Raw genomic sequence first — 93,342 nt, 5'->3', positions numbered from 1 at the left:
GAGCGTAGAGAACTCCATGATCACGCAGGCCCGTGCCCGTGCCGCATCCAGACCATCTCCCAGACGCACAGCGGCCACCTATTGCCGGTCGGTCTAAGCTGCGCGTCATGCACACGACCCTGACCGAGCACGCCCGGTGCCTGTACGGAGACGAGTACCGGCCCACGCGCGATTGCGTGCTCAACCACCAGGAGCAGCACTTCGTCGAGGAACTGACCTTCGCCGACGCCGACTCGATCGTCGCGATGCTGCGCGACCTCAGCCCGCACGTGGTCGACGGACTGCTTCCGGTGTGGATCCGCAACCTCGCCTACCGGCTCGCCCTGCTCCAGCGTCCCGACGACCCGGCGCTGTTGCGCGAGGCGGCCGACAGCCTCTACCTCCACGGGCCCGAGTGGGACGACATCGCCGCCGACCTGCGGCGCCGGGCCGAGGCACTGGACCAGCAGCCGGCGGGGCCGCCGAGCCACTGACGGCACGTCGGCAGGGGCCGCCGGGGGCGCCGGGGGCGCCGGCTACCGCGCTCCTCGGAACGGCGCCAGGTGCACGCACATCGATACGGGGAAGGCGGGTTCCTCGCGCCGCACGTCCTGGCATCCGCCGTGCGTCCCGTGGACGATCGGCACCCAGCCGGCGGGCTCCGCCCGGAAGAACCAGCGGTCGCCCAGCCGGGAGGAGCACTCGGGGGCCTCTCCGTCGCCGCAGACGGGTCCGGTGCGCCAGGAGAAGTCCAGCACGAGCCACTTCCCGTTGCAGACCTCCGCTTCGCGGTAGGTGTGCTCGGGGGCGTCGACTGCCATCAGCGCCTGCTCGTAGGAGGCGGCGGTGCAGCCCGTGGCGGGCGGACGGCAGCCCAGTGGCCCGCACAGCCGCAGCGCGGGCGGGTGGGCGCCGTCGGCGGTGAAGACCGTGGAGTTGTCGACGATCAGGTCCCGGGCGCCCAGTGGCTCGGGCAGCCGGACCCGGGCGGTGGCCGTCGTCACGCCCGTGCACCCCGAACGCCGGTCGCCGGAGGGCGAGGAGTAGGTGATCTGCACCCACGTGTGCTGCGGCACGGTGTCGGTGACCACGGCCCTGAGCCCGCGGACGCACGGGTGCGGGCCGTGCGGCACCTGGGCGTCGAGGGCGAGCGTGCGGTGGTCGTCGCCCAGCCGGGCACCGGTGACCGAGATCGGGGCCGCAGTGGTCCACGGGATCGGCCCGCCGGCCGTCGACGGGTCGGTCACGCCCCCGTCCCGGCCGGCCACCCGGGTCCCGCACGCACCGAGGAACAGCACCACGACGACACCGAGCACGGCGGCCATGACCGCTCCACGCTTCCCACCTGATCGCAAGCCGTCCAGTCCCCCGCGTCGCACCGGCATCGTCCGGGGCCACCATAGCGCCGCGTCCGAACCGCCCCGTGCTCACCCGTCCGGCGCAGCGGCCGCCCGGCGATCGGGCGAAGCGGCACCCGGGCCCGGTTGCCGGACGGGCCGGCATGGAACGTGGCTCAGGCACGCCCTCCCGCCGGGCCCCGGCCGGCCGACCGCCCAGGAGCAGCGCCATGACCAGGATCGCCGTCATTCTCGGCAGCACGCGGCCCGGCCGCAACGGGGCGGCCGTGGCGGAGTGGGTGTACGACAACGCCGCAGGGCGGGACGACGCGGAGTACGAGCTGGTGGACGTCGACGACTACGGGCTGCCGCTGCTGGACGAGCAGGCGCCGCCGTCGATGGGCCACTACACCCGGCCGCACACGCTCGCGTGGGCGGAGAAGATCGCGTCGTTCGACGGGTTCGTCTTCGTGACCGCCGAGTACAACCACTCGATCCCCGGCGCGCTGAAGAACGCCATCGACTTCCTGTACGCGGAGTGGAACAACAAGGCGGCGGGATTCGTGAGTTACGGCAGTGCCGGCGGGACGCGCGCGGTGGAGCACCTGCGGGTGGTGATGGCCGAGGTGCAGGTGGCCACGGTGCGCGCGCAGGTGGCGCTGTCGCTGTTCCGCGACTTCGTCGACATGAGCCGGTTCGAGCCGGGCCCGCGCCGTGCCGGGGAGCTGGGCGTCGTCCTGGACCAGGTCGTCGCCTGGAGCGACGCGCTGGCGCCGCTGCGCCGGACCCCCACCGGCTGACCGGTCCCCGTCGCGCGGCGGCGGGTCCGGGTTCAGCCGGAGCAGGCGGTGCGCTGGGCCTCCTGCCACTCGCAGCGCGGGCAGAGCGGGGTGCCCGGGATCCGCGCCTTGTACTCGGTCGGCTCCCGGCACAGGGTGCACTCCGCGACGGGCTCCCCGGGGGCCGCCGTCCAGTCCACGGAGACCGGCACCGGGATGTCGCAGTACGGTTCGCTGCTCATGGATCGCCTTTCGCAGGTGTGGCCTGAGGACCGGAGAGGGACCCCGTCGCTCAGACGGTACCCAGAGCCTCGCGCAGGACGGTGACCGCCTGGGCGATGGCGGCCTGGGCGGCGCGGGTTCCGCGCAGGGCGTCGAGCATCACGAAGTCGTGGATGATGCCCTGGTAGCGGACGGCGGTGACGGGGACGCCGGCCTCGCGGAGCTTGGCGGCGTAGGCCTCGCCCTCGTCGCGCAGGACGTCGGCCTCGCCGGTGACGACAAGGGCCGGGGGCAGACCGGCGAGCTGCTCGACCGTGGCACGCAGCGGGGAGGCGGTGATCTCGGCGCGCTGGGCGGGGTCGGTGGTGTACTGGTCCCAGAACCACCGCATGCCGTCACGGCGCAGGAAGTAGCCCTCGGCGAACTGACGGTAGGAACCGGTGTCGAAGTTCGCGTCGGTGACCGGGTAGAACAGCACCTGCTGCACCAGGGGCACGTCGCCGCGCTCCTTGGCCATCAGGGTCAGCGCGGCGGTCATGTTGCCGCCGACGGAGTCGCCGGCAACCGCGATACGGGCGGCGTCGAGGTTCTTGGCGGCGCCCTCGGCGACGATCCAGCGGGCGACGGCGTAGTTCTGCTCGATCGCCACCGGGTAGCGCGCCTCGGGCGACAGGTCGTACTCGGGGAAGACCACGGCGGCGCTGGCTCCGGTGGCCAGTTCACGGACCAGTCGGTCATGGGTGTGCGCGTTGCCGAAGACCCAGCCGGCGCCGTGGATGTAGAGGACCACGGGCAGGACGCCGGTGGCGCCGGCGGGGCGGACGATCCGTGCGCGGACGCTGCCGGTCGGGCCGCCCTCGACGGTGATCCACTCCTCGTCCACGTCCGGCTTGGCGATGTCGCCGGACTGGACCTCGTCGACGGCCTTGCGGCCCTCGGCCGGGGCCAGGTCGAACAGGAACGGCGGCTTCGCGGTCGCCGCCGCGAACTCCGCCGCGGCGGGCTCCAGGACAGGGGCGGTGGGCACGTATTCGGACATGGCCGACTCCTTCGAGAGCGGTCACCGGACCCTTGCGGCCGGCTGACGGAAGGAAACCTATCCCACGATTACATCGTGCACAAGCTAATCGCTGGCGTTGAAATCGCGCCCCCGGTGGGATAGGGTCCACGGAACACGCGCGAACGAGAGAAGGGGCGCGCCATGGACCGAGCCGGCGCTTCCGCGGCCGACCGCACGCAGGACTTCTCGATGCTGCTGGACGACCAGCTCTGCTTCGCCCTGTACGCCGCGTCCCGTGCCGTCACCAACCGCTACCGGCCCCTGCTGGACGAACTGGGCCTCACCTACCCGCAGTACCTGGCCCTCCTGGTGCTCTGGGAGCGCGGTCCGACCCCCGTCGGCGACATCGCCACGGCGCTGCACCTCGACTACGGCACGCTCACTCCCCTGGTCAAGCGACTGGAGGCGGCGGGGCTCGTCCGCCGCGAACGCCGGCCCGACGACGAACGCACCGTGCAGGTGAGCCTCACCGAGGCGGGCGTCGCACTGCGCGAGCGGGCCACGACCGTCCCCTCCCCCATCGGGAACGCCATGGGCCTCACGCCGACCGAGTCCGACGACACGAAACGGGTCCTGCGGCGGCTCACCGCCAACGTCTCCGCGTGACAACGGGCCCTACTCCAGGACCCCTTCGTGGAGCTGGGCGAACAGCTCGGTGTTGCGGCTGTAGTCGACCGGGACGTCGATGACCGTGACGCCCGGCTGGACACGGGCCTCGCGCGACAGCGACTCTCCGAGCACCTTGGTGAACTGCTCGTCGGTGTGGACCCGGTAGCCGTGCGCGCCGAAAGCGGCGGCGTAGTGGGAGATGTCGTAGTCGCCGAGGCGTACACCGGAGGTCCGGCCGTATTTCAGCTCCTCCTGGAAACCCACCATGTCGTAGCTGTTGTCGCGCAGGATGACATGGGTGAAGTGCAGGCCGAGCCGCGTGGCGGTCTCCAGTTCCTGGGCGCTGAACAGGAAGCCGCCGTCACCCGAGACGGACACGACCTGCTTGCCGGGACGCACCATGCAGGTCGCCATCGCCCACGGAAGGGCCACGCCGAGCGTCTGCTGACCGTTGGAGAACAGCAGGTGCCGCGGTTCGTAGGCGCGGAAGTGACGGGCCATGTAGATGTAGTGGGAGCCGACGTCGCAGGTGATGGTGGCGTCGTCGTCCACCATGTCGCGGAGCGTGAGCAGCACCGACACCGGATTCAGGCCGCTCCCGTTGTGGCCGGCCATGCGTGCCGACTCGTCGATGCCGGCCGAAGTCCGCCGCAGCTCGGCCAGTTCGCCGAGCACCTCTTCGCCGAGCCGTAGTCCGGGCAGCTGCCCTGCCAGCTCCCGGAGGGTGGCCGCCACGTCGCCGCGCAGTTCCACGGCGGGGAGGTAGTGGTTGTCCACGTTCGCGGGGAGGCAGTCGATGTGCACCAGGGTGCGCGACGGATCGGTGTTCCACAGTTTGGGGTCGTACTCCACGGCGTCGAAGCCGACGGTCACCAGCACGTCGGCATGGGCGATCCCGATGTCGCCGGGCTGGTTGCGGAAGAGCCCCACGCGCCCGAGGTAGTGGTCCTCCAGTTCCCGCGAGACCACGCCGGCCGCCTGGAACGTCTCCACCACCGGCAGGTCGGTGTCGGCGATCAGCTCGCGCAGCGCCGCGCACGCCTCGGGTCCCGCCCCGCGCAGCCCGACGAGGAGGACGGGGCGCTCGGCGTCGCGGATCAGGCGTGCCGCCCGCTCGACGGCGGAGGCCGGCGCGGAACCCTGGGCCGGTACCGGCACCGCCTCGGTGATGCGGGCGGCGGTGGGCGTGGCGAGCACGTCGGCCGGCAGCACCACGGCCGCGGCCCCGCGGGGCTCGGTCACGGCGGCGCGCAGGGCGTTGGCGACGGCCTCCGCCGTGTTGTCCGCGTCGTCCACCTCGCCGGTGTACTTGGTGAAGGGCTTCAGGGCGGCGGTGGCGTCCATGGACTGGTGGCTGCGCTTGAGCCGGTCGGCGCGGGGCACCGCGCCGCACAAGGCGACCAGCGGGTCCTGTTCGGTGGTGGCGGTGAGCAGTCCGGTGGCGCTGTTGGACGTGCCCGGGCCGGAGGTCACCACGATCGCCCCCGGCACCCCGGTCAGCCGGCCGACCGCCGCGGCCATGAAGGCCGCGTTCTGCTCGTGGCGGCACACCACCAGTTGGGGACCGCCGTCGACCAGCGCGTCGTAGATCGCGTCGATCTTGGCGCCGGGAACGCCGAAGACATGGCTGACGCCGTACGCCGAGAGCACCTCGACCGCGCGCTGGGCGGCGCGTACTTCCGATGCGGTCATGGGAGACCCCTTTCGCCGTGGGCTCGGTGGGAGAACGTGGAGGCGGCTGCCGCGGCAGTGCGCGGACCGCCGGCGGTCAGCCGCCCTCGGCCTGCCGGATCTGGTCGGACAGTCCGGAGGGGCTCAGGTCGGACGAGAGGAACTGCGGCGTCGTCGGCAGGCTGAGGTGCAGCTCCGAGCGCTCGGCGAGGGCGATCGTCCCCTGGTCGAGCCGGAAGTCCAGGCAGTGGCCGCCGCGGGTGCGGCCGTCGTCGAGGAAGTGCAGGTGGTAGCCGGCGACCGAGATGCCCTGCTCGTAGGCGGGGGTGCGATAACCCGCGAGGGTCCCGCGCAGGCCGGTGAAGGTGGTCTCCGCCTGTCCTTCGGCGGCCTCGGTGAGCGAGGGGTACGGCGGTTCCTGCCGGCGCACGGTACGGGTGCGGACCTCACCGAAGAGGCCGGTGATCCGGATCGCGTAGATCAGGTTGGGGCTGCGGGCGGTGCGGTCCACGAGCGCGGTGACCTCGGCGCGGGGCAGGGGCGAGGCCACGTCCTCGGTGATGTCGGCCCCGAACCAGGTCAGGGCCGCGAACGGCGAGAGTTCGCCGCCTCCGGCGACCTCCACGGATCCGCCCGCGCGCAGGTGGTAGCAGACCCCGTCGAGGACGAGCATCTCGCCGTCGAGGTGGTTGAAGGTGCCCAGGCCGAAGTCGCCGTGCCGGAGCAGTTCCGCGACCGGAACGTCACCGTCGTAGACGCCGTCGATCAGCGCCCCCATCGTGGAGCTCTGGTAGACCTCCCGCGCGCGTGCGGGGTCGTGCCCGGCGCCGGCGCCCCCGTGCCGATGGGCCAGAACCGTCCGGACGAACCTGCGGAACCGGTCCTGTGCGTTCTCCTCGGCGGCCATCGCTCGTCCTCCATCGCGCCTGGCGGGCCCTGTAAACATGCTCTCGCCGTGGTCGGGGCTCGCAACCGGAGTGATCCCCCGGGGCCGGGCCCGGCGAGTGCGGGCGCAACGGCGGCGCGGGCGGACCGCGGGACGTAACGATGCCGCGGGCCGGAGGCGGATTCCGGCCGGGCCGGCCGGTATCTCGACGACCCCGGCGGCGGCCGGGCCCGTCCGGTGTTCCTCCGACTTCCTCCGCCCCCCGGACCGGCCTGCCCGCAGGGCCTCGATCCGGGCATGGCGGGACAACCGGGAACACCACTCCCGCGTACCCCGGACGGGCCGCTGACCTGGCAGGTTGCGGTGACCATGTGAAGATCTGCAAGTGCCCCAACCGTGTGGCTATTTGGTGATCCACTGCTGCTAGGGTGATCGGGTTTCCAGAAGGCTGATGGCGCGTCATGCGCGCGGGGGACAGTCTCCAGGGCCCCATCGCGGAGGAGCGGCTCTTGGCTCGGCTCGACGGCACACACCCTGTCGCGGTGTTCGCCCTTGGCCCGACGCCGCGGCCCCGATCGTCGCTTCCGTCGTGATGCGACTTGAAGAGAGCCTCATGACATCGATTTGGGATGATCCACTCCTGTGGATCGCGACAGTTGTATTGTGCGCCGCCGTCTTGATCATCCTGCGCGCCCGCAGGACCAACATGATCCTGCGCGGCAACAACGCCCGGCTGCAGGGTGAGCGCAACGCCCTGCAGCAGGAGCGGGACCACATCCGCGCGGCCCATGCCGAACTGCGGGAACAGCACTCCGCCGAGGTGGCGGAAGTGCGCAAGGACGCGGAGGAGGACACCAAGACCGTTCTGAAGTCGGCGATGCGCACACTGCAGGTGCTCGCCGACGAGCAGCAGGTCGTCATCGACCGGGTGCAGAAGAAGTACGGCGACGACCCCCAGATCCTCGCCGACCTGATGGCGATCGACCACGCCAACAGCCAGTTCGGCCGCCGTGCCCAGGGTATCGCCGTGCTCTGCGGCGGCTGGCTCGGCCGCCGCGAGGCCATCGCCTCGGTGTACGACGTGGCGCGCAGCGCGCAGGGCCGCATCCGGCGGTTCGACCGCGTGCAGATCCACGCGCAGGTGCACTTCACGGTCGCCAGCCGGGCCGTCGAACCGGTGGCCGTCGTGCTCGCCGAGTTGCTGGCCAATGCCACCAACTACAGCGCGCCCGACACCCCGGTCGAGATCAACATCCGCGCCGTCCCCAAGGGCGTCTGCGTGATCGTCGACGACGCCGGCCTCGGCATGAGCCAGGAGGAGAAGGACCGCGCCGCGCTCCTGCTGTCTCCGTCCGCTCCGGTGGGGATCACCACGCTGGGCAACCCCCCGAAGTTCGGCTTCGCCGTCGCGGGCATGCTCGCGGCCCGCTACGGGTTCGAGGTCTCCGTCGACTCCGTCTCCCCGTACGGCGGCGTGCGGGCGGTAATCCTTCTGCCGGAGGACCTCCTGAGCAACGAAGTCCCTGCACCGCAGCCCGAGGCCGTCCACACCCACGACGCCGCCGAGCCGGCGCCCCCCAAGCGCCTGGCACCCGTGAGCGCTCCCGTCCCCATGCCCGCCACCGGCACCACGGCGGGCGGCCTGCCCAAGCGCCGCCGCCAGCGGGTGACGGTGCTGCCGCAGCCCGCCGCCCCGGCGGCGTCCGGATCCGGCGGCACCCCCGCGCCGGAACCGGAGCCGGCCAGCGGTACCAGGGCCTCGCGCATCGGGGCGTTCCAACGCGGCACCCTGTCCGGTCGGGACATGACGAACACGGAAGGACTCCAGGACCAATGAACCCCGATCTGTCGTGGGTGCTGAACGACGTACTCCAGGTGCGCGGCGCCCGGCACGCGATCCTTGTCTCGGCCGACGGTCTGCTGCTGGAGAAGTCCAGCGAGATCGGCCGTGACGACGCGGAGACCAACGCGGCGGCGATGAGTTCGATGCAGTCGCTGTCCCGGGCCGTCGCCCCGTTCGCCGGCGGCGGTGCGAGTCCGTGGCGGCAGACGCTGCTGGAGTACGAGCACGGCTGGATCTTCCTGATCGCCGCGGGCGACGGCGCGTACCTCGCCGCGTCGGCGGCCCCGGACGTGGACATGGAGGCCATGAGTTTCCGTATGCAGCAACAGGTCGGCGCACTGGGCAAGGCGATGACGACGCCGCCCCGCCAGAACGCCGGTGCCGAAGCATGACGTCGTCCGGCAAGGAAGAACCGGTCGCGAGCGACTTCGTCCGCTCCTACGTCATCACCGGCGGCCGTCAACTCCCGGCCGCGGACCAGCTGTCCCTGCTCACCCTGGTCACCATCGCCCCCGACCGGGAGCTGCCCCTCGGGGCCGGGCCCGAGGTGCGTGCCATCTGGGAGCTGTGCTCCGGGGGTTATCTGTCGGTGGCCGAGGTGGCCGCTCATCTGGAGCTCCCGGTGGGCGTCGCACGGCTGCTGCTGACCGATTTAACCGAGCATGGGCATCTGCTGCGCCGTGAAGCCCCGCCCCCCGCCCAGGCCGTCGACAAGAGAATCCTCGAAGAGGTGTTGCATGGACTCCAAAGGCGCTTTGCCTGACAGCGCATATGTGTCGGAGGGGGTGACCACCGCCGCGAAGATCCTCGTGGTGGGTCACTTCGCCGTGGGCAAGACGACGTTGATCGGCACGCTCTCGGAGATCACCCCGCTGCGCACCGAAGAGAAGATGACGCAGGCGTCGCTGCACGTGGACGACCTGGCGGGCGCGCCGGACAAGCGGACCACCACGGTCGCGCTGGACTTCGGCCGCCTGACGCTCAGCGAGGAGCTGGTGCTCTACCTCTTCGGCACCCCCGGTCAGCAGCGCTTCATGCAGCTGTGGGAGGACATGTCCCGGGGCGCGCTCGGGGCACTGCTGCTGGTCGACCCCGCCCGGCTCGCCGAGTCGTTCCCCGTCATCGACCTCGTCGAGAAGTACGGCCTGGAGTACGCCATCGCCGTCAACAACTTCGACACCGAGCACCGCTACCAGGAGGACGAGATCCGGGAGGCGCTCGACCTCTTCCCGCACACCCCCGTCGTGTACTGCGACGCCCGTGACGAGGCCTCCTCGGCACAGGCGTTGATCTCCCTCGTCCAGCACCTGCTCACCCACGCCGCCTGACCGCCGGACCCCTTCACCGCCTACCAGGGCGGGAAGGCTCCGGCCCCCTCAAGGAACCCCCATGGAATCTCAGCACGCCACCCCCGTCCCCGGCGCCCCTTCCAGATGCCCGATGCACGGCCACGACTTCGCGGCCGACCCCGGGCGGATCTACGACCAGTTGCGCGACTTCGGGCCCGCCGCGCCGGTCGAGCTGTCCCCCGGTGTCGACGCCACCTTGGTGACCGAGCACGACACCGCGCGCCGCGTCCTGCAGAACCCCACGCTCTTCGCCCGCGACTCCCGCCGCTGGGCCGCGCTCAACGAGGGCCGCATCGCGCTGGACAACCCGGTCCTGCCGATGATGGCCTACCGGCCCAACTGCCTGTTCACCGACGGCACGGTGCACCTGCGGCTGCGCAAGGCGGTCACCGAGAGCCTCGACCGGCTCAACGTCAGCCGGCTGGCCCGTGACGTGGAGCAGATAGCCGACTACCTGATCAGCCAGTTCAGCGAGCGCGGCCGTGCCGACCTGCTGAACGACTACGCCAAGCTGCTGCCGCTGCTGCTGTTCAACAAGCTCTTCGGCTGCCCCGCCGACATCGGTGACCGGCTGACCACCTCGATGGCCGCCATCTTCGACGGCGAGGACGCCCTGCGGGCCAACGAGGAGCTCACCGCCTGCCTGATGGAGCTGATCGCCCTCAAGCGGCGCACGGCGGGCGAGGACATCACGTCCTGGCTGATCGCGCACCCCGCGGGCCTCAACGACGAGGAACTGAAGGACCAGCTCGTCATGCTCATGGGCGCCGGTGTGGAGCCCGAGCGCAACCTCATCGGCAACACGCTGCTCCTGCTGCTGTCCGAGGACTCCTCGGGCCGCCGGTCGGGCATGCTGATCGAGGAGGCCATGGACGACGTGCTGTGGAACAACCCTCCGATCGCCAACTACGCCACGCACTTCCCGCTCCAGGACGTGGACCTCGACGGTGTGGAGGTGGCGGCCGGCACCCCGCTGGTCATCAGCTTCGCGGCCGCCAACAGCGACCCGGCGCTGACCGCCGAGCGCGAGACGCTGAGCAAGGGCGCCCATCTCGCCTGGGGTGCCGGACCGCACGCCTGCCCGGCGAAGTCGCCCGCCCAGCTGATCGCCCTGACGGCGGTGGAGAAGATCCTCAACACCCTCCACGACCTGACGCTCGCCGAGGACCCGGAGAAGCTGCAGTGGCGCCCGGGCCCGTTCCACCGGGCCCTGGTGGCGCTGCCGGTGAGCTTCAGCCCCCTTCCGGCCACCCGGTTCGCCGAGCCGCTGCCCCGGGCCCAGGTGCCCGCGGCGGCCGGTCCCGCGGTGACGGAGGCTCAGCCGGCCTCGCCGGCCCGGCCGCAGGCGAAGAAGGGGTTCTGGTCCACCTTCCTGGACCTCTTCCGCGTCTGACGAGAGGCATGTGACAGGAGCAACACCCCAGGACCGCATGACCGCAGGTGGGGGAGGGGTAGGTTCCGCCGGTCCGGACGCCCAGCCTGAGGAGCTCCGCGTGACCGCAGTCGGTGACATGAGCGAAACAGTCATTGACCGTCGAGCCGTCATATCCGTCCTTCGGCGCCTTCGCACCCCCGAGGGGCAGGCCGATCCCTTCCCCCTCTACGAGGAACTGCGCACCATGGGTGATGTCGTACCCGCCCCCTGGGGCGGGTACTTCATCACCGGATTCGACACCTGCGACCAGGTCCTGCGCGGCAGGAACTGGATCGTCCCCGACTTCGCCTGGCAGGAACGGCAGCGGGACACCGAGCGCTGGCACGCCCCGGCCACGCAGGAGATGAGCCGGACCCTGTCCCGGCTGAACGCGCCGGCCCACACCTGCCAGCGCCGCAGCCTGGGCAACCCCTTCGACCGCGCCACCGTGGCCGGCATGCAGCCGGAGATCGAAGAGCACGTCGCCCGGCTCCTCGACGCGCTCGAGGACGAGCTGCGCACCGCCGGCACCGCCGACTTCGTCGGCACCGTCAGCGAGCAGCTGCCGATCGTCACGGTCGGCCGCTGGCTGGGCATCCCCGCCACGGATTACGCGCACATCCTCGATTTCACCCACCGTCAGGTCCACGCGCAGGAACTGCTGCCCACCAAGTCGGAGTTGGCGATCTCGGAGGAGGCCACGGCCGACATGCGGGCGTTCTTCACCGACCTGGTGAGCAGCCGGCGCGCGCGGCCCGGCAACGATGTCCTGTCCGGCTGGATTCGCCACTGGGACGGGCAACTGCCCGGCGACCGCGAGACGGCCGACCGGATGATCTACCAGTTGGTCATGTTCCTCACCATCGCCTCCCTGGAGACCACGGCGACCCTGCTCTCGGTCGCCGTATGGCTGCTGCTCGACGAGCCGGCGCGCTGGCAGTGGCTGCGCCACCACCCCGAGCACGTCGACGACGCCGTGGAGGAGGCCCTGCGCTACGACCCGCCCATCCACCTCAACAGCCGTGTCGCCGCCGACGACACGGTCCTGGCCGGTGTCCCGATCGCCAAGGACACCATGGTGCACGTGATGTACGGGGCGGCGAACCACGATCCGCGGCGCAACGCCGATCCCCACACCTACGACATCCTCCGCAAGGGCACGCATCTCACCTTCGGCGGCGGCGCCCACTACTGCCTGGGCGCGGCACTGGCCCGGCTCGAGGCCCGTACGTTGCTGACCGCACTGCTGAAACGATTCCCCACACTTCGCCTCGCCTCCGCGCCCTCGTACGCGCCCCGCATGGTCTTCCGCCGCGTGACCTCGATGAAAGTGACGGCATGAACGCCCCGCAGTCCCTCCCGCACGCCACCGGCCCCACCTCCAGCACCTTCAGGACCCTCAGGACCGGCCGGCGGGGACCGGTCCTGGACATCGAGCTGCACGACCCCGATCAGGGCAACGCCGTCACCGAGGCCATGCTGGACGAGCTGCTCGCGATCCTCGGCACCCCGGAGCCGGGGGTGCGCGTCATCGTGCTGTCCGGCGCCGGCGACGACTTCTGCCTGGGCGGCGACCGGACCGAGTACGCCGACTCCCTCGCCCACGACCCCACCGGCGGTGGCATCCGCGCGTCGGCCACGAAGGGCCGCCTCGTGTGCGAGGCACTGAGCGGCAACACCGCGGTCACCATCGCCAAGGTCCACGGCAAGGCCATCGGCGCGGGGCTCGGCCTGGCCCTCGCCTGCGACCTGCGCGTGGGCTCCGACACCGCCTCCTTCCGCCTGCCCGAACTCGCCCTCGGCCTCCCCACCGCCTGGGGCGGCCTCCTCCCCCGGCTCCTCAACGAGATCGGCGCCGCGCGCGTGCGCGAACTCGTCCTCACCGGAAGGTCCTTCGACGCCCACGAGGCGCTGTCCCTGTCCGTCCTGCAGAAAGTCGTCCCCGAGGCGCAGCTCGACGACGCCATCGCCGCCTGGGCGCGGCCGGTCGTCCGGCGCCCCGAGGGCGCCCTGCGCGTGACCAAGACCCTGTTGAACTCCTACACGGCCTCCACCCGCCTCGCCGACACCTCGGCCCTGGACGCGGAGCTCATGGCCGCGGTCGTGGCGGGCACGCACTACGCGCACCACCACGGCACGGTCCACCACATGTGACATCCTCCCCGCCCTGAACGACGCTGATTCCTGGCTCACGTGGGCCGGGCACCGGCGGTACGCCGGCGCTCGCACGATCGGCACCAGCCGGTTCGGGACCGGCCCGGAGCAGTGTCACGCGGGCGGAGTTCGCGTCCCCGGGGGACACTGCTCCGCACGCGGTGCGGGTGCGGGTACGTTCCGGAAGAGGAAGTACGCGCCTGGGTCTCGCTCCGCACGCCGCGCAGTCCATGGTGGTCTGCGCGGGACCGCGAAGGTGTCCGAGCAGATCGACCGTCAGAGGCGGGACACCAGCCGCGAGTGGGCCAAGCGCGTGCCGTCCGACCACGATGCGCCTGCGGGTCGAGGACTTCCGGCCGACGTGCCGGGCGAAGTCCGCCATGGCCCGCAGGGCGGCGGACGCCGTGATCGGTGCGACGAGGACGGCCCTGACCGACAGGGGCCGCATGCACGGGCGGGACATCCGCCTGGAGCGGCCCGGCGGGCCCTGACATCCTGCTGGATGGCGGAATCCGCGCCACACGCAACGGAGTTCCGCCCGAGCCGCGCCCGACCACCCCGCCGACCCCGGAGGACCCGCCCATGCCCGCGGTCACGCCCGAGCCCCGCCAGACCACCGCGCTCATCGTCAACCGGCGCGGCCAGTACCTGCTGCACCTGCGGGACGCCGACAAGCCGATCAGCGACCCGGGCACCTGGTCGCTCCCCGGCGGCGCCCGGGAGGGCGAGGAGACGCCGGAGGAGGCCATCGCGAGGGAACTGCTGGAGGAGGCGGGGCTCACGATCGGCCTCACCCGGTTCGGGGTCGTCGAGCACCCCGGCCCGGACGGCCTCCCCCGGCCGCACATCCAGATCTTCCTCGGTCAGTGGGACGGCGACCCCTCCCGGCTGGAGGTGGGCGAGGGCATCATGTTCGCGTTCTTCGACGTCGCGACGACGGCCCATCTGACCATGGCGCCGTGGGCGGCCCGGGTGATCGCCCGCCACCAGGCCGCCGGCGGCGCCGTGCCGACGTCCGGCGGGGGCCCGGGCCGTCAGATCGTTCCCAACGTCGTCGGCGCCCATCTGTACCTTGAACGCGACGGTCAGGTCCTGCTCGGCCTGCGTCACCCGGACTCGCGGTTCGCACCGCTGCAGCACCACTTCCTGGCCGGCCACTGCGAGCAGGAGTCGGCCGTCGCCTGCCTCGTGCGCGAAGCCCGCGAGGAGGCGGGCCTGGTCATCGACCCCGACGACGTGGAGTTCGCGCACGCCGTCCACATGCTCCACATGCCCGGCACCCGGCCCCGTCTGCAGCTGGTCTTCCGCGCCCGGCAGTGGAAGGGCGAGCCGCAACTCCTGGAGCCCGACAAGTGCGTCAGCTGGGACTGGTGGCCCGCCGACCGCCTCCCGGACAGCACCGTCCCCTACACCCGCGCCGCCATCGACGGTATCCTGCACGGCCGTCCGTACACCGAGATGGGCTGGGCCTGACGCACTCGCTCAGAAGCGCACGTAGACGTTCTTCGGCTGGGTGTACGCCTCCAGCTCCTCGATGCCCTCCTCCCGTCCCACGCCGGAGTTCTTCACGCCGCCGAAGGCGGTGCCGGGTATGTGAGCGGAGCTGGAGTTGACCCAGACGTACCCCGTGCGCAGGTCGCGGGCGGCCGCCAGGGCGGTGCGGAGGGACGTCGTCCAGACGCTGGCGGTGAGGCCGTAGGGCAGGGCGTTGGCCTCGGACACGGCCTCCTCGTAGGTGTCGAAGGGGGCCGCCACGAGGACCGGCCCGAAGATCTCGTCCGTGAAGAGGGGACCGCCCGCGCCGCTGGGCGCGGAGAAGAGGGTGGGGCGGACGTAGTAGCCCGGGCGCTCGGGGAAGGTGCCGCCCGCGACGAGGTCGAGGGCGGGGTCGGCGAGCCCCGCGCGGATGTAGGAGGAGACCTTGCTGTAGTGCCCCGCCGAGACCAGGGGGCCGATGTCGGTGCCGCTCTCGGAGGGGTCGCCGATCCGCAGGGCGTCCATGCGCCGGCCCACCTCCCCGACCACCCGCTCGTACAGCGACTGGTGCACGAGCAGGCGGGAGGTCGAGCCGCAGCTCTGGCCCTGCCACGTGAAGTTCATCCCGGCCATCACGCCGTCGATCGCGGCGGGCACGTCCGCGTCGTGGAAGACGATGATCGGGTTCTTCCCGCCGAGTTCGAGGGTGACCGTCTTCACGGCGGCGCTCGCCGCACGCGCCTGGACGCGCCGGCCCGTGACCGACGAGCCGGTGAAGGCGATGCGCGGGACGTCGGGGTGGGTCACGAGCCGTTCGCCCGCCACGGAACCGAGGCCCGCGACGATGTTGAGCACCCCGGGCGGCACGATGCGGGCGGCGATCTCGCCCAGCCGCAGGGCCGACAGGGAGGTCACCTCGGCCGGCTTGAGGACGACGGTGTTGCCGGCCAGCAGCGGCGCGGCGATGCGGGCCGCCGCGAACATCAGCGGGTGGTTCCACGGGACGATCCGCCCGACCACGCCGAACGGGTCGCGCAGCGTGTAGTCGAGCGCGTCGTGGGCGGCCAGCGGGATGGTCTCGCCACGCAGCTGGAGCGCCAGGCCGGCGAAGTAGCGCAGCTGGGCCACCGCCACCCGGAAGTCGTTGCGCATGACCCCGATGGGGCTGCCGTTGTCGATCGTGTCGATCCAGGCCAGTTCCTCGCCGTGCGCCTCCACCGCCTCGGCCAGCCTGGTCAGCACGGCCGCCCGGTCGGCGATCGACGTCGCGGCCCACGACGGCGCCGCGTCGCGGGCCGCGCCGACCGCCGCGTCCACATCCGCGCAGCCGCCGAGGGGCATGCGGGCCGCCACCGTCTCGTCCGCCGGGTTGACCACGTCGAGCGTGCCCCCCGCGACCGCGTCGGTCAGTTCCCCGCCGATCAGCATGTGCCAGGGACGGTCCACGATCTCGCGCGTGCGGGGCCGCGCGGCGAGGGTGCCCTGCGGATGAGCCAGCCACGAAGTATGCATACATCCCATGTTTGCACCATTAGTGGATATATGCCTCAATTGTTTTGATTTAGTCCAGGTAAACACTCCGCCCCACCCGGCCCCGGGTACCGGGCGACCGGGATCACCCCAGGTGGGACGGGGTCCGCGGCGGAAGCCCGGGATGCGGGGCGCCGCGCCCGCTCAGCCGCCGTAGAAATTGCGCTGCCAGCGGTGCCGGGCCAGCACGTCGAGGTGTCCCGGCGCCAGGGCACGGCCGTCGCTCACGGCGGCGTTCCGCTCGACATTGCGCACGGAGCGCATGCCGGGGATCACCGTGGAGACCGCCGGGGAGCTCAGGACGAAGCGCAGCGCCGTCTCGGCGAGCTCCTCTCGGCCGATGCCGAGGTCCGCGACGATGGCGTCGACGTGCCGCTCGACCTGGGCGGGGCGGTCGCCGCGGAAGTAGCGGTTGCGGAAGTCGCCCTCCGGGAAGGTGGTCCCGGCGGTGACGCGGCCGGTCAGCCCGCCCTCGTCGAGCGCCACCCGGACGATGACGCCGACGCCGTGCTCCTGGCAGGCCGGGAGGAGGGCGTCCGCCGGGGCCTGGTCGAAGATGTTGTAGATGACCTGCACGGTGTCGACCACCCCGCTGCGCACGAGGGCGAGCGCGTTGTCGGGCTCGTGGTCGTTGACGGAGACGCCGAACAGGCGGATCTTCCCCTCCCGCTTCAGATCGGCGATCGTCTCCAGCCAGTCGCCGCGGCCCACCCACTCGTCGCTCCACACGTGGAACTGGAGCACGTCGAAGTGGTCGAGCCCGCTCGCCCGCAGGCTGGTCTCCAGGCTCTCGCGGATGTGCGCCCCGGGGAACGCCTCCGCGGGGTCCACGCCGTCGGGAGCGGGCCACAGGCGGTTCTTCGGCGGCACCTTCGTCGCCACCAGGATGCCGTCGCCCGCGCCGGCCCGCCGGCGGACGAAACGCCCCACGATGCGCTCGCTCTCGCCGTAGCCGCGGGCGGTGTCGATGAAGTTCACCCCGAGGTCGACGGCCCGGTCCAGCGCCCGCACCGACTCGTCCTCGGTGGCGCCCACCCACGCCGACTCCCCGATGCCCCAGGCTCCGTAGCCGATCTCGGACACCTGAAGCCCGCTGCGTCCCAGGTCCCTCGTGCGCACAGTCGTCCTCCCGCGGATGCCGCCTCGGCGGCGCGATCGATCCCCGTCGGCACGACCATAGGCGATCACTCGCGAGGGCGCGGGACCGTCCCCGGCGGCCGGGCGAGCGGCGGAAATGCCGGAACGCCGGCATAGGCTTGATCGTCCTGACAAGATGAACCGGCGGTGGCTTCCCGCCAAGTGTCGTAAGAACGACACGCGTTCACGCTTCCGTCGCACGGAGAAGGATCATGCTCGAATCGATCGGCCTGAGCCGGCAGGACGAGGCGGTCTACGAGATCCTGATCCGCCGGACCCAGGCCACCGTCGCCGACCTCGCCCACGACGGCCATCTCGCCGCCGCGGCGGCCCGGCGCTCGCTGCAGACACTGGCGGCACTCGGCCTCGCGATCCGCTCCCCCGGGCGTCCCGTCACCTACGTCGCGGTCTCCCCGGACACCGGCCTGGAGGCGGTGCTGCGGGACCGGGAACGCGCGCTGAACGACGTGCGCGGACAGGTCGCGGGCCTGATGGACGTCTACCGCGCCGCCACCCGCTTCGTGAACCCGGACGACCTCGTGGAGGTGGTCTCCGGCCGCGACGACGTCAACCGCCGCTGGGCGCACATGCAGCAGAGCACCCGTACCCAGGTCCGCGGCTTCGACCGGCCCCCGTACGCCGCCGTCGAGGCGCACACCGAGCCCAACCCGGACGAGCTCGAACTACTGGGCCGGGGGGTGGCCTACCGCGTCATCTACGACAGCAGCGTCCTGGCGCTGCCCGGCTGGCTCGACGACGTCACCGTCGGCATACGTCACGGCGAACAGGCGCGCATCGCCCCCGGCCTGCCCATGAAACTGGCCGTGTCGGACGAGCGGCTGGCCATCATCCCGCTGCTGCGCCCCGGCGACAGCGTCGTGACCGCCTGCTACATCATCCACCCCTCCCCCCTGCTGGACGCCCTGATCGCCCTCTTCGAGGCGATGTGGGAGCGCAGCGTCCATGTCCGGGCGCACGAGGCGGTCACGGCGGAGGACGGCCGGGAGGAGCTGTCCTCGCAGGAGGCGCGGCTGCTGACGCTGCTCGCGGCGGGCGCGACGGACAAGGCCGCCGGGCGGGCGATGGGGTGGAGCGAACGGACCGTGCAGCGGCACGTCACCAAGCTCATGCAGCGCTTCGGCGCGCAGACCCGCTTCCAGATCGCCATGGAGGCCACCCGGCGCGGCTGGATCTGACGCACCGTCAGGCCGTTGCGCCGGTGACCCGACCCATCTGGTGTCACGTGCCCCCAGATGGGTGTAGCCTCGTGGACATTGCGGTGCACCACCGCACAGATCGCACAAACCGCCGCCGGTGAGGGCACACCCGCCCCCGATGCGGCCTCCAAGGCGCAGCGCCCCCCTGCCGCTCAGCGGGTCGCTCGCACGCCGGACGCGCCGTCGCGGCGCGCCGGACCACCATCGCGCACACACCCCGGGCCGGTGCCGCGGCACGTCGGCGGCCACGGCCACGGGACCCAACAGGGGGCGGCCCTGCCGGCCGCCGCCGGAGGAAGTGCCCGCTATGACCTCCCTTGCCATGAATGCACATGGGAACCGGCTGTTCGTCGGGGGCCGGTGGGCCGCGCCCTCGGGCCACCGGACCATCACCGTCACCTCGGCCAGCACCGGCGACCACCTGGGTGCCGTGCCGGAGGCCGGCACCACCGACGTCGACCACGCCGTCCGCGCGGCCCGCGCCGCGTTCGACGCCCCGGGCGGCTGGCCCTCCTGGGAGCCGGAACGCCGCGCGGCCACCATGCTCCGGCTCGCGCAGGAGCTCGACGAGCGGAGTGATGCGACGGCGAGCAGCGTCAGCGCGCAGAACGGCATGCCGATCTCGATCGCCCGCGCGTACGAGGGGTCCGTGCCTGCCGCCCTCCTGCGCTACTACGCCGCTCTGGTCACCTCGGCGCCCGGAGTCGAGTTCCGGTCCGGTCTGCCCCGGGGCACCACCGAGGTCCGCCGGGAGCCGGTGGGCGTGGTCGCCGCCGTCATGGCCTGGAACTTCCCGCAGACCGTGGGATTCTTCAAGATCGCGCCGGCGCTGGCCGCCGGGTGCACGCTGGTCGTCAAACCGGCTCCGGAGACCGTTTTGGACTCGGTGCTGCTGGCCGAGGCGGTCGCGGCGGCGGGTCTGCCCGACGGCGTGGTCAACATCGTCCCCGGCGGGCGCGACATCGGCGCCTACCTGGTCGCGCACCCGGGAGTCGACAAGGTCTCCTTCACCGGGTCCACCGCGTCGGGACGCCGGGTCGCCGCCGCGTGCGCGGCGCTGCTGCGGCCGGTGACCCTGGAACTCGGCGGCAAGTCCGCGGCCGTCGTCCTGGACGACGCCGACCTCATGGCGGACCCCGGCGAGCTCTTCGCCACCAGCCTGCTCAACAACGGTCAGACCTGCTTCGCCAGCACCCGGATCCTCGCACCCCGCAGCCGCTACGACGAGGTCGTGGAGGTCTACACCGCCGTGGCGCGCGGTGCGCGGGTGGGCGACGCCCTCGACCCCGACACCCAGATCGGCCCGCTGGTCAGTTCACGGCAGCGGGACCGCGTGGAGGGCTACATCGGCAAGGGCCGGGCCGACGGCGCCCGGATCACCACGGGCGGGGGCCGGCCGGCCGGTCTCGACCGCGGCTGGTTCGTCGAGCCGACCGTCTTCGCCGACGTCGACAACTCCTCGGTGATCGCGCAGGAGGAGATCTTCGGACCGGTCCTCACCGTCACCCGCTACGAGGACGAGGACGACGCCGTCCGCCTCGCCAACGACTCCGTGTACGGCCTCGCGGGCAGTGTCTGGACCACCGACCCGGAGCGCGGGGCGCGCGTGGCCCGCCGGATCCGCACGGGCACGATCGGCCTCAACGGGTACCAGCCCGACATCGCCTCGCCCTACGGCGGCGTGAAGGGCAGCGGGCTCGGCCGCGAACTGGGCCCCGAAGGCCTGCGGGCGTACCAGTGGTCCCAGTCGATCTACCGCCCCTGACCAGTCCTGACGCCGACGGCCGGCGACTACGATCGGGCACGGGCGGTCCGCCGGACCCCCGTGAGCCGGGTGCCGCCCCGCCCGGTTCGAACGGATGGCGCGCGGGCACCGTGTCCCGCTGTGCAAGCCGTACGACCAGGAGGCCCCGCCCATGACCACCCCACCCACGCCGTCCGGCGCCGCCGCCGGCCCCGTCCTGCCCCTCGACGAGGACCCGGCCGCCGTGCTGGAGGCCGCTACCTGGGCCATGGCCGCGATGGTCGGCACGCTGCACGACGCGCTCACCGCGCCGCTCGCCGAGGTACTGGCCGCCGACCCCCGGCGGACCGAGGTCCTGGAGGAGGCCGGTCTGGTGCGCCGGGAGGGGACCGCGTTCGTCCCGCACCCGTCGCTGGTCCCGCCGGACGGCCCGACGGCTCGCAGCGCCGTGGAGGCGCGCCTCAGCTCGATGCGGCAGGCCCTGACCGCGGCGACGGGTGAGGGTTCCGGCGGCTGGGCGGCGCTGGACGACCGGGTCCTGCTCCACCAGGGCCGGGCGTCGGCCGCGGTCGGCCGGGCGCTCGGCAGCCGGATCGTGCCCCAACTGCCGGGCCTGGGCGACCGCCTGGCCGGCGACGGCGGCCACATCCTCGACGTCGGCACGGGGGTGGCCGCGCTGGCCCTCGCGCTGGCCGAGGCGTTCCCCCGCGCCCGGGTCACCGGCATCGACGTACTGGAACGCGCGCTGGACCTGGCACGCGGTGAACTGGCGGAGGCGCGGCCGGGGACCGCGGACCGGGTGACCCTGCTCCGCCGCGACGTCGCCGACACCTCCGAACGGGCCGCGTACGACCTGGTGTGGCTGCCCGCCCCCTTCCTGTCGGAGGCGGTCCTGGAGACCGCCCTGCCCCGGCTGGCCGACGCGCTCGTGCCCGGCGGCTGGCTCGTGGCGGGGGCCGGCTCGCCGTCCCCCGACGGGCTGCGCCGGGCGGTAGGCCGCTGGAACGCCGCGCGCAACGGCGGTTCCGCCTACGACGCCGACCGGATGGCGGAGGTACTGGCCGCCCGCGGGCTGCAGGACGTGCGGCGGTTCCCGACCGTGCCCGGCGGGCCCGTGCTCGTGGCCGGCCGCCGCCCGCGGCCGAGCTGACGTCGACGTGACCGGCACGGCGCCCGGGAGCGGGGCCGCCGACGGCGAGGCGCTGACCGGCGGCATGATGAACGCGGGTGCGGTCCTCCGTCGTGGAGCCCTGGTGGAACGGCCCGCGCCGCGCACCGCGCCGGCGCTGCACGGCTACCTCCGCGCCCTCGGGGAACGCGGCTTCGACGCGGCTCCAAGACCTGTGCGTCTCACCGACGACGGCCGCGAGCAGCTGACCTGGATCCCCGGCGACGTCGCTCTGCCGCCGTTCCCCCGCTGGGCGATGACCGCGACCGCGCTGCGGTCGGTGGGAAGCCTGCTGCGGCGCCTGCACGAGGCGAGCGCGGGCATCCGCGTCGACTCCCGCGCCGAGTGGCCCCGGGCCCTGGCCGACCCGGAAGGAGGGACGATGCTGTGCCACAACGACGTGTGCCCGGAGAACGTCGTCTTCCGCGACGGCCGGGCGGCGGCCCTGATCGATTTCGACCTGGCCGCCCCCGGCAGGCCCGTGTGGGACCTCGCCATGACCGCCCGCTACTGGGTGCCCATGCTCGATCCCGAGTCCGCGGCGCCCCTGTACCCCACCGGACTCGACGCCCCGGAGCGGCTGCGGGTCCTGGCCGACGGCTACGGCCTCGGCTCACGGGAGCGTGCCGGACTGCCCGCGCTGGTCGAGGAGGCCACCGCGTCCTGCCGGGCCTTCGTCGCCGGCCGCGTGGCCGGCGGCGACCCCGAGTACGGACGGATCCTGGCCGAGCGCGGCGGCTGGCAGCGCTGGGACCGCATGCAGGGCTGGCTCGCGAGCCACCGTCAGACGTTCACGGCCGCCCTGCTCGCCTGACCGGCCCGGCGCCGGGAACAGGGCTAACCCGTGGTGCCGAAGGTGACCCGGTAGTAGCAGGCCCCCTTGCAGGACATGGTCGCCGAGTCGTCGAAGGCGTAGGAGTAGGCGTACGGCGCGGCCTTCTTGAAGACCCGGGTGTAGTCGACCGGCCACTTCGAGGGGACGCACTTGGCGCGGCCCGCCCACGCCCCGCGGCAGCAGTACACGTCGCCGCCGAACGCCGCGCAGGGCGGCTTGCAGCCGATGACCCGGCCGCCGGACGTGGCCTGCATGGCGCTCGGGCAGACCACGGGGCTCGTGCAGGTGCCTTTGTAGCAGCCGGAGGCGCTGACCGGGTCGCTGCTGGTGGTGTGGGAGATGTTGATGTACATGGGCAGGTTGGAGCCGTCGACCATGCTCACGTCGTAGAAGTCCAGACCGGCGTACGCGTCGAAGGTGAACTCACCCAACGTGGTCGGCGGGTTGGGACCGGTGCACACGCTGGTGCAGTCACCGGTGCGGCAGGCGCTCGCGGCCGTCGTCGCGCAGCCCGTACGGCCCCAGATCCGGCCGCCCCACTTGTTCCCCACGGTCAGCGACGTGCTCTGCCCGGGGGCGAGCCTGCGGCCGTCGGGATAGGCCGGCGAGTCGGTGACGACGGCCCAGATCGTCTCCTGCGTACGGTTGACCAGGGTGATCGCCCGGCTGCCGGCCGGGGCCGCGGCCTGCGACCCCGGTGCCTCGGGCGTGGCCTTGGCGCCGTGCGACGGCCGCTTGCTCGTCCTCGCCGACGGATCGGGCGAGCCGGAGGGCCGGTGGCTCGCCGAGGTGGAGGCCGAGGGCGACGCGGCCGGGGTGGTCCGCGTCGCCGCCGCGGAGGGGGGCTCGGCCGGGGCCGTGTCCCTTCCGGCCGTCACGGCGAGTGTCGCCGGGCGGCCGTCGTCCGCGCCGAATTGCGTGAGGGCCCCGTAGACCGCCAGAACCGCCACCGCGACCGCTGCTGCCGCGAACGTCCACCGCCGCGTGCGCGGGGACCTCGCTCCGTGCCGACTGCGTCGTGCCATCCTTGTGCCTTCCTCGTCCTCACCTGGTGCGTGCGCACGTATCGGGGACCGCGCCCGGGGGCGCCCGACAACACAAATCCGTGCGGCGATCCCGCGGAGTTTGTGTTGTCCGGGCTGCGGCCGGCCGTCTCCTGTATGTGCAGGCATCCCCGTCCGCCCCGATCGCGGGCCGGACGGGACAGGGCAGCGAGACCAAGTGCCGCGCCACGGGGCGCCGGTACGAAGGGAAGAGTGGAGTCACATGCGCAAGACCCACCGGAACGGACCCGGCGCCGGGGTGGTGGTGGCGGCACGCGCGGGCGACCGGCAGGCGCTGGACCAGTTGGTGGCCGAGTGCCTGCCGCTGGTCTACAACATCGTCGGCCGGGCGCTGAACGGCCACGCCGACGTGGACGACGTCGTACAGGAGACGCTGTTGCGCATGGTGCGGGGGCTGACGGAGCTGCGGGACCCGGGGGCGTTCCGCTCCTGGCTGGTGGCGATCACGATCCGGCAGGTCCGCGATCACGCGCGGCTGCGCGCGACGGCCCGGGACCGCAGCGCGGGCCTGGAGGCCGCCGAGCAGATACCCGACCCCGGCCTCGACTTCGCCGGGCTGACGATCCTGCGGCTCGGTCTGACCGAGCAGCGCCGCGAGGTCGCCGAGGCCACCCGGTGGCTCGACGAGGACGACCGGGAGCTGCTGTCGCTGTGGTGGCTGGAGGAGAGCGGCGAGCTGGACCGGCCCGAACTCGCCTCCGCGCTGGGCCTGTCGGACCGGCACGCCGCCGTACGGGTGCAGCGCATGAAGAAGCAGATGGAGGCCGCCCGCGTGGTGGTGCGGGCCCTGAACGCCACGCCCCGGTGCGCCGGGCTGCAGGCACCGGCCGACAACTGGGACGGCGTGCCGAGCCCGCTGTGGCGCAAGCGCTTCGCGCGGCACGTGCGCGGGTGCCCGGTGTGCGGCGGGATGGAGGAGGGGCTGTTCCCCATGGATCGCCTGCTGAGCGGGCTTCCGCTGCTGGCGCTGCCCCCGGCGCTCGACCCGGCGCGGGTGGTCGCGGCCGTCGTACGCGAGGCGGGGACGGCCACCGGGACCGGCGGGCCATGGTCATCCGGCGGTTCCGGGAACTCTGCGGGACACAAGGCGGTCGGCGGCGCGCGGCATGCGCACCGGGCCGCCCGGCCCGCGTCGCGCGTGTTCAGCGCGCCGGTCGTCTCGGGGGCCGCGGTCGCGGCCGTGGTCGCCGTGGCGCTGGTGGCCGCCGGGCTCACGACGGGCTCGTCCGGCACCCCCGGGAAGGCCGCGCCGCCGGCCCGGTCCGCACCCGCGGTCGCGGCCGCCGCCTCGCCGACCCCTTCGGCGCGTTCCGCGAGCCCCTCCCCCTCCCCGAGCACCTCGAAGTCGCCGGCGAAGAAGGCCACGCCCAAGCCCACGCACAAGGCACCGGCCGCACCGCCCGCGGTCGCCGTGGCCTCCACGTCCAAGAAGGGCGTGGGCGTGTGGACCTTCCCGGGGGTGAGCAAGGCGCTCGCCGCGTCCGGGGCGAGCTGGTACTACACCTGGTCCACCACGCACTCGGAGGTGACGAGCCCGCCCTCGGCCGGATTCGTCCCGATGATCTGGGGCCGCGACTCCGTCACCCCGCAGAACCTGTCCCAGGCCAGGTCCCAGGGCCCGTACCTGCTGGGCTTCAACGAGCCCGACATGGCCCAGCAGTCGAACATGACGGTGGAGCAGGCCCTTTCGCTGTGGCCGCAGCTCATGGACGCGGGCAGGGTCCTCGGCAGCCCCGCGGTGGCCTACGGCGGCGACACCCCCGGCGGCTGGCTCGACCGCTTCATGTCGGGGGCGAAGGCGAAGGGTTACCGCGTCGACTTCATCACGCTCCACTGGTACGGCGGCGACTTCCGCACCGCGGAGGCGGTCGGGCAGCTCACGTCCTACCTCAACGCGGTGTACCAGCGCTACCACAAGCCGATCTGGCTCACCGAGTACGCGCTGATCGACTTCTCCCACGGCACCCGCTTCCCCTCCGCCGACCAGCAGGCGGCCTTCGTCACGGCCTCCACCAAGGCGCTGGAGGGCCTGCCGTACCTCCAGCGCTACGCGTGGTTCGGGCTCGGGGCCGACGCCTCCGCCCCGAGCAGCGGCCTGTTCACCGACGGCACGACGGCGACGGCCGCCGGCCGGGCTTTCCAGGCGGCGCACTCATAACGCCCCGGGCCGTCGGTCGATTCACAACCGTATTTAATTTCCCGGGACCTTCGCCGTTCCTGCCCGTTGGCTAAAGCCGGGACATGTCGGGAATGCCGATCCGGAATTGCGTGCTTGCGCCACCGGATCGGCCTCGGATAACTTGTCGACGCACCAACAGGCGGAGACATGGCCGGAGATGACCACTCCGGCCTTCCGGCACGCCGGAAACTTCGTCGCGCGAAACCGTCAGTCCTCGGGCAAGGAATTCTCAAGGAGAACCCTTGCCCCCTTTTATGTCGAGGAGTTCTCGTGCGCAGCCTGAGGTCGGCGAAAAACAATCCCACCGAAACGACGTCCCGCACCCGGCGCCCGGGCCGTCTGCGTCTGGGCGCCGTCGCGACCGCCCTGGGCGCGATGGCGGTCCTTGCCTTCCCCGCCGAGGCGAACGCCTCCGTGCTCCAGCTCCTGCCGCAGAACGCCGACGGACTGGAGCAGTCCTTCTCCCCCGCGTACGACTACGACGGGGACGGCTGCTACGCCACGGCCGCGATCGGTGCCGACGGCACCCTCAACCCCGGCCTGAAGCTGGGTGGGGACGTCAACGGCCACTGCCACGACTACGCCCAGCTGGCCAACGCCAACACGTACTCGCGCGAGAAGTGCAACAACGACTGGTGCGCCGTCGTGTACGCCAGCTACTTCGAGAAGGACCAGGCCACGCTCGGCCCTGCGGCCATCGGCCACACCCACGACTGGGAGCACGTCGTGGTCTGGATCCACAACAACCAGGTCGAGTACGTCGCGGCGTCCCAGCACTCCGGCTACCAGATCGCCGCCCGTTCCGCGATCCGCTTCGACGGCACCCACCCCAAGATCGTGTACCACAAGGACGGCGCCTCGACCCACTGCTTCCGCTTCGCCGGCACCAATGACGAGCCGCCGGAGAACGCCACCGGCGGCTGGTTCTACCCCCGGCTCGTCGGCTGGGAGGGCTACCCCGCGGGCTTCCGCGACGAGCTCATGAACGCGGACTTCGGCTCGGCGACCATCAAGATCAACGACGCCCGCTTCAACTCCACCCTCGCCAACTCCAAGCCGTCCGGCATCCCGTTCGACCCCAACGCCTGATCCACCCTCGTGGACGGTGCCCCGCCCGGGGCGCCGTCCGCGAGAGGCCGCGTCTCACTCGCAGACGCGCTTGGGGGCCGTCGCACCCGGTCGCGCCCGGAAGCGCACCTCGTGCCCCGCGGCGTCGGTGAACACGGCCGCGGTCGGTGAGACCAGGGTCATCGTGCCGCGCTGCGTGGGGTTGTCCCAGCCCGCGGGCGGGTTGCCGGAACCGCCCGAGAGCGGCCGCACCGCCTCGAACCACGTCGGGCCGATACGGACGTCGTCGATCCCGCAGTGGGTGTAGAGCTCGAACGGCACCGCTTTCCCGGCCGCGGTGGCCGTCGTTTCGCGGGCGGCGGCACGGCGCGGTTGTTCGTCGTCACCGGAGCAGCCGCTGAGTACCGCGGCGGAGAGCGCCGCGACGAGGACGAGATACGTGATTCTGGGATTCATGCCGCTTCGACGCCCCGGCCCCGGTCCCGGTTCCGGGCCGGGCGCCGATCAGGCGCGGGGAGGCGTCGGCCCGTGCGGGAGCAGGACGGCGCGGCCGTTCGCGGTGCCCGTCGCCTGGCGGTGCCATGCGGCGGCGAGGCCGTCGAGGGGGACGGGTTCATGGGCGACGGTGAGCCCGCCCTCGGCGGAGCGCCGGGCGATCTCGACCAGGGAGGCGGCCCGTTGGGACGGCGTGAGTTCGTTGTTCGTGTAGCCGAGGATGCGCAGGGAGCGGCTGCGCAGTGTGCCGGAGTCGAGCGGGCACGTCTCGGCCGCGGAGCTGCCCAGGTTGACCAGGCGTCCACCGGTGCGGAGGGTGCGGGCCGCCGCCGCGGCCGGGGGACCGAAGAGCGGGTCGACGACCAGGTCCACAGGTCCGTCCGCCGCGGCGGCGATACGGGCGGCCAGTTCACCGACGTCATCGGTGTCGAGGACGACGACGGTGTCGGCACCCGCGGCATGGGCCCGCTGCCGCGCCGCCGCGGAGCGAGCGGCGGCCACGACCCGCCGGGCGCCGGCGGCGCGGGCCAGTTGCACCGCGGCCTGCCCGACCGCGCCCCCGGCGCCGAGGACGACCACCTGCTCCCCGGCCGCCAGTTCGCCGCGCCACGTCAGCGCCATGTGCGCGGCGACGGCGGACAGGCCGAGGGCGGCGACGGCCACGGGGTCCGCGCCGGGCGGCAGTTCCACCAGCGCCGCCTCGGACACCGCCACCTGCTGGGCCATGCTGCCGTCGCCTGGCGCCATACCGGCCGCCGTCGGGAACCAGACCGTGCGCCCGCCGTAGCTGCCCACGCCCTGGACACCGGGCACGTAGGGGGTCCGCGGCCGGCCGAAGTAGGAGGTGCCGCTCGCGCAGAGCAGGTCCAGCGGCGTCAGGGGCGCGGCGTGCACCTCCACCAGGACCTCGCCCTCCCCCGGCCGGGGCGGCTCCCGGTCGACCACGCGCGGCGGCCGGCCGGGCTCGGCGATCTCCGCCGCCCGCATGGTCACGTGGTGATGTCGGGGTAGGGCAGCGTCATGTGCGACAGCCGCCGGGCGTACTCCTTCTGGAACTCCAGCGGCCCGTGGTCGCGTTCGAACAGCCCGATGAAGAGCGTGATCGTGAGGAAGGGATGGGCGCCCAGCTCGAACAGCTTCGGGTAGTCGTGGGTGGACAGCGCCTCGCGCTCGGTGTCGTCGAAGCTCAGCCATGTCGAGGCCTCGCCGTGCAGGCAGTTGAGGATGCGGTTGGCGTACTCCTCCTCCCACGCCCGCACGGTGGCCACCGGTTCCTCGCGGTAGCGCTCCAGCAGCTCGGGGTCGCGGTCGACGGTGTACAGGAACTTGTTCAGCAGGTACTTGCTCACGAGCGGCCTCCGCGCGGGTACCAGGTGAAGTAGGCCTCCATGGTGTGGAACAGGTCGAACGTGTCGGTGTAGTCGGCCTTTCGGCCCTCACCGGCGACGCCCATCATCAGCATGAAGTCCATGAAGCCGTGGGTGGCGTTCCCCGGCAGGTGCAGGCTGTCGAGGGTGACCTCGGCGAGGCAGCCCTCGATGTCCCCGGAGGCGATCCACTCCACGGCCCTGCGGTCGAACTCCGGGTCGGGGCCGTGCGGCCCGAACTGGCGCGGCCCGCCGAGTTCCAGGGAGAGGTGGCCGGTGCCGATGACCGCGACGCGCTGGTCGGCGGGCCAGGACTCGATGAGCTCGCGTATCGCGCGTCCGAGCTGCACGAAGCGCTTGGGCTGCGGCAGCGGCGGCGCGAAGATGTTGGTGTAGATCGGCACGATCGGCAGGTCGTTCTGCGGCCGCAGCGTGATGATCGGGCACGTGATGGAGTGGTCGATGCGCATCTCGTTGGAGAAGGCGAGGTCGAATCCGAGGTCGAGGCCGCCGCGCAGCACGTGCGAGGAGAGGTCCTCGTGGCCCGTCATCAGCATCCGGGGCAGGCCGAACTCGCGTTCCTCGTTGTAGAAGTTCGCGTCGTAGAAGGGCGCCTTGCCCACGAGGAACTGCGGCATGTTGTCCAGCCACAGCTGGTGGAAGTGGTCGGAGCCGACCATGACGAGCACGTCGGGCCGCGCGGCGGTCAGTGTCGCGCGGAACGCCTCCACCTTGCGCACCCATTCGTCCGCGAAGGGCGGCCGGTCCTCCCCGGTGGCGTTGCTCGCCCGGTAGTAGAACGGGTGGTGGGTGGACGCGATGACCGCGACCAGCTCAGCCATGCGGACCTCCGTTGGTCTCGTCGGCGCGTTCGTAGGGGTCGGGTTCCACGGACCGGTTGTTCAGGTCCACGGACAGGAAGATCTCGTTGGCGACGGGGTGGCGCAGTTCCTCCGCGAGCTGCCCGATGAGCCCCGCGGTACGGGCCAGCAGGGCGAATCCGCGCAGCAGTTGCAGCGGCAGGCCGAGGTCGGCGAGCGCGGCACCGCACACCCCGGCGCCGTTGAGCGGCAGCGTCTTCCCCAGCACCTCGGGGTGGACCCGGCCGATGGCGGCGAACAGCGAGAGGTGCGGGCCGGCCAGCCCCTCCTCCTCGGCGATCCGGAAGAGCCGGGGGGTGCGGGGGTCGCCGTTCTTGTGCACGTGGTGGCCGAGGCCGGGAATGAAGCGCCCCTCGGCCCGCCGGGCCCGCACGGTGGTGAGCGCCAGCGCGTCCCAGCCGGCCTCGTCGGTGGGCGGCGGGCCGTCCAGGGCGTCGAGGACGTCGTGCAGGAAGCGGCCGCAGTCCTCCGTGACGCCGAGGAAGCGGGAGCCGCCGCCGAGCAGTCCGGCGGCGAGCGCGCCCTGCACGGAGTCCGGGGCCGACAGGTACGTCAGCCGGGTGACGATCGCGGTGGGGGTGAAGCCGTGGTCGGCCAGCGCGGCGAGCACGGCCTCGAAGACCCGGGTCTCCCCCGCCGTGGGCCGGCGCTGGGTGGCCAGCCAGAAGGCGAGTTCGCCGAAGCCGACCTTCCCCATCACGTCCTCGGCCAGGTCGTGGCCGAGGAGCGTGATGGACTCCGTCGACGAGGCACCGAGGGCGGTGGGGTACGTGGGGCGGGCGGCCCGGTCGGGCCGTGCGGGCTGCCCGGCGGGCCCGGTCATCGCCCCTCCCCGGAGTCCGCCGGGGCGGCGGAGTCGGCGGGGCCGCTCAGCCAGGCCCTCAACTCGGCTCCGTGCTCGTCCAGTTCGGGCGGGGGAAGCCGGTATCCGGCTGGGGTGTGCGAGAAGCGGATCGGGTGCCGTGTGGTGGGCACCGCGCGGTCGCCCTCGCCGACCTCGACGATCGGGTCGAGCCCGAAGCGCTCGGCCATGGCGAACCCGCCGTCGATGGTGTTGATCGGCCCGCACGGGATGCCCGCCTCGACCAGCAGCTCGAACCACTCGACCGCGCCGCGCTTCGCCAGCTGCTCCACCAGCAGCGGGCGCAGTTCCTCGCGCCGCTCCGTGCGGTCGGCGTTGCGGGCGAAGCGCGGGTCCTCGGCGACCCCGGGGATGCCGAGGACCTCGCAGAGCTTGCGGAACTGGCCGTCGTTGGCGGCCGCCACGATGAGGTCGTTGTCGGCGGTGGGCAGCGGCTCGTACGGAAAGACGCTGGGGTGGGCGTTGCCCATCCGGTACGGGACCACGCCTCCGGCGGCGTAGGCGGAGCTGTGGTTGACCAGCCCGGTGAGCGCCGAGGAGAGCAGGTTGACCTCGACGTGCTGGCCGTCCCCGGTGGCGTCGCGGTGGCGCAGCGCCGCGAGGATGCCGATGGCCGCGTGGTTGCCGGCCATGACGTCGAAGACCGAGATGCCGGCGCGGTAGGGCGGCCCGGCGGGGTCGCCGGTCAGGCTCATCAGGCCGGAGATCGCCTGGACCATCAGGTCGTAGCCCGGCACGTTCCGTCCGGGGCCGGTGCCGAATCCGCTGATGGAGGCGTAGACGACGCCGGGGTTGGCGGCGGACACCGAGCCGAAGTCCAGGCCGAACCGCTCCAGGCCGCCGGGCCGGAAGTTCTCGATCAGCACGTCGGCGCGGCGGGCCAGTTCCCGGGCGGCCGCGGCGTCGTCCGCGTCCCGCAGGTCCAGGGCGATCGAGCGCTTGCCGCGGTTGACACCCAGGTAGTACGTCGAGACGTCGCCGCGCACCGGGGGCGTCCACGTCCGTGTGTCGTCGCCCTGCGGGCTCTCCACCTTGACGACGTCGGCGCCCATGTCGGCCAGCAGCATGGAGGCGTAGGGGCCGGCCAGGATGCGGGAGAAGTCGGCGACCAGCACACCGGCCAGCGGCCCTGCCTGCGGGGACGGCTCAGGTGGCAGGTGGGTGTTCGGCATTCGGGCAGGCCTCCATGTCCGCACAACGGACGACTGTCCGCCACAGCGATTCTGGCATGTCACCCGCCGACGTCAAGACCTTCGCCCGCCCGATCCCCCGGCTGCCCGCCGGCCTCCCGCCCCGGGGCCCCGCTCAGCCCCGCTCAGGCCCGCGGCAGCGCGGCCCGCGTCACGTGCGGAACCGTCTCCAGCAGGGCGAAATCGGCACTGATCTCTCCCGCGGCCTGCAGCAGCAGCGGCAGATGGTGGTCGAGCAGGTGCTCCACGGACGTCTCGGCGGCGTGGGTGTTGACGTTCAGGGCGGCGACGACCCGGCCGGTCCCGTCGCGCAGCGGGACCGCGACCGACCGGATGCCGCGGGCGAGTTGCTCGTCGGTCAGCGCCCACCCGCGGGCCCGCACCTGGCGCAGTTCCGCGTCGCGCTCCTCGGGACCGGGCCGCCAGCGCGGTTCCAGCCCCGACCGGCTGGGCTCGGCGAGCACGGCGTCGGCCTCCTCGGGCGCCAGCGCCGCCAGCAGCACCTTGCCCAGCGAGGTCTGCAGGGCGGGGAAGCGCGTCCCGATCTGCACGGCCAGGGTCACGATCTTCGGCACCGCCACCCGGGCCACGTACACGATGTCCGGGCCGTCCAACTGCGCAACGGAGCAGGACTCCCCGGTGCGCCCGGACAGTTCCTCCATGTGCGGGCGGGCCACGTCCCACAGGCCCATCGACCGCACATAGGCCACGCCCAGTTCGAGCACCCGGGGGGTGAGCGCGTAGCCGCCACCGCCGGACGCGGTGCGCACATAACCGAGTTCCTGGAGGGTGAGCAGGATGCGCCGGGCCGTGGGCCGCGCCAGGCCGGTCGCGGCGGCCACCTCGCTCAGGGACATCGCCGGCCGGTGCGGCGCGAAGGCCGTGATCACCTCCAGGCCGCGCGCGAGCGCCTCGATGAAGTCGGGTCCGGTGCCCTCGCGTGGCATGTCGCCTCCAGCTGACGTACGGATTCGGTGCGCGGTCGATGGGAACGGTCCAGCCTAGCGTCCGTCAGGCGGACGCAGGTTCGCGCGAACGGCTCACGGAAGGGCGGCCTTTGCGTTCGCCGTCGCGCCAGTTCAGGCCGGTGCCCCGCCCGGGCCCGCAGACCGGCTGACCCGCGGAACCGCCCGCCCGTCGCCTCACTCCCGCGAAGCCTCCGGCAGGCGGACGCGGCGTGCAAGACCCCCGCTCGGCGCGCGCCGGGGCGCCGTGCAACCGGTGCTGACAGATTCCTTGACACCGCCGACACACGACCTCACAGTGACAGAAATTCCAAGTGACCGCTTGCCGGACGAAAGTCCGTTGATCGCTCAAGGGCGGCTGCCTGCCAACCGCACTCATGGCGAGGAGTGGAGTTCGACGATGAACGAGCAAGCGGAGTTCCTGCCCGGCCGGCCCGTCCTGCTGCGCGGCGGCACGGTCCTGCCGATGGACGACCGGCGGCAGGTGCTCCACAACACCGACGTCCTGGTCCTCCGCGACCGGATCGCCGCGGTGGGACCGGACCTGGCCGCCCCGGACGGCTCCGTCGTCGTCGACGCCACGGGCGGCATCGTCATGCCCGGCATGATCGACACCCACCGGCACATGTGGCAGACCGCCATGCGGGGTTACGGCGCCGACTGGACCCTGACCCAGTACTTCGTCTGGTACTACCTGGAGTCCGGCCGGCTCTTCCGGCCCGAGGACATCCACGCGGGCAACCTGCTGGCCGCCCTGGAGGCCGTCGACGCGGGCGTCACCACCGTCGTCGACTGGTCGCACGGCCTGCAGACCGTCGACCACGCCGACGCGGCGGTGGACGCGCTGCGGTCCGTGCCCGGCCGCTTCGTGCTCGCCTACGGCAACATCCAGCAGCCGCCGGCCGAGTGGACCGCCGCCCCGGAGTTCCGCGACTTCGTGAACCGCCGGATCACCGGGGACGACATGCTCGGCTTCCAGCTCGCCTTCGACGTGACCGGCGACCCCGCCTTCCCGGAGAGGCCCGCCTTCGAGGTCGCCCGGGACCTCGGCGTGCCGGTCACCACGCACGCCGGCGTGTGGGGTGCCACCGGCGACGACGGCATCCGCCTGATGCACGAGCACGGCTTCATGACCGACCGCACGGTCTACGTCCACGCCGCCTCGCTGTCCGCGGACTCCTACCACCGCATCGCCGCCACCGGCGGCTCGATATCGGTCTCCACCGAGAGCGAGCAGAGCGCCGGCCAGGGCTACCCTCCCACCTGGGCCATCCGCTCCCACGGCATCCCGGTGTCGCTGTCCATGGACACCAGCGTGTGGTGGAGCGGTGACCTGTTCTCCGCGATGCGCACGACCCTCGGCGCCGACCGCGCCCGCGAGCACCACGAAGCGCACGCCAAGGGCGAGACCGTGACGCACCTGGGCCTGCGCGCCGACCATGTCGTGGACTGGGCTACCCGCGGCGGCGCCCGCACCCTGGGCCGTGACCACGAGCTCGGCAGCATCGAGACCGGCAAGAAGGCCGACCTCGTCCTGATCAAGAACGAGCACTCCCCCGTCTCGTTCCCGCTGCTCAACCCCTACGGCCACGTGGCCTTCCAGGCCCAGCGCGGCGACGTGCACACCGTGCTGGTCGACGGCCGGGTCGTCAAGCACGACCACCGACTGGTCGGCGTCGACCTCGCGGCCGCGCGCCGCGAGGTCGAGCGGACGGTGGAGCACCTGCGCTCGCAGCTCGGCGAGGAGGGCTGGGCCCGGGGCATGAACCCCGACGTCCCCGAGACGAAGATCCTCGACAACCCCTACCAGTACACGGACTACCGCAGCAGCTCCACGCACAGCCGGACCGAGTGACGCCCCGGGCCGGCCTGCCTGACCGGCCCGGTCGCCGACCGGCCGCCACCGGCCGGCGGCCGGGTCAGGCCGCGTCGACGGTGGGCGAGTAGATGTCCATCCACAGCGCGAGGTCGAGGACGCGCTCCAGCCCGTGCCGCGCGGCCTGCGTGTGCTGCGGGGCGTCGTCCTTGACCGCACGTTCCAGCCAGGCCTTGCTGACCAGGTCGAACACCGGGTGGGAGGGCTTGGCCAGCAGGTCCCTGCCGTTCTCCCGCAGTGCCACGGCGTACTGCGGGTCCTGGGTGGAGGGGTAGGGGCTCTTGACCCTGTCGTACACGGACTGCGGCAGCAGGTCCACGGTGGCCTCGCGCAGCAGGCTCTTCTCCCTGCCGTCGAAGGACTTCAGCGCCCAGGGCGTGTTGTAGACGTACTCCACCAGCCGGTGGTCGCAGAACGGCACCCGCACCTCCAGGCCCACCGCCATGCTGGCCCGGTCCTTGCGGTCCAGGAGGATGCGCACGAAGCGGGTGAGGTGCAGATAGCTGATGACCCGCATCCGGAACTCGAAGTCGCTCTCCCCGTCGAGGCGTTGCACCCCGGTCAGCGCCTCGCGGTAACCGTCGTGGACATAGCCCTCCAGGTCCAGGGCCTTGGACAGGGGCTCGGTCAGGACGTTGCCGTCGTCCCCGAACTGCTGGGCGAAGTGCACCAGCCAGGGGAAGGTGTCGGCCCTGCGGGCCTCCTCGTCGAAGAACTGCTGGTAACCGCCGAAGACCTCGTCCGCGGACTCACCGGACAGGGCCACGGTCGAGTGCTGCCGGATGGCCTTGAACAGCAGGTACAGAGAGCTGTCCATGTCGCCGAGCCCGGCGGGGATGTCCCGGGCGCGGATGACCCGCGCGCGCACCTCCGGGTCGGCGAGCTGATCGGAGTCGAGCACGATGTCCTGGTGCTCCGTCCCGGCCAGTGCGGCGACGTCGTGGACGAACGGCGTGTCGGGAGTGGCGCGCAGGGCGTCCGGGACGAAGTGCTCGGTCTGGCCGACGAAGTCGACGGCGAAGCTGCGCACCGTCTCGCCCACGGTGGCCAGTTGGCGAGCGGCCAGCGCGGTCATCGCCGAGGAGTCGAGCCCGCCGGACAGCAGGGTGCAGCGCGGTACGTCGGCGACGAGCTGGCGGCGGACGATGTCGTCGAGCAGCTCGCGCACGCGGGCGATCGACGTCTCCTTGTCGTCGGTGTGCCGCTCGGTCCGCAGCGACCAGTACACATGGGTGCGCAGCCCGCCCCGGTCCACGGTCACCACGGTGCCGGGCTCGACCTCGCGCATACCGTCCCAGAACGCGTGACCGGGGGTCTTGACGAACGCGAACAGCTCGCGCAGGCCGTCGAGGGTGACATGGCGCGCGGCGAGCGGGTTGGCGAGGATCGCCTTGGGCTCGGAGCCGAACATCACGCCGTCGTCGGTCGGGTAGTAGTAGAAGGGCTTGATGCCCATGCGGTCGCGGATCATGACCAGCTTCTCGGCGCGGCTGTCCCAGATGGCGAAGGCGTACATGCCGTTCAGCCGTTCGGCGATTCCCTCACCCCACTCCAGGTAGCCGTGGAGCACCACTTCGGTGTCCGAGGTGGTGGTGAAGCGGTGGCCGCGTGCGGCGAGTTCCTTGCGCAGCTCGGTGAAGTTGTACGCCTCACCGGAGTACACCATGACCGCCGTACCGCCGTCGGGGTCCTCGGCCGCCATCGGCTGCCGGCCACCCGGCAGGTCGATGATGGCGAGCCGCCGGTGGCCGAGCGCGGCCGGCCCCTGCACCCAGGTGCCGCGGGCGTCCGGCCCTCGGCAGGCCATCGTCTCGGTCATCGCGTCCAGTGTGGCCTGCTCGTTGCGCAGGTCCCGCTCGAACGAGACCCATCCCGCGATTCCGCACATGCGTCTGCCTCCGGCTCTGGCGTGCCGTTGTGTGCCGCTGTGTTCCTGCGCGGGTCGGCCCCGGGATCCCGACTGGCGACTCCGCGCCGGGAGCACCATCACTGGGAGTGATGTGTATTAAGCAGCTATATGCCCGAGTCTGCGTCGATATGTGCTATTCGTCAAACGCCTCAGGCAACGATCACCGAGGGTCGCGACCTGCGGCTCAGGGACCGGAAAGGCGCCCCTGACCTGCGGCGACGCCATGACACAGCCACGCCGCGAGCCGACGCGCCCGCTCGCCGGCCCGGGCCGCGGATCGGTGCGCGGACATCCGTCCGGGTGAGCGGAGTGGCGGCGACGGATCACACGCGGGCGGAGACCAGCGCCCAGACGGACTTCCCCGACTCGTCGGGCGGCGTCCAGCCCCAGGAGTCACTGAGCGAGTCGATGATGTGGAGCCCCCGCCCCGACTCCGCGAGCCAGTCGGGCTCCTTCAGCACCGGGATGCCGGTGCCCGGATCGGCGACCGTGCAGAGCACGGAGGTGTCGCGCAGCAGCAGCCCCAGCCACAGCGGCCGGTCGGAGAGCGCGCACCTCGCGTCCTCCAGTCCGTAGCGCACGGCGTTGGTCAGCATCTCCGAGACGACTATCGACGCGTTGTCGACCACCCTCAGCATGCCCCACTCGCACAGCGTGGACCGGGTGAACTGCCGGGCGGCGCCCGCCGCTTGGAGGTCGCCGCTCAGCCCGCAGGCGGCGAAACGTGTCCCGGGACCCTCGGGCAGGTCGAAGTCGAGGGGGGTCGCCGGGTGAGTCGTCATCGAGTACTCCGCGGAGCGTCGAGGGGGGCGCGGTGTCTACACACTCCACTATCCCGGTCGGATCCCTACCCGTGCAAGCACATCTGCAATTACAGTCGTAAGTGCAACTGTAAGTACGTCTGCACGTGCAGATGCACGTGCAGAACGCCAAGGAGGCGTATCCATGCGGGAGTTCGAAAACGGCGTCCCGGCCACCGACATCGACGGCGCGGTCTGGCGGAAGAGCGGCCGCAGCAACCCCAGCGGCAACTGCGTGGAGCTCACGGCGCTGCCGGGCGGAGGCTTCGCGATGCGCAACTCCCGCCACCCCGGGGGTCCCGCCCTCGTCTACACGCGCGCGGAGATCGAGGCCTTCCTCGGCGGCGTCAAGGACGGCGACTTCGACGACATGGCCGGCTGACGGACCCTCACACCACCGATGACCTGCCCTCCACCCTTTCGAAGCGCGGTCCCGTCGGCGCGCCGTCCGCGAACGCGTGCGGCGCGCCCGGGGATATGGCTGTATTCGCACGCCCATTGGTGGGAGACTGGCTGTCTGCCCAGTCACTCACGGGAGTCGGCATGACCGCCACGCGGCCGAGCAACGAACCGTCGATAAAGCAGTACCTGGAGCACCCGCGAGGCGGTCCCACGGTCCTGCGCATCGTGCTCGGCACCCAGTTGCGCAGGCTGCGGGAGGCGGCCCGTATCTCCCGCGAGGACGCCGGCGAGGCGATCCGCGGTTCCCACGCCAAGATCAGCCGGCTGGAGCTGGGCCGCGTGGGCTACAAGGAGCGCGACGTCGCCGATCTGCTCACCCTGTACGGGGTGACCGACGAGACCGAGCGCGCCGACTTCCTCAACCTCGCGCGCCAGGCCAACACACCCGGCTGGTGGCACCGGTACGGCGACGTCCTGCCCGGCTGGTTCGAGACGCTGGTCGGCCTGGAAGAGGCCGCCTCCATCATCCGTACCTACGAGGTGCAGTTCATCCCCGGCCTGCTGCAGACCGAGGAGTACGCCCGCTCCGTGATCCGCCTGGGGCACCCGCGGGCGTCCGGCGTCGAGCTGGAACGCCGGGTGGCGCTGCGCATGGACCGTCAGCGGCTGCTGACCGCGCCGGGCGCGCCGAGGCTGTGGGCGGTCGTGGACGAGGCGGCCCTGCGCCGGACGCTGGGCGGCCGGGAGGCCATGCGCAGCCAGCTGGAACGTCTCATCGAGGTGGCGGCGCTGCCGAACGTGACGCTGCAGATCGCGCCCTTCAGCGTCGGCGGCCTCGCCACGGCCGGCGGCCCGGTCACGATCCTGCGTTTCCTGGAGCCGGACCTGCCGGACATCGTCTACCTGGAGCAGCTGACCAGCTCGCTCTACTTGGACAAGCAGGAAGACGTCGACAACTACCTGGCCGTCATGGACCGCCTCAGCGCGGAGGCCGAGCCGCCGGCGCGGACACCGGGCATCCTGAACGACATCGTGAAGCAGCTGCTCTAGCCGCTTCCGCGCCGAAGGAATCAAGGCGTCCTGACGCCCGGTTAGGCCTGCGGGCGGGCGGGCCGGACCGCCTCGTGGAGCCGGCGCACGCTCGCCTTCCCCTTCCCGTTCCCGGGCCGCGCGGGGCCGGTCAGACCTTGCGGCCGACGCCGCCGAACTCGATCCACTCCTGCGTGGCCTGACGGGGTGCCAGGTCGGTATCGGGGCGCCAGGTGGAGACCTCCACCAGGCCGGGCTCCAGGATCTGCAGTCCGTCGAGGAATCCGGCCACGTCGTGCTCCTGGCGCACCCGGCCCCAGTTGCCCTGCGTGCTGGCGTCCATGAACTCGGTCACGAAGTCGCGCACCGACTTGTCCTCGCTGACCAGTTGGCACACCACGAGGAAACTGCCGGGCACCAGACGCTCCGCGACCCTGCGCACCAGACCCGCCGGGTCGTCGTCGTCGGTGATGCAGTGCATGACGGAGACGAACAGAGCCGCGACCGGCTCGTTGAAGTCGATCAGCCGCTCGACCTCCGGGTGGCCGAAGATGCCCTCGGTGTCGCGGAAGTCGGCCTGGATGACCGCGGTGTTCTCGTTCTCCTCCAGCAGCGCCCGGCCGTGCGCGAGGACGATCGGGTCGTTGTCGACGTAGACCACGCGCGAGGCGGGGTCGATGCGCTGGGCGACCTGGTGCACGTTGTCCACCGTCGGCAGACCTGAGCCGTGGTCGAGGAACTGCCGGATGCCGTACTCCCGCGCGAGCACGCCCACGACGCGCTGGAGGAACCGCCGGTTGTTCACCGCGAGTTCCTTGGTGCTGGGCACGACCTTCAGCAATTCCTCGGATGCCTCGCGGTCGACCGCGTAGTTGTCCTTGCCGCCGAGCAGGAAGTCGTACATCCGCGCGACGCTGGGTGTCGCCGTGTCGATCGCGGTCGGCAGCGGCTCACGTTCCTGGCTCATCCGGCCCCTCACAGTCTTCCCCACGCCCCGAACGCAGGGGTTGATCGCGGATCTCCATCCTAGGGGCAACGAGGCGGCGCCGAACTGTGGTTCTCCCATTCCGCATCAGGAATCGGCCGTGCCGGAAGGCTTTCTGATATCCCCTCAGGCGGTGCACCGGGCGACATACCTCGCGTCCCGGCGGCCCCCGCGCGGAACGGGCTGACGCCGTCCGCGGCGGGCCGGACACAGAGGCGGAGAGCCGAGGCGCCGCCGGTGGCCGCCGTACTTCGTGCGGCATATCGTCCCTTGCATGGAACTCGATGCGCTGGACCGCGCCCTGATCCGGGAGCTGCAGCACGACGCCCGGCAGACCAACCGGGACCTGGCCGCCAAGACGGGCGTGTCCCCGTCGACCTCGCTGGAGCGGGTGCGGCTGCTGCGCGAGCGCGGGGTGATCACCGGCTTCCACGCGGCCCTGGACCTCGAGGCCGTGGGGCGCCCGGTCCAGGCCCTCATCGCCGTGCGCATCCGGCCGCCGGCCCGGCCGGTCATCGAGGGGTTCCGGGAGTGGGCGGCGCGGCTGCCGGAGACCATCGGCCTGTTCGTGACCTCGGGGGCGCACGACTTCCTGATCCACATCGCGGTCCCCGACGTGAACGGCGTCTACGCCTTCGTCATCGACCGTCTCACCGAACGCCGCGAGGTCGCGGACGTGCAGACCACGATGGCGTACGAGCACGTGCGGGCCCGTTCCGTCGAACCGGCCGACCCGGACCGGCGCCGGACCCGCTGAGGCCACCGGTCCCGCCCGGGGAGCCGCCGTACGGATGGGCACCGGACGGGCGGAACGCCGCACGAACTGCGCCGGGCGGCCGGGACACGCGGGGCCGCCCGAAGGAAGTTCGGCGGGGGCGCCATCCGGCCACATACCTGCCTAGCATCTGCCCGGTCCACCGAACAGACGCGGCAGGAGAGCAGGTCATGACCGCCGAGAACATCACCCCGTCCCGCACCGCAACCGTCGGCTTCTCGCCCGAGGAGATCGACCCGGCCGCACCGACCCGCGCGGCCCGGCTCAAGTGGGTCGTCGTCGTCGACAGCGACCTGCCGCCGGGACGGGCCGTCAACGCCGCGGTCTGCGCGGGCGCGGCCACCGCCGTCGCCGTGACCGGGCTCCTCGGGGAGGACGCCACCGACTCCGAGGGCAACGCCCACCCGGGGCTGCCGTGGGCGGGCTGCACGGTCCTGACCGCCGACGCCGCCGCACTGCGGGCGATCCGCGCCAAGGCGCACGCCTCCGCCGGCACCTTCGTCGCCGACATGCCCGCGGCCGCCCAGCAGACCCGCGTCTACGCGGACTACCTGGCCACGCTGGGCAGGACCGCGGCCGAGGACGTCGGTTACTGCGCGGTGAGCATCGTCGGGCCGCGCAACCGCGTCGACAGGATCGTCGGCAGGCTGCCGCTGATGTCGTGATCGCCCGCGGCGCGCGGACAGGCCGCCGGAAACCCGGTGGAACGGGGACGGCCGCCCGGCCTAGGGTCGGAGCATGAGCACCCGCGTCTTCCGCATCACCGTCCGTGGCGTCTTCGACGGCCTCGGCCCCGAACAGCGCTCCGAACTCCTGGCCCGCGCCGGGGAGCACGACGTGCTGCACGCGGCCTTCACCCCCGAGGGACACCTCTCGTACGACATCGCCGCCCGCCCCGCGTTCACCTTCCGCTTCCAGGACGCCGGCGAGGCCGAGGAGGACATCCTCGAGGCGACCGAGCGCGCCGAGCAGGCGGCCCGGGCCTGGCTGACCGGACGCGGCTACGGCTTCAAGCACCTCCGCGCCCAGGCCGAGGACCTCTCCCAGGCCCCGCTCGGCAAGCGGCAGCGCCGCGCGGCCGCCATGGGGAATCCCGCCTGACGATCGGCCCGCTACGCCTCGCGCGGCGGGACGTAGAAGCCGGTCGTCGCGGCGACCGCGGCGGCGACGACGTCCTCGGGCGCGCCCGAGGCGGCGTAGGCCTCGCCCCATGCCTCGCTGCTGCGCGTCATGCACACCCGCACCTCGTCGGACTCCGCGAACTCGGCGGCCTGCTCGGGGGTGGGGAAGTCACCGGCAAGGTAGCGGCCGAACCCGAGGAGCGCGAGGTCCCAGCCCACGCCGACGGCTCCGGGGCCGAACTGGTCCCACATGCCGGGCGGGACGACCGCGACGTGCTCGAGTTCGAGGACGGTCCGCTCGTCCTGCTCGGTGAGCCGCACCGCCACCTCGCTGAAGCCCGGCGCCTCGCCCATCACCCAGCTGACGCGCAGCAGTCGGGGCGGTTCGCACTGCAGGATCTCCCCGCCCGCGTTGCCCTCCAGCTGGTAGTGGCCGCCGAGGCGCAGGTCGCCGGTGACCGGGAGGAACCAGCGCTGGATGCGCTCGGCGGTGGTGCAGGCGTCCCACACGTCCTCGATGTCCGCGTCGTAGGCGCGGCGGAGCAGGACCGTGCGGGCCTCCTCACCGGAGACGTCCCGGGAGCCGACCTGCCGGTGGACGTGGTTGATCTGGTCGACGATGTCGCTCATGGCGTCTCTTCCTGTTCCTTCCCGGAGCGGGGGGCGAGCCCCGCCCCCGGCCGTGGTCCCTGCCGCCGTTCCCCGGCGATCCGCCGCTCCCGGCGCCCGCGCGCCAACTCCGTGCCCAGCGCGTCCAGCCGCTGCTCCCAGAAACCGCGGAAACGCTCCAGCCAGGCGTCGACCTCGCGCAGCGGGGCGGCTTCCACGGCGTAGAGCCGCCGCGTCCCCTCCGCGCGGACGACGGCGAAGCCGTGTTCCCGCAGCACCCGCAGGTGCTGGGACACCGCGGGCTGCGAGATGCCGAACTCCTCCCGGATCGCGTCGCTGATGGCACCGGAGGGCTGCTCACCGGCGGCGAGCAGCTCCAGTATCCGTCGGCGCACCGGATCACCGAGGATGTCGAATGCGTGCACGGCGAGAACTATGCCAGCGTCCACTTATATAAGCAATCACTTATAGAACGCCCTCGCGGAAGCGCCGGCGGCCCGGGGCGGTCCACCGCCCCGGGCCGTCCCGGTCCGCATCCGCCGTCCCCGGCCTCACGGGGCCGCGGGGTCGCGGAGGCCGTCGTCGAGGGTCCCGTAGTTGTGCTGCGGCAGCACGTCCGCGTCGTAGTCGGCCTTGACCCAGGTGCCGAGCACCATCTCGGCGGTGATGCCGGGGCCGAAGCCGGCCAGCAGGCCGCGGTGGCCGTCGAGTGCCGTGCCCTCGTCGAACATCCGGGCCAGGGCGTCGAGCACGACGCAACTGGCGATGTTGCCGTACTCGGTGAGCGTGGCACGGCTGAAGCGGAACGCCTCGGGAGCGACGCCGAGGTAGCGGCTCAGGTCGTCCAGGATGCGCGGGCCGCCCGCGTGGATGACGTAGAAGTCCAGCTCCGACGCGTTCCATTGGTGCTCCGCGGCCACGCGGCGCAGGACCGGCGCCAGCGGCTCCATGGTGCCGGGCACGCGCTTGTCGAGCTGGAAGTGGAATCCGGTCTGGCGCACCGCGTAGGAGATCCAGGCCTCGGTGTTGGGGATGAGGTAGGAGGAGTTGCGCTCCAGCCGCATCCCGGTGCCGCCGTTGCCCCGCACCACGGCGGCGGCGACACCGTCGCCGAACAGGCCGTTGGACAGCAGCGTTCCGACGCTCAGGTCGGTCGGCTGGTAGCACAGCGAGCAGAACTCGCAGGCCACGATGAGGGCGTTGGCCTCGGGGTACGCCGTGCAGAAGTCGTGCGCGCGGTTGATGGCCGCGCCGCCCGCCGCGCAACCGAGTTGGGCGATGGGCATCTGCCGGGTGTCGTGCCGGAAGCCCATCGTGTTGATGAGCCACGCCGTCAGCGACGGCATCATGAAGCCCGTGCACGAGACGTAGATGATGAGGTCGATGTCGGCGGCCGTCAACTCCGCCTCGTCCAGCGCCTGGCGCACCACCGCGGGCACGCGCGCCTTGGACTCCTCCTCGTAGATCTCGCTGCGCACATCGAAACCCGGATGTTCCAGCACCTCGTCGATCGGCCGTATCAGGTGCCGTTTCCGTACGCCGGTGTTCTCGATGAGCCTGAGGGTCAGGCCGAGTTGCGGGTGGTCTTTGTGCAGCCGTCGTGCCAGCTCGAGCGTTTGTTCGCAGGTGATAACGTTGTCGGGAACCGCGATCACCGGCTTGCACAGAACTGCCATGATTGGCTCCATTCCTGTCCCTCTGCGGGCAATGGTCCACGTGGTGCCCCGCCCCGGTGCATTTCTTCCGGGGCGGACCCGTACCTTTCACGGAAAGGCGATAGGGAGGTACGGGCATTTCGCATGCGGCGCCCCAATGGCGCCGGTATTGCACGTGGGCCCAAACGGAGTCGGATGACACATTCGGACCGGCCACCGCCGGAATGGCGTTGTGGCCCATTCGGTTTCTGGTCCGCCCAACAAAAAGTACGGCAGCCGGACCGGGAGCGCACGTCGGAGGCGGGGCGGCCAAGCACCGCACGGGCGCCGCGCCACGGCGCCGGCCCCGCCCCGTACGGGCGGAACCGGCGCCGGAGGGCACTCGGGGCGGTTCCTACCAGCCCACGTGCAACGCCACCGGGTAGCGCCAGATCGACGTGGCGCTCCAGCGCACCTCCTCGGCCGGCTTGGCCAGCCGCAGCTCGGGGAAGCGGCGCAGCAGCTCGGTGAAGGCGACCTGCAGCTCCATCGTCGCCAGCGGTGCCCCGAGGCAGTGGTGGCCGCCCCAGCCGAAGGTCATGTGCGGGGCACCGGTGCGCTCCAGGTCCAGTTCGTCGGGGCGGTCGAACTTCGCGGCGTCGCGATTGGCGGTCAGGTAGGAGACGTGCACAATGTCCCCGGCCCTGATCAGGACGCCGCCGAGTTCCACGTCCTCGGTGGCCACCCGCGGGATGCCGACGCCCTTGCGGAACGGGATGTGCCGCAGCATCTCCTCGATGGCCTGCGGGATCTTCTCGGGGTGCGCACGCAGTGTCGCCAGCTCGCGGGGCCGGGTCAGCAGCGTGTAGGCGATGTTGCCGATCTCGTTCGAGGTCGTGTCCTGGCCGGTGATCAGCAACACCATGGCCATGACGGTGAGTTCCTTGTCGTTCAGGATCTCGTCGCCGTCGCGGGCCGTGGCCAGCACGCTGATCAGGTCGTCGCCGGGGTGCGCGCGCCGCTGCGCGGTCAGCTCCGCGAAGTACGCGCGCAGGTCGGCCTTGGACCGCACCGCGTCGTCGCGGTTGTCGGGGCTGAAGTCCATCAGCGTGCGGGCGTGGGCGCGCAGCCGCCACCGGTCGTCCTCGGGGATGTCGAGGACCTCGCAGATCGCGGTGAGCGGCAGCGGAGCGGCCAGGTGCTCCACGAGGTCGGCCGGCGGACCCTCTGCGGCCATCGTGTCGAGGAGCTCGGTGACAACCCGCTCGATGTGCGGGCGCATGCGCTCGACCTGGCGCGGGGTGAAGCCCTTGGAGACCAGGGAGCGCAGCCGGCTGCTGTCCGGCGGGTCCATCACGTTGATCGCCTCGTCCTGCACGATCGGCTCCGGGGTCATGCGGGGGAAGTCCCGGCCGACGACGCCGCGGCGGCTGAAGCGCCGGTCGGTCGTCACCGTCCGGACGTCCTCGTAGCGCGTGACGAGCCACGCCTCGCCCTCCCCATGGGGCAGCTTGATGCGCGAGATCGGTTCGTTCTCCAGCAGGTGCTTCAGCTGGGGGTCGAATTCGAGGGCCACGGCGAAGTCGAAGGGGCAGTCGTGCGCGGAGGGGCCGGAATCCATGCGATGCTCCAGTGAGCCTGGACGTCAGGGAACACCTCACAACAAATCGCCCCCGGACCCCTGACGGCCACCGCAGCAAGCCCATCCGGGGGACCGGCCGCCCCGGGCGGCGTGCCGGCCCGGTAGCCCCACGAGCGGCACGGTGCGGGTGCCCCGGGTCCGGTGCGTCCGGTGCCCCGGGTCAGGAACGGCGGCGGGGTTTGCCCTGCTTGCCGCCCCGGCCGGTACCGCCGCCCTTGGCGCCCCCGGAGGCGCCGCGCGGGTTCTTGCCGCCGGCCCGCCCGCCGGTCTTCCCGGCGCTCTTCCCGGCCGCCGGCTTGCGCCGCGCAGCGCCGGCGTCGGCACGCCCGTCCTTCGTCTGGGCGGGGGCGTCGGCCCGACGGCCCCGCGTGCTGTTGACCGTCCGGCCCCGGACGACGCCGATGAAGTCGTCGACCATGTCGGTCGTCGCGTCCTCGGGCCACGACAGCGCGACGCGCGACTGCGGGGCGTCGACCAGCGTGCGGTAGGTGAGGTCCCGGCGGTGGTGCAGCCGGGCCAGGGACTGCGGGACGACCAGCAGGCCCACCCCCGCCGCCACGAGCTCGACGGCGTCCGCCGTGGTGGCGGGGCGCTCGATCGCGGGCCGGCCGGGGGGCCGCTCCCAGTCGATGGTGTCGTCGAGGGGGTGGAAGACCACCTCGTCGGCCAGATCGCCGGTGCTCACCTCCTCGACCGCCGCGATGACGTGGTCCTTGGGGATCACGACCACCGTCGTCTCGGTGTAGAGGGGGATCGCGCTCAGGTCCGTGCCGTCCACCGGGAGCCGTACGAAGCCCGCGTCGGCACCGCGGCCGCGCAGCACGCCCGTCGCCTCGGCGGAGGGGACCGCGACGAGTTCCAGCGGGACGGCGGGGAACCGCTCCTGCCAGATCCTCACCCATTTGGCGGGGGTCACGCCCGGCACGTAGGCGAGCCTGAACTGGGGGGATGCTTCCGAGCCTGTCACCAGGACAGGCTACCCGGGCCGCGGCGGGGGGCGGCCCGTCCACGCGGTCGGGGGTGCCCCGCGGGATCGATATCCTTGACCCATGACGTCGCACCACGCCACCCAGACCATGAAGCCCGCCACCGCGGCCAAGAAGCTGGGTGTGTACCTCGAGGCCACTCCCGCCGCGTTCCGGGAAGGCGTCGTCTCGCGCGACGAGCTCAACGCGCTCCAGGCCGACCCGCCGGAGTGGCTGCGGGAACTGCGGCGCGACGGGCCGCACCCGCGTCCGGTCGTCGCGGCCAAGCTGGGTGTCTCCATCGCGGGCCTGGCGCGCGGCGGCGTCACCGAGCCGCTCACGACCGAGCAGATCGACGCGCTCAAGCAGGACGTCCCGGAGTGGCTGGTGCGGGAGCGCGCCACGCAGGCCGAGGTTCGCAAGGAGGCGGCACGCCTGAAGGAGCGCGACGCGGAGCGCCGGCAGCAGGCGAACGGGCCGCGTTCCTGATCGACGGTCCCCCTGGTCGGCGGGGTCCCCGGGGCTCCGGGGACCCGCCCTGCGTCACACGGACGTGGGGAGTGAGCCGCGGACGACGAGGTCGAGCAGACCGGGGAAGCGCTCCTGGAGGTCGTCCCGGCGCAGTGTGACCTTGCGGCTGTTGCCGTAGTTGACCTGCCGGATCAGTCCGGCCTCGCGCAGGACCCGGAAGTGGTGGGTCATGGTCGACTTGGAGATCGCGAGGCCGAAGGACGCGCAGGTGCGCTCGGTGCCCTCGGATTCCCGGCACAGTTCCTCGACGACCTTGCGGCGCAGCGGGTCCGCCAGGGCGGCGAAGACGGAGCCCAGATCCATCTCCCCGACCTCGGGGTGGCCCTCGGCGTCCGGCATGGTCCCTCCTGGTCCGCTTCCGCCCTGGATACGACAATCACCATACCTCAGGGGCGACAGCGTCCTCCGGGGCACACTTCGCGACAGGTACGTCTTGCGCCTTACCTTGAGGTAGAGGTATGAACGTATGCGTACCTCGCGCCCGGCTCTGCCGCCGCGCGCGCCGCGACCCGCCGAAAGGACCGCTCCGTGCCCCTCCCCCACGACGCGTCCGAGGGAGGCCGACGCGGCCCCCGCGTCCGCCGCCTCCGCATCCCCGGCACCGTTGCCGCACCCCTGCCGTGCCGCGAACTCCGCGCGGGGCGAGGGCAGTCGGGCGCGGCCGGCCATTCGGCGCCCGCGCCGCGGGACGGCTGAGCGGACCGGGGTCCGACCGCGATATGGTGCGCCCCGGGAGGGTCCTCGGCGTGCGGCGCCGGAACGCCCAGGGGAGGGACGTGCCATGGGCGCACCAGACGCCGCGATCCAGCGGGCCGAACGGGCCCTCGGCGTCGCCTTCCCCGACGACTACCGCACGTTCCTCGCCGACCCGGGTTCCGTGGCCCGGTACTTCCTGCCATCCGGCGACTTCCTGACGCTCTGCCCGGCCGACGAACTCCTGGGCCTCAACGACACGGCGGGCCCGGCCGGCCACCTCCCCGGCGCGGTGGTCATCGGCGGTGACGGTGGCCGCGAACTGCTGGTCTACGACTTCCGGCAGCAGCCTCCCCCGCTCCTCCTGGTCGACTCCGCGGCCGCCACCTGGTCCGAGAGCCTGCGCCAGGCGGCCTCGCTCACGGAGTTCCTGACCCGCTTCCCGGAACACGGCTGGCGCTGGCAGTAGCCGGACACCGCCGACGGCCCGCAGGCGAGCTTGCATCGTCAAGCATTCTCATGATCTTCTTGATTGCCACAGCAATCATCGCGGTGTGCCGCTCCGCGTGTCGGCGGGTGGCTCATGGTGCCGGGCGCAGGCGGGAGGGGTCCACCGCACAGGACGGCCCGCACGGCGTCAAGGCGGGCCACGCATCACCGATGAACGGACATCAATGAAGAACGTACGGATTCGGCTGACCGCGCGTCGCGGCGCGGCGCTGAGTACCGCAGCACTGACCGGCGCAGTGGCACTGGTGGGATTCGCGGCAGGCCAGGCGGGCGCCTCTCCCGCCGGTCACTCCGGGCGGGACCACGTCGCCCTCGGCGACTCCTACGCGTCGGCTCCCCTGGTCCCCGACCAGGTGGACACGACCTGCTTCCGGTCGAGCCACAACTACCCCTCGCTCGTGGCGGCCCAGCGGCACGCGGACCTCACCGACGTCAGCTGCTCCGGTGCGACCACCGCGCAGATGACCGCGCCGCAGGGCACCGCACCGGCCCAGTTCACCGCGCTCGAGCGGGGAACCGACGTCGTCACCGTCAGCATCGGCGGCAACGACATCGGCTTCAGCAGCGTCATCGCCACCTGCGCCGGTGTCACCTCCTCCGACCCCGCCGGGGCGCCCTGCCGGGCCCACTTCACCAGCGGCGGCAGCGACCGGCTCGCGGAGCGCGTCGAGCAGACCGCACCCAGGATCGCTGAGGTCATCCGGGGCATCCACCGGCGGTCACCCCACGCCGAGGTCCTGGTGGTCGGCTACCCCGACCTGTTCCCGGACGACGGTGCGGGGTGCACCAGTTCCTCGGTGCCCTTCGCCGCCGGTGACTTCTCCTACCTGCGCGACACGGAGAAGAAGCTCAACAGCATGCTCGCCGGCCAGGCCCGCGAGAACGGCGCCCGGTACGTCGACACCTACACCCCGACCATCGGTCACGACATGTGCCGGCCGACCGGCGAACGCTGGATCGAGTCGCTGGCCCCGGCGACCCCGGCGGCTCCGGCGCACCCCAACGCCCAGGGTGAGCAGGCCATGGCCACCGCCGTGGTGCGCACCCTCTCGCACCACCACGGGCCGCACCACAGCCACCACTGACACCCTGGCGCGCCCCTCCGGCCACCCCGGAGGGGTGCGCCCCTGGGTGCGACGGCTCGGGTATCTGCCGGCGTCCCCCAGGACACGGCTGCTCGGCTGTTCTCGGGCAGCCCGCAGAGGTCAGTTCTCGACAGCCTCCGCGATCCGCTGCGCGGCCTGGGCAGGGGTGAGGCGCGTGGTGTCGACGACCTCGGCCTCGTCGTGCAGCCAGGTGCGCGCCGCCTCGGCGTAGGGCTCGAGGTGGGCGAGACGGAACGCGGAGGGGCCGAGAACCGTGTCCCCCTCGATGCGTCCGCGGAGGGTGACCTGGTCGGCGTGGAGGACGAAGTGCCTGACGGGAATGGCATGTCGGGCCAGGCCCGTGCAGATCTCGCGCCAGTACGGCTCGACCAGGACGGTCATCGGCACGATCAGGGTGCCGCCGGTGTAGTCGAGCACGCGGCGGGCGGTCTCGACGACGAGCGGCCGCCACGGCGGCCAGTGCTGGAAGTTGTCCGAGCCGGGTCCGGGCAGCGCCGGCGTGATGTCCATGAGGGTCTCGCCGACCTTCTCGGCGTCGAACACCCGTGAATCCGCGAGCAGTCGCTGCACGAGTGCGCTGGTCGTGGTCTTGCCGGCGCCGTGGGTGCCGTTGAGCCATACGATCATCCGCCCACGCTAGCGGCATGGGGGTGCCGTCCCCGCCGACCGCTCGCGCCCACCGTACGCGCTGCGTGATCGAATCCCCAGCACGAAAGGGCGGCCTCCGCCCCGGCCGGTGAGGTGGCTGAACGCGGCTGTGGCCGACGGGCTACTCCGCCTCGCCCACGCCGAAGTGCCGTTCGTACGGCGGGAAGCTTTGGACCTCCTTTGAGCTTGACCGGCGAACGCCTCTGGCCCGGCCGTGCGGTGGGGTCGATCAGAGGGAGGGCCGACCTCGCGCGGCGGCCGTCACAGGGCCCCGGCGTCCCGGGCAGTCCAGACGCTCGGATAGATCGGCCGGAAGCCGAGCTCCCGGCGGATGCGCTGGTTGGACACGATCCCGAACCACGGGTCGGGGTCCGTGAGCTCGTGGAGGCCGGCGGGCACCTCGACACCGTTGAGCTGGTGCAGCTCGACCGTCGTGACCGGGGCGTCATCGGCGATGTTGTAGATCCGGCCCGCGATGCCCGGCGCGTACAGCAGACGCATCAGGCCCTGGGCGACGTCCGCGTGGTGGGCCATCTGCAGGCGCTGGTGCGGAGCCCAACCGGACGCCCAGCGCAGGGAGTCGGCGAGGTGCGGGTCGCCCTCGCCGTAGACGAAGGGGAGCCGCCCGATGCGTACGTCCAGGCCCTCGAGCGCGAGCAGTTCGCGCTCGGCCGCGGCCTTGGACTCGGGGTAGGCGCCCCACATCTCGCCGCCGGGCCGGCTCTCGTCCTCCTCGGTCAGCGGGCGGCCCCGTCCGACGCCGTACACATTGTTCGTGCTGACCTGCACGAACCGCTCCACCCCGGAGGACTGCGCGGCGCGGCCCAGGGCCACCGCGGCGTCCCGGTTGACGGCCCACGCCTCCTCGTCCGGCACCCCGCGGAAGGAGGCGGCGACGTTGACGACGGCGTCCACGCCGACGAGCGCCTTGCCGAGTGTCTCCTCGTCGCGCAGGTCCCCTACGGCGACCTGCGCGCCCAGCTCCGCGAAGCGCTCGCCGCGGGCCGCGTCCCGTACGAGGACCCGCACCTGCTCGCCCGGCTGCCGCTGGGCCAGCAGCCTCGGCACAAAGCGGCGTCCGACCTGTCCTGTCGTACCGGTCACCAAAGTCAGCATGATGTGCTCCTCACGCACTGTTTCCCGTCGTTGACGACCAGCCTCGGCGGATGCCGGAACGACCGGGAGAGACCTCTTCATCAGGGGATCGGCAGTCCCTGGATAACCCGGCCGGCCTGCCGCACCCTGGAGGGGTGAACCGAGGTGAACTGGCCGACTTCCTGCGCCGCGCCCGGGCCCGCCTGGCCCCCTCCGACGTGGGCCTCACAGTCGGCGCCCGCCGCCGTACGCCGGGGCTGCGCCGCGAGGAGGTGGCCCAGCTGGCCGGCATGTCCGTGGACTACTACACGCGGTTGGAACAGTCCCGGGGCCCGACACCGTCCCGCCAGATGCTCACCGCGCTGGCCCGCGCCCTGCGCCTGACGGAGGACGAAGCCGACCACCTCTTCCACCTCACCGGGGAACAGCCGCCGCGCCGGGAGGCGACCAGCACGCACGTGCGCCCGGGCCTGCTCCTGGTGCTGGACCGGCTGCACGACACTCCGGCGATGGTGGTGACCGACTGCGGCGAGGTCCTGGCCCAGAACGCGCTGTCACGGGCGCTGAGCGGAGACGTCCTCGCCCGGCCGCCCCAAGGACGCAACATGATCCGCCGCTTCTTCCTGGACCCGGCGGCCCAGGAGCTGTTCCCGCCCGAGGACCGCCCCGAGCGCGCCCGCGAGCAGGTCGCCGACCTGCGAGCGGTGGCCTCGGCCCGCCCCACGGACCCCGAACCCTCCGCCCTCGTCGCCGAACTATGCGCCGGGAGCGAGGAGTTCGCCCGCCTCTGGGACGAACACGAGGTCGCCGTACGCCGCGCCGCCACGAAACGCTTCCGCCACCCCTCGATCGGCATCCTCGAACTCGACTGCGAGGTCCTCGTCAACTCCGAGCACAATCAGCGGCTCGTCATCCACACGGCCCGCCCGGGCACGGAGTCGTACGAGCGCTTGCGGTTGCTGCAGGTGGTGGGCTTGCAGGACCTGACTCCGACGAGCTCCTGACCGCCTGCGGCCCTTTCACCTGAGCCGGGACACGAAAGTCGGAACCGATGTGGCGACGTGACCTGGTGGTCTTGACCTTGTGGGACACACTCGTTGGATCATCTGGTAACGCTTCTTGCGACGTTCGGCGCATTGCCATTCATGTTGGAACCAGTTCCGGACATCTCGGGCCTGCGGCGTTCGTGGTCACCTTCTAAAGCAACAGCATTTATATAAGCACTGTTACGATGCCTCTCATGGCCGACCCCCATGCACTCGACCCAACGCAGCAGAGCCTCTGGCGGCCCCTGCGCCTGCTCCAGGCGTCCATGGACGCCGACATTGCCCAGGTCTACTCCGAGCAACAGATCGACGGGCTCAAGCCCAGCTATGTGATGGAGTTGCTCCGGCTTCACGCCTGCGGGCCCATGACCATCGCGGAACTGGCCGAGTCGGTCCAGCGCACGCATTCGGCACTCAGCCAGAAAGTCGCCGCGATGCGCACGGCCGGCTGGGTCCAGACTGTCGTGGGCGACGACGCGCGCACCAAGAAGGTGACGCTCACCGACAAGGCCCGCCGCATCGTGGATCGCCTGGCGGCGGAATGGCGGGCCACCGAGGCTGCGGTCGCTGAACTGGAGGCGGAGATTCCTTACCCGCTCTCCCAGGTCGTCGTCGATATCGAGCAGGCTCTGGAGCGCAGGAGCTTCCACGACCGGATCGCCGAGAAGCTGGCTGAGGATCCCGCATGGGGCTGAAGCGCACGCTGATCGACGTGACTCCGTTACGGTCGTCACCACCGTTCCGGCGGTTGTGGATCGGGCAGACCCTGTCCGGTTTCGGCGGCCAGATGACGCTCGTCGCCGTCCTGTTCCAGGTCTGGCAGATGACAGAGAGCCCCACGTGGACGGGTGCCGTCGGGCTGGCCCAGGCGGTTCCGCTCGTTGCGCTCGGGCTGTTCGCCGGCTCGCTCGTCGACCGAGTGGACCGCCGGAAGTTCTACCTGCTCACGATCAGCGGACAGGCCGCATGTTCGCTCCTCCTCGCATTCCAGGGCTTCCTCGGGCACGTTCCTGCCGCCGGCGTTCTGGGGCTGGTCGCACTCCAGTCCTGCTTCGGCGCAGGCAGCGGCCCCGCCTCGCGCACCTTCATTCCCCATCTCCTGCCCGAGCACCAACTGGCCGCGGGTCTGGCGCTGAGACGCATCGCCTTCCAGGGCGCCATGCTGCTCGGTCCCGTACTGAGCGGACTGATCGTGGGCGGGCTGGGTGTCGGCGCCTGCTACCTGACCGACGCCCTGACCTTCGTCGCCGCGCTCTACGGTGCATTCGGCCTGCCGAAGATGGACCCCGGGGACGAGCCCGCACGGCCCGGCCTGCGCGGAGTGCTGGACGGTCTGGCCTTCCTGGCACGCACCCCCGTCATTCGCGGGGCCCTGCTCACAGACCTGGCCACCACCGTGCTGTCCATGCCCATCAGCCTGTTCCCCTTGATCAACGCCGAACGGTTCGGCGGCAACCCCCGCACTCTCGGACTGTTCCTCACAGCCATCGCCGTCGGCGGCGTTGCAGCGTCGCTCTTCTCCGGAACCTTCACGCGGTTCCCCCGCCCCGGCCTGGCCATGCTTGGCGGATCCGCCACCTGGGGCGCAGCGTTGACACTGTTCGGCTTCTCGCCCAACCCATGGGCCGGTTTGGCCTTCCTCGTCATAGCCGGCGCCGCCGACACCGTCTCGGTCGTCTCCCGGAGCACCGTCGTCCAGATGCACACCCCGCACGAACTTCTCGGCCGCGTCAGCGCTGCCGAACAGATCGTCGGGCAAGCGGGACCCGACATCGGCAACATGCGCGGCGGTCTCGTCGCAGACGCCACCTCGGGAGCAGCAGCCCTCGTCGCCGGTGGCCTGCTATGCCTCGGCGCCGTCGTCGTGGTGGGCGCCACCACGGCAGACCTGCGCAGTTCCTCCGCACCGCCCCATCCACACACAGCCGCAGCCAGCCCATGAGCCCCGCTCCGAGGCGCGCAGTCACTGGTTCCAACTCTCGTGACCAGGTTCCAACTAACGTGTAACGGCCCTTTCACCTCGGGCAGGTCGGTGGCGCGGCGGGTCAGAACTCGAGCTCGACGTAGTCGATGTCGGTGAACTCCACGTTCAGGCCCTGGGCGCGGCGGCCGCGGTCCTTGAAGTAGATCTCCTGGAGGCCCTCGGCGGCGATGGCGCACAGCTGCTGCTCCGTCGCGCCGGCGTCCCGGGCGGCGAAGAGGCGGGCGGCGTAGGCGGGCGGGAGGGACTGGGTGATGAGGCGGACGCGGCTGTCGTCGGTGGAGCCGGGGGCGGCCGTGAAGCCGAAGCGGGCGCGGGTCTCGATGACGATGCCGCCGCTGGTCGCGGCGTGCCGCTTCGCGCGGTCGCGGACGCGGGGCTGCCAGCGCTCGCGGACGGCGTCCTCCAGGCGGGCGGCGAGGTCCTTGCGGGGCTGCTTGATCCGGCCCGCGAGGTAGCGCTCGACGGTGCGCTGGGAGACGCCGAGGAGGGCGGCGACGCCACGGGTGCCCTTCTCGTGCTTGACGAGGTAGCGCATGCGGGACTGGGCGGACTTGGGGAGAGGACGGGTGAAGGTGGCCGCGGTGGCCTTGTCGAGGCTGTCGCCGAGCATGCCCATGAATGTGTTCCCTACTCCCCGTCGGCGGCGGCGTCGGTGCCCTTGATGTGGCGGGCGGGGTTGTGGCCGTCCTCCAGGAGTTCGGCGGCCCACATGAGGGTCTGGGTGCCCTCGTGCTTGACCATGCCGGGCGAGACCCCGAGGCGGAAGCCGCCCGGCAGGGGCTTGCCGTCGGGGGTGTACGGCAGGAAGTCCGGCGGGCCGGGGCCGTCGGAGAGGTAGACGGCGCAGTCGGAGAGGACCGCGATCGGGTGGAGGCCGACGGACGCGAGCCTGAGCATCTTGCGGTGCATGTTGACGCGGGCGGTGGCGATGACGGCGGCCCGGATGTCCGGGCGCCAGGTAGGGCGTTCGAGGGCGGGCCAGCGTTCGCCGGGCCGGTAGCCCGCGCCCTGGGGGCGTTCGCGGAGCTTGCCGATGCCGCCCTTCACGGTTGCCTTGATCGCCGACAGGAGCGCGACCCGCGCGGGGTCGGTCCGCTTGTGGCGCTCCATCGCGGCGAGGAACTCGTCCTCCGGCATGCCGGGGACGACGCCCAGCTCGCCCATGGTGGCCAGATACGCGTCGCGCAAACGCGTGTACCAGGCGTCCAGGTACGGACCGTGCTCGGGCCGTACGTACGCCTCCAAAGGGGCGACGGCGTGGCCGAGTTCGACCGCGTAGGCGACGGTCGGCGTGGCGTACCAGGCGGGGCCCTCGGGGCGGCCGCCGTGCGGGGTGAAGGGGCTCGGCAGCCGCGGGTCCAGGTCGATGCCGGACAGGTCGACCAGCCAGCAGCCGGGCAGCGCCTTGTCGAAGGCCGGGGCCTTCACGTGGACGGGCTCGCCGAGCCCGACGGTGAGCCGGTTCGCGGCGGCGGCGAAGGCCATGTTGACGTCGACGCCGACCGCGTAAGGCTGCGCGCACTCGGTGTCGGTGAGGAGTTCCGGGTCCCGGATCCAGTCGTACGCCTCCTCGTCCAGGACCTGGTCCGGGGTGCGCAGGTGACCGCGCGGGTGGAGCGCGGCGACGACGGGGTGCTCGTCGGGGGCCTCCGGCGGGGCGGGATCGACGGGGCCGGTGAGGGCTCCGGGGTTCGGCCCGGAGACCCACGCGCCGGTCGCCGGGTCCTTCACCGGCCGGGTCGGCGGCCGCAGGGCGGTCATCAGCTCCAGCCCGGACACCGCCGTCGAGCCGCGCGGCGTCAGGACGCGGGACGCGTACGCGGCGAGGGTCCGGGCGAGTTCGGGCGCCGGCAGGCCGGCGGCACCGCCCCAGGACCGCGCGTCCAGCGCGCCCCACGGCAGGACGGCCAATTGCACGCACTGACGTCTGCCGCCCTCGGCCGGCCGGAACACCCGCGCCCACGGGCCGAATCCGCGCTGGGTCAGTTGCCAGCCGGCCCTCGTGATGCGGCGGACGACCGGGTGGTCCGGGGGCAGCCGCAGGCCGCGGCGGTCCTCCAACTCCGTCGGCAGGCCGAGCCGTTCGGCTGCCGACGCGGTCAGCACGACCAGCGGGTCGGCGTCCTTGCCGTTGCGGTGCAGCCGTGGCGCGCCGAGGCGGGCCTCCGTGAGCGTCCACTCCACCAGGGACGGGACGTCCGCCGCGGGGCACTCCAGTACCAGACCGCCGGCTCCGTACGCCGATCCGTCACCGTCCAGCACCGCGAGCGGGCCGTTCACGAACCGCGGGTCGGGCGCGCCATGGTCGCCCTCCGGCCGTGGCACGTCCCGCTGTCCGGTCGAGCGACGTCCCGCATGCGGTGTCCGCGCCGCCGGGGGCTCGCCACCGCGACGGGCGTCCCCACGCGGCGCGTCCGCGGACGGCTGCGCCGCCAGGGGCGCGGCCCCGGCAGCGCGGGCGGCGGTCACGGGCACGGGCACCGCCGACGGGTCGCTCGCGGCCTGCCCCGGCCGCGCCGAAGGGTTTTCGGCGGCAGGCGCCGTCGGCGACGGCGGTGCGCCCGCCGCGAGTTGACCGGCGATGCCCTCCAGCAGCTTGGCGTACGCGGCCCGTGTGGCGCCCTGGGGTTCGCTGCGGCCGGCCTCCCAACCGGCGACCGTGGTACGGGTGACCTGCAGCGCCTCGGCGATCTCGGCCTGGGTGAGCCCGTACGCCGTGCGCAGCCGGGAGCGTTCGGCCGGTTCGGGGAGCCGGGTGCGGCGGGGTCCTGACCGCAGGAGGGCGTCGACGGGGTCGGGCGCTGCGGCGGCCATGGGGGGCTGGGGCTCCTTCACTGCGGTCAGGCCTCCCCGGAGTGCGGGACGCCGCCCGGCGCGGCGTCGAGGAACTCGCGCAGGTGCTGGCCCGTGAGGATGCGCGCGGGGTTGCGTCCCGGAGGCAGCGGCAGCCGGTGGCCGAGGGCCCACTGGAAGCGCCGGGCCGGGGCGAGGTCGAAGACCCAGCGGCCGTCCGCCGCGTCGCCGGACCGGCTCCCCCGGATCTCGAAGGCGCCCACGCACACCCCGCCGTCGACGAAGGCGAGCAGGAAGTCGCCGTGGGTGGCGACGGTGCGCGCGGCGAAGCGCCAGCCGCGCCCCGCGCCCTCCGCCACGGTCCGGCCGTCGCGCAGCGACTGCCGGACGTCGACCGCAAGCATGTGCTCCTCCGACTCCGACTCCGACCGGGGGTGGGAGGTCCGGTCGGCCCGGCCGGTTTCCCCGCGTAACGACGGACTTTATCAGCCGATAAAGTCCGTCGCGATCATGCCGCGGGAAGAGGCCCGGTGTGTCGGGTGGCACCGCCGAATGTCCGTGCCGTGTGCTTCGATTCGGCCACGGAGGCGTTCCCGGCATTGACGGGTTTCGCCAGGACGGCATTCCGGCTGCACCCGTTCCGGGGAATCCGACCGTCCATGACAGTTCAATAGGCGGGCCACTGCTGTGGCCTGCTGACGAGCCCTGCCGGAGTAAGAGTTGGCGCACATTCCGTCCGAGCCTGCGACCACGCTTGCGGACGTTCACCTGCTGCGCACCCCGCTGGCGCGGTCGTGTGCACGGTCCAGCGGCCCCGGACGGGATGCTTTGACCGACGACGAGCGGGCATCATCGACCGGATCAACACGGGGCTCGCCCCGGACTCACTGCCGTCCGGCCCTCAGCCGCTGATTCCGCTCGCCCGGCTCTACGCCCGCGATGTGCCCCGACCGCCCTTCCCGCGGAGCACGGACCTGCTGCAGGTGCTCTGGGTGCCGCCCTGAGAGGTGGAGGTCGGTTCCACCGCCGTACAGCTGAGGTGGCGGCGGTTCCCGGAGGTACGGGAAGTCCTGCCGGCTCCGCCGGAGCCCGCCTGTGTCCCCTCCGCCGGTCAGGTGCTCGATCGAGGAGCCGGTGTCGCTGCGGGCGGTGGCGTCCGGGGCGAAACCTCCCATCGCGCCGGGGAGTTCACCGCACGGACGCGGCCGGGGGGCGTTCGCGCAGCGCGCCGTATCCGAAGAAGTACGCCGGGATCCGCCGCAGCCACCGCGATCCGGCCATCGCGCGGGCCACGCGCCGGCCCCGATCGGCATCGCCCAACGGCGGCTCCCCCCGCAGCACGGGCGCGATGAGCCGGGCGTGGGCGATCCGCTGGAGGGTCTGGGTTCCGGCCGTGGTGGGCGTCCTGCGGCGCTGGATCGCGCGCACGTCGCTCAGGCCCACGCTGCCGCGGCGCAGGGGCTCGACGAGGTGCCGCGCCGAGGCCACGGCGTCCTCGACCGCCAGGTTGATGCCGATGCCGAAGACCGGGGACATCGCGTGCGCCGCGTCGCCGATGCACAGCAGCCCGGGGCGGTGCCAGCGGCGCAGGCGCTCGAGGCGTACGTCGAGGAGCTTGACCTCGTCCCAGGAGTGCAGGGCGTGGGTGCGGTCCATGATCCACGGCACGGCGCCGGCGTAGTCGGTGAGGAAGCGGTCGAGGCCGGCGGCGCGGCGGTCGGGGTCGGTGCCCTTGGGGATGAGCGCGGCGCACTGCCAGTAGTCGCCGCGGTCGATCATCACGGTGAGGAGGCGGTCGCCGGCGCCGCCGACGAGTCCGTGCGGGTCGCCCTCGTGCCGGGGCAGCCGGAACCACCAGGCGTCCATCGGGCAGTCGTAGCGGCGCAGGCCCAGTTCCGGCCGGGAGCGGGCCAGTGACCCGCGGCCGTCGCAGGCGACGGTGAGGTCGGCGCGCAGTTCGCCGGTGCGTCCGTCGGAGGTGCTGTAGCGCACCCCGGTCACGCGCCCGCGCTCGATGACGAACGAGGTCGCCTCGGTGTTCATCCGCACCTCGAACGACGGCTCGCGGCGGGCCTCGTCCACGAGGAGTCCGAGCAGGTCCCACTGCGGGACCATCGCCACGTAGTTGTACGGCTCGGGCAGCACGCTGAGGTCGGCGACGGTGATCAGCGCACCGTCGGCCCCGACGGGCAACTGGAGGGTGCGCACCCGGCGTTGCGGCAGCGCCGCGAAGCGTTCGGCGAGGCCGAGGTCGTCCAGCAGGGCGAGGGTCGAGGGGTGCACGGTGTCGCCGCGGAAGTCGCGCAGGAAGTCGCCGTGCTTCTCCAGCACGGTGACCGCGATCCCGGCGCGGGCGAGCAGCAGGGCGAGCACCATGCCCGCGGGACCGCCGCCCACCACACAGCACGTGGTCCGTTCCATCCGCACCCTGCCCCTCCGGCGGTGCACGGACACCGCCATATCGGTACATACTATTCTTTAAGTGATCACATCTCTGCGCGTCGCTCCCGACCCGCACCCCCACGTTCCGGAGGCACGATGAGCCGGCAACCGGTCCTTCTCCCCTACGCCGACCCGGCCTTCGTGGCGGATCCCTTCCCGTTGTACCGGCAGCTCAGCCAGGAGGGCCCCGTGCGGCGGGCCGTCATCGCGGGCGGTGTGGAGGCGTGGCTGGTGACGCGCTTCGAGGACGGCCTCGCGGCCCTGTCCGATCCCCGGCTGAGCAGCGACGTCCGTGACGCGTCCGACCCCCGGCTGATGCGGATGCTGCCCGCCACGGAGCGCGAGTCGATGCTGCGCACCATGCTGCGTTCCGACCCTCCGGACCACACCCGGCTGCGCCGGCTGGTCTCGAAGGCGTTCACCGCCCGCCGGATCGCCGAGCTGAGGCCGCGGATCCAGGAGGTCACCGACCGCCTGCTGGACGCGATCCTGCCCCTGGGCAAGGCCGACTTCGTCGCGGACTTCGCGCTCCCGCTCCCCGTCACCGTGATCAGCGAACTGCTCGGGGTACCGTCCACCGACCAGGGCGACTTCCAGCGGTGGACCGACGAGATGATCCTGCGCGGGGCGGAGCCCCCGGACCCGGTGAAGGTCGACGCGGCCTGGCGGCAGATGCGCGCCTACCTGGTCGGCCTCCTGGACGACAAGCGCGCCCGGCCCGGCGACGACCTGCTCAGCGCGCTCATCACCGCCCGCGACGAGGAGAACCGGCTCGACGAGGACGAGCTGATCGCGATGTGCTTCCTGCTGCTGGTGGCCGGCTACATCACCACGGTCAACCTGATCGGCGGCGGCATCGCCGCGCTGCTCGCCCACCCCGAGCAACTGCGCATGCTGCGGGACGACCCGGAGCTGCTGCCCGGCGCCATCGAGGAGTTCCTGCGCTGGGACGGTCCCGTGAGCCCCGGCATCGCGCGCTTCGCGCGCGAGGACCTCGAGATCGCGGGCACCGCCGTCCCGCGCGGCGCGACCGTCCTCGTCGCCTCCGCCATCGCCGACCGCGACCCGCAGCGCTTCCCCGACCCGGACCGGCTCGACATCACCCGGGGCGACAGCGCCCACCTGGCCTTCGGGCACGGCGTCCACTACTGCCTCGGCGCCCCGCTGGCCCGCCTGGAGGGCCAGATCGCGATCGGCACCGCCTTGCGCCGCCTGCCCGGGCTGGCCCTTGCCGTGCCTCCGGAGGAGGTCCGCTGGCGGCTGGGCGGGCTGCGCGGGCCGTCATGGCTGCCGGTCACCTTCACGCCGGGGGCGCCCGGTGTCCCGGGCGGGGCGGGGGCCACGGCCGACGTGGCGTCGTAGCGGGCAGGACGCGGGCCCTTCGCGGGGTGGGGGGCGCCGCGTCGTCACCGGGCCGGACCACGCCCCGACACGCCTCGCCGGGGACCGCATGGACCGCTCCGGCGTCGCCCCGTGGCACCGTACGGCCAGTGCCTCGACGGCGCGCGGGGTGTGGCCGACGGCGGGCCCGCCGGGCGCGGGCGGGCGAGGGGGGCACCCAGGGAGAGGCACACCGAGCCGGCGCGCATCCGGAAGGGCTCCTGGCCGGCGCCGCGGGGCGGTCCTGCCGGGGCCCGCACACGGGCGGAGGTGCCTCGATAGGCGGGGTCGATCAAGCGATAAAAAGCCGCATTTGGACAGGTGGCGGACCGGGGCATCAGGCTTTCGGCGTGCCCCCGTCCTCGCGGACGACGAACCCGCCGTGGTCCGGCAGTCGGGGCCGGATCCGAGGTGTCCCCGTGTTGATTCCACGCGTTCCTCAGCCGTGCGCCGCGTCCGTCACCCGCCCGACGGCGTGCCGCCACCGGGAAGGGCGGCGTCATGGCGACTAGCCCGCCCGGGACGGCGCAGGCCGGGACGGACCCGGCCGGGACATCCCCGGCCGGGTCCGTTCCGGCCCGGTGGTGGAGAACGGCGGAACCGCGGCCCGCGCGACGCACGGTCGTCTCGGCGGCCGTGACCACGTCGGTGGGGCTGGCCGTCGTGGTGGCCGCCGGGACACTCCTCCACCAGACGGTCCTGGTGCCGCCGCTCGCGGCCACGGCCGCGATCGTCACGGCGACTCCCGGTTCCCCGCTCGCGCAGCCGCGGCACGTCCTCGGCGGCCACATGCTGTCCTGCCTCGTCTGCTTCGTGGTGCTCGCCCTCGGCTGGCACGGCCCCTGGGCCGCCGCCGCGGCCTGCGGCATCGCCTGCGGGCTCGTACTCGTGCTCAAGGCGGCCCATCCGCCCGCGATGGCAACCGCCGTCATGATCATGCTCACCGACCCGCCGGCCCACCGCTTCGTGCCCCTGCTGGCCGCCGGGCTGGCCCTGCTGGTCGGGGTGCAGATGGTCTCCTCGCGCCTGCGACGCGAGGTCTACCCCACCGCGTGGTGGTGAGTCCGTACGAACTGGGTCAGGCCTGTTCAGCGGGACGCGCCACCGCACTCGGCGGTCGGGACATGAAGACGTCGATCGGGTCCTCGGCCTCTGCGACGAAGCCGTGGCGTTCGTAGAGCCGTCGTGCGGCACTGCCCTGCAAGACGTTCAAGCCCACGACCACGGCCTGCGCGTCGGCCCGGTCCAGCACCGTGCGCAGGACGGCCGATCCGAGCCCCTGGCCCTGGTGGGGCGGAGCCAGGTAGAAGTGCTCCAGCCAGTGCCTGCCCTCGGTGGGCCGAACCGTGATGCACCCCGCGAGTGCGTCATCGACCATGACGATCGAGGTGTGCCGGGTCGAGAACGAATCCCGGAGCCGCTGCCGCACCCTGTGCTCGTCGTAGCGTCCCAGGCGTTCCAAGTCCCCACGCATGACCGTGGCCCGCAACTCCGCGATCACCTCGACGTCCGCCGCCGTCGCCGACCGCAGCGTCCACCAGCCCGTGGTGCAAGCCGAAGCCCCCCTTTCAGGGATCGCCGTGCCCGATCCCGCCTCCGTCGCACTCGCCTCGACGCCCATGGCCGAAGTCTCCCAGACTCCGCGTTCGCGACCGCGCCCGCGCCCGCGGCCGCCGAAGCGAAGCGCCGGCCTCGGCGCCCTGGCCGATCTCGGGCCCGGTTACCGGAAGTCATGTTCGGCCCGGTACGGCTCCGTCCTGCCGGCGGTAGAGGTCGCGCAGCAGGGAGATCTCGGCGCCATGGTGGATCAGCTCCCTGTTGACGTGCAGGACGATGCCCTCCATGGGAAACCGCTCGAGACCCGCCGTGGGCGGATTCTCCAGGTCGGTGTCCGAGAGCTCGCGGACCCCCGCGTTCCATCTCCCGTACATCTCATCGAGCTGTTTCAGCGCCTCGTCAGCGGTCCCCGCGTAGGCGAACGTCCGGGAGTCGACGTCCTGGCCGCCGAAGTGCCATCCGACCCGATAGCCCAGGCAGGAGACGATGATGTGCGCCAGCCGCCAGGCAATCGTGGTCACCGGCGCCGGCACCGGGTCAGGGTCAGGGGAAGCGGAGTCCATCGTCCAGTCCCCCGAACCTGCCGACATCCGTGCGGCCGACGTGTCCCGTGGGCGGATGCTCCAGCAGCCGCGCACCGGCTCCCAGAAGTACTCCTCATCGGTAAGACCGTGCAGCCGCGGCCGCAGGTTCTTCTGCCAGTGCCGGTCCAACTGGTCCGCGAGCCGCTCACTTCTCGTCATTTCCGCACCCTACAAAGAGCGGAGACCCGGCTGCGACCCTCGCGGACGCCGTGGCCGGCCGTGAGCCGCGGGAGGGTGCCGCACCGGGAGATGACACCGGGCGCCCAGGACCCGAGCGGACACACCGGCGTCTGCCAGGGTCCCGGTCTGATCTCGGTACGGGGACAGGGCCGACGGAGTCCGGGCTTCCGGGAGACGCCCGGGTCGTGAGCGACGCGTGGAGGAGGTATGCCGAGTGGGCCGGGGACGTACCGGTGTCGGTGGGCCCTGGCGATGTGCGAGGCGACCGCGTGTCCGGCGTCGTGATCGTGGCGATGGTCATCGGCCAGACGGGCACGCCTGTCCGGTGGCTCGGCGCGACAGCCTCTGTGCTGCTCGCCGTGGCCGCGTTGATCATGGCAGCGGGGGCCTGGAGCGTGCGTCTGTGGGTGACGGCGGCGCCGCGGATCCTGGTCGACGTGTGCCTGGCCGTCCTTCTGGTCCGCCTCGGCGTGGAGAAGGCACGAAGGGCAGGGCCGTTCCATGCCGGGGGCGCGACGCGTCGTGGACGGGCCCCCGGGGATGGTGGGGCGCGCGCTAGCCGGCGACGGAGGCGATGAGGCGTTCGGCCACCTCCGGAGCCGCCGGCATGGCCGCGATCTCGTCGTGCAGGCGTTGCGCCGCCGCGGTGAACTCGGGCTCGGCGAACAGCCGGACGACCGCGGCCGTGACCGCTTCCGGCGCCTGTTCGCCGATCGGCAGCGCCAGACCCGCTCCCGCGGCGTGCAGACGGAAGGCCTGACGCTGCTGCCCCGCGGTGGCGGGGACGACGACCGCGGGGACTCCGCGGGCCGCGGCCGCGAACGTGCTGCCGGAACCGCCGTGGTGCACGACGACCGATACGCCGTCGAGCAGTTCCGCCGCGGGCACGAAGGAGACCAACTCGGCCCGGCCCGGCTCCAGTCCGAGGTCCTCGACGGAGGCGCCGCCCGACGTGGCCACCAGGTCCACGTCCAGGGCGCTCAGCGACCTGAGCATCGGGCCGAGCGTGAGGGCCGCTCCCCGGGTGGTGGTGAGACTCACGAGCACGCGCGGTCGGCCTGTTCCGGGGACCCGGGGAACGCGGGGCGTCCCCTCGGGACTCCGGTGGGGTTCCGGCCGCAGGGCGATGCGTTCGAGGGGCGGCATGACACCGTCGCGCTGCAGGCTCGGCGGGCAGAGGTCCAGCAGCCGGCTGCCCGAGGGCGCGTGAGCCGGGGCCTGCAGACCGCGGTCGAGGTAGCGGGCGCCGGCCGTCGAGGCCAGGGCGTCCAGGAGGACGGGTTCCAGCGCCGGATCGATGCCCATGACGGCGGACGGCACCTTGAGCACGGCGGCGACCAGCGGTCCCACGAAGTCGCAGTGCTCGGAGACGATCAGATCGGGCTCCCGTCCGCGCGCCCCGGCGAGGGCCTCGTCGACGGACAGGTCGACACGCGCTCCGGCGAAGAACTCCGCGACCACCTGCGGCGACGGGCCGGTCCGCAGGTCGACGCCGGTGCGCCGGGCCACCTCCGCGGTCACCACGTCCGTCGGCGGACCTGCGGGGATCAGCTCGAACCCCGCCTCCCCGACCGAGCCCGCCATGGTGCCGGCCGAGACGAAGGCAACGGCGTGCCCCTGCTTCCGCAACGCCCGTGCGAGCGGGAGCAGGGGCAGGAAGTGGCCGGTCAGCGGGTTGTTGAACAGGAGGATGCGCATGGAGTCGAGATCACCTGCGTGCTGGTGCCACCGGGGATGGCCGCTGTGGACGGACCGTGGTGCCTCTGCGACGCGCCGGTCCGTGTCCTGCCCGGGTCAAGGGCCTGCCCGGCGCGCGACAGGGGGCCTGGCGGACCTCGAGACCCGGATTTCCGGGACTGATTGTCCGAGCAAGCATATGTCATCACTTGACCCGTCAAGTACATGGCCTCTGGCGTGGCGCACCTCCCCCTCGTGCCGCCTGGCGCCGGCGGCCCGCCGCTCGTCAACGCGCCGGGCCTGTTCCCAGGGGTCGCCCGACTGCAGGCCACGGTTCGCGGGGGTACACGGTCAGGGCTGCGCCCTTGCGGATCTGCGTGCCGTTGCCGCCGTCCTCGAACGACCCGGGGAACTGCGGCGCGCCGCCGTCGAACGGGTCGAGCGCCCACACCTCGACACAGGTGATCTCTCCAGTGCGCTCGCCGTTCGGCGTCGTCGCAGCGGACCCGGGTGCCGATCTGCCGGGCGCACCGCTCGCCGGTGTCGCCGCACAGCCCGAGCGTGCCCGTCGGGGCGTAGGCGGCACCGGTGGTCGGGGCCGCGCCGTCCGGCGCCGAGCAGCGCACGGCGCACGGGCGTAAGGAATATCCGAACGGGCCACACCGGCATCCCTGCGCTTCGCCAGATCAAGCACGAAGACCCCCACCGCGGTGGGGGCCTTCATCGAGCGCCGGCCAGGACTCGCACCTGAACCTCCCGACGTGGACCCGGGGGTGCCGCTGACACCACCAACGCGCGGGCCGGTCGCGCCGCTGCTCGAAGCGACGACGGCTCCGGAGCTTACTCACCTTCCGTGATCACGTTTGACGGCCCGTCAGAACGATGCGTCCCATTGCGTACGACCGGGAGTCGGTCGGGGATACCGGCCGGCGGCCCGCACTCAGCCGTGGGTGATGGATTGCTCGATGAGCGCGACGGTGGCACGAGGGTCGTCGACTTCGACGATGAGGCGGTCGTAGGTCTCGGCGTCGGCGAGTTCGATGACGATCGCCTTGTCCGGGTTCTTCACCTGCCAGAAGATGCGGTCGCCGTCGTGACGGAACCGCCCGGCGGTCATCACTCCGGGGAGATGGGTGCCGCCGACACGGATGCCCTTCGGCTCGCGGGCGATGCCGGGGTCATGGGTGGCGCCGCGCACATGGGCCAGGGGGACTTCCAGGCGGCTTTTATGAGTCCAGAGCTTGTAGAGGCCCTCAAATTCCGCGGCCAGGAGGCCGTGTTCACGATTGATGGAGATCCGGGCCATGTCAGTGCTCCTTGAGGGTGTCGGGCTGGACGCGCAGGCGCAAGCGGGCGCCGAGAACGGCAGAGGCGATGTGAGGGGCCGCCTCGCCATGGGAAGGCCGTAGGGCATCTTCCAGTGCGGTGATGGCGTCCGTGACCATCGTGGCGACTTCCGGGTCGTGGGGTGCCCGTTCCACGGCGGCCATGAGGAGCAGGCCGGCGGCGGGGCCGTTGTCATAGGAGGCGATGGCCGCCGTCAGGGCCTGCGCGGGGTCGGCGAGAGTGGCGATGGCGGTAGCGGCCGGGCGGATCTCCCGCTCGAGGTGATTGCTCAAAGCTCTCAGATGGAGGCTCCGTTTGGAGCCGCTTGCGTTCCTGACGCAGCCGACACACCTGCTGTTCGGTGGCAGCCGCCGTTTTGTGCGGTGTCGAGTGCGGCCGGCTGGAGCGGTCGAGCAGACCGGATGCGCCCTCGACCGCGAACCGGCGGACCGACCTGTGGGCAGTGGTGCGCGATACCCCCGTCCCGGCCGCGACAGAGCAACGGGACGGCCCGAGCGGACACGCTCGACCAGCAGTCGCTGCCGTGAACGGCCAGGCGGGCATTGCGGTGGAACACGGAGACCTCCGGGGCGGTGCGGTCCTAGACAGCTCCACCACACCGGAGGTCTTCGCCTTGGTAAAGCCCGCCTCGGTGTCAACAGCACCAACGGGAAAAGCCTTTCGGCGGTGTCAGCGGTCTCTGTTAATTTCATGCGGCTCGTGTGATCCACGAGCTTCGAAGACTCACAGGGGAGGGACGCTTGACCATGTTCGGAAGGACGGGCAGACGCAGACGGATGGTGGTGGGGAGCTGCGCTGCCGCGCTGCTGGCCGGGGCTGCCGGTACGGCGCATGCGGTGGACAATCTGCCGCCGAAGCAGCCGCTCGTCCAGGACCTCCAGACGCAGAGTAAGGCCTGCGCCACGGGCGACGACACGCCGTACGTGTCGCAGCCGCCGAGGCTCAGCGCCATGTTGTACGACCCCGAGGAAGACAACCAGCCCAGCGAATCCAGCCCGCTCAGCGGTGAGTTCGAAGCGTGGTGGACGGACGCAGCGGGAGTGGAGCAGCGCCGTACCTACACCACGATCACCTTGCCGTCAGGCTCGCGTTTTTACTGGACGATGCCGACCGGCATCCCGGCGAATACGGTCGTTTCCTGGCACGTCCGCGCGGACGACGGCAAGGCGACCTCCGCGTGGAGCGATGACGGCGGCGGCTCGGTCTGCTCGTTCGTGTACGACGACGCGAACCCTGAGAAGGCGACGATCAGCTCCCCCGAGTACCCCAACCCCGACCAGGTGTTCTGGGTGGACGGTGTGGGCGTCTACGGCCATTTCACCATGGACTCGCCCTCCGACGACGTGGTGTCGTACACGTACGGCTTCATCGGCGGCCCGTACGGGACCGTCTCCGCGGGGCGGCCGGGCGCAGCAGCAACGATTCCGTACCTGCCGCTCACTTCAGGGCCCAATTCGCTGACGGTCCGCGCCATCGACAGGTCGGGCCGAAGCAGCGGAGAGTCCTCGTACGACTTCAACGTTAAGTACGGGCGTGCCCCTGTCGCCCGTTGGAAGCTGGACGACCCGGCAGGCTCCCGCTCGGCCTCCGCCGAGGTGGGCACCGCGGCACGTGCCGGCATCGGCGTGACCTTCGGCGGCCCGGCGCCCACAGGCATCGAACCCACCGCCACCGCCAGCCTTGACGGCAGCGGCCACGGCTTCCTGACCACGGACGCCCCCGCCACCGACATCAGCAAGACCTTCGCCGTCAGCGCTTGGGTGCGGCCCGCCGAAACAGGCCGGAATATGACCGTCGCCAGCCAGGACGCGGACGGAAAGCCCGGCTTCAGCCTCGGGTTGCGCAGCCAGCATCCCGGTCCCGTCTGGTCGTTCGCGATCGCCGATGCGCGAGTGTCCGGTGGCGCGCCCGAGACCGGCGAGTGGGCCCATCTGACGGGGCTGTACGACGCGGAGACGGGTCGCGCGCGGTTGTACGTCAACGGCCAGGAGGTGGGCACCGCGGCAGAAGCGGCCCCCGCCGCGACGGCCGGCGCGTTCCAGATCGGACGCGCCCGTGGGACCACCGGTTACCGTGAGCGGTGGCACGGTGACATAGGTGATGTACAGGTCCACGACCGGGTCGTGGTGCCGGACGAGGTGGCCGAACTGGCACGGCGCACCCCGCAACTGCTCGGCCACTGGTCGCTGGAGAACGCGGCGGATGGGACGAGCCCCGAGCAGTCGGACGGTGCGCCGCTGCGGCTCGGCTCGGGAGCTTCGATCTACCGGGGCTCCGACAATTCCTGTATCCCGGACCTCGATCCCGACTGCACCTACACGCCGCCGCCGCTCGTCGGCGACGGGCATCTGCACCTGGACGGCGAGACGGGGTACGCCGCCGCCGACGGGCCTGTCGTGGACACCGGCGACAGCTTCACCCTCGGCGTCGTCGTCCGCCTCGCGGACTCCGAGCCCGCCCACCCGATGACGGTGCTCTCGCAGGCCGGCGTGCACACCGACGCGTTCAAGGTGCGCTACGACCCGTCCACGTACAAGTGGCAGCTGGTGATGCCGGAGAAGGACGAGGCCGGAGCCCCCGAGAAGGTGGTGTCACAGATCGCGAGCGCGGACGGCGGCGAGGGCCAGGGGCAGCGTCTCGCCGTGGTCTACGACGACGGGACCGACACGATCAAACTCTTCCTCGACGGTTACACCAACGCCGAGGCCACGGCGAGCCTCCCCAACGGCTGGCACAGCACCGGCGCCCTCCAGCTCGGCAGGGCAAAGGTCGGTGACGGCTGGGGCGAGTACCTCCACGGTGACGTGGACGAGCTCCAGGCCTACTCCGGTGCGCTGCGGGACGCGCAGGTAGTGGGTCTGGGCACGGGTTTCAACCCCTGCCTGGTGTGTTGATCCGTCCGTCCTGAAACCAGGCCCGACGGCCCGCCGAACCCCAGGTTGCGGCGGGCCGTCGACTGTTGCAGGACACCGTTCCGGAGTACTGGCGGACCCTCCCGCAGCGAGGGATGCCGTCCTTGGGGAAGCCGGTGTCATCCACCACCCGTACGTGCGGTCGCACCACTGCCACTGCCCGACGGGCCGGCTTCCCCCGCACCGCATCAACCGGCCAGGAGGGACGTCATGTACTGCCGCACCTGCTGATGGTCCACACCACCGAGCCGTCCGGCCATCGGCTGCATCGACTTCCGGCGCCTGTCCAGCAACAGCCCACGCAGATACGAACCACCCTTGACCCGCTGATCCGCACGCGTCAGCGGCGCAAACACCTCCCCGGCGAACTCCTCCAACCGGCTCCGAAATCCGGCTGATTCATCCGGCCTCATGACCCAGCGAACCACCAGCCCAACCACCTGACCAGACACGTAACAACGTCCTGCCAGGACTTGCCCCACCGATGAGGACGATGGGGGAACCGTGGACGGGGGTGGCGCAGGCGGTGTCATGATCACGCCCGTGTCCGGCGCCGGTTCGGCGCGTACTGGGGGAGCATGGAGCTGCTGTGACGAGGGAGACCGCGCGGCCCGTCGGGGAGGCATCCGCCGCCACGACCGCCCCGGTCTTGCGTCAGACCAGCGAAATCCGAGCACGGCATTCGGAAAGAGAACGGCCTTTCAGGCGCTTTTACTTGACGAGCAGTCGTCGGCTCGGATCGAAGGCCAGAGGGCCGCGACTACCCGGTCGGCGTGGTCCGCAGGTGTGCTCTGACCAGTCAGCAAGTAGTCGCCGAAGTAACTGCCGAAGCAGAGAACCACTGTGGCGTCGAGATCCGCATCCACCCGCACTGCACCGGCATGCTGCAAATGCTGCAACGTCTGCTTCAGCTCTGCGCACCGCGGATGAATGCCCTGCTCGCGGAACTGCTCGAACAGCGCCGGCTCGCGCTCGGCATCACCCATGAAGTTGCCATGCAGGGCCATGGCCCGCTCATTGTGGTAACGAGGGTCAAGCCGTTCGACGGCCCTGGTAAAAGCCTCCACCGGTGCCAAACCGTCCACGTCCAGGGGCGGATAGGCCTCGCGCTGCCTCTGCAGGCCGTAAGCCAGCGCATCGACGGCCAGCTCGTACTTGTTCGACCAGCGTCGATACAGAGTGGGGCGCGTCACCCCGGCGTCTGCCACCACGTCGCCAATTGTCATCCTTGTGTAGCCATCGGTGGCCAGGCGTTTGCGAGTGGCTTGGAGAATCGCCTCCTCGATCGCCGGATCTCGGGGCCTGCCGCCAGTGCGCGGGGAGCGTTGCGCCGACGCGTTCGCCGTTGCTTCTGGCGTGCCCTCTCCATGCGGCCCGGCTGTCGCCCGGTCCCTGCTGCTCACAACACGTCTCTCCCCTGTCGGCGACCCACGGGTCTTACATTACTGACTTCAGCTCATCGGGGTGAATCGTCACGAAGCCCCTGATGAGTGGGTCGGCGACCGCAGCCGTGTGGTGTGCGATACGCGGAGGGGGCGGGCCGATCCCGGCGGGGCGCCGGCGCGGAAGTCGCGGCCGCTGCGGGTAATCCCCCACGCCGTACGCGAGCTCGTCGCCGGACGCGAGTGACTGGGAGCGTTCCTGCTGCCTGCCCACTCGCCCGATCTCGACGCCGCCGGGTGGACATGGGCACACGTCGAACACAGCCTGGCCAACCCTGGCCGTGGTAGCGCTCGACCGGCTCGAAGCCCTCGTCCGCAACCGGCTCAAGCGCTTGCAGTAGCGGCCCGGCACCCTCGACGGCTTCACAGCCGGTACCGGCCTGCCCTCGACGAACCCGTGCGACCCTGCCGAGCCGAAGTCAGCGGCCACCTCTGAGGTGACAGTCACAATGTTTCGTTACACACATTGACTGTAACGAAACCCTGATGCAAGATTGCCCAGTCGGACAGCGCCGCACCACTACAACGCTGAGCCCGTCGATCTCCAGCACCAGTGGGCCGGGTCGATCATGCGCTGGTACACGACCCGCCAGGAAACCTTCCCGCCATCGGCGTCTACCCGCGGTCGCCCCCCGTCCCCAGCCGTCGGCTGCCCGCCGCACCCCTTGACCAACCTGAGGATCCACCGCCATGTCCAACCTGACCTTCCTTGCCGTTTCCGGCAGCCTGCGCCGCACTTCCCACAACACTGGCCTGCTGCGTGCTGTGCGGAACCTGGCTCCGGCCGGCGTCACCATCGACCTGTACGAGGGACTCGGCTCGCTCCCATTCTTCGATCAGGACCTTGAGAGCGGTCCCGAACCTGCCGCCGTCGCAGACCTGCGCCGACGCGTGCGAGAGGCCGACGGCATCATCATCGCGACCCCTGAATACAACTCGGCCATTCCAGGCGTCCTGGTGAATGCCCTCGACTGGCTGTCACGGCCCACTGACCAGCCTGTCCTGGGGGTCAAGCCCGCCGCCGTTCTCGGCGCCTCCCCTTCCCAGTTCGGCACCGCCCGCGGCCAACTGGTCCTGCGTCAGATCCTGCACCGCATGCATGTCCCGGTGGTGGCTCACCCGGAGGTCACCGTCTTCCAGTCCCATCGACGTTTCGACACCAACGGTTGCTTCCTCGGTGACGAAGTGACCGAGGGTCTGCTGAGCACATTGCTCGCGGAGCTCGTCATTTTGGCAGGGCGCGCACACCCGGCCGGCGTCGTCTGAATCAATCGCGGTACCAGCGCGTCATGAACCATTCGAGCGTAGATAGCAGCGCGGGCCGCCAACCGAGCCGTCAGGCCGAAGGAAGTCTGCCGGGCGGATCGGAGGCAAAAAAGCTGCAGCAACCAGGCTCGGGGTGCCGCAATAAGGGTGATCAGTGCGTGGGCGAGTACACCCCGGACAGTTCCCCTAGGTGCCCTGCGAATCCACCGACGTGGATCGCCGATCATCTGTGGGCTTCCTGGGCAACCAGGCAGCCCGCAAGTGCCTCAGGGCGAGAGCCATGCGCCCATCACTCAAAAATTCCAACAATGTAGGACACAAGGGAGTTGACAGCGTGAACATCACCCCTATCCTTCCTGTCACGGTCGTGCCTCCGGGGGAAGGTGAACATGTACACATTCCCGGCTTCGGGGCTACTTTCAAGATTTCGAGTAGCGAGACGTACGGGGGCGCGTCAATCGTCGAGCACCCATTTGAAGTGGGCACTATCAGCGCGCCCCACATGCACAGCCGCGAGGACGAATATTCCATCGTCGTAGAAGGAGAGATCGGCTTTCGCTCCGATGAATCCGAAACGGTGCTCGGCCCGGGTGGGTATATCGTCAAGCCACGCGGCCAGATGCACGCCATGTGGAATGCGGGCCATGTCACCGGACGGATCATCGAGATCATCATCCCCGGCGGCTTCGAACGCTACTTCCGCGACCTCGCCGAGCTGATGGCCGCAAGTACCACCGACCGGTCCGCATTCACCGAACTCGCTGCGAAGTACGGACTGACCTACGGGCACCCGGAATGGCTGGACGACGTCGTCCGGCGCTACGGCCTCACCCCGCCGACACATTGACGAGGCAGCCCCCCCGACAATGCGTCCAGGACCACATACCGATCATCAACACATCATAGTGCGAGCAGCGAAGGGTGTCATAGAGAGAAATATCGAGGACCCCGATCTTTCTCCCGCAATGATCGCCGGGATACTGGGCGTATCCCTCCGAACACTGCACCGCTCTTTTTCTGCTACAGACGAATCGATCATGACGTTCATGCGTCGACGGCGGTTGCAGAACGCGCACGACGATCTCTTGAGATGCGGAAATCCCGTCGGGGTGTCCGAAATAGCGGCTCGCTGGCATTTCTCGGATGCCAGCCATTTCATCAGAGCTTTCAAGGCGGCGTACGGAACAACTCCCGCGGCGTATCTGCGGACCGGGACGTCCAAGCCGGCGTCGTAGGACGGCGTCCGCGACGGACCGGTCTGCGTCCGCGACGCGGTCGGTCGGGCGACCGCGGAGGGAGCCGGCGGCGGCGTCGGTCCCAGCGCCGCGGGAGGTCGTCGGCGGCGTCCTGCGCCGGCTCGACGAGGTGGTCCGGCCCGCGGACCGGGCCGGGTGCCTCGGCATGCGGTCGGCCGGCCGAAAAAGGGTCAGCGGGCGGCGAGACGCTGTCGGTGTGCTCGTCGACTGCCGATCCGGAGGCGGGGGCGGCCCGGGTCGGGGGCGGCCGGAACGGCAGCCGGGTGCCGGCCCTCCACGCGGAGGAGCCGGCACCCGGGCCGATGAACAAGGTGTCGTGCGGGGCTCGTCAGTGACGGGCGGCGCGACGCTTGCGGTTCGCGAAGAGCAGACCGCCACCGGCGAGCAGCGCGACAGCGGCGCCACCGGCGAGGAGCGGGGTGGAGCTGGAGGCACCCGTCTCGGCGAGATCGGCGGCGGGCGAGGACTCGCCACCGGCCGGGGAGGGTGCAGCCTCGGACTCACTCGCGCTCGCGTCAACGGTCGGGGACTCGCTGGGCGCGGGCGACTCGGTGGTCGGGGTGGCCGACGGCGTGGCGCTCTGCGACGGGGACTGCGGCGTCTGCGGGGGCGTGACCTGGCAGGCCGGGGACGTCTTGGTGTCGCTGAACGAGTAGCGGGCGCCGTCGCCGGCCTTGACCGTGAGGGTGACCTCGATCGGGCTGGTGTGCCCGGGCAGGGTCACGTGGTCCCTGTGGAACGCCGCACCGAAGGTCTCGGTGGGGAGCACGTCCTTGCCGTCCACGGTGATGGTCACCGTGTTCTCCACACCGCCGTTGTAGGCCTTGAGGTCGACGAACGTGACCTCGGAGCAGTTCACGTCCCAGTTGGGAGTGTGCGCCGAGGCGGGCGCGGCACAAAGGCCGAGCCCGATGATGCTGGTTGCTGCGGCCGCTATGAGCACGCCGGGGCGCGGCCGGATTCGGGGGGATAGGGTCACTGGATCTCCAGGCTGTCGTTATCCGATGCCATTGGCGCGCAGAGTACTCTGCCGCGTCACACGTCCCTCAGCCGCCCCATAGGTTGACTCCTGTCAACAGCCGTGATGCCCGGCTCATGTTATTTCCGGGCAATGGGAGCAGCCTGTGCGGGATACGCCCGTTGCGTGGCCACTCGTCCGCACGGCCGTCCGCGTGCGGACGCACCGCGGGCCGACGAGCTCCTCTCCACGGGCGGCTGACCCCGCGGCATGGGGCGGGGGCCCGGGTTCGCGGCGCCCCACGACCCGGTCCGACCCGCGCGGCTCCCTAGGCGAACCCGCAGGTCACCTGGGCCGCGACGGGCGCGGTGACGCCGCGCGGCCTACCATCGAAGGACAGGGCAGAGCGCGGCAGGGGCCGCCGTCCCGGGCGGGCCCCCAGTGCCGCGGTCATCCGCACATCGGGAGTGATGCACATGCCGACCACGAACAGCGGCCCGAAGCTCGCCCGCCAACTCCAGCCGCACCGCGAAGGGATACCGCCCACGCCCACGCCGCCGTGCGAGAGCAGCACCACGGCCGGCATCTCCTACACCGAGCCGCCGGAGGTGCGGACCGCGTGGGAGGTCGTCTCCCTCATCCTGATCTTCGCCGTGGCGGCACTCATCGCCGTGGGGCTGATCGCCCGGGTGGTGGCGATGTAGCCGCGCGCTCCCCGGCCCACGGACGCGGACGCGGACGGAAGACGGCGGACGAAGGACGGCGGGACGCGTCCCGCTCCGGGGGCGGAACCCGCCGGTATGCTGCCGGGCATGATCAGGCTGGAGCGGCTCACGGAAGGTCACGCGGACGCGCTGCTCGCCTTCGAGCGGGCGAACCGGGAGTGGTTCGCCCGGTCCGTGCCGGACCGGGGCGACGCGTATTTCGCCGGGTTCGCCGCGCGGCACCAGGCGTTGCTCGCGGAGCAGAGCGCGGGGACGTGCCACTTCCACGTCGTGCTCGACGAGCGGGACGAACTGGTGGGGCGGGTCAATCTGGTGGACGTGGCGGACGGCGCGGCCGAACTCGGTTACCGGGTCGGGGAGAACGCGACGGGCCGTGGGGTGGCGACCGCCGCGGTCGCGCAGGTGTGCCGGCTGGCGGCCACCGCGTACGGGTTGCGCACGCTGGACGCGGTGGCCGCGCTGGACAACGCCGCATCCCGGGCCGTGCTGGCGCGCAGCGGTTTCACCGCGGTGGCGGACGTGACCGTGAACGGCCGTCCCGCCGTCCGCTACCGGCTGCCCCTCGAGACTTCCTGACGGTACGTCAGTGCGCGATGCTGTCGATCAGCTCGCGCGCGCCCTGCCGCAGGAGGGCCACCGCGACCGACGTGCCGAGCGTGGCCGGGTCGAGCGGGCCGGCCCATTCGTGCGCGTCGAGGACGGTTTTGCCGTCGGGCGAGAAGACCCGGGCGCGCAGGGAGAGCCGGCCGTCGCGTTCGGCACGGGCGTAGCCGGCGATGGGACTGTTGCAGTGGCCCTGCAGCACGTGGAGGAACATGCGTTCCGCGGTGGTCTCGCGGTGGGTGGCGGGGTCACCGAGGTCGCTGACGGCGTCGATGGTGGCGGTGTCGTCCTCGCGGCACTGCAGCGCCAGCACGCCGGCGCCGATGGGCGGGATCATCGTCTCGACCGGCAGGACCTCGGTGACGACGTCGGCCCGCCCGATGCGTTCGAGGCCGGCGACGGCGAGCAGGAGGGCGTCGGCGGCCCCCTCGGCGAGCTTCTCCAGGCGGCGGTTGGCGTTGCCGCGCAGCGGGACGCAGGTCAGATGGGGGTGCGAGGCGGCGAGCTGCGCGACGCGCCGGACCGAGGAGGTGCCGATCCGGGTCCCGTCGGGCAGCGCGTCCAGGGTGAGACCGCCCGGGTGCACGAGGGCGTCGCGGATGTCGTCGCGCTTGAGGAACGCGGAGAACACGGTGCCGGCGGGCAGCGGGCGGTCGGCGGGGATGTCCTTGACGCAGTGCACGGCGAGGTCGGCCCGGCCCTCCAGGAGGGCGGCGTCGACCTCCTTGGTGAACGCGCCCTTGCCGCCGAGCCGGGCGAGGTCGCCCATCCAGCGGTCACCGGAGGTGGTGACGGGCACGACCTCGGTGGTGATGCCGGGGTGGAGCGCGCCCAGTTCGGCGCGGACCCGCTCGACCTGGGCGAGGGCCATGGGTGAGGAGCGGGAGACGATGCGGATGAGGTCCGGGACAGCCATGTGACCACGGTACGGCGGCGGACGCCGGCCCGGGCGACCGGGGCGAAGCGGCCACCCGCGGTGACGAATCCGGCTAAGCTGCGCGAGCTCCCAACAGCCCGGCCGGGTCTGCCCGTCAGGGCGTCGCGCGCTCGCACAGGAGCCCCGCGAGCGCCGCGTGCAGCATGGTGCCGAGCGACTCGGCGAAGTCGACGCGGGCGTCCGCGAGGCAGGGGTCCCCGGTGGCCTCGACGACCGCGGGCGAGGGGTTGGCGAACGGCCACAGGCCCGCGGTCAGCACGACGGAGATCCGGGTCAGTTCCCTCGCGGCGGCCTCGCCCAGGCCCGGCAGGCGGTCGCCGGCCATGCGGGCCAGCCGGGCGCGGTGCTCCGCCTCGCGGAGCTTGAACGCGCGGACGGACGCGACGGAGACGTTGCGCTCCAGGACCGCCGCCAGGATGCTCCACAGCTCGCACAGCAGCGGCCGGCGGGCCAGCGAGTCCGCCCAGGCCCCGGCGAGCGCGCGGGACGAGACCGCCGGCCCGTCCGGGCCCGGCACGGGCGGCAGTTCGCCCTCCAGCGCGTCGAGCCAGTCGCCGATGGAGCGGTCGAGGAGTTCGAGGAAGACCGCCTCGCGGGTCTCGAAGTAGCGCACGACGTTGGACTTGGAGAGCCCGACGCGGCGGCTGAGCTCGCGCAGGCTGACCTCGCCCGCGGGCATCTCGCGGAGCAGCGCGGCGGCGGCGTCGAGGATCGCCTCGCGGCGCTGCTCGCGCTGTTCGGGGCGGCGGGCGCGCTGGAACGCGGCGGCGTCCTGTGGCTGGCTCACGGTGCCGGTCCCCCTTCTCTCGGGCTCTCAGGTGCCTCGGGCGTCCTGCGGCCGGTGTGGCCACCGTTACAGCGTAACGGGCCGCCGGGCGCTTATTAACGGGCCAGCGGACTGTTAACGTGGGAAAGGTAAGAGACCGGCGTCCCTTTATCTCGGGACGCACCACCCTGCCCTCCAGAGAGAGCCCTCATGACCGTCTCCCCCTCCGTCACCTCCTTCGACCGGCTGTTCATCGGCGGACGCTGGGTCGCCCCCGCCGGCACCGGCACCATCGAGGTCCGCTCGCCGCACGACCGGCGGCTGGTCGGCGTCGTTCCCGAGGCCGTCCCCGCCGACGTCGACCGGGCCGTGGCCGCCGCCCGCGAGGCCTTCGACCACGGGCCCTGGCCGCTGACGACGCCCGCCGGGCGCCGCGCGGTGATCAGCCGCTTCAACGAGCTGCACACCGCGCGCGGCGAGGAGCTGGCCGCGCTCGTCACCGCCGAGAACGGCTCGCCCCTGTGGTTCACCCACTGGCTGCACACCGGCGGGATCGCCGAGCAGACGGCCGCCTATCTGCGGGCCTCTGAAGGGTTCGGCTGGGAGGAGGAGCTGCCCTCCGCCGGCTCCGGCCGCACGCTCGTGCGGCGCGAGGCGGTCGGCGTCGTCGCCGCGGTGATCCCGTGGAACGCCCCGCACCAGTCGGCGCTGGCCAAGCTCGTCCCGGCCCTGCTCGCGGGCTGCACGGTGGTCCTCAAGGCCGCGCCCGAGACCGCGGTCGACGCCCTGGTGCTCGGCGAGCTGTTCGCGGAGGCCGGGCTGCCCGAGGGCGTGCTGAGCATCCTGCCCGCCGGGCGTGAGACCAGCGCGTACCTGGTCGCCCACTCCGGCGTCGACAAGATCGCCTTCACCGGGTCCACCGCAGCCGGCCGGCGGATCGCCTCCGTCGCCGGGGAGCAGCTCAAGCGCGTCAGCCTGGAACTGGGCGGCAAGTCCGCGGCCGTCGTCCTGGAAGACGCGGACCTGGCCGCGGTGACCGAGGGCCTGAAGTCGGCGTCGCTCGGCAACAACGGCGAGGCCTGCATCGCCCACACCCGGATCCTGGCGCCCCGCTCGCGGTACGAGGAGGTCGTCGCGGCGGTGGCGTCGATGATGGAGGGCATCAGCGTCGGCGACCCGTCCGACCCGGCCACCTACCTCGGCCCGATGGTCCGCGCCGACCAGCAGGCGCGCGTGCGGTCCTACATCGACCTCGGGATCGAGGAGGGCGCCCGCCTGGTGACCGGCGGCCCCGGGATGCCGAAGGGCCTGGAGGAGGGCTACTACGTGCGGCCCACGCTCTTCGCGGACGTGGACAACTCCATGCGCATCGCGCAGGAGGAGATCTTCGGCCCGGTGCTGGTCGTCATCCCCTTCGACGACGAGGACGACGCGGTGCGCATCGCCAACGACTCCCCGTACGGCCTGAGCGGCGGCGTGTGGACGTCCGACACCGAGCGCGGGCTCGCCGTGGCTCGGCGCATCCGCACCGGGACGTTCTCCGTCAACGGCGGCTTCGGTGGCTTCGACGGGCCGTTCGGCGGCTACAAGACCAGCGGCATCGGCCGGGAGTTCGGCGCCGCGGGCCTGGGCCAGTACGTCGAGCAGAAGACGATCAGCGCGGCGTGACCCCCGGTCCGAGGAATGCCAGGGCCGCCGCCGTCAGGGCGGTGATGCCGGCCGGGACGGCCAGGCGCGGGTCGGTGCGGAAGTCCGGTGCGTGGTTGGGGGGCAGGGCCGCCATCTTCTCGGCGGCGCTGCCCCCGGGGGTCCCGGCCCACTGGCGGGGGCCGGTGCAGCCGAACATCCAGTAGGCGGTCCGGACGCCGCCCGCGCCGTGCAGGGGCGCCCCGGCGGGGCCGAACAGCGGGAAGTCCTCGGTGGCCGTCGACGCGGGCCAGAGCGCCACGCGCCCTTCTCCGAGGGCCTGTTCGTGGGCGCGGCGCACCGCCTCCGCGGCCCCGGCGTCCGGGACGGTGGGGGGTGACTGCGCCAGCACCCGGACCGACGGCTCGGCCGGGCACCGCGAGGCCGCGCACTCGGCGGCGGCGATGCGCCGCACGGCGGCCTCCACACGGTCGAGTGCGGCATCGGTGAAGGCCCGCACCGAGACCTCCAGCGTGGCCCGGTCCGGGACGATGTTGCCCCGGACACCGGCGTGCAGGGAGCCGACGGTGAGCACGACCTGCTCGGCCGGGGCGGTCTCCCGTGACACCACGGTCTGCAGCCGCAGCACGATCGCCGCGGCGGCGACGACCGGGTCCACCGAGAGATGCGGAGCGGCCGCGTGCCCGCCCGAGCCGTGGACGACCACTTCGAGCAGGCGGCTGCCTGCCAGCACCGGCCCGTGCGCGTGGGCGTGCGCGACCATCCCGGCGGGCAGGGGCGCGGCGTGCTGGGCGAGGACGACGCCGGGGGTGGCGAACCGCTCGTAGAGGCCGTCCTCCAGCAGCGCGCGGGCACCGCTCAGGGTCTCCTCGGCGGGCTGGCCGACGACCATGAGCGTGCCCGACCAGTGGTCCGCCGCGCCCGCCAGCAGGTCGGCCGTTCCCGTCAGGCAGGCGAGGTGCAGGTCGTGGCCGCAGGCGTGCATGACGCCGTCGTGCTCGCTGGCCCAGGCCAGACCGGTGGTCTCCCGCACGGGCAGCGCGTCCAGTTCCGCGCGCAGCATGACCACGGGTCCGGGGCCGTTGTCCAGCAGTCCGACGACGCCGTGCCCGCCCACGCCGCCGGTGGTCCGGTAGCCGGCCGCGGTCAGGCGGGCGGTGACGCGCGCCGCCGTGCGCTCCTCGGCGCCGGACAGTTCGGGGTGGCGGTGCAGGTCGAGATGGTCCTCGACGGCCGGGCGCAGGACGCCGGGCAGGCCGTCGAGGACCGCGGTGGCGGCGGGGGAAGTGGGGGCTGCGGGATTCACGCCGGGGGCTCCTTGTCCTTGCGTGCGCATTGGTCGCTGAGGGGGCGCGAAGGGGGCTGACAGCGAGGTGACAGCGGGACGTGGGCCATCTGCCAGCGGGCGTCGGTAGAACTGAATCCGGTACCGCGCACGGGTGTTCCGCTCGATCCACCCGGGCCCGGGCCGCTCCCGCCACGTTCACGTTGAGGAGGACCACCATGTCGCCGCAGCCGAAGTCCCTCGCGTCGCTTGCCGACGAGATCCTGGAGCTCGAGTCCGAGACCTTCGAGATCACCGACTACTCCGACGCCAGCGAGGTCATGCTGGGCTCGTCCACCAGCTGCAGCAGCACCAGCACCTGCAGCAGCACCACCAGCACCACCAGCTGCACGGCCTGATCCGGCCCTCGGCCCCCTGTCCGGCGGTTCGCGCCGCCGGACAGGGGGCTTCGCCGTGCGCGCCGGCCCGGCCCGGTCGTCAGGGGAACGGGTGCGGGACCCGGCGCAGTTCGGCCTCGGACAGGTCGGTCTCCCGCAGCCCGGCCCGGCGGAAGGCCGAACGCAACCGGGGCATGGTCAGCGCCCGTTGCCGGGACCAGCCGAAGTCGATCGGCAGCAGGCCGGGGACCAGGGTGCACACGGTCCGCAGGCCCATGCGCTCCTGCTCGGGTGTGGTCTGGTCGACGGCGATGACGTCGAAGCCCGCCCCGGCGAGCAGGTCCCGGCACAGGGCGACGTCGTCGAGCAGGTCGCCGGTCTGCGGGCGCAACTGCTCCCAGTCGGCGTGCAGTTCCTCCAGCGACCGCACCGCGGACGGTTCGAGGTAGCTCGCGGCGTGCCCGGCCATGCGGGGCAGCCCGAACAGCGCCGCGTGGTCCGGCAGTCGTCGCACCAGGTCGAAGTCGTCGGCCATGGCGTCCAGTTCGTCCGGGCGTTCGCGGACCTGGCCGGGCAGGTGCGGGATGTAGGTGAGGATCTCGGAGACGGCGGACTCCACGGCCGTCTCCGGGTCGAAGGCGGCGCCCGCGGCGAACGCCAGGGTGCCGGGGCCCCCGTCGCGGCGGACCGCGAGCCCGGTGGCGACGGGCACCGGAAGGTCGACGCGGTTGTCGAAGACGTGCACGTCGTAGCCCTGGAGCGCGGCCCGGTCGACCATGGCGCGGGTGGTGCCGCGGGCGAGTGAGCCGAGGTCGATCTCGGTCAGGGGCGCGTTGCCGTACCAGCCGAGCAGGAAGGCGTCGCGCTCGATGAGTTCGAGCAGGCCGAACAGGACCGCCTCCTCCGTGCAGCTGCCGATGGCGCAGCCGTTGGAGCACTCGAAGACGAAATTGTCGGCGGCCAGACCCGCGCTGTAGTGCACCAGGCGGGCGGGGACGAGGACGGGGCGTTCGTCGCGCAGCGACCAGCCCGGCAGCCACGGGATCGGCCGGTCGGGGGTGAAGGGGCTGAGCAGGGGGTCGCCGCGGTAGGTCCCGGGGGCGTACAGGCCGCACGCGCGCGGATCGAGGGCCCGGTCCCCCAAGGTGTCCCAGGCGGCGGTCAGCAGGGGCGCGCGGCGCCTGCGGTGGGTACCGGCGTAGCGTTCCAGCCCCTCCAGGAAGGCCAGGTCGCGGCTGGCCCGGAAGGAGTTGGCCTGTCCGCTCCAGGTGACGTCGGTCAGTCCCGCGTAGCCGCGCATGAAGACGCTGCCGGCGACCGGCGCGGTGGTCGGGGACTTCACGTCGGTCCAGGTGGTGGCGCCGAGCACACCGCACACCGGGTTGGCGAGGGCCTGGGCGGGCAGCTCGTACGAGCGCGGGGAGCGCAGCCGGTAGGCGTCGGGCGAGGGCTTGGGCCGGGGGACGGTCCCCGTCGGCGCGGTCGCCGCCTCGGCGGCCGGGGCGCACCGCGGGCAGAGCGGCTCGCGCAGCAGCGGCACCGTGGCGACCTGGAGGGTGGCCAGGTCGAGCCGGACGACGCGGGGCAGCGGCCCGTCGGCGCGGCGCGCGAGCGCGGCGGCGAACAGGGACGCGACGGCGTCGACGACGTACTCCGGCAGCACCGGCCACCGCCCCGCGGCGCTCGCGGGGCTGCCGGTCTCCCAGGCCTCGCGCTCGGAGCGGGTGCGCAGGCGCTGCCAGCGCATCGCCAGGCACTGGCCGCAGGCGTCCTCGGCGGGGTCGGTACCGGCGAACGGGCCGATCAGGACGGCGTCGTGGGTGAGGTGGACCACGGCGTCCGCCCGGCGGTCCGCGTGGGGGTCGCGGCCGGGGTTGAGGGTGTCGACGGCGCCGAGCGGCACTACGTCCGGCGCCGTCGTGAGGTGGCGGGCGGCCAGGGCGTCCCGCAGGGTGCGGGCCGCGGCGTCGGTGGGTGTCCCGGGCGTGTGGGGCGGCGCGGCCGCGGGCGCGGTGGGTTCGGCGGTCATCCCCGGTTGCTCCAGCGGAAGGTCCGGGCCGCGACGAGCGCGAACAGGGCGGCGAAGCCGACCAGTCCGGCACAGGCGACGGCGAGGTCGGAGGCGCTGCCGTGGTGGGTCTGCGAGAGCACGCCGAGCACGCCGTCGTTGAAGTAGCGCAGCGGCAGGGCGAGCGCGATGTCCCGCAGCCAGCCGGGCATCAGGTCGCTGGGGTAGAACGACCCGGACAGGAACGCCATCGGCACCATGACGCAGTTGGCGATCGCGGCGACGGCCTCGGGTGTGTCGGCGAGGCTGCCGACGACGAGCCCGAGCGCCATGAACGTGGTGATGCCGAGGATCAGCACCGGGATCACCAGCGGCCAGCCGGAGGCGAGCTCGAGGCCGAACAGCGGCAGCAGGGCGACGCCGATGAACAGGGCGGCCTGCACGAGGCCCACGCCGATGGCGAGGGCGTAGCGGGAGGCCAGCACGGACGGCAGCGAGGTGGGCGTGCGCCAGATCAGCCGGAGGATGTCGTCGCGGCGCCAGTGCATCATCGTGAACGCCACACCGAACATGGCGGCGTTGCCGACGCCCCAGGACAGCACGCCGGGCGCGATGTAGTTGATGTACGGCGGGCCGCCGTCCTCGACGGTCCGGCCCTTGAAGATCAGCCCGAAGACGACGAGGAAGAGCAGCGGGAAGGCGAAGGTGAAGAAGACGGTGGTCTGGTCCCTGACGTAGGCGCGGTAGTTGGCCTTGGTCAGTGCTGCGTACGCGCTCACGGTCAGTGCTCCGATCCGGTCAGGGCGAGGTAGGCGTCCTCCAGGGTCGCGGTGCGGGTCTGCACGGCGTCCGGTCCCGCGATGTCGTTCACGGCGACGATCACCTGTCCGGCCACCCGGGTCTCCATGACGACCTCGCCGCCCTCGACCTCGGCGCGGTCCACGCCCTCGATGGCGCGGGCGCGTTCCACCGTGATGCGGTCGGCGGGGACCAGGACCCTCGTCGGCGCCTTGAGGGAGCGGACCAGGTTGGCGGGGGTGTCGAGCGCGACGACCTTGCCCGCGGACATGATCGCTACGCGGTCGCAGAGGGCCTCGGCCTCGTCCAGGTGGTGGGTGGTGTGGACGATGGTGCGGCCCTCGCGCTTCAGTTCGCGCAGCACGTTCCACAGCGAGCGGCGGGCCTCGGGGTCGAGGGCGGCGGTGGGCTCGTCCAGCATGATGAGCTCGGGGTCGTGAACGAGCGCGGTGGCGATGGCCAGTCGCTGGCGCTGGCCGCCGGACAGGTTGTCGACGCGGGTACGGGGCTGCGCGGACAGGCCCACCAGGTCCAGGGCGCGGACGGCCGCCTCGGGGCCGAGGCCGTAGAGGACGGCGACGGTCTCCAGGTGCTCCAGGGCGGTCAGCCGGGTGAAGAAGGCGGAGGCCTGCGTCTGGACGCCCATGCGGCTCAGCAGCGCGGTGTCGCGCGGCCACGGGGAGGCGCCGAGCACGCGGACGCCGCCGCTGTCGGCCCGGCGCAGTCCCTCGACCATCTCGATGAGGGTGGTCTTGCCGGCGCCGTTGGGCCCGAGGATCCCGAAGAACTCACCGCGGTGCACGGTGAACGACACCCCGTCCACGGCCCGGACCGGGCCGTAGCGTTTGTGCACGTCGTCGATCACCACGGCCTCGGGGGCCGTGTCCACTGCCGTCATCTGCCGTTCCCTTGGTGTGTGGGGGTCGTCGCCGGACCGCGCGCGCGGGGCGCGCGGCGGGCCGGAAGGGGTGGTACCGGGAGAGGGCACGGCGTCCGGTGCCGTCCGCTCTCCGTCCTGGGGGGGGTGCGCGGTGCGCCGGGCACGGGCGGCCAGCCCGAGCCGCCGGAGCACGACGGCGGCCACGAGGAGCAGCACGGGGGCCGCGCCGGCCGGGGCACCGTACCGGCCGGCCAGCCACCAGCAGGCGGCGGCCAGTACGGCGGCGGCCGTTCCCGTGGTGAGGGCCCCGGCCAGCAGCCCGTACAGCGTGTAGACCGCGCGGGCCCGGCGCGGATAGGCCCGCGCGCCCGGCCCGCGGCCGAAGCGGCCGGCCACCGCATGACCGAGGAAGGTACGGCTGCCGGCCGCCAGCTGGCCGATGCCGACGGCGTAGCCGAGCAGCTTGTAGCCGTCCAGCGGGGGAAGCGGGACGAGGTTGGCCAGCGCCACCGCGACACCGAGCAGCAGCGTCCCGCCGAGGGCGTAGTGGGTGGGGCCGTCGTCCGGCGCCCAGGCCCACAGCGGCCAGAACGGCAGCAGGAAGACCAGGTTCGCCGCGGGGCCCGCCGCCGCGGTGGCGATCTGGTGGCGGCGCCGGGCGAAGAACGCCACGTCCTGCACGAGGCAGTACAGGTACGTCACCGGCAGCCGCCAGCGCAGCCCGATCTCGGCGACCGTGCCGCCGAAGGCCCGGCCGACCAGTCCGTGCGCCAGTTCGTGCAGGGCCAGGCTCACCCACAGCACGACACCGACCGCCATCAGCAGCACGGGGCGCTGCGCCAGCTGGGAGACGTCGTGCACGAGGGTGCCCAGGCGCGCGGTCAGGTGCACGAGCATGCCGAGGACCAGGACCAGCAGCGCGGCCAGGAAGACCGGGGTCCGCGCGAAGGCGGTGCGCCGGTGGAGGGTCTCGATCAGCGCACCGGCGTCGGAGGACATCCGCACGTGGCCGTTGAGCAGGGTGGACCTGCCCTCCTGCACGCGCGGCGCGGGAGCCGCCGCGGCCGGCTCCGGGAGCGGGCCGCCGTCGAGCAGCCGGCGCGCGCCGAAGAGGCCGAGGAGTTGCTGCCAGCGCGCGTCGTCCAGGCGGGCGCCGAACTCCCGGGCGTAGGCGTCGCCGATGGCGCCGAGGGTCTGTTCGCCGTCGAGCCGGGACAGGACGAAGAACTCCTTGGGCCGCAGTTCGAAACGGCGGCCGCCGACGGGGTCCTTGACGGGGTGGACGGGAGTTGCGCCGCGCAGGACGGACGGCCCGATCAGCAGGTCCGGTCTGCGCCGCGGGCGCAGCGCGAGCAGGGAGGGCGGGGCGGTCACCGCTCCCCCTCTGCGGCGCCGGTGCCCTCGCGCAGGGCGCGGGCGAGGACGTAGGCGAGGAACGCCTCGTCGCGGATGGTCACCGAGAGCCGGTTGTTGGTCATGTGCATGTACGGGGACATGAGCATCGCCAGGGCCCGGCCCGGCTCGGTGACCTCGAACTCGTCGTCGCCGCTCCAGGACCGGAAGACCAGCCGGCCGGCGGCCGCCAGCTCCCGTACCCGGCCGGCCAGTTCGCGGCAGTGCCGCGCCCAGCCGCGCAGGAAGCCGGGCAGTTCCTCCTCGGCGCCGGCGGCGATGGCGGACCGGATCCCGGTGAACCTGCGGCCCAGCTCGGCGCCCATGTCGCCGAAGGCCCGGTCGTAGCCCTTGCGGGCGGTGAACTCCGTCCCGGAGAAGGCGCCGTCCCAGAAGGCGTGGTAGCGCTCCAGGAAGTGCGCCAGCTGCTCGTCGTCGTCCAGGAAGGAGGCCGACATGACCATCATCAACTGGGCGGCGGTGCCCAGCAGGACGGTGCGCACGTGCAGGTTCATCGTGCGCAGGGCCTCGATGACCAGGTCGCTGGAGCGCTGGAAGTGCCATTCGGCGAGCGCGACGCCGGCCGGGCCGCCGTACTTGCCGTACTCCGGCTCGTAGGGCTCGACGCTGACGGAGTTGTTGTCCCGCAGCAGCATCCGGCCGTCCGGGCCGACCAGCTTGTCCCGCTGCTCCCGCGGGTACTCCAGCTCGAACAGCTGGTTGTACAGGTCGGCGAGGAAGCCGGCCTTGACCTCGTAGAGCGCGGGGCGGGTGGCGAGGAAGCCCCGCACGGCCCGCAGCGCGCGCTCGCCGACCTCCTCGGCGACGTCCGCCGAGGACGGCTTCAGGCGCAGGCGTACGTGCGGTCCCTGGAGCCAGTAGTTGATGAAGAAGTACCCCGACAGCAGCCCCTCGGAGTCGAGTTCGGCGACCAGCGGCCGGACGCAGTCGAGCAGCAGCGGCCGCGGGCTGGCGGCGTAGAAGACGTGCAGCGCCTGCCATGCGCCGGGAGCGGCAGCGGTGGGGGCGGTACCGGCCTGGATGGGTGAGGTCATGACCGCTCACCGTGTCCTTCCTCGTCGGGTGCGGGGCGTGCCGGGGCGGCGGGGAGGATCTCGACCGCCAGTTCGGCGACGTGCCGGCCGCGGGCGGTGCGGACGTGGAGGTCGTCCTCGGCCGGGAGCATCTCCTCCAGGACGACCCGTCCGGCACGCTCCTTGAGCAGTCCCTCCAGGGCGACCAGGCACAGGGGGCTGTCGAAGTCGACGTAGTGCGGCTTGGAGCCGCCGCCCGCCCAGCCGCCGGCGGCGCCCCGGGGAGCGTGCACGGTGGCGAACACCCGGGCGGGGAGGCCGTGTTCGCGCCGCCAGCGCTGCCAGGCCAGGAACCAGCCGGCGTCGTCCTGCCCGCCGGGGCGGACGGGCAGGGCGGCGGCGTCGGCGGTCCAGCTGCGGCGGCTCAGCACGACGGATCCGTGCCGCACCCGGGGGCGGGCGGTGACCCCGCCGGCGGCGGGCGCCTCGGGGACGCCCGTCCACACGTCCAGGGCGGTCTTGGAGGTCGGGGAGAGCAGCAGCAGGGTGCGGGGGATCTCCGGGAGCACCATGGGCACCAGGTAGCCGAGGTAGAGCGGGACGACCTCCTTGCCGAGCCGCCGGGACCGCACGACCAGGCGGTCCTGCTCGGCGTCGTGCTCCACGTACAGGTCGTCCAGGTGGATGCGCTGCTCGGGCGGGGCGGAGCCGGTCTCGCCGGGACACAGGATCTGATAGTCCGTCATGCGTCCGTGGAGATTGAGGTTCGTGGTCGCCGAGCCCGCGGTGATCTCCGCGAAGACCGCACCCTCCGGCTGCGCCGCCCGCAGGTCGGCCAGGAGCGCCGCCGACAGTCCGGGGTCGTCGCCCGCGGTGTCGAAGCAGTGGGTGAAGCGGGTGAAGGGGAAGCACAGTCCGCCGTACGAGCCGTTGAGGACGACGAGGGGGTCCTCCTCGCGGGCGGCGAGCTGGAGGAAGTGGCTCTGCGCGGCGAAGCCCTCGGCGAGCGGGACGAGTTCACCGGCGACCTCCTCCACGAACGCCTCGTCCAGCCGCAGTTCCTCCGCGCCCTGCGGCCGGTCCCGCCACAGTTCGCGCATGCGGCGCACGAAGGCGGCGCGGGCCTTGTCGAGTGCGGTGATCTGCGGCAGCCCGAGCCAGTTCTCCTCCGGGGCGTGGCCCTCGGCGGGGTCGTGGGGTCCGCGCTGCGAGGTGAACAGCAGATACTGCTCGAACAGGTCCTCGTGGAAGTCGTGGACGAGGCGCAGCAGGTCGTCGCAGCGGCCGCCGCTGCCGTAGCGGGCCAGGAAGAAGCCCTTGAAGGTGAGCCGCTGTGCCAGGGACACGTCGAACGCGGGCAGGATACGCGCCAGCGACCGCAGGGGGCCGGCCGCCAGATCGGTCCAGGTGCGCTGATCGGCGGTGACGGGTGCCGCGCCGGCCCGTACGTCCTCGTAGACCAGGGTCTGCGGCAGCGTCGTTCCGGAGGCGCCGAGGGACTCCACGAGCGCGGGCAGGTCGCGCTTGAGGCCGGTCAGCAGCTCGCGGCGGCGGGCGAGCGGCGCGGTGGGGTAGGCGTCGACGGCCGCGGCCACGCCGTCCAGGCGCGCGGCGACGTCCAGCGCCCAGGGGCGGCCGACCTCACGCAGCGCGTCCTGGAACGCGCGGACCGGGTCGGGACTGTGCACATCGGGGTAGAGGCCGTCGAGCTGCACCATGCCCAGTTGCAGCAGCGCCGACAGGTAGCGTTCCGCGTCCTCCCGACTGGCGTCGCGCTCGGTGGTCAGCCACGACGTGAGATCCCGGTGGCGCAGCCGGGGCCGCTCGCGGAGCAGGGCGAGCAGCCCTTCGAGCGCGCCGCTGCGGCGCAGGAAGAACAGCCGGTCCCGGGCGGCGTCGAAGCTGACGGGGGCGCTGTCGTCGCCCGCGGTCACCGACCGCCGGACGAACCGCACCCGTTCGTCGTCCAGCTCCCAGCCGGAGGCCGGGCCGACGAGCAGGTCGCCGCGCCGCTCGGGGTCCGCGGCCACGGCCTCGGCGATGCGGCGCAGGACGACGACGTTGAGGCGGGCGTGCCCGGACCAGCTCTCGACCACCTCGACGGCGCCCGCCGGGGCGGCGTCCGGCCGGAACACGCCGAGCGCGACCCCGGTGAAGGTGCTGAAGGGACTGGTCTTGCAGGCCGTGCGGTACAGGTAGGCGAGCAGCGACCGCTCGATCTTGCGGCCGCGCTTGCCGGACGCGGACGCGTCGCCCCGGATGTACGCGTCGAGCTGCCCGTCGAGCGTCGGGGAGGCGAGCAGCAGGCCCAGCCGCAGCTGCTCGGAATCGGCGAGCCGGCGCAGTGAGGCACGGCCGCGGCCGAACTCCTCCGCGAGCAACTCGGGTCCCCGGGCGTGCAGTTCCGCCAGGTGGCGGCGCTCGTGCAGCCAGCCGGCGAGGTCGTGGCCGGTGGTGCCTCCGAGGCGGGCGGCAAGGCCGAGGGCGGCGGGCACGTCCTGCGGGAGCCGGTTGTTGAACACCGCGCGCCGCAGACGCAGCACCTCCCGGCGCATGCCGTCGTCCTCGTTGCCCTCGACGACCGCGGCGAGCGGGTCGCTCAGGCGGGCGCCGAGCTCCCGCAGGCGGGCCTCCTCGGCCAGCACCTCGTCGGCCCAGCCGCGCGCGGCGGGGCTGCGCAGCGCCTCGGCCGCCTCGACGGGCAGACCGGCGAGGCGCATCATGAAGCGCGGGGAGAGCGCCGAGGCGGGCGCGGCGCCGGACGCGAGCTCCGGCGAAGTGAGCGAGGTGGTCACCGGTCCTCGTCCTCCTGGATCTCTTCCGGGGTCTCTTCCGCGATCCCTTCCGGGGTACGGCGCGGGGGGCTCGGTACCGGGGACGGCGCGAGGTCGTAGTGGAAGTCCGCGGGGCGGGGGCGTTCGTTGCCGACCAGCATGAGCAGCAGGGGCAGTTCGCCCGTCCCGGTCAGTCCCAGTTCCTCGGCGAAGGCCACACTGTCGAAGCCCAGCGCCACACCGCAGGCGGTGTCCGACGCGGCCGCGGCGGTGTACACGGCCTGAGCGGCCGCACCGATGGCGGCGCTGACGAGCCGGTAGCCGCGCTCGCCGACGGCGTCGAGGACCTGGTGCGTGCGGATGGCGGGGACGATGGCGGCGGCGGCCTGCTCCAGGTTGTAGTTGTTGAGGAAGTAGTGCGCCTGCAGGAAGGGCCCGGGGGCGCCCTGCTTGATCAGGCGCAGTTCGTCCGTGGCGGGGTCGAAGGCGTAGGTGCCCCGGGGCACCCCCTCGACGTGGTTGACGAAGACGTACAGCGAGGCGAGCCGGGGCCCGCCGGGCGGGGTGGCGTCGGTGGTGAGTTCCGTCCCCGCCGCGGCGGCCCGCAGGGCGGCGGTGAGGTGCGCGGCGGACAGCGGCCGCAGGCCGGTGAACCGCCCGAAGCTGCTGCGGCGCGAGCGCAGGGCCCGGCGCACGCTCAGGTCCATGGGCGCGGCGGGCGGCAGCGGCACCCGTTCGCCGCCGGCGGGCACCGCGGGGGCGGCGGCGCTCTCCAGGGCGCCGGGCGACGGGCGTTCCGCCGCGTGCGCGGTGGTGGCGCGGTGCACCGTGCGCACGGTGTCGAAGGCGATGACGCGGCGGGAGCGCTCCTGCTCGCGGTGCCGGACCCCGGAGGTGCGGACGCCGGTGGTGCGGGAGGCGGCCGGCGCCGTGCCCTGGGCCGGAACGGCGCCCTCCCACCGCAGCGGCACGACCGCGAAGACACCCTCGTCGTCCGCGTCCGCGCCGAGCAGCCGGCCCAGGCGCGGCTCGTCGAACCACAGGACGGGGTCGATCCGCAGGCCGCGGGCGCGCGCCCACATGCTCCAGGTCTGCAGCAGTGCGCCGAGGTCCATCGTCACGACGTGGTAGCTGAAGCTGTTGTACTTGAACGCGTTCTGCCAGAACTTGACGCCGAGGACGAGGAACTGGTCGGCGTCCCGGTGCAGTCCGGCGTCGCCGACCGCCGCACGGACCTCGCCGGTCACGTCCCCGGTCAGCAGCCGCTGCACGGCGTGGTGCTGCGGCGAGTAGTGGTGCACGCCCGGCGTCAGCGGGCCGGAGGGACCGGAGACCCAGTGCACGCCGACGGGGTAGAGACCGCCGCCCGAGGCCGTGCCGCGCGACCAGTTGGCCTGCGTGTACATCGGCAGCGTGCCCAGGTCGGTGTTGGCCTGCACGGCGAGGCGCCGGCCGACCAGCCCGTAGGAGTCGCGGAGCATGCCGCCGAGCAGCGGCAGGGTGAAGGGGGCGTCCCCGTGCGGCCCCGACAGGCCGCGGCCGACGCCGGCGTCCTCGGGGAAGTCCCCGTCGGGCAGCGGGAAGCGCTCGGCCCCGGGGTAGAACTTCTCCTTCCGCGGGCGGTCCGCCCAGTCGGGCACGAAGTCGGCGGGCTCCATCGCGACCCGGCCGCGCCGCATCACCGCGGTCGCGTACTCATGGGTCTCCCCCATGTCCGTTCCTCTCTGTCTGCCGCGGCGTCCGCTGCGGCGTCTGCTGCGGCGTCCGCGGTGGGTGGGCGGCGGTTCACGGGAAGGGGTGCGGGGCGAGGTTGAGGTCCTCGTCGCGCAGGACGTGGCCGGTGAGGCCGGCGGCGTGCGGGGCGGTGCGCAGCCGGGGCATGTGCAGCGCGCGCTGGCGGTGCCAGCCGAAGTCGATGGGGATCAGTCCGGGGACCAGGACGGCGGCCGTGTGCAGCCCCGCGTCGCGCTGCTCGGGCATCGTCTGGTCGACCACGACGACGTCGAAGCCGTGCGCGGTGACGGCCCCCACGGCGGCGTCGAGGTCGTCGCGCAGGTCGGCGGCGGGCGGGCGGCCGGTGCCGAGGCCGGCGACGGGGAGCAGCGGCCGCGCGGGGCCGTCCTCCCGGTCCAGCAGGAAGGCCGCGTGCCGGGCCATGCCGGGCAGCCCGTACATCAGCGGGTGGTCGTGCAGGACGTGGACGGAACCGAAGTCGGCCGCCAACGCCTCCAGCCGGTCCCGGTCGCGTTCGGTGCGCCGCTGGAGCTTGACGGCGTCGGTCGCGATCTCGGCGAGTCCGGCGGCCAGCGCCGCCTCGGGGTCCCAGGACGCGCCCGCGCCGAAGCACAGGGTGCCCGGGCCGCCGTCGGTGCGCTGCGCGACGGCGGTGACGACCGGGACCGGGAAGGTGATCCGGGTGTCGAAGAAACGGGCCCGGTAGCCGTACATCGCCAGCCGCTCGACCATGTGCCGGGTCGCGGGCCGGGTGCTGGTGGCGGGATCGATCTCGGACAGCGGGAGGCCGGCGTACCAGGCGATGAGGAAGGCGTCGCGCTCGACGGCCTCCATGAGCCCGAACAGCACGGCCTCCTCCGGACTTCCGCCCGAGGCGCAGCCGTTGGAGCTCTCCTGGACGAAGCGGTTCTCCAGTCCCCCGGGTGCGTGGTAGTAGGCGAGCACTTCGGGGACGAGCAGCGGCCGCCGGTCGCGCAGCGAGTACCCCCACACCCATGGGCGGGGCCGGTCCGGGTCGAAGGGCCGGACGAGGTCCTGGTGCCGGTAGAAGGCGTCGGAGTACACACCGCAGGTGCGGGGGTCCAGGGCGTCGTCGCCGAGGTCGGTCAACGACGCGACGACGGCGGTGCGTTTGCCGCGGGCGCGCATGCCGGCGAAGCGTTCCATGCCCTCCAGCAGGCCGACGCGGACACTGCGTCCGTAACTGCCGGTGTGGCCGCCCCAGTAGGACTCGCGCAGGTAGCTGCCCGAACGCAGGGTGAAGGAGCCGACGGTCGAGGCGGTCGACGCCGAGGTGAGGTCGGGGGCGACGGACGGGCCGAGCATGCCGGTGACCGGATTGACGAAGGCCTCCAGCGGGAGGTCGTAGTCGTCGATGTGCCGGGCGCGGAAGCCCGCCGGGTCCGCCTTGGGCACGCTGCGTACGGTGACCGTGGCCCCCTCGGCGGTGTCGACGACGCGGCGGTCGCAGTGCGGGCACTCCGCGTCGGGGACGAGGACGGCCCGGTTGACCTGGAGGCTCTCCAGGTCGAGGAGGTGGACGGCCCCGAACCCGCCGTACTGCGGGGCGCGTTCGCGGGCCGCGGCGGCGAGGGCGGCGAGGGCGTCGACGGCGAAGGCGGTGGTGAAGGGCCACTCCCCCGTCTGCCGGGTACCGGAGCCCAGTTCGAGGGCGTCGCGCAGCGTGCCGGGCCGCACGGCCTGCCAGCGGCGGGCCAGGCAGCGCGGGCACGGCGCGTGCGCCGCGGGAGCGGGGCCCGGGCCGACGAGGGCGTGATGCCCGTAGAGGTGAACGGGGGTCGCCCCCTCGGCGTGCGCGCCGTCGGCGGGCCCGGTGGCCGCGGCCTGCTCGTCACGCAGACCGAGCACCGCGACGCGCACCTGGCCGCCACCGCGGTGGCTGCGCAGGCTGCGGTGCAGTAACGCCTCCACGCCCGTGGCCGCGCAGCCGGCGCCCGCCCCCTCCGCCCGAGGCCCGGCCCCGGGGCCGGGCGCAGTCCCGGTACCCGAAACGACCTGCCGGCTCGACTCGGCCCCAGCACCACGCACGGCCCCCGCACGTGGATGCCCCGCGGCGTCCGCCGCGACCTCCGCGCCGAGCGCGGCCTGCGCACCCGGCGGGCCCGAGCCGACCCGGCGGCCGGACCCGACGTCGACTCCCGGCACGACCGGCCCACCGAGGGCAGCCTCCGCGCCGCGCACGGACTCCGCACCCGGCATCGCCTGCGAGCCGGAAGCAGCCACGGAACCGGCCATGACCTCCGCGCCCACCACAGCCCGCCGACCAGACGCGACCGGCGGGCCCGAAACGACCCGGCCGCCGGACCCGACGCCGGCTCCCGGCAGAGCAAGAGGCCCCGACGCATCCTCAGCACGCGGTACGACCGGCCCACCCAGGTCGGCCCGCGGCCCCGGCGAGGCCCCCGCGCTCGGCATCGCCTGCACGCGGGACGCCGCCCCGGGGCCCGGCACGGACTCCGCGCCCGGCGCGGCCTGGTGGGCGGCCCGCAAGGGCTCCGTGTCGTTACGCATCCACGGCCCCGTGCGCCAGCAGGACGCGGGCGACGTGGACGCCGCCGGCCCGCAGGTCGGCCGAACCAGTGGGTACGACCAGGGCGTCCAGGTCGTGGGCGGCGAGCCGGGCCGGCAGGTCGGTGCGCGGGGCCCGCTCGTGTCCGGCCACGGCCTCCCCCGTGACGGCCAGCGTCATCGGGTCGAGGTCGCCCAGCAGCGGATCGCCGGTGTCC

Annotated in this window: 88 protein-coding genes and 2 pseudogenes (1 of these 90 cut by a window edge); 39 read left to right on the top strand and 51 right to left on the bottom strand. The window is 72.5% G+C overall.

Translation table 11 applies throughout. The features are described from left to right. Nucleotides 1-107 precede the first annotated feature (107 nt). Nucleotides 108-473, top strand: a complete 366-nt coding sequence (locus tag ACIP98_RS13240; protein WP_319659435.1) for a hypothetical protein — start codon at nucleotides 108-110, stop codon at nucleotides 471-473. Nucleotides 474-515: 42 nt separating this feature from the next. On the opposite strand, the gene ACIP98_RS13235 is transcribed toward ACIP98_RS13240, so the two are convergent. After that, a complete protein-coding gene (locus ACIP98_RS13235; protein WP_401975617.1) occupies nucleotides 516-1,304 on the bottom strand; it encodes a hypothetical protein in 789 nt (262 codons plus the stop codon). A gap of 242 nt (nucleotides 1,305-1,546) precedes the next feature. Here ACIP98_RS13235 and ACIP98_RS13230 point away from each other — a divergent pair, with 242 nt between their 5' ends. Beyond that, a complete protein-coding gene (locus ACIP98_RS13230) occupies nucleotides 1,547-2,116 on the top strand; it encodes an NAD(P)H-dependent oxidoreductase (RefSeq protein ID WP_319659437.1) in 570 nt (189 codons plus the stop codon). Nucleotides 2,117-2,148: 32 nt separating this feature from the next. On the opposite strand, the gene ACIP98_RS13225 is transcribed toward ACIP98_RS13230, so the two are convergent. Together ACIP98_RS13225 and ACIP98_RS13220 are read right to left on the bottom strand one after the other, a co-directional pair. Continuing rightward, the gene (locus ACIP98_RS13225) at nucleotides 2,149-2,337 is read right to left on the bottom strand and encodes a hypothetical protein (RefSeq protein ID WP_401975614.1); all 189 of its coding nucleotides are present in this window, start codon (nucleotides 2,335-2,337) and stop codon (nucleotides 2,149-2,151) included. A gap of 50 nt (nucleotides 2,338-2,387) precedes the next feature. Then, a complete protein-coding gene (locus ACIP98_RS13220) occupies nucleotides 2,388-3,356 on the bottom strand; it encodes an alpha/beta hydrolase (protein ID WP_401975611.1) in 969 nt (322 codons plus the stop codon). A gap of 162 nt (nucleotides 3,357-3,518) precedes the next feature. Between ACIP98_RS13220 and ACIP98_RS13215 the strand changes: the two genes are divergently transcribed. Beyond that, a complete protein-coding gene (locus ACIP98_RS13215; RefSeq protein WP_401975609.1) occupies nucleotides 3,519-3,983 on the top strand; it encodes a MarR family winged helix-turn-helix transcriptional regulator in 465 nt (154 codons plus the stop codon). A 9-nt stretch (nucleotides 3,984-3,992) separates the two neighbouring features. Here the strand turns inward: ACIP98_RS13215 and alsS are convergent, their stop codons facing one another. Further along, nucleotides 3,993-5,678 (bottom strand): acetolactate synthase AlsS, encoded by a 1,686-nt coding sequence (gene alsS / locus ACIP98_RS13210; protein ID WP_319659441.1) that lies wholly within the window; start codon nucleotides 5,676-5,678, stop codon nucleotides 3,993-3,995. A 76-nt stretch (nucleotides 5,679-5,754) separates the two neighbouring features. Then, nucleotides 5,755-6,564 (bottom strand): acetolactate decarboxylase, encoded by an 810-nt coding sequence (gene budA / locus ACIP98_RS13205; protein WP_401975606.1) that lies wholly within the window; start codon nucleotides 6,562-6,564, stop codon nucleotides 5,755-5,757. Between the two features lie 592 nt (nucleotides 6,565-7,156). On the opposite strand from budA, the gene ACIP98_RS13200 reads away from it, so the two are divergent. From ACIP98_RS13200 to ACIP98_RS13170, 7 genes are all read left to right on the top strand, one after another. Beyond that, on the top strand, nucleotides 7,157-8,380 hold the full coding sequence (locus ACIP98_RS13200) for an ATP-binding protein (RefSeq protein WP_401975603.1): 1,224 nt from the start codon (nucleotides 7,157-7,159) through the stop codon (nucleotides 8,378-8,380). Continuing rightward, nucleotides 8,377-8,778: a roadblock/LC7 domain-containing protein gene (locus ACIP98_RS13195; RefSeq protein WP_384293148.1), complete on the top strand. Its 402-nt coding sequence runs from the start codon at nucleotides 8,377-8,379 to the stop codon at nucleotides 8,776-8,778. Before ACIP98_RS13200 ends, ACIP98_RS13195 begins: the two co-directional genes overlap by 4 nt. After that, nucleotides 8,775-9,149: a DUF742 domain-containing protein gene (locus tag ACIP98_RS13190; protein ID WP_319659445.1), complete on the top strand. Its 375-nt coding sequence runs from the start codon at nucleotides 8,775-8,777 to the stop codon at nucleotides 9,147-9,149. The genes ACIP98_RS13195 and ACIP98_RS13190 overlap by 4 nt, the downstream gene beginning before the upstream one ends. Further along, on the top strand, nucleotides 9,124-9,714 hold the full coding sequence (locus tag ACIP98_RS13185; protein ID WP_319659446.1) for an ATP/GTP-binding protein: 591 nt from the start codon (nucleotides 9,124-9,126) through the stop codon (nucleotides 9,712-9,714). The genes ACIP98_RS13190 and ACIP98_RS13185 overlap by 26 nt, the downstream gene beginning before the upstream one ends. Nucleotides 9,715-9,775: 61 nt before the next feature. Further along, on the top strand, nucleotides 9,776-11,128 hold the full coding sequence (locus tag ACIP98_RS13180) for a cytochrome P450 (protein WP_319659447.1): 1,353 nt from the start codon (nucleotides 9,776-9,778) through the stop codon (nucleotides 11,126-11,128). A gap of 100 nt (nucleotides 11,129-11,228) precedes the next feature. After that, nucleotides 11,229-12,491, top strand: a complete 1,263-nt coding sequence (locus ACIP98_RS13175) for a cytochrome P450 (protein WP_401975601.1) — start codon at nucleotides 11,229-11,231, stop codon at nucleotides 12,489-12,491. Further along, nucleotides 12,488-13,303 (top strand): enoyl-CoA hydratase/isomerase family protein, encoded by an 816-nt coding sequence (locus ACIP98_RS13170; RefSeq protein WP_401975598.1) that lies wholly within the window; start codon nucleotides 12,488-12,490, stop codon nucleotides 13,301-13,303. Before ACIP98_RS13175 ends, ACIP98_RS13170 begins: the two co-directional genes overlap by 4 nt. Here ACIP98_RS13170 and ACIP98_RS13165 read toward each other — a convergent pair. Then, nucleotides 13,239-13,550: pseudogene (locus ACIP98_RS13165) on the bottom strand (hypothetical protein); the annotation flags it as partial. The gene ACIP98_RS13170 and the pseudogene ACIP98_RS13165 sit on opposite strands and share 65 nt — an antisense overlap. A 335-nt stretch (nucleotides 13,551-13,885) precedes the next feature. On the opposite strand from ACIP98_RS13165, the gene ACIP98_RS13160 reads away from it, so the two are divergent. Then, nucleotides 13,886-14,776 (top strand): NUDIX domain-containing protein, encoded by an 891-nt coding sequence (locus tag ACIP98_RS13160; RefSeq protein WP_319659451.1) that lies wholly within the window; start codon nucleotides 13,886-13,888, stop codon nucleotides 14,774-14,776. A 9-nt stretch (nucleotides 14,777-14,785) separates the two neighbouring features. On the opposite strand, the gene ACIP98_RS13155 is transcribed toward ACIP98_RS13160, so the two are convergent. Next, complete coding sequence (locus tag ACIP98_RS13155; RefSeq protein ID WP_319659452.1) at nucleotides 14,786-16,291, bottom strand: aldehyde dehydrogenase family protein; 1,506 nt, start codon at nucleotides 16,289-16,291, stop codon at nucleotides 14,786-14,788. A 162-nt stretch (nucleotides 16,292-16,453) separates the two neighbouring features. Beyond that, the gene (locus tag ACIP98_RS13150; RefSeq protein WP_401975595.1) at nucleotides 16,454-17,428 is read right to left on the bottom strand and encodes an aldo/keto reductase; all 975 of its coding nucleotides are present in this window, start codon (nucleotides 17,426-17,428) and stop codon (nucleotides 16,454-16,456) included. Nucleotides 17,429-17,658: 230 nt separating this feature from the next. Between ACIP98_RS13150 and ACIP98_RS13145 the strand changes: the two genes are divergently transcribed. The 4 genes from ACIP98_RS13145 to ACIP98_RS13130 all read left to right on the top strand — a co-directional run bounded on the left by ACIP98_RS13145 (nucleotide 17,659) and on the right by ACIP98_RS13130 (nucleotide 22,389). After that, nucleotides 17,659-18,642, top strand: coding sequence for a helix-turn-helix domain-containing protein (locus tag ACIP98_RS13145; RefSeq protein ID WP_319659454.1), 984 nt, complete (start codon nucleotides 17,659-17,661; stop codon nucleotides 18,640-18,642). A gap of 343 nt (nucleotides 18,643-18,985) precedes the next feature. Further along, the gene (locus ACIP98_RS13140) at nucleotides 18,986-20,428 is read left to right on the top strand and encodes an aldehyde dehydrogenase (RefSeq protein WP_401975593.1); all 1,443 of its coding nucleotides are present in this window, start codon (nucleotides 18,986-18,988) and stop codon (nucleotides 20,426-20,428) included. A 151-nt stretch (nucleotides 20,429-20,579) separates the two neighbouring features. Continuing rightward, entirely contained in the window at nucleotides 20,580-21,557 is a 978-nt protein-coding gene (locus ACIP98_RS13135; RefSeq protein WP_401975590.1) for an SAM-dependent methyltransferase, read from the top strand. 64 nt (nucleotides 21,558-21,621) lie between these two features. Continuing rightward, nucleotides 21,622-22,389, top strand: a complete 768-nt coding sequence (locus ACIP98_RS13130) for a phosphotransferase enzyme family protein (protein WP_401975644.1) — start codon at nucleotides 21,622-21,624, stop codon at nucleotides 22,387-22,389. 23 nt (nucleotides 22,390-22,412) lie between these two features. On the opposite strand, the gene ACIP98_RS13125 is transcribed toward ACIP98_RS13130, so the two are convergent. Then, nucleotides 22,413-23,435, bottom strand: a complete 1,023-nt coding sequence (locus ACIP98_RS13125; protein ID WP_401975588.1) for a thaumatin family protein — start codon at nucleotides 23,433-23,435, stop codon at nucleotides 22,413-22,415. A 241-nt stretch (nucleotides 23,436-23,676) separates the two neighbouring features. Between ACIP98_RS13125 and ACIP98_RS13120 the strand changes: the two genes are divergently transcribed. Together ACIP98_RS13120 and ACIP98_RS13115 are read left to right on the top strand one after the other, a co-directional pair. Next, nucleotides 23,677-25,632 (top strand): sigma-70 family RNA polymerase sigma factor, encoded by a 1,956-nt coding sequence (locus tag ACIP98_RS13120; protein WP_401975586.1) that lies wholly within the window; start codon nucleotides 23,677-23,679, stop codon nucleotides 25,630-25,632. Nucleotides 25,633-26,028: 396 nt separating this feature from the next. Then, nucleotides 26,029-26,742, top strand: a complete 714-nt coding sequence (locus ACIP98_RS13115) for an NPP1 family protein (protein WP_401975641.1) — start codon at nucleotides 26,029-26,031, stop codon at nucleotides 26,740-26,742. A 54-nt stretch (nucleotides 26,743-26,796) separates the two neighbouring features. On the opposite strand, the gene ACIP98_RS13110 is transcribed toward ACIP98_RS13115, so the two are convergent. The 7 genes from ACIP98_RS13110 to ACIP98_RS13080 all read right to left on the bottom strand — a co-directional run bounded on the left by ACIP98_RS13110 (nucleotide 26,797) and on the right by ACIP98_RS13080 (nucleotide 32,463). Then, nucleotides 26,797-27,177: a hypothetical protein gene (locus tag ACIP98_RS13110; RefSeq protein WP_319659459.1), complete on the bottom strand. Its 381-nt coding sequence runs from the start codon at nucleotides 27,175-27,177 to the stop codon at nucleotides 26,797-26,799. 48 nt (nucleotides 27,178-27,225) lie between these two features. Beyond that, a complete protein-coding gene (locus ACIP98_RS13105) occupies nucleotides 27,226-28,203 on the bottom strand; it encodes a zinc-binding alcohol dehydrogenase family protein (protein WP_319659661.1) in 978 nt (325 codons plus the stop codon). Between the two features lie 2 nt (nucleotides 28,204-28,205). Beyond that, a complete protein-coding gene (locus tag ACIP98_RS13100; protein ID WP_401975584.1) occupies nucleotides 28,206-28,565 on the bottom strand; it encodes a hypothetical protein in 360 nt (119 codons plus the stop codon). Next, on the bottom strand, nucleotides 28,562-29,425 hold the full coding sequence (locus tag ACIP98_RS13095; RefSeq protein WP_401975581.1) for an extradiol ring-cleavage dioxygenase: 864 nt from the start codon (nucleotides 29,423-29,425) through the stop codon (nucleotides 28,562-28,564). The genes ACIP98_RS13100 and ACIP98_RS13095 overlap by 4 nt, the downstream gene beginning before the upstream one ends. Further along, on the bottom strand, nucleotides 29,418-30,287 hold the full coding sequence (locus tag ACIP98_RS13090; protein WP_401975579.1) for a citryl-CoA lyase: 870 nt from the start codon (nucleotides 30,285-30,287) through the stop codon (nucleotides 29,418-29,420). The genes ACIP98_RS13095 and ACIP98_RS13090 overlap by 8 nt, the downstream gene beginning before the upstream one ends. Continuing rightward, nucleotides 30,284-31,498, bottom strand: coding sequence for a CaiB/BaiF CoA-transferase family protein (locus ACIP98_RS13085; RefSeq protein WP_319659463.1), 1,215 nt, complete (start codon nucleotides 31,496-31,498; stop codon nucleotides 30,284-30,286). The genes ACIP98_RS13090 and ACIP98_RS13085 overlap by 4 nt, the downstream gene beginning before the upstream one ends. A 143-nt stretch (nucleotides 31,499-31,641) precedes the next feature. Next, nucleotides 31,642-32,463 (bottom strand): IclR family transcriptional regulator C-terminal domain-containing protein, encoded by an 822-nt coding sequence (locus ACIP98_RS13080; protein WP_401975577.1) that lies wholly within the window; start codon nucleotides 32,461-32,463, stop codon nucleotides 31,642-31,644. Nucleotides 32,464-32,881: 418 nt separating this feature from the next. On the opposite strand from ACIP98_RS13080, the gene ACIP98_RS13075 reads away from it, so the two are divergent. Further along, entirely contained in the window at nucleotides 32,882-34,336 is a 1,455-nt protein-coding gene (locus ACIP98_RS13075; RefSeq protein ID WP_401975574.1) for an amidohydrolase family protein, read from the top strand. A 64-nt stretch (nucleotides 34,337-34,400) separates the two neighbouring features. Here the strand turns inward: ACIP98_RS13075 and asnB are convergent, their stop codons facing one another. Both asnB and ACIP98_RS13065 read right to left on the bottom strand, forming a co-directional pair. Further along, entirely contained in the window at nucleotides 34,401-36,245 is a 1,845-nt protein-coding gene (gene asnB / locus ACIP98_RS13070) for an asparagine synthase (glutamine-hydrolyzing) (protein ID WP_401975572.1), read from the bottom strand. A 344-nt stretch (nucleotides 36,246-36,589) separates the two neighbouring features. Further along, nucleotides 36,590-37,048, bottom strand: coding sequence for an ATP-binding protein (locus tag ACIP98_RS13065; protein ID WP_319659467.1), 459 nt, complete (start codon nucleotides 37,046-37,048; stop codon nucleotides 36,590-36,592). Nucleotides 37,049-37,211: 163 nt separating this feature from the next. Between ACIP98_RS13065 and ACIP98_RS13060 the strand changes: the two genes are divergently transcribed. Then, entirely contained in the window at nucleotides 37,212-37,448 is a 237-nt protein-coding gene (locus ACIP98_RS13060; RefSeq protein ID WP_319659468.1) for a DUF397 domain-containing protein, read from the top strand. A 161-nt stretch (nucleotides 37,449-37,609) separates the two neighbouring features. Further along, nucleotides 37,610-38,518: a helix-turn-helix transcriptional regulator gene (locus ACIP98_RS13055; RefSeq protein WP_319659469.1), complete on the top strand. Its 909-nt coding sequence runs from the start codon at nucleotides 37,610-37,612 to the stop codon at nucleotides 38,516-38,518. 130 nt (nucleotides 38,519-38,648) lie between these two features. Here the strand turns inward: ACIP98_RS13055 and ACIP98_RS13050 are convergent, their stop codons facing one another. Further along, entirely contained in the window at nucleotides 38,649-39,464 is an 816-nt protein-coding gene (locus tag ACIP98_RS13050) for an SAM-dependent methyltransferase (RefSeq protein ID WP_319659470.1), read from the bottom strand. 292 nt (nucleotides 39,465-39,756) lie between these two features. Between ACIP98_RS13050 and ACIP98_RS13045 the strand changes: the two genes are divergently transcribed. From ACIP98_RS13045 to ACIP98_RS13035, 3 genes are all read left to right on the top strand, one after another. Next, nucleotides 39,757-40,239, top strand: coding sequence for an Lrp/AsnC family transcriptional regulator (locus ACIP98_RS13045; protein WP_319659471.1), 483 nt, complete (start codon nucleotides 39,757-39,759; stop codon nucleotides 40,237-40,239). Nucleotides 40,240-40,427: 188 nt separating this feature from the next. Further along, entirely contained in the window at nucleotides 40,428-40,922 is a 495-nt protein-coding gene (locus ACIP98_RS13040; protein WP_319659472.1) for a DUF2000 domain-containing protein, read from the top strand. A 73-nt stretch (nucleotides 40,923-40,995) separates the two neighbouring features. Continuing rightward, the gene (locus tag ACIP98_RS13035; protein ID WP_401975568.1) at nucleotides 40,996-41,358 is read left to right on the top strand and encodes a DUF6204 family protein; all 363 of its coding nucleotides are present in this window, start codon (nucleotides 40,996-40,998) and stop codon (nucleotides 41,356-41,358) included. A gap of 11 nt (nucleotides 41,359-41,369) precedes the next feature. Here ACIP98_RS13035 and ACIP98_RS13030 read toward each other — a convergent pair whose 3' ends face one another. The 5 genes from ACIP98_RS13030 to ACIP98_RS13010 form a co-directional block, all read right to left on the bottom strand. Then, nucleotides 41,370-42,008 (bottom strand): SRPBCC family protein, encoded by a 639-nt coding sequence (locus ACIP98_RS13030; RefSeq protein ID WP_319659474.1) that lies wholly within the window; start codon nucleotides 42,006-42,008, stop codon nucleotides 41,370-41,372. After that, the gene (locus ACIP98_RS13025; protein ID WP_401975566.1) at nucleotides 42,005-42,412 is read right to left on the bottom strand and encodes an ArsR/SmtB family transcription factor; all 408 of its coding nucleotides are present in this window, start codon (nucleotides 42,410-42,412) and stop codon (nucleotides 42,005-42,007) included. Before ACIP98_RS13025 ends, ACIP98_RS13030 begins: the two co-directional genes overlap by 4 nt. Nucleotides 42,413-42,538: 126 nt before the next feature. Continuing rightward, nucleotides 42,539-43,663 (bottom strand): type III polyketide synthase, encoded by a 1,125-nt coding sequence (locus ACIP98_RS13020; protein ID WP_319659476.1) that lies wholly within the window; start codon nucleotides 43,661-43,663, stop codon nucleotides 42,539-42,541. Nucleotides 43,664-44,036: 373 nt separating this feature from the next. Next, nucleotides 44,037-45,242 (bottom strand): cytochrome P450, encoded by a 1,206-nt coding sequence (locus tag ACIP98_RS13015; protein WP_319659477.1) that lies wholly within the window; start codon nucleotides 45,240-45,242, stop codon nucleotides 44,037-44,039. 181 nt (nucleotides 45,243-45,423) lie between these two features. Further along, on the bottom strand, nucleotides 45,424-46,230 hold the full coding sequence (locus tag ACIP98_RS13010; protein WP_319659478.1) for a LysR family substrate-binding domain-containing protein: 807 nt from the start codon (nucleotides 46,228-46,230) through the stop codon (nucleotides 45,424-45,426). A gap of 82 nt (nucleotides 46,231-46,312) precedes the next feature. On the opposite strand from ACIP98_RS13010, the gene ACIP98_RS13005 reads away from it, so the two are divergent. Beyond that, the gene (locus ACIP98_RS13005) at nucleotides 46,313-46,717 is read left to right on the top strand and encodes a DUF5997 family protein (RefSeq protein ID WP_319659479.1); all 405 of its coding nucleotides are present in this window, start codon (nucleotides 46,313-46,315) and stop codon (nucleotides 46,715-46,717) included. A 54-nt stretch (nucleotides 46,718-46,771) separates the two neighbouring features. Here the strand turns inward: ACIP98_RS13005 and ACIP98_RS13000 are convergent, their stop codons facing one another. Then, nucleotides 46,772-47,098 (bottom strand): ArsR/SmtB family transcription factor, encoded by a 327-nt coding sequence (locus ACIP98_RS13000; protein WP_401975563.1) that lies wholly within the window; start codon nucleotides 47,096-47,098, stop codon nucleotides 46,772-46,774. 442 nt (nucleotides 47,099-47,540) lie between these two features. Here ACIP98_RS13000 and ACIP98_RS12995 point away from each other — a divergent pair, with 442 nt between their 5' ends. After that, entirely contained in the window at nucleotides 47,541-47,921 is a 381-nt protein-coding gene (locus tag ACIP98_RS12995) for an SMI1/KNR4 family protein (RefSeq protein WP_401975560.1), read from the top strand. A 205-nt stretch (nucleotides 47,922-48,126) separates the two neighbouring features. After that, nucleotides 48,127-49,047, top strand: a complete 921-nt coding sequence (locus ACIP98_RS12990) for an SGNH/GDSL hydrolase family protein (protein WP_401975558.1) — start codon at nucleotides 48,127-48,129, stop codon at nucleotides 49,045-49,047. Nucleotides 49,048-49,167: 120 nt separating this feature from the next. On the opposite strand, the gene ACIP98_RS12985 is transcribed toward ACIP98_RS12990, so the two are convergent. Together ACIP98_RS12985 and ACIP98_RS12980 are read right to left on the bottom strand one after the other, a co-directional pair. Then, nucleotides 49,168-49,695, bottom strand: coding sequence for an ATP-binding protein (locus ACIP98_RS12985; RefSeq protein WP_401975555.1), 528 nt, complete (start codon nucleotides 49,693-49,695; stop codon nucleotides 49,168-49,170). Between the two features lie 282 nt (nucleotides 49,696-49,977). Further along, nucleotides 49,978-50,832 carry an NAD-dependent epimerase/dehydratase family protein gene (locus ACIP98_RS12980; RefSeq protein ID WP_401975553.1) on the bottom strand — a complete coding sequence of 285 codons (855 nt, stop codon included), beginning with the start codon at nucleotides 50,830-50,832 and terminating at the stop codon, nucleotides 49,978-49,980. Between the two features lie 134 nt (nucleotides 50,833-50,966). Between ACIP98_RS12980 and ACIP98_RS12975 the strand changes: the two genes are divergently transcribed. From ACIP98_RS12975 to ACIP98_RS12965, 3 genes are all read left to right on the top strand, one after another. Beyond that, nucleotides 50,967-51,815: a helix-turn-helix transcriptional regulator gene (locus tag ACIP98_RS12975; RefSeq protein WP_401975551.1), complete on the top strand. Its 849-nt coding sequence runs from the start codon at nucleotides 50,967-50,969 to the stop codon at nucleotides 51,813-51,815. A gap of 236 nt (nucleotides 51,816-52,051) precedes the next feature. Further along, complete coding sequence (locus ACIP98_RS12970) at nucleotides 52,052-52,552, top strand: MarR family winged helix-turn-helix transcriptional regulator (RefSeq protein ID WP_401975549.1); 501 nt, start codon at nucleotides 52,052-52,054, stop codon at nucleotides 52,550-52,552. Further along, complete coding sequence (locus ACIP98_RS12965; protein ID WP_401975547.1) at nucleotides 52,543-53,799, top strand: MFS transporter; 1,257 nt, start codon at nucleotides 52,543-52,545, stop codon at nucleotides 53,797-53,799. The genes ACIP98_RS12970 and ACIP98_RS12965 overlap by 10 nt, the downstream gene beginning before the upstream one ends. Nucleotides 53,800-53,902: 103 nt before the next feature. Here ACIP98_RS12965 and tpg read toward each other — a convergent pair whose 3' ends face one another. The 4 genes from tpg to ACIP98_RS12945 form a co-directional block, all read right to left on the bottom strand. Then, nucleotides 53,903-54,457, bottom strand: coding sequence for a telomere-protecting terminal protein Tpg (tpg, locus tag ACIP98_RS12960; protein ID WP_401975546.1), 555 nt, complete (start codon nucleotides 54,455-54,457; stop codon nucleotides 53,903-53,905). An 11-nt stretch (nucleotides 54,458-54,468) separates the two neighbouring features. Further along, the gene (tap, locus tag ACIP98_RS12955) at nucleotides 54,469-56,655 is read right to left on the bottom strand and encodes a telomere-associated protein Tap (RefSeq protein ID WP_401975544.1); all 2,187 of its coding nucleotides are present in this window, start codon (nucleotides 56,653-56,655) and stop codon (nucleotides 54,469-54,471) included. Nucleotides 56,656-56,681: 26 nt separating this feature from the next. Next, nucleotides 56,682-57,038: a hypothetical protein gene (locus ACIP98_RS12950; protein WP_319659488.1), complete on the bottom strand. Its 357-nt coding sequence runs from the start codon at nucleotides 57,036-57,038 to the stop codon at nucleotides 56,682-56,684. A 784-nt stretch (nucleotides 57,039-57,822) separates the two neighbouring features. Beyond that, nucleotides 57,823-59,055 carry an FAD-dependent oxidoreductase gene (locus ACIP98_RS12945; RefSeq protein WP_319659489.1) on the bottom strand — a complete coding sequence of 411 codons (1,233 nt, stop codon included), beginning with the start codon at nucleotides 59,053-59,055 and terminating at the stop codon, nucleotides 57,823-57,825. Nucleotides 59,056-59,172: 117 nt separating this feature from the next. Here ACIP98_RS12945 and ACIP98_RS12940 point away from each other — a divergent pair, with 117 nt between their 5' ends. Both ACIP98_RS12940 and ACIP98_RS12935 read left to right on the top strand, forming a co-directional pair. After that, a complete protein-coding gene (locus tag ACIP98_RS12940; RefSeq protein ID WP_319659490.1) occupies nucleotides 59,173-60,438 on the top strand; it encodes a cytochrome P450 in 1,266 nt (421 codons plus the stop codon). 654 nt (nucleotides 60,439-61,092) lie between these two features. Then, nucleotides 61,093-61,518 carry an HPP family protein gene (locus tag ACIP98_RS12935; RefSeq protein ID WP_401975540.1) on the top strand — a complete coding sequence of 142 codons (426 nt, stop codon included), beginning with the start codon at nucleotides 61,093-61,095 and terminating at the stop codon, nucleotides 61,516-61,518. Nucleotides 61,519-61,534: 16 nt separating this feature from the next. Here ACIP98_RS12935 and ACIP98_RS12930 read toward each other — a convergent pair whose 3' ends face one another. From ACIP98_RS12930 to ACIP98_RS12905, 6 genes and pseudogenes are all read right to left on the bottom strand, one after another. Further along, nucleotides 61,535-62,077 (bottom strand): GNAT family N-acetyltransferase, encoded by a 543-nt coding sequence (locus ACIP98_RS12930; protein WP_401975538.1) that lies wholly within the window; start codon nucleotides 62,075-62,077, stop codon nucleotides 61,535-61,537. Between the two features lie 109 nt (nucleotides 62,078-62,186). Beyond that, entirely contained in the window at nucleotides 62,187-62,756 is a 570-nt protein-coding gene (locus ACIP98_RS12925) for a DinB family protein (RefSeq protein WP_319659495.1), read from the bottom strand. A 576-nt stretch (nucleotides 62,757-63,332) separates the two neighbouring features. After that, nucleotides 63,333-64,475, bottom strand: a complete 1,143-nt coding sequence (locus tag ACIP98_RS12920) for a glycosyltransferase (RefSeq protein ID WP_401975536.1) — start codon at nucleotides 64,473-64,475, stop codon at nucleotides 63,333-63,335. A 919-nt stretch (nucleotides 64,476-65,394) separates the two neighbouring features. Beyond that, complete coding sequence (locus ACIP98_RS12915) at nucleotides 65,395-65,760, bottom strand: hypothetical protein (protein ID WP_401975533.1); 366 nt, start codon at nucleotides 65,758-65,760, stop codon at nucleotides 65,395-65,397. Nucleotide 65,761: 1 nt separating this feature from the next. Then, complete coding sequence (locus tag ACIP98_RS12910) at nucleotides 65,762-66,073, bottom strand: hypothetical protein (RefSeq protein ID WP_401975646.1); 312 nt, start codon at nucleotides 66,071-66,073, stop codon at nucleotides 65,762-65,764. A 31-nt stretch (nucleotides 66,074-66,104) separates the two neighbouring features. Further along, nucleotides 66,105-66,357 (bottom strand): annotated as a pseudogene (locus tag ACIP98_RS12905) (leucine zipper domain-containing protein); the annotation flags it as partial. Between the two features lie 190 nt (nucleotides 66,358-66,547). Here ACIP98_RS12905 and ACIP98_RS12900 point away from each other — a divergent pair. Next, the gene (locus tag ACIP98_RS12900; RefSeq protein WP_401975638.1) at nucleotides 66,548-68,695 is read left to right on the top strand and encodes a LamG-like jellyroll fold domain-containing protein; all 2,148 of its coding nucleotides are present in this window, start codon (nucleotides 66,548-66,550) and stop codon (nucleotides 68,693-68,695) included. Nucleotides 68,696-68,901: 206 nt separating this feature from the next. On the opposite strand, the gene ACIP98_RS12895 is transcribed toward ACIP98_RS12900, so the two are convergent. Then, the gene (locus ACIP98_RS12895; RefSeq protein ID WP_401975531.1) at nucleotides 68,902-69,090 is read right to left on the bottom strand and encodes a transposase; all 189 of its coding nucleotides are present in this window, start codon (nucleotides 69,088-69,090) and stop codon (nucleotides 68,902-68,904) included. A gap of 324 nt (nucleotides 69,091-69,414) precedes the next feature. Continuing rightward, a complete protein-coding gene (locus ACIP98_RS12890; protein WP_401975528.1) occupies nucleotides 69,415-70,116 on the bottom strand; it encodes a TetR/AcrR family transcriptional regulator in 702 nt (233 codons plus the stop codon). Between the two features lie 729 nt (nucleotides 70,117-70,845). Here ACIP98_RS12890 and ACIP98_RS12885 point away from each other — a divergent pair. The 3 genes from ACIP98_RS12885 (at nucleotide 70,846) to ACIP98_RS12875 (ending at nucleotide 72,656) form a co-directional block, all read left to right on the top strand. Further along, complete coding sequence (locus ACIP98_RS12885; RefSeq protein WP_401975527.1) at nucleotides 70,846-71,421, top strand: NADPH-dependent FMN reductase; 576 nt, start codon at nucleotides 70,846-70,848, stop codon at nucleotides 71,419-71,421. Nucleotides 71,422-71,755: 334 nt separating this feature from the next. Next, entirely contained in the window at nucleotides 71,756-72,268 is a 513-nt protein-coding gene (locus ACIP98_RS12880; protein WP_401975525.1) for a cupin domain-containing protein, read from the top strand. Between the two features lie 19 nt (nucleotides 72,269-72,287). Next, nucleotides 72,288-72,656 (top strand): helix-turn-helix transcriptional regulator, encoded by a 369-nt coding sequence (locus ACIP98_RS12875; protein ID WP_401975522.1) that lies wholly within the window; start codon nucleotides 72,288-72,290, stop codon nucleotides 72,654-72,656. Between the two features lie 349 nt (nucleotides 72,657-73,005). On the opposite strand, the gene ACIP98_RS12870 is transcribed toward ACIP98_RS12875, so the two are convergent. Then, nucleotides 73,006-73,656 carry an LAETG motif-containing sortase-dependent surface protein gene (locus tag ACIP98_RS12870; RefSeq protein WP_319659502.1) on the bottom strand — a complete coding sequence of 217 codons (651 nt, stop codon included), beginning with the start codon at nucleotides 73,654-73,656 and terminating at the stop codon, nucleotides 73,006-73,008. A gap of 455 nt (nucleotides 73,657-74,111) precedes the next feature. Here ACIP98_RS12870 and ACIP98_RS12865 point away from each other — a divergent pair, with 455 nt between their 5' ends. Further along, nucleotides 74,112-74,339, top strand: a complete 228-nt coding sequence (locus tag ACIP98_RS12865) for a DUF6480 family protein (protein ID WP_319659503.1) — start codon at nucleotides 74,112-74,114, stop codon at nucleotides 74,337-74,339. A 108-nt stretch (nucleotides 74,340-74,447) separates the two neighbouring features. Then, nucleotides 74,448-74,936 carry a GNAT family N-acetyltransferase gene (locus tag ACIP98_RS12860; RefSeq protein WP_401975519.1) on the top strand — a complete coding sequence of 163 codons (489 nt, stop codon included), beginning with the start codon at nucleotides 74,448-74,450 and terminating at the stop codon, nucleotides 74,934-74,936. Between the two features lie 7 nt (nucleotides 74,937-74,943). Here the strand turns inward: ACIP98_RS12860 and hemC are convergent, their stop codons facing one another. Next, nucleotides 74,944-75,879, bottom strand: coding sequence for a hydroxymethylbilane synthase (hemC, locus tag ACIP98_RS12855; RefSeq protein ID WP_401975517.1), 936 nt, complete (start codon nucleotides 75,877-75,879; stop codon nucleotides 74,944-74,946). A gap of 115 nt (nucleotides 75,880-75,994) precedes the next feature. Further along, on the bottom strand, nucleotides 75,995-76,687 hold the full coding sequence (locus tag ACIP98_RS12850) for a TetR family transcriptional regulator (RefSeq protein ID WP_401975514.1): 693 nt from the start codon (nucleotides 76,685-76,687) through the stop codon (nucleotides 75,995-75,997). A 189-nt stretch (nucleotides 76,688-76,876) separates the two neighbouring features. Here ACIP98_RS12850 and ACIP98_RS12845 point away from each other — a divergent pair, with 189 nt between their 5' ends. Beyond that, on the top strand, nucleotides 76,877-78,334 hold the full coding sequence (locus ACIP98_RS12845) for an aldehyde dehydrogenase (protein ID WP_401975511.1): 1,458 nt from the start codon (nucleotides 76,877-76,879) through the stop codon (nucleotides 78,332-78,334). Here the strand turns inward: ACIP98_RS12845 and ACIP98_RS12840 are convergent. Further along, nucleotides 78,321-79,619 carry an amidohydrolase gene (locus ACIP98_RS12840; RefSeq protein ID WP_319659508.1) on the bottom strand — a complete coding sequence of 433 codons (1,299 nt, stop codon included), beginning with the start codon at nucleotides 79,617-79,619 and terminating at the stop codon, nucleotides 78,321-78,323. The two genes, ACIP98_RS12845 and ACIP98_RS12840, sit on opposite strands and share 14 nt — an antisense overlap. Before the next feature lie 197 nt (nucleotides 79,620-79,816). Here ACIP98_RS12840 and ACIP98_RS12835 point away from each other — a divergent pair, with 197 nt between their 5' ends. Then, entirely contained in the window at nucleotides 79,817-79,996 is a 180-nt protein-coding gene (locus ACIP98_RS12835; protein ID WP_319659509.1) for a thiazolylpeptide-type bacteriocin, read from the top strand. Nucleotides 79,997-80,075: 79 nt separating this feature from the next. Here ACIP98_RS12835 and ACIP98_RS12830 read toward each other — a convergent pair whose 3' ends face one another. The 8 genes from ACIP98_RS12830 to ACIP98_RS12795 all read right to left on the bottom strand — a co-directional run. Then, the gene (locus ACIP98_RS12830) at nucleotides 80,076-82,004 is read right to left on the bottom strand and encodes a TOMM precursor leader peptide-binding protein (protein WP_401975507.1); all 1,929 of its coding nucleotides are present in this window, start codon (nucleotides 82,002-82,004) and stop codon (nucleotides 80,076-80,078) included. Next, nucleotides 82,001-82,762, bottom strand: coding sequence for an ABC transporter permease (locus tag ACIP98_RS12825; protein WP_401975505.1), 762 nt, complete (start codon nucleotides 82,760-82,762; stop codon nucleotides 82,001-82,003). The genes ACIP98_RS12830 and ACIP98_RS12825 overlap by 4 nt, the downstream gene beginning before the upstream one ends. A gap of 2 nt (nucleotides 82,763-82,764) precedes the next feature. Next, nucleotides 82,765-83,679 carry an ABC transporter ATP-binding protein gene (locus ACIP98_RS12820; RefSeq protein ID WP_401975635.1) on the bottom strand — a complete coding sequence of 305 codons (915 nt, stop codon included), beginning with the start codon at nucleotides 83,677-83,679 and terminating at the stop codon, nucleotides 82,765-82,767. A 1,352-nt stretch (nucleotides 83,680-85,031) separates the two neighbouring features. Next, a complete protein-coding gene (locus ACIP98_RS12815; RefSeq protein WP_401975502.1) occupies nucleotides 85,032-86,108 on the bottom strand; it encodes a lantibiotic dehydratase C-terminal domain-containing protein in 1,077 nt (358 codons plus the stop codon). Next, nucleotides 86,105-88,810: a lantibiotic dehydratase gene (locus ACIP98_RS12810; RefSeq protein ID WP_401975633.1), complete on the bottom strand. Its 2,706-nt coding sequence runs from the start codon at nucleotides 88,808-88,810 to the stop codon at nucleotides 86,105-86,107. The genes ACIP98_RS12815 and ACIP98_RS12810 overlap by 4 nt, the downstream gene beginning before the upstream one ends. Before the next feature lie 68 nt (nucleotides 88,811-88,878). Next, entirely contained in the window at nucleotides 88,879-90,573 is a 1,695-nt protein-coding gene (locus ACIP98_RS12805; RefSeq protein ID WP_401975500.1) for a nitroreductase family protein, read from the bottom strand. A 73-nt stretch (nucleotides 90,574-90,646) separates the two neighbouring features. Beyond that, nucleotides 90,647-92,815 carry a TOMM precursor leader peptide-binding protein gene (locus ACIP98_RS12800; protein WP_401975631.1) on the bottom strand — a complete coding sequence of 723 codons (2,169 nt, stop codon included), beginning with the start codon at nucleotides 92,813-92,815 and terminating at the stop codon, nucleotides 90,647-90,649. A gap of 304 nt (nucleotides 92,816-93,119) precedes the next feature. After that, nucleotides 93,120-93,342 carry the 3' end of a TOMM precursor leader peptide-binding protein gene (locus tag ACIP98_RS12795; RefSeq protein ID WP_401975498.1) on the bottom strand. Its footprint extends 2,015 nt past the window's final position, so the window shows 223 of its 2,238 coding nt (coding positions 2,016-2,238); its start codon lies off the right edge, out of view; the stop codon is at nucleotides 93,120-93,122.

It is taken from the genome of Streptomyces sp. NPDC088354, from assembly GCF_044753585.1.
In the GTDB taxonomy this organism is placed as follows: Bacteria; Actinomycetota; Actinomycetes; order Streptomycetales; family Streptomycetaceae; genus Actinacidiphila.
The sequence above is the reverse complement of the archived record's forward strand: the minus strand, read 5'-3'. Positions and strand labels throughout refer to the sequence as shown.

Bases quoted from the DNA above. Each gene is read 5' to 3' on its own strand.
- ACIP98_RS13215 (WP_401975609.1), top strand. From the start codon at position 3,519: ATGGACCGAGCCGGCGCTTCCGCGGCCGACCGCACGCAGGACTTCTCG.
- ACIP98_RS13000 (WP_401975563.1), bottom strand. From the start codon at position 47,098: ATGCCGGACGCCGAGGGCCACCCCGAGGTCGGGGAGATGGATCTGGGC.
- ACIP98_RS13180 (WP_319659447.1), top strand. From the start codon at position 9,776: ATGGAATCTCAGCACGCCACCCCCGTCCCCGGCGCCCCTTCCAGATGC.
- hemC (WP_401975517.1), bottom strand. From the start codon at position 75,879: ATGGCTGTCCCGGACCTCATCCGCATCGTCTCCCGCTCCTCACCCATG.
- alsS (WP_319659441.1), bottom strand. From the start codon at position 5,678: ATGACCGCATCGGAAGTACGCGCCGCCCAGCGCGCGGTCGAGGTGCTC.
- ACIP98_RS12945 (WP_319659489.1), bottom strand. From the start codon at position 59,055: ATGGAACGGACCACGTGCTGTGTGGTGGGCGGCGGTCCCGCGGGCATG.
- ACIP98_RS12815 (WP_401975502.1), bottom strand. From the start codon at position 86,108: ATGACCTCACCCATCCAGGCCGGTACCGCCCCCACCGCTGCCGCTCCC.
- ACIP98_RS12995 (WP_401975560.1), top strand. From the start codon at position 47,541: ATGGGCGCACCAGACGCCGCGATCCAGCGGGCCGAACGGGCCCTCGGC.
- ACIP98_RS12930 (WP_401975538.1), bottom strand. From the start codon at position 62,077: ATGGGCGTCGAGGCGAGTGCGACGGAGGCGGGATCGGGCACGGCGATC.
- ACIP98_RS12885 (WP_401975527.1), top strand. From the start codon at position 70,846: ATGTCCAACCTGACCTTCCTTGCCGTTTCCGGCAGCCTGCGCCGCACT.
- ACIP98_RS12990 (WP_401975558.1), top strand. From the start codon at position 48,127: ATGAAGAACGTACGGATTCGGCTGACCGCGCGTCGCGGCGCGGCGCTG.
- ACIP98_RS13145 (WP_319659454.1), top strand. From the start codon at position 17,659: ATGCTCGAATCGATCGGCCTGAGCCGGCAGGACGAGGCGGTCTACGAG.
- ACIP98_RS13110 (WP_319659459.1), bottom strand. From the start codon at position 27,177: ATGAATCCCAGAATCACGTATCTCGTCCTCGTCGCGGCGCTCTCCGCC.
- ACIP98_RS13015 (WP_319659477.1), bottom strand. From the start codon at position 45,242: ATGGATTCCGGCCCCTCCGCGCACGACTGCCCCTTCGACTTCGCCGTG.
- ACIP98_RS13105 (WP_319659661.1), bottom strand. From the start codon at position 28,203: ATGCGGGCGGCGGAGATCGCCGAGCCCGGCCGGCCGCCGCGCGTGGTC.
- ACIP98_RS13220 (WP_401975611.1), bottom strand. From the start codon at position 3,356: ATGTCCGAATACGTGCCCACCGCCCCTGTCCTGGAGCCCGCCGCGGCG.
- ACIP98_RS13190 (WP_319659445.1), top strand. From the start codon at position 8,775: ATGACGTCGTCCGGCAAGGAAGAACCGGTCGCGAGCGACTTCGTCCGC.
- ACIP98_RS13170 (WP_401975598.1), top strand. From the start codon at position 12,488: ATGAACGCCCCGCAGTCCCTCCCGCACGCCACCGGCCCCACCTCCAGC.
- ACIP98_RS13095 (WP_401975581.1), bottom strand. From the start codon at position 29,425: ATGGCTGAGCTGGTCGCGGTCATCGCGTCCACCCACCACCCGTTCTAC.
- ACIP98_RS13060 (WP_319659468.1), top strand. From the start codon at position 37,212: ATGCGGGAGTTCGAAAACGGCGTCCCGGCCACCGACATCGACGGCGCG.
- ACIP98_RS12980 (WP_401975553.1), bottom strand. From the start codon at position 50,832: ATGCTGACTTTGGTGACCGGTACGACAGGACAGGTCGGACGCCGCTTT.
- ACIP98_RS13185 (WP_319659446.1), top strand. From the start codon at position 9,124: ATGGACTCCAAAGGCGCTTTGCCTGACAGCGCATATGTGTCGGAGGGG.
- ACIP98_RS12920 (WP_401975536.1), bottom strand. From the start codon at position 64,475: ATGCGCATCCTCCTGTTCAACAACCCGCTGACCGGCCACTTCCTGCCC.
- ACIP98_RS12820 (WP_401975635.1), bottom strand. From the start codon at position 83,679: ATGACGGCAGTGGACACGGCCCCCGAGGCCGTGGTGATCGACGACGTG.
- ACIP98_RS13075 (WP_401975574.1), top strand. From the start codon at position 32,882: ATGAACGAGCAAGCGGAGTTCCTGCCCGGCCGGCCCGTCCTGCTGCGC.
- tpg (WP_401975546.1), bottom strand. From the start codon at position 54,457: ATGGGCATGCTCGGCGACAGCCTCGACAAGGCCACCGCGGCCACCTTC.
- ACIP98_RS12835 (WP_319659509.1), top strand. From the start codon at position 79,817: ATGTCGCCGCAGCCGAAGTCCCTCGCGTCGCTTGCCGACGAGATCCTG.
- ACIP98_RS13125 (WP_401975588.1), bottom strand. From the start codon at position 23,435: ATGGCACGACGCAGTCGGCACGGAGCGAGGTCCCCGCGCACGCGGCGG.
- asnB (WP_401975572.1), bottom strand. From the start codon at position 36,245: ATGTGCGGAATCGCGGGATGGGTCTCGTTCGAGCGGGACCTGCGCAAC.
- ACIP98_RS12860 (WP_401975519.1), top strand. From the start codon at position 74,448: ATGATCAGGCTGGAGCGGCTCACGGAAGGTCACGCGGACGCGCTGCTC.
- ACIP98_RS12830 (WP_401975507.1), bottom strand. From the start codon at position 82,004: ATGACCGCCGAACCCACCGCGCCCGCGGCCGCGCCGCCCCACACGCCC.
- ACIP98_RS12865 (WP_319659503.1), top strand. From the start codon at position 74,112: ATGCCGACCACGAACAGCGGCCCGAAGCTCGCCCGCCAACTCCAGCCG.
- ACIP98_RS13020 (WP_319659476.1), bottom strand. From the start codon at position 43,663: ATGGCAGTTCTGTGCAAGCCGGTGATCGCGGTTCCCGACAACGTTATC.
- ACIP98_RS12845 (WP_401975511.1), top strand. From the start codon at position 76,877: ATGACCGTCTCCCCCTCCGTCACCTCCTTCGACCGGCTGTTCATCGGC.
- ACIP98_RS13160 (WP_319659451.1), top strand. From the start codon at position 13,886: ATGCCCGCGGTCACGCCCGAGCCCCGCCAGACCACCGCGCTCATCGTC.
- ACIP98_RS13050 (WP_319659470.1), bottom strand. From the start codon at position 39,464: ATGAGCCAGGAACGTGAGCCGCTGCCGACCGCGATCGACACGGCGACA.
- ACIP98_RS13235 (WP_401975617.1), bottom strand. From the start codon at position 1,304: ATGGCCGCCGTGCTCGGTGTCGTCGTGGTGCTGTTCCTCGGTGCGTGC.
- ACIP98_RS13040 (WP_319659472.1), top strand. From the start codon at position 40,428: ATGACCGCCGAGAACATCACCCCGTCCCGCACCGCAACCGTCGGCTTC.
- ACIP98_RS13080 (WP_401975577.1), bottom strand. From the start codon at position 32,463: ATGCCACGCGAGGGCACCGGACCCGACTTCATCGAGGCGCTCGCGCGC.
- ACIP98_RS12800 (WP_401975631.1), bottom strand. From the start codon at position 92,815: ATGCCGGGTGCGGAGTCCGTGCGCGGCGCGGAGGCTGCCCTCGGTGGG.
- ACIP98_RS12900 (WP_401975638.1), top strand. From the start codon at position 66,548: ATGTTCGGAAGGACGGGCAGACGCAGACGGATGGTGGTGGGGAGCTGC.
- ACIP98_RS13090 (WP_401975579.1), bottom strand. From the start codon at position 30,287: ATGACCGGGCCCGCCGGGCAGCCCGCACGGCCCGACCGGGCCGCCCGC.
- ACIP98_RS13065 (WP_319659467.1), bottom strand. From the start codon at position 37,048: ATGACGACTCACCCGGCGACCCCCCTCGACTTCGACCTGCCCGAGGGT.
- ACIP98_RS12810 (WP_401975633.1), bottom strand. From the start codon at position 88,810: ATGATGCGCCTCGCCGGTCTGCCCGTCGAGGCGGCCGAGGCGCTGCGC.
- ACIP98_RS13115 (WP_401975641.1), top strand. From the start codon at position 26,029: ATGGCGGTCCTTGCCTTCCCCGCCGAGGCGAACGCCTCCGTGCTCCAG.
- ACIP98_RS12965 (WP_401975547.1), top strand. From the start codon at position 52,543: ATGGGGCTGAAGCGCACGCTGATCGACGTGACTCCGTTACGGTCGTCA.
- ACIP98_RS12985 (WP_401975555.1), bottom strand. From the start codon at position 49,695: ATGATCGTATGGCTCAACGGCACCCACGGCGCCGGCAAGACCACGACC.
- ACIP98_RS13030 (WP_319659474.1), bottom strand. From the start codon at position 42,008: ATGAGCGACATCGTCGACCAGATCAACCACGTCCACCGGCAGGTCGGC.
- budA (WP_401975606.1), bottom strand. From the start codon at position 6,564: ATGGCCGCCGAGGAGAACGCACAGGACCGGTTCCGCAGGTTCGTCCGG.
- ACIP98_RS13140 (WP_401975593.1), top strand. From the start codon at position 18,986: ATGAATGCACATGGGAACCGGCTGTTCGTCGGGGGCCGGTGGGCCGCG.
- ACIP98_RS12875 (WP_401975522.1), top strand. From the start codon at position 72,288: ATGCGTCCAGGACCACATACCGATCATCAACACATCATAGTGCGAGCA.
- ACIP98_RS13055 (WP_319659469.1), top strand. From the start codon at position 37,610: ATGACCGCCACGCGGCCGAGCAACGAACCGTCGATAAAGCAGTACCTG.
- ACIP98_RS13230 (WP_319659437.1), top strand. From the start codon at position 1,547: ATGACCAGGATCGCCGTCATTCTCGGCAGCACGCGGCCCGGCCGCAAC.
- ACIP98_RS13135 (WP_401975590.1), top strand. From the start codon at position 20,580: ATGACCACCCCACCCACGCCGTCCGGCGCCGCCGCCGGCCCCGTCCTG.
- ACIP98_RS12925 (WP_319659495.1), bottom strand. From the start codon at position 62,756: ATGACGAGAAGTGAGCGGCTCGCGGACCAGTTGGACCGGCACTGGCAG.
- ACIP98_RS13005 (WP_319659479.1), top strand. From the start codon at position 46,313: ATGACGTCGCACCACGCCACCCAGACCATGAAGCCCGCCACCGCGGCC.
- tap (WP_401975544.1), bottom strand. From the start codon at position 56,655: ATGGCCGCCGCAGCGCCCGACCCCGTCGACGCCCTCCTGCGGTCAGGA.
- ACIP98_RS13130 (WP_401975644.1), top strand. From the start codon at position 21,622: ATGATGAACGCGGGTGCGGTCCTCCGTCGTGGAGCCCTGGTGGAACGG.
- ACIP98_RS13155 (WP_319659452.1), bottom strand. From the start codon at position 16,291: ATGCATACTTCGTGGCTGGCTCATCCGCAGGGCACCCTCGCCGCGCGG.
- ACIP98_RS13200 (WP_401975603.1), top strand. From the start codon at position 7,157: ATGACATCGATTTGGGATGATCCACTCCTGTGGATCGCGACAGTTGTA.
- ACIP98_RS13195 (WP_384293148.1), top strand. From the start codon at position 8,377: ATGAACCCCGATCTGTCGTGGGTGCTGAACGACGTACTCCAGGTGCGC.
- ACIP98_RS12805 (WP_401975500.1), bottom strand. From the start codon at position 90,573: ATGGGGGAGACCCATGAGTACGCGACCGCGGTGATGCGGCGCGGCCGG.
- ACIP98_RS13120 (WP_401975586.1), top strand. From the start codon at position 23,677: ATGCGCAAGACCCACCGGAACGGACCCGGCGCCGGGGTGGTGGTGGCG.
- ACIP98_RS12950 (WP_319659488.1), bottom strand. From the start codon at position 57,038: ATGCTTGCGGTCGACGTCCGGCAGTCGCTGCGCGACGGCCGGACCGTG.
- ACIP98_RS13035 (WP_401975568.1), top strand. From the start codon at position 40,996: ATGAGCACCCGCGTCTTCCGCATCACCGTCCGTGGCGTCTTCGACGGC.
- ACIP98_RS13085 (WP_319659463.1), bottom strand. From the start codon at position 31,498: ATGCCGAACACCCACCTGCCACCTGAGCCGTCCCCGCAGGCAGGGCCG.
- ACIP98_RS12970 (WP_401975549.1), top strand. From the start codon at position 52,052: ATGGCCGACCCCCATGCACTCGACCCAACGCAGCAGAGCCTCTGGCGG.
- ACIP98_RS13240 (WP_319659435.1), top strand. From the start codon at position 108: ATGCACACGACCCTGACCGAGCACGCCCGGTGCCTGTACGGAGACGAG.
- ACIP98_RS12940 (WP_319659490.1), top strand. From the start codon at position 59,173: ATGAGCCGGCAACCGGTCCTTCTCCCCTACGCCGACCCGGCCTTCGTG.
- ACIP98_RS13225 (WP_401975614.1), bottom strand. From the start codon at position 2,337: ATGAGCAGCGAACCGTACTGCGACATCCCGGTGCCGGTCTCCGTGGAC.
- ACIP98_RS13045 (WP_319659471.1), top strand. From the start codon at position 39,757: ATGGAACTCGATGCGCTGGACCGCGCCCTGATCCGGGAGCTGCAGCAC.
- ACIP98_RS12915 (WP_401975533.1), bottom strand. From the start codon at position 65,760: ATGGCCCGGATCTCCATCAATCGTGAACACGGCCTCCTGGCCGCGGAA.